We start from the raw sequence: 115,343 nt of genomic DNA on the forward strand, positions 1-115,343 counted from the left end.
GTGAGTGGGTCTCTTTGGCAACAAATCTTAGTTCGTTTACAAGATGAATTGCCGGCAACAGAATTTAGTATGTGGATCCGACCACTTCAAGTTGAGCAAGATGCAGGACTATTGGTGTTATATGCACCCAATCGTTTTGTACTTGATTGGGTAAAAGATAAATATCTGATTCGAGTGAATGCTTTACTGGAAGAGTTTTGTGGGAACGATAAACCTAGTTTGCGCTTTGAGGTTGGCAGTCGACCTGCAACTAAACCGCTAGCAACAAAAACTAGAACTAACGTGATTCAAGCCGGCACCGCTAACCAGCAAAATAATCAGTATGATAATGGTAAGAGTTGGGATAAAGAGCCCGCGGTTAAATCTGCTTTAGAGGCGAATCATCGTAACAATATAAACGCTACCTATCAGTTTGATAATTTTGTTGAAGGTAAGTCTAACCAGTTGGCTCGTGCTGCTGCGACTCAGGTTGCGAATAATCCTGGTGGCGCTTATAACCCCTTATTTTTATATGGGGGAACTGGTCTTGGTAAAACGCACCTGCTGCATGCGGTGGGTAACGGTATTATTGCCAATAAAAAGAATGCCAAAGTCGTGTATATGCATTCTGAACGATTTGTTCAAGATATGGTAAAGGCCTTACAAAACAATGCGATAGAGGATTTTAAGCGTTATTATCGTAGTGTTGATGCATTGCTTATTGATGATATTCAATTCTTTGCCAATAAGGAACGTTCTCAGGAAGAATTTTTCCATACTTTTAATGCCTTACTTGAAGGTAATCAGCAAATTATCTTAACCAGTGACCGTTATCCTAAAGAAATTGATGGCGTAGAAGATCGTTTAAAAAGTCGTTTTGGTTGGGGCTTGACGGTTGCTATCGAACCTCCGGAGTTAGAAACTCGGGTTGCCATATTAATGACCAAGGCGAATGAAAATAATATTCGCTTGCCTGATGAAGTCGCTTTCTTTATCGCAAAACGCTTACGTTCCAATGTTCGAGAGTTGGAAGGGGCTTTAAACCGGGTGATCGCAAACGCTAATTTTACCGGTCGCGCGATTACCATCGATTTTGTACGCGAAGCCTTACGTGATTTATTGGCATTGCAAGAGAAGCTAGTCACTATCGATAATATTCAAAAAACAGTTGCTGAATATTACAAAATTAAAATAGCTGATTTATTGTCTAAGCGTCGTTCTCGATCCGTGGCGCGACCTCGGCAACTAGCGATGGCGCTGGCAAAGGAATTAACCAACCATAGCTTGCCTGAAATTGGTGATGCTTTTGGCGGTCGCGACCATACAACGGTGTTGCATGCTTGTCGTAAAATAAGTCAGCTTAAAGAAGAAAGTCACGACATTAAAGAAGACTATCAGAATTTAATTCGTACATTATCGTCATAATCGGAGAGGCGTTGGTAGGTATGCAATTTAGTATCAATCGGGAACAACTACTTAAACCCCTGCAGCAGGTTAGTGCTGCTTTAGGTGGTCGACCAACCATTCCTATTTTGGGTAATGTATTGTTGGATATTAGTAATAACCAGTTGTCTATTACTGGTACCGATATGGAAGTAGAACTAGTCGCGACCTTGCCTTTGCAAAGTACTGTAAATGAAGGGCGCGTGACAGTACCAGCGAAGAAGTTTGTTGATATTTGTCGTGGTTTACCTGATGGCTGTGAAATTAGTTGTAAAGCGGATGATAATCGCTTGGTATTGCGTTCTGGACGTAGTCGTTTTTCTTTAGCGACACTTCCGGCTAATGACTTTCCTAATGTAGAAGATTGGCAGAGTCAGCAGGTGATTCAGTTGACTCAGGGGCAATTAAAGAATCTGATCGATAGCACTCAGTTCTCAATGGCGAGCCAAGACGTTCGTTATTATTTAAATGGAATGTTGTTTGAGACGGATGAGAAAGGACTTAAAACCATTGCCACTGATGGCCACCGCTTGGCATTAGCCGAACAAACTTTTGAGACACCATTACAGCCTCAACAGGTGATTGTTCCACGTAAAGGGGTGATTGAGTTATCTCGTCTGTTGGAACACGAGGACCAACTGGTTGAGCTGCAAATTGGCAGCAATAATATCCGAGCTAGTGTGCAAGGTTTTACCTTTACCAGTAAATTGGTTGATGGACGTTTTCCTGATTATCGACGGGTATTGCCTTCTAATAGTGATAAGGCTCTTATTTCTGGAAGGGATGAATTGAAACAGGCATTTTCTCGAGCTGCTATTCTTTCCAACGAGAAGTTTCGCGGGGTTCGTCTGCAGTTAGAGGCGGGCATTTTGAAAATTACTGCGAATAATCCTGAGCAGGAAGAGGCGGAAGAGATCCTAGATGTTGATTATAATGCAGAAGCTTTGGAAATTGGTTTTAACGTTGTTTATGTTTTAGATGTATTGAATGCGCTAAAGTGCGATCAGATCCGCATCAACATGAGTAATAGCAATAGTAGTGCCTTGATTGAAGATAGTGAGCAGAGTGGCAAAGCGATGTACGTTGTTATGCCAATGCGACTCTAGTGACAAATTAAATTAATGTATATACAAAGTCTTGGTTTGCAAAATTTTAGAAATATTGAGCAAGCTAGTTTAACCTTGAACCCCAAGTTAAATGTGATTTTGGGTGAGAATGGTAGCGGTAAAACGAGTGTACTAGAAGCCATTTATTATTTGGGTTTTGGGCGTTCCTTTCGGAGTAACTTCGCCAGTAAAGTGGTCAGTCATAGCAAGGATAGCTTTGTTGTATTCGCTCAATTGGAGCAGCATAAGATTGGCTTGCAGAAGTTTAAGAGTGGCGACACGGTTTTAAGAATTAATAAGGAAACGGTACGCAGTCAGTCGGTATTGGCTTCGTTGTTACCTTTGCAGATCCTACATCCGGAAGGCTACGGCTTGGTGGATGGTAGTCCTCGCTACAGACGGGCATATTTAGATTGGGGAGTGTTTCACGTGGAACAACAGTTTCACGCGGCTAGTCAAAACTATAAAAAGACATTGAAGCAACGTAATGCATTATTAAAGCAAACAAAACAGTATCAAGACTTATTATATTGGGATAAGCAACTGGTTGAGTTTGCCATGATTGTTAGTCGGTTACGCGCTGCTTATGTGGAAAGTATTCGTACAACTTTGACTGACTTAGTTGCCGAGTTTTTGCCTGAGTATCGGTTTGAATTGGCATTTCATCAAGGTTGGGAAGAAAAAAAGGATTTGGCTGTATTGCTACAGCAAGGTTTTCAGAGGGACCGTATCTTGGGCTATACCCAATGTGGCCCCCATAAAGCCGATATAAAGTTTAAATTTAATGGCGTAAATGCTGTTGACCTTATTTCTAGAGGTCAGTTGAAGCTTTTTGTTTGTGCGTTGATTTTAGCGCAGGGGCAACATGCACAGCAGCATAGCGGTAATCAGACGGTATATTTGATCGATGATTTTGCGGCAGAATTAGATAAGTCTAAACGCCAGTTGTTAGCTAAGTGGCTGCAACAACATGGGTCTCAGGTCTTTGTTTCTGCGATTGAGAAACAAATGCTGGATGGATTTGATTTAGAAGGATGCACAGTGTTTCACGTGGAACATGGTGTTATCAGCGACTATAAAACGAGAGTAAAACATGGCTGAAAATGAATATGGCTCATCGAGTATTAAGGTTTTAAAAGGTCTTGATGCCGTAAGAAAACGTCCTGGGATGTACATTGGTGACACAGACGATGGCTCAGGTTTACATCACATGGTATTTGAAGTCGTCGATAACTCTATCGATGAAGCGTTGGCTGGGCACTGTAAAGATGTGGTGGTTACCATTCATAATGATGGCTCTGTCTCTGTGTCGGATGATGGCCGTGGTATTCCTGTAGATATGCATGAAGAAGAGGGCGTGTCTGCAGCAGAAGTTATTATGACTGTTCTGCATGCCGGTGGTAAGTTCGATGATAATTCCTATAAAGTATCCGGTGGATTACATGGTGTAGGTGTTTCGGTTGTTAATGCCTTATCTATAAAGCTGCAGCTAACGGTAAAACGACAAAATCATGTCTATGAGCAATTTTACACTTTAGGTGTTCCCGATGCTCCCTTGGCTGCGGTGGGGGATACTGATAAAACAGGAACCGAATTACGCTTTTGGCCTAGTGAAGAAATTTTCTCTGATACAACATTTCATTATGAAATTTTGGCAAAACGATTACGCGAACTGTCGTTTCTTAATTCTGGTGTTTCGATCATTTTAAAAGATGAGCGCGATGGTCGCAAAGACCACTTTATGTATGAAGGGGGGATAGAAGCGTTTGTTTCTTACCTCAATACTAATAAAACACCGATTCACCCTAGAGCGTTTAGTTTCAACTTCCAACGAGATGATGGTATCGCGGTAGAACTAGCGATGCAGTGGAACGAAGGTTTTCAAGAAAATGTTTACTGTTTTACCAATAATATTCCACAGAAAGATGGTGGAACCCACTTGGCTGGGTTTAGGGCGGCATTAACGCGTACGCTCAATAGTTATATGGAAAAAGAAGGCATCAACAAAAAAGACAAAAATAACGCAACAGGTGATGATGCGCGAGAAGGTTTAACGGCCGTTATTTCGGTGAAAGTACCTGATCCTAAGTTTTCTAGCCAAACCAAAGATAAGCTAGTTTCCTCTGAAGTGAAGTCTGCGGTTGAGCAGACGATGGGAGAGAAACTGAGCGAGTATCTACTAGAGAATCCGACTGAAGCAAAAATCATTACCCAGAAAATATTGGATGCAGCTCGTGCTCGTGAAGCCGCTCGTAAAGCTCGCGATATGACGCGTCGTAAAGGTGCCTTAGACTTAGCTGGACTACCGGGTAAACTCGCCGACTGCCAAGAAAAAGATCCTGCGCTTTCTGAACTATATATTGTGGAAGGGGACTCTGCGGGGGGCAGTGCTAAACAAGCACGTAACCGCAAGAATCAGGCTATTTTGCCGCTGAAAGGTAAAATTCTTAATGTAGAAAAAGCGCGTTTCGATAAGATGTTGTCATCACAAGAAGTTGCAACACTGATTACCGCGATGGGCTGTGGTATTGGTCGTGATGAGTATAATCCTGATAAGACTCGTTATCACAACATCATCATCATGACCGATGCTGATGTGGATGGTTCACATATCCGAACCTTACTCCTGACTTTCTTCTACCGTCAAATGCCGGAAATTATCGAACGTGGTTATATCTATATTGCCCAACCACCTTTATATAAGGTGAAGAAAGGCAAGCAAGAACGTTATGTGAAAGATGAAGAATCTCTGACCGAATATCTCACAACTTTAGCTTTAGATAACGCTGGGCTATATGTGAATGCGGAAGCACCAAGTATTAGTGGTGAGCCTCTGGAAAGTTTGGTTACTCAATACCGTCGGGTATGGAAGAATAACGAACGTTTATCTCGTCGTTATCCTATCTCTTTGCTTAGCCAAATGATTTATCAACCACCGCTAAAAACAGAAGAGCTACAAGATGCCAGCGTACTCAAAGAATGGGCTGAACAACTGATCGCACCGGTTAATGCGGAATTACCTAGTGGTAACTACTATTCGGTAGCGGTTGAAAAACATCCTGAGCGTGACATCTACTTCCCTGTAGCAACACTCCGTCAACATGGGGTAGATGTATCTTTTAACTTTGAACCCGAGTTTTTTGCTTCGAATGATTATCGAGATATTTGCAGCCTGTATAGGAATTTAGATAATTTGGTGGAAGAGGGTGCTTATATTAAGCGTGGCGAAAAAACCAAACCAGTGAAGAGTTTTGAAGAAGCGCTCAATTGGTTAATGTCTGAATCGCGTCGTGGCTTATATATCCAACGTTATAAAGGACTCGGTGAGATGAATCCGGATCAGTTATGGGAAACGACAATGGACCCAGAGACTCGACGGATGTTGCAAGTGACGGTTGAGGATGCAATTGCTTGTGATCAGCTCTTCACCACCTTAATGGGTGATCAAGTTGAACCTCGTCGTAATTTCATTGAAGAGAATGCACTTAATGTAGAAAACCTAGATGTCTAACATTTAGTATCTACCGTATTAAGCTTAAAAAAGGCAATATGAAAATATTGCCTTTTTTGTGCTTGAAAGCCTAGAGTCTATCCCCATATCTATTCATAACAAGATGCCATGATCATGGGTTTTGTTAAGACAGAGATGCAGCCTTTGTGCTGGTCAATTTAAATTATTGCTCTATGAGGATAACAAACATGCGTAATCAATATGACTTTTCACCACTTTATCGTACGGCCATCGGCTTTGATCGTTTAGCTAATTTCATTGAAGCGGCATCAAACCAAAGTGCCCAATCTCAAAATACAGGCTACCCGCCTTATAATATTGAAGCAGTCGATGATAATCATTATCGAATCACTCTCGCCGTGGCTGGGTTTGCTGAAGATGAGTTATCTATTGTTGCTCAGCAAAATGCTTTAATTGTTACCGGTACTAAACAGAAAAAATCAGATGAGATTAAATATCTGCATCAAGGGATCGCAGAACGAGGCTTCGAACGACGTTATCAAATTGCTGATCACGTAAAGGTGAGCGCGGCTAACTTAGAACATGGCTTATTGGTTATAGAGTTAGAACGAGAAATTCCTGAAGCTCTAAAGCCAAAACAAATTCCTATTAATGGAAAGTTGGCTTCGGTTGAAGTATTGGAGACTAAATCGGCTTGATTGCCAAGGGATGATGAAGAGTGAAAAAAGGGCCAACAGTGGCCCTTTTTAGTATTGTTTTAAGCGAGCAGCGGATTAACCACAGAGGCCAAAATATCGATACCTTGTCTTACATTGGCTTCACTCTGAGCGAAGTTGAGACGAATGCACTCTTGGGTATGTCGCCAATCCTTGTCTATTCCGGGGAAAAAGTAGCTTCCTGGTACGATTAGTAAACCCTTATTTTTTAATTGTTGGTAAAGCTGTTTATCGCTAATCGGTAAGTCTTCAAACCACAACCAAAGAAACATCGCCCCTTCAGATTTGTGAATTCTAAATTTTGCAGAGGGGATAGCTTGTTGTAACCAAGTGATAGCCTGCTCAGATTTATGTTTATAGAAAGGTCGAATGATATGGTTGCTGGCGTCGAGTAGGCTCTTATCCTTTAACATCTCATTGGCTAAAGCAGGACCAATTCCGCCAGGGGATAAATTAATAATGCCTGACAAATTGCTGATTGCCTGAATCGTTGAAGGCTTAGCAATTACAATTCCACAGCGTGTTCCGGGTAAGCCCAATTTTGATAAGCTTAAGCAAAGTATGGTGTTGTTATTCCAAAATGGTTTTGCGTCTTCGGTAAAGACCAAGTTTGGAAAAGGAAGGCCATAAGCATTATCGATTAATAATGGCACCTGATGTTGTTCGGCAAGTTGTGATAGTTTGGTGAGTTCTTCGTCGGTAACCACATTACCTGTAGGATTGGTGGGTCGAGAGACGCAAATTAATCCAATCGACTCATCAACGACCAGCCGTTCAAAGTCGACATGATACTTAAATTGGCGGTTGGCTAAATACTCAATAGAAGGCTTGTTACCGACAAATATTTGTTCGCTTAAACCACTATCCTCATATCCTATATACTCAGGAGCGAGTGGAAATAACACTCTTTTATCCTGCTGCAGCCCCTTACCGGCAAAAAGATTAAATAAGAAGAAAAATGCGCTTTGACTGCCATTAGTGAGTGCAATGTTCTCTTCTTTTATATCCCAATGAAACTGATTACTTAAAAAAGAAGATAAGTTAGATATAAATTCCTTATTACCTTGGGGGGAGTCATAGTTACATAAGGCTTTGAGTAAACTGCCATTACTTAGCCCTGTGCTGAGGTGTTGCTGAAATAACTCGGTCATTTGTGGTATCTGTGCTGGATTTCCACCCCCGAGCATTATCATTTCGTCACCCGCTCGGATCCCTTCATCCAAGTCATCCATCAGTTGCGTGATCCCCGAATGACGGGTGAACTTATTACCAAAATCTGAATACGTCATAAAGCACCTTCTTCGAACTAGGCGTCACAATAACAAACAAATGTGAGGAATGGTATTCGCTAGTCCGATTTGGTTAATGATAGGGTTGAAGTGAATGCAAGGCTCGCTGTAAGGACATTTTGGAGGGCCTAATATCTCAGATAGTTTGATAGGCTCAATAATCTAATTATCGATGGTCAATCAGCGAGCTGGCAGAATTGAATTGAGAATCTACGATCTTGTCATCATATAGGCCAAGCAAAGTGGCTAAAGCCGCTTTGCTTGGCCTTGTCGTTATCTACTTAGTCATTTGACCAGCATAAACGATGACTACTACATCGTCGTTTTTACGGCGTTCAAAAGCGTAAGGCGTGTTACTTAACAAGATGTGTTGTCCTGCCCCGACCGCTTGATGGCGCTTACGGAACTGTAACAACTTTTGCCAATGTTTTTTTACCGCGAGGTGTTCGGCATCGAACTGTTGCCAATTCATATCTGAGCGAGTGGCTTGTTTTTTGTCGGAGCTTCTTGAACCTTTTTCGCGTGCTGTCTCATCGCCATAAAAGACTTGTACCGCGGTTGGCATTAGTAAGAAAGCAGAACCGAGTTGTTTTTGCTTATCCAGTGTTTTGGCAATGCTGCCGTAGGCTAGCTTCGTATCATGCGATGATACATAACTGAGTAGCTTGCCGTCTCGCTTATTGAGTATATCAGCGTATTGTTGATAGCCATCTTGCATTGCGCTAAAACAGTTCATGCCCTTTTTAGCAAGGTCTGTTTGATAACTAAAATCTATTAGGGAGTCGAAGCCGTACTCAAATAATTTTGAATCACTTAAACCTTGTCCCCAATATTCCCCTGTCATCCAAAACTCATTGTTGTCGAGAACTTTATCAGGATGCTCTAATTTCCATTCTTGAAATGCCTGGCTCGAGGCCATTTTTAAGGCTTGCCAAGCTTCTGGCTCGACGTGTTTAACGGTATCTGCTCTAAAGCCATCAATACCGTATTCGCGAACCCAATCGGATAGCCAAGTGACTAAGTAATCGCGTACGCTTGCACCGGGTATTTCAACCGCTTTTGTATCTGGTTTATTTTTATAGAAGGTGGGAAGGCCCACAACCTTTTTGGATTCGGTTTTAAAATCAGGTAAATAAGCTAAAGACATGGTTAAGTCATTAGCCCCTGGGCTAGGGTAGCCTGAGATATCAGTACGAACCCAATCCGGCCCCCACCATTGTTGCCAAGATTTTCGTTTACCATAGTCAACAAAGTCGTTAAAACTATGCCAAGTTTCCCCTTTCGCAGGGGTCCAATTGGTCCACTTTTCGGTGAGGTAAGTCTCGATAGGCTGGTCAAAATTTTGAGTTTCCCCAAACTTAAAGGCCTGCATATCGGCAAGAGTAGCGTAGCCTGCATGATTCATCACTATGTCCATCACGACTCGAATACCGCGTTGATGAGCCTGATCCACAAATTGTTTAAATTCTTTGGCTGTACCCATGTTTTGATCCATGAGCGTATAATCTTGAGCATAGTAACCGTGATAAGCGTAGTGTTTAAAATCACCACTCATGCCTCCTCCAACCCAACCTCGAATTTGTTCGTAGGGCGCAGTGATCCAAATCGCGTTGATCCCTAGATCTTCGATATAGTCGAGCTTTTTGGTGAGACCGGCTATATCTCCACCGTGGAAGGTACCAATTTCTTTTTGACCGTCTTTGCTTCGCCCATAACTATGATCATTCGTCGGGTTACCGTTATAAAAGCGATCGGTGATGACAAAATAGATCGAGGCACTGTCCCAACTAAAGGTATCAGCTTTTTTATGGGTCGATTCTAGGAGTAACAAACCACCACTATCAGCGGCAGGGGTGAATGTTACGTTACCCTGTTGAACGGTACTAATTTGACCGCTGTAAAAATCTTTAACCGTAGAACCTTCTTTAAAGCTGGCGCTTACATCGACGGTAATCGGCTGACCGTCCCATTGCAGACATTGTGCTGTTTGTTTATGAGGTGAGGAGAATGTTTGAGTTTGGTTAGTGGTTTGCTCTGTGGAAGCACAGCCTGCAATGATTACACTAACAAAACATGCTAATAGCGTAGGTTTAAGTGAATTTTTCATGTTTTACATCCGTTTAATTGCTGACCTTTACAAATAAAAAAGCCCCTTTTCAGGGGCTCGAACTACCATGAAAATTTACATTTCTACTTTTTCGATATAAGCCACAGGGATTTCGCCTGACCAATCTAGGTAGAAGCGGTAAACACCATCTTCTTCTGGAGTAAATTTAAAGTTATCGAAGGCGGCGCATTTGTTTAACTCGCGACGCTCTCCAACTTTGATTGGCGCTTCACCGGATAAGAAACCGAAGTTAGTACCACATTGCCATGCAGCATCACCAAACTTCCATTCGTATGGTTGACCATCGGCAATCAGTGGCTCGTCTACAGGAGAGGTGGCGCTCCATACATTAGTTTTGCCTTCAACTGGCATTAACTTATTTTCTGGGGTTGCATCCCACCAACTAAATACACCGCGTAAATGCACGTCGCGGGTTAATTTGCTATCGCCGCCACTACCAGAAGCACAGCCCACGGCCACCACCGTAATCAGTGCAAGAACACCCGCTTTCAAGATATTTTTAAGCATTTTCAATTCCTTTCTTATTTTATAACTTTCCTTTGTCTCTACAGACAAACATTACCTAACGAGCTGAACTGAACTCGTTGTCAGTTATAACGGAGCTTCTCATGAAAAAACGTGCCAAGCTCACAGTCCTATTCTGAAAAGCATTTCATGAAATGAACTATTTTATTAAAACAGTTAAGTGGATCAAAAAAGCCGTATTCTGTAAAGAATACGGCTTGTTTCGGTTTTGCTGTTCTCGTGATTTATTGAATCACAGAAATGTCCGCGATTTCTAAAAACAATTGACGAAGTGAGCTGAGCAGACTTAAACGATTTATTTTTAAAGCATCATCTTCACTCATCACCATCACATTATCAAAGAAAGCATCAACCACCTCGCGGAGGCTTGCCAGCTCAATTAACGCTTGTTGATAATCACCTTTCTCAAGCAAGGGCGCTAAGCTGATTTGCATACTAGCGACAGCCTCAGCGAGAGCTTGCTCTTGGCTTTCTTTTAATAACGAAGCGTCGATTTGTGGTTTCACGAAATCTGGGTTTTTCGCCAAAATATTGGAAACCCGCTTGTTTGCAGCAGCCAAAGCTTGGGCTTGCTCCAAAGTGCGGAAGTGACTCACCGCTTTAATCCGCTGTTCAATATCTGCCAGTTTAGTCGGCTTCCGCTCAAGTACTGCGGTTATCACGCTCGGATCAATAGCTTGTTCTAGGTACATCGCTCTTAAACGGGCGTAAATAAACTCGATAAGCTGAGTGTGAACCTTTGTTTGAGTCGCTTGCTCAAGTTCTAAAGGTAGCAGTAACAAAGCACTATTAATCAAGGTATCCAAGTCCAGGTCAAAGCCCTTATCTTGGATAATTCGAATAATACCTAAGCAGGCTCTACGCAGTGCAAAGGGGTCTTTGTCTCCCTTTGGTAGCTGGCCAATGGCAAAAATGCCCACTAAGGTATCAAGTTTGTCGGCGATAGCGACCGCTGCGGCGACTTTTGATTCGGGTAATTTGTCGCCAGAAAAGCGAGGCCAGTATTGCTGCTGTAAGGCATTGGCGACATCATCATGTTCGCCGTCAAATTTTGCATAATACATGCCCATAACACCCTGAACATCAGCAAATTCCAAGACCATTTCACTGTTGAGATCGGCTTTAGATAGAAGGCCTGCACGCTGTGCATGCTGGCTATTGGCTCCGATCTCTCCAGCAATTTGTGCTGCTAATTCAGAGACTCTGTTTGACTTATCTAATAAGCTGCCAAGCTGCTGCTGAAATACTACGTTGGCCAGTTGGTCTAAACGACTATCTAACCGTGATTTTTTATCGGTGTTAAAAAAGAATTCTGCATCGGCAAGGCGAGGACGAACTACTTTTTCGTTACCCGCAATCACCTGTTGAGGATCTTTACTGACAATGTTCGAAACAAAGATAAAACGAGGTAATAAGTTACCTTTGGTATCTAAGATTGGAAAGTACTTTTGATTGTCTTTCATCGTGTAAATGAGAGCTTCAGCTGGGACGTCCAAGAACTTGTCTTCGAAGCTGCCAACCATCGCAACCGGCCATTCCACCAATGAACAGACTTCTTCAAGCAGCGCTTCATCAATCTCAACAATGCCACCTTCGCGAGCCGCTTCCGCTTCAATTTGTTCGCGGATAATCGCTTTACGCTGTTCATAATTAACAATCACTTTACCGCGGCGATCTAATTGTTGAACGTAGTTGTTGGCGTGGTTAAGCTCAAATTCAGCTTCGCCCATAAAACGGTGGCCACGAATAGTACGCGCAGATTCAATGCCGAGAATATTCCCTTGAACCAATTTCTCACCATAGAGCATCGTGATGGTATGCACTGGACGGATAAACTGAGTTGCTTTTGCTCCCCAACGCATAGGCTTAGGGATCGGCAGTTTAGCTAAACCCTCAGCGACAATTTCTGGGAATAGCTGGTAAATGGTTTGACCGCTGATTTCAGCTTTATGCAGTAGCCATTCACCTTTGTCGGTGCTGAGACGCTCTGCTTGTTCAACGCTAATGCCATTGGAACGAGCCCAACCCTCAGCCGCTTTGGTTGGTTTACCATCTGCATCAAAGGCACTACTTACCGCAGGGCCGCGTTTTTCGACCACTTTATCTGGTGTTTTTTCGGTTAATGCTTGAATAGAAAGTGCTAAACGACGAGGTGCCGCAAACCATTCGATATTTTCAAACTCAAAACCGGCTTTTTCTAAGCTTTGTTGGACATTGCTTTTGAAAGACTCTGCCAAGCCGCGCAGAGCTTTGGGTGGCAATTCTTCGGTGCCGATTTCTACTAATAGGTTTTCGTTACTCATGCTGCCTCCGTTACTTCTTATCTTTGCATAAAGGGAAACCAAGCTCTTCACGAGCATGGTAATACGCTTCTGCTACGGCTTTGGATAAGGCTCTTACCCTCAGAATGTAGCGTTGGCGTTCGGTCACCGAAATTGCATGACGAGCATCGAGTAAGTTAAAGGCATGAGAAGCTTTCATTACTTGTTCGTAAGCAGGTAAGGGAAGACCTGCTTCAATTAATTTTTGGCTGTCTTTTTCACATTGATCAAACTGAGTGAATAGCGCGCCTGTGTCAGCGTGTTCAAAGTTGAAAGTAGACTGCTCAACTTCATTTTGATGGAAAATATCCCCGTAGGTCACTTTCCCCATCGGACCATCGGTCCAGATTAAATCGTAAATGCTATCAACACCTTGGATATACATGGCTAAGCGTTCTAAGCCATAGGTGATCTCACCGGTTACCGGGGAGCATTCTAAACCACCAACTTGTTGGAAGTAGGTAAATTGAGTGATTTCCATCCCATTTAACCAAATTTCCCAACCGAGACCCCAAGCACCAAGTGTTGGTGATTCCCAGTTGTCTTCTACGAAGCGAATATCATGGATCTCGGGATTAATACCAAGTTCAACTAGTGAACCGAGGTAGAGTTCTTGGATATTGTCTGGCGACGGTTTCAACACGACTTGAAATTGGTAGTAGTGTTGTAAACGGTTTGGGTTTTCACCGTAGCGTCCATCGGTAGGGCGACGACAGGGTTGTACATAAGCACTATACATCGGTTCTGGACCGATAGAGCGCAAAAAGGTTTGCGGATGAAAGGTGCCAGCACCTACTTCCATATCTAAAGGTTGAACAATGACGCAGCCTTGACGGGCCCAGTAGTCCTGTAAAGCCAATATTAGGCCTTGAAAGGTTTTTATATCGTATTTATGCATGATTTGTGTCGCGCGTATGAAAAGTAATCGGTTTTATAACTGACGGAGTATACCCTAGCAAGCAGATAGACCCTAGTGCTGTTACCTCAGGAATCACTGATAACCGAGACTTTTTTTTAAAAATCGCTCAACTTCCTTTCTTGATCAAGTATTGAAAGGGCATTTGGTCTACTTTCTTAGCGATTAGTGTGTGATCCATAAATTCACAAAAACTAACCATATCTCGGGTGGTAGAGGGATCGTCAGCCTGAATTAATAAGGTCTCCCCTAGAGCAATGTTACGAATTGCTTTTCTTACCATCATTACTGGTTCAGGGCAGCGTAGACCGAGTGCGTCTAATTGGTGATCGGCTTGGTTAAAATCTATCAAACTACTCATTGATTTATCCCCTTAATGAATGACTTTTACATTGTATAACAGCTACGGTTAGATTTGCAGCTGTCAACTTTGACCAACAGCTTGGCATGTTTTCGATAGTTTTGGCATTTACTACTCCACTAAGGCTATTTCAGCAGACGGTACTTTTTGTTTTTTACAAACTTGCTCGCTGCAATCCAATCTTCCCTTTTTCTCACATCAAGGTGTCGATCATAGAGTGGTTCGCTAATTCCATACCCGATTTATGATTGATATCAGTGACGACAAGATTGGCACCTTCCTCAGAAGAGGCTTCCCCAATTCTTCTTGTTGCTACGGTGACTAATATAGTTTTTGAAGCCTTAACATATAGGGGTTCTCTATAGCGTTTATAAGCTAGGCCTGGCGGATTTAAACCGACCCGCTCAGTAAGGTCGCTGTAACGTACTTTCTGTGTTGGTGCCGTATATAACTGGTTTAGAACGAGATATTCAGTTAAGCCAATACTTTGTTGTTGATACGCTAAAGCAAATTAAAAAGATTGCCCCGAAAATCAGTTTTGTAGTTGCTGCGGATATAAAGTTGGCTAACTTTTGTCAAGATGATATCGATATTGCTATGCGTCGTGAACGCCCCATGGATAATAGAAAAACCACCACATTGGTTTTTTTGCTCGTCAGGAGTATCTAAATACTCATGGGCAGGTTGAAGCAGGGAGTACATTTCTGATGAGCTATTGGTGATGTATAAAAACAAACCTTACCTCAGTATTGGCAATCGTTATGTGGCCAAGCTATTCATCATTCGCAAGTGATTGTAGAAACGAATTCACAAACCCTCTTGATTGAAGCGATCGCTGGTTTTTTGATGACGGATCTATTATTTTTACTCTTCAAATCTTTGTTTTAGGGCATCGATGAAGTCAGTGGCGATTCAAATATCGAATTTCGAACGCTATAAGAATGTAATTCACCAATAGTGTGTTTCTTTTAGCTTTAGCTACTTGGCTGCTTTGACAACCCGCGCTAGTTTGATAGCTGCATATTGGGGCTCGGCTTTTGGATCGTTTAAGAAATTGCTGATCACATCAAAGATGGCACCTTGCACTTTTTCGCTTACCGCTAAGCCGTGGGCCATACTCGGTACCAAATCACCCGATTTGTTACTGGCTTTAAATGCGGCCATCGAGTCTAAAGCGCAGCTATCAAATTGCTTCATATCCATATCGATCCGAACTGGAATAGAGCCTTTGTTGAGGTTAAATATGGTTTGAAACTCGGGGGTGAGAATGGTTTTTGCGAGGCTTTTTTGAGCCTTAATATCTTCAGGTTTATTTAGTTCAAACATTGCAAAACTGTCGATATTAAAGATAAATTGCTGTTGTGTGCCGGGAGCGGGGACGCAAACAAAGTCTTTACCTGGTTGTTTACCTGCGGCAATAAACTCACCCTTGGCCCAGTCCCCCATAATTTGCATGCCGGCTGTACCATTAATTACCATACTGGTTGCCATATTCCAGTCTCGTCCGGGGGAGTCACTATCGATATAGTGGCTTATTTTTTTTAATACGCGAAAGACTTCGACCATTTTGTCTCCGCCTAAAGTCTTATCATCTAGTTTTACGAAAGCTTTCAGGTAGTCTTTCGCACCTAAAATATCTAAGGCTAGCGTCTCAAATAAAGTCGCATTCTGCCAATTCTGCCCACCGTGGGCGAGGGGAATAAACCCGGCGGCTTGTAGTTTGTCTGCAGCGGTGAAAAATTCAGCCAAGGTGGTTGGGATTTTTGCGTCTGCTTTTGCAAATACAGCTGGGTTTGCCCATAACCAGTTTACTCGATGCACATTTAGCGGGACGGCAACGTAGTTGCCCTGATACTTCATAATATCTGTCACGACTTTGGGGATCACATCGTCCCAATGTTCTTCTGCTGCGACGTCGTTAAGGTTACTTAAGAACCCTAGTTCTGCCCATTCTTGAATATCGGGGCCTTTTAGTTGTGCAGCGGCTGGTGGATTACCTGAAATTGCGCGGGTTTTTAACACCGTCATCGCGCTTTCTCCACCTCCTCCAGCAACCGCAAAGTCTTTCCAACTATGCCCTTGGGCTTCAAGCATTTTCTTTAAAACATTCACCGATTTGGCTTCACCGCCGGAGGTCCACCAATGTAAAACCTCAACTTCTCCCGCGTAGGCGGAATTAAGCGAATAGCAGAATATAAGAGTGGAGAAGAAAGTCGTTAATTTGCGCATAGTTAGACCTTATTATTTTTATTTAAGCTCTATCACTTATGTTGAGCATACTAGCCTGAATACTGCAGATAAAACCCAACCGATGAAGCAAATCTTAACTAGAGCTCTATTTGATGTGAGGGAGTCGCAGTTTCACTTCTAAGCCGCCTTGAGGCAGGTTTTGTAAGCATATATTTCCCCCGTGAGCGTGGGCGATATTACGAGCAATACCAAGGCCCAAGCCTGAACCTGACTTCGCTTTATTTAAGCGAACATAAGGGTTGAATACTTCGCTTAATTGAGCTTCTGGGATCCCTGGTCCATGATCGACAAATAGCAAGCAAAGCTCGTTGTCATCATCGAGCAAATAAATTTCGATTTTGTCACCGTATTTAATTCCATTCTCAATCAAATTAGCGATGCAGCGCTTGATCGCTAGGGGTTTACCACGGTAAGGGGAATTCGTCTCTCCAAACACGCTGACTTTATCGAGATACGGTTCGATACAATACTTTAGATGAGACATGATGTTGATATCGGTTAGATTTTCATGGATATCGGTGTCTTTTACCGTTTGCAGGGCACCTTTAGCCATAATTTCCAGTTCATCTAAATCTCGATTGAAGGCGTCAATGACATTGTCATCATCGAGCAATTCTGCGCGTAGCCGTAGCCGGGTAATCGGGGTTTTTAAATCATGAGAAATGGAACGAAATAGCTGTTCTCGATCTTCAATATAACGTTTTAGCTTACTTTGCATGGTATTAAAGGCACGGGTCGCTTTGCGAATTTCATCACTGCCTTCTTCTACCAAAGGTGCTTGGAATAAGTCGATCGTAAGGCGTGAGGCGGCTTTTGCTAAACGGCGTAGCGGACGAGTTTGTCGGCGCACGAGTATGAAGGTGAAAACCAGCAGAAAGACCGTCATTAAGGTGATAAACATTACGCGACCCTTGGGTAATAAACTATCATCCAAGTTCATATATGGGGCTGGGAGTAGCGCAGCTAGGTAAATCCACTCTCCACTTTCTAGTTCTATTTGGGTGACCAATATGGGTGGGTTCAAGGGTTTTATTTGCAGGCTATGCGAGGCCCAAGAAGAGGGTAAGTCTTGTAGTAATATATCGTTTTTTAAGACATGCAATTGATCGGGCAAGGAAAAGTCAACGTCAATTTTAGTGCTGCGATTGAGTTCTCGATGCAGAACATCGCTGACCGTTTGAATTACCAGATTTTTGTGATAACTGTCAGGAATGGAATTGATTTTAATGTACTCTCGATTGAGTGACACAAAGAAGCGAGTGCCGCCCATCTTACGTAACTGATTGAGTACAATGTGGCGATATTCAGAAGGTAAAGATTCAAAAAATGTCACCGTCGAGGCTAAGCTCAGCGCTAGGTTGCGAGAGGTGGCACTAAGGCCTTCACTCTCTGATTGGCGCAACTGATAAAACCAAATGAAGCTACTGGCACCTTGGGCCAGTGCAATGGCGAGCAATAGCAGCAATAGCATTCTTGCTAATAAAGAATTTGGCTTTATCCGCTGTAATAGCCGATTAAACTTCATGACTCACTTGAGTCACCATCATGTAACCTGAGCCTCGAATGGTACGGATCAGCCGAGCCTGACTGCCATCATCTTTTAAGCGTTGGCGTAGCCGGCTAATTTGTACGTCAATTCCTCGCTCCATGGGTAAGCTTTCGCGGCCGCGAGTGGCATCACTAATGGTATCCCGGTCGAGGGTTTCGTTCGGGTGTTGCAAAAATAGCTGCAATAAACGGTAATCGCTGCTGGATAACTCCAGCGTCTCTCCGTCTTCATGTTCCAGTTGCTGACTTTGAGTATCTAGGCGCCACTGGCCGAAACGAATGTAGCGAGTATTTTGCTGAGCATTGGCGGTGACTTGAGAGCGGCGCAGTAAGGCCTTAATTCGCGCCAGTAGTTCGCGAGGGTTAAACGGTTTTCCAATGTAATCATCGGCACCCAACTCGAGACCAACAATCCGATCCATTTCATCGGAATTAGCGGTGAGCATGATAATTGGTACATTGGAGGTTCGGCGGATTTTTTGGCATAAGGTAAAGCCGTCATCGCCCGGTAACATGATGTCGAGAATGATGAGTTCTGGTTTATTGGTTTCCAGTAGTTTTGCCATTTCTATACCGTCATTGGCACTGATCACTTCAAAGCCTGATTTACTTAAGTATTGCTCAAGTAAGCTTCTAATTTCTAAGTCATCATCAACGACGAGCAGTTGTTTTGCAAAAACCATGGTTGTCTATTCAATATTAGTGTTATTCATTTGTACTAAGAATAACAAACAACGTGGCAGGGGCGAAATGCTTCACATCATTAAGCAAGAAAAATGGGAGCTAAATGCTCCCATTGGTTCTTTATCCGCAGATTTAGGGGCGTTCAAATATTGTTGCGATGCCTTGTCCTAAACCAATACACATGGTTGCAAGCCCTAGCTTGGCATCTTTGGCTTCCATTAGGTTGATCAGAGTGGTCGAGATACGGGTTCCAGAACAGCCTAGTGGATGGCCTAAAGCAATGGCTCCGCCATTCAGATTTATCTTGTCTTCTAGTTGGTCCATGAGGCCCAGTTCCTTCACACAAGGAAGTGATTGTGCGGCAAATGCTTCGTTGAGTTCGAAAAGGTCGATATCTTCGAGCGTCAAACCAGCACGTTTTAAAGCCTTTTGGGTGGCGGGCACTGGCCCGTAGCCCATAATGGACGGATCGCAGCCAGCAATGGCCATGGCGCGAACTTTCGCGCGGATCGGTAAACCCAGCTCCGCGGCCTTTTCGGCAGACATGATGAGCATTGCCGACGCCCCATCAGATAAGGCTGAGGAGGTACCCGCGGTCACTTTACCGTTAACCGGGTCAAAGGCTGGGCGGAGTTGCGCGAGACCTTCAATAGTGGTTTCAGGGCGGATCACTTCGTCAGTTTCTATCAGGCTCAGTGTCCCATTGGTATCATGCCCTTCGATGGGAAGAATTTCTCTGGCAAAGCGCCCCTCAATGGTGGCTTGATGGGCTAGACGGTGGGAGCGAGCGCCAAAGGCGTCCATTGCTTCGCGGCTAATACCATGCATTTGCGACAGTAATTCTGCCGTTAAGCCCATCATGCCTGCCGCTTTAGCCACCGACTTGGTCATTCCAGGGTGAAAGTCGACGCCATGGCTCATTGGAACATGCCCCATATGTTCTACTCCGCCAACGATAAAGATATCTCCTTGGTCGGCCATGATGGCACGTGCCGCGTCATGTAAGGCTTGCATCGATGAACCACATAAACGATTCACCGTGACCGCGCCAGTGGTATGTGGTAAACCCGCCAGTAAGGCGGCATTGCGCGCGATATTAAAACCTTGTTCTAAGGTTTGTTGAACACAGCCCCAATAGACATCCTCAATATCATTTGGATCGAGAGCTGGATTACGTTTTAACAAGCCTTTCATTAAATGTGCAGATAAGTCTTCTGCGCGAACATGTCTAAAACAGCCATTCTTAGAGCGGCCCATGGGGGTGCGAATACAATCTACAATAACCACTTCTTTCATTTTATATTCCTCCATTAGCCTTGTGTCGCGTAGTAAGTTTCGCCTGCTGCGGCTTTGGCGCGTAGGCCGTCTGTAACCTGGTAGAGTGGTCCGAGAGCTGCGTACTGGTCGGCCAAGGCGACATATTCAGCCAAGCCCATGCTATCGAGGTAGCGAAATACCCCGCCACGGAACGGTGGAAAACCTAAACCATAAACCAAGGCCATGTCTGCCTCTCCGGGGCTCTGCACAATGCCTTCCTCTAAGCAACGCACCACTTCGTTAATCATCGGAATCATCATCCGGGCAATAATTTGCTGGCTGCTGTAATCTTGGCTTTGCGGGCTGAGTGCCGTGAGTAGCTGATAAGTACTTGGGTCGGCATCTTTTTTGGGTTTACCTCTTTGATCTTTGGTATAGGCATAGAAACCCAATCCATTTTTTTGACCAAAGCGTTGCGCCTGATACATTAGATCAATGGCATCTTCGCCGACTTTGCTCATTCGCTCAGGAAAACCCTCGGCCATCACCGCACCGGCGTGGTGGCCTGTATCAATCCCCACAACATCTAATAAGTAAGCGGGGCCCATTGGCCAGCCAAATTGTTTTTCCATGATCTTATCTACTTTGACAAAATCTGCGCCATCTTGAATGAGGCGGCTAAAGCCAAAAAAGTAGGGAAATAACACCCGATTAACAAAGAAACCCGGGCAATCATTGACTACCACCGGGGTTTTCCCCATCTTGGCTGCATAGGCCACCACACTGTCGATGGTTGCTTGCGAGCTGTGTTTGCCACGGATCACTTCTACCAGTGGCATGCGATGTACTGGATTGAAAAAATGCATCCCACAGAATTTGTCTGGGCGACAGAGATTGTCAGCTAACAAAGAGATTGGAATGGTTGAAGTATTTGAAACAATGATGGTGTTTTCACTCACATGTTGTTCTACTTCTTTGAGTACCGCTGCTTTGATTTTGGGATTTTCAACCACCGCTTCTACCACAATATTGCTATTCGCGAGCGATTGGTAGTTTAAACTTGGTTGAATGGCCGATAGAACCTTAGCCATTTTTAGGCCATCAATGCGACCGCGTTCCAGTTGTTTATTGAGTAATTTGCTGGCTTCGTTCATGCCTAAATCTAAAGCCGCCTGATTGATGTCTTTCATTACTGCGGGTACACCACGACTGGCACTTTGGTAGGCAATACCGCCCCCCATAATACCTGCACCGAGTACCGCTGCTTGCTCAATTCGCTGGGCGTTTTTACTGGACTTCTTGGCCAAAGCTTTAAGCTGTTGATCGTTTAAGAAGATACCAACCAATGCTTGCGCGACATCCGATTGAGCCAAACCGATGAAGTTTTTGCCTTCTAGCGCTAATGCTTCTGTACGTTTAAAACTGGCTGCTTTTTCAATGGTCGAGACTGCAGTCATGGGAGCAGGGTAGTGAGGTCCGGCTTTGGCCATCACCAACCCTTTGGCACAGTTAAAGCTCATCATTGCTTCAACTTTATTTAAATTGAGTGGACTGAGCTTTACTTGGCGTCGCTCTTGCCAATCAATTTTGCCGGTAATTGCATCTTCAAGCATACTCAAAGCGGCTGATTTGAGGTTATCGGGGTGAACCATCGCATCAAGTGCAGCAAATTTGAGTGCTTCGGCAGCCTTATAAGTTTTACCGGTGGTGATCCATTCCATGGCGTTATCGGCACCAATCACCCGTGGCAATCGCACGGTGCCACCAAAACCCGGCATAATACCCAGTTGAGTTTCTGGCAGACCGATGCTGGCGTTACTGTCAGCAACCCGCAAGTCGGTAGCAAGAATGAGCTCACAACCACCGCCTAGCGCAAAGCCATTAATTGCCGAAATAGTTGGCACATTAAGATCTTCTAAGGCGTTAAAAATATCATTTGCTTTGGTGAGCCACGCGGCGAGTTCAGCCTCGGGAAGCGCAAATAAGCCTAAGAACTCGGTGATGTCAGCGCCCACGATGAAGCTATCTTTGCTCGAGCTGACTAATAAGCCTGTTAATTCACTTTGTTGCTGCAAGGTCTCTATCGCTTCTGCTAAAGAGATTAACGTGCTGCGGTCTAATTTATTGACACTTCCTTTGTTGGCATCGAATGTTAATTCAGCGATGCCAGCGGCAATATAGCGAACACTCAGGTTCTCGCCTTGATATATCATTCTGCTCTCCTTGTTGCTGATGTACATAGCACCAGTTTTGTGTAGGGACTAGAGGTTAAATATGTAATCAAGTTGTTACTCAAACATTAAAGCAAATATAACGCTCATTTTAAACACTTGTTTGATAATTTGTTGTTTGTGGCACAAAAGGTCGCTGTAAACACGAGTAAATAAAATTAAGTCATGCTAAATTAAATGCTCTAGATCCAACTATGTTTGTGTTAAATGCGCTATAACTAACAAGCTAACTAATAGTCGTAGGGAGAGTGTAATGCCAACTATTCAACAACTGTTTACCCAGCATATAGAGCAGTTACAGTTGCGGGTTGCCGATGTATTAGAGCGCGAGCAATTAGAGGCTTTAATCATTCACTCTGGCTATCCTTTGCGAATTTTTTTGGATGATCAGCATTACCCTTTTCAAACCAATCCTCACTTTAAACATTGGTTGCCTTTAACCGAGCATCCGCATTGTTGGTTAGTGGTCAACGGTGTTGATAAGCCGACGCTGATTTATCATCAAGCGAGCGATTACTGGCATAAGGCTACTTCCAGCCCTAGTGGATTTTGGGTCGACTTTTTTGACATCCGAGTGATGAAGCATCCACAAGATATCGAGCCTTTTTTGCCGAAACAACGACAACGCTGCGCCTATATTGGGGAGCATCCTGAATTAGCCGAAGCTTTGGAAATTGGTGAACGCAATCCAGAGTTGGTTTTAAATTACTTACATTATTACCGTGCTTATAAAACTGATTACGAGTTAGAGTGTATTCAGGAAGCGAATCATCGTGCGGTGAAAGCGCATCTAGTCGCCAAGGAGCTGTTTTTGGCGGGTGCATCAGAATTTGAAATGAACTTGGCTTACCTCTCAAGCTTAGGGCGAGGTGAGCACTCACTTCCTTACGCTAATATTATAGCTTTAAATGAAAACGCCTCCATATTGCATTACACCGCTTTAAGTGCCAGTAAGTTAGCCGAGCAAAAACGTTATTCATTGTTAATTGACGCGGGGGCCGAGTACCGCGGCTATGCTGCCGATATCACCCGCAGTTATGCTTATAGAAAAGGTTTATTTGCAGAGCTGGTGCTGGAAATGGATATATTACAACAATCGCTGGTGAACGATCTGAAACCGGGTTATCGCTATACCGATTTACACCTTAAAGCGCATCGTAAATTGGCCAAATTGCTGGTGGATTTTGAATTTGTTTATTGTAGTGCCGCAGCAGCTGTTGAAACGGGAATTACCCGTTGTTTTTTTCCTCACGGTTTGGGCCATCACCTTGGTTTACAAGTGCACGATGTGGGCGGTTTGATGCAAGATGAAGATGGTACGGTACTCGCGGCTCCAACTCTCGATCCCTTTCTGCGTTGTACCCGCATGCTGGAACCTCGACAAGTACTGACAATTGAGCCTGGTCTTTATTTTATCCCTTCTTTATTAGCCGAATTGGCTGAATCTGAGCACACTCGCTTGATTAATTGGTCTCGGGTTGATGAAATGCGCCGCTTTGGTGGGATCCGTATCGAAGATAATGTGGTAATTACCGCGTTGAGTTGTGACAACTTAACGCGTGCGGGCAATTGGAGTTAAACATTCAAACTGATAGTTATTTACGTCCCTCGCAGTTGGTAAGCCGAGAACAAGAAATTAAGCGTAGTCGTTTTATTAGTATTATCGCGCCAGTAGCGGATCGTCGGCAGGCCCAACAACAGCTTGCTGAGATAAAGTCGCAGCATCTTCAGGCGCGTCATCATTGCTGGGCGTTTATTGCCGGCCATCCTCTGGATTCTCAGTGCTTAGGTTTTAGTGATGATGGAGAACCTTCTGGTACCGCGGGAAAACCGATGTTAGCGCAGTTACAAGGCCGCGGCTTAGGCCAAATATTAGCGGTGGTGGTTCGTTATTCTGGAGGCATCAAGTTGGGGACTGGGGGCTTAGTCAGGGCTTATGGTGGTGGCGTACAACAAGCATTAAAATTACTGCAAACTGAACCCGTAATTGGTTGTGGATGTTGTGATCTAGAATTTGATTACGCCTTTACGACTCAAGTAGAAATGTTGCTGAATAAGGTTCAAGGGGTAAAACTGGAGACCGAATTTAGCAATCAGGCAAAAATGCAGGTGAGTTTACCAATCAGTGAATATGCTGGATTTAAACAACAGCTGATTAATTTATCGAGTGGGCAAATTGTCGTGACTAAGCTACGTGCTTAAGTTGTCATAGGTGATGCTTTACTTCAAGATATACAGCATTATCTCAATCTAATAAGAGAAACAATACCGATGCAAATCAGGGCGATAGTTAGGATCGTCGGATTACTTGTGATGCTATTTAGCCTCACCATGATTATTCCGGCCGTTGTCGCTGCGGTATATAAAGACGGTGCCGGTAAAGCCTTTATGGCTGCTTTTGCTATCTGTATTAGCGCTGGGTTTCTATTATGGTTTCCACAGCGGCAACAAAAAACAGAGCTAAAGGCTAAAGAAGGCTTTCTAATTGTGGTGTTGTTTTGGACGGTGTTGGGGAGTGTTGCGGCCTTACCTTTTATCTTGTCCGAACAGCCAAATATGAGTATCACCGATTCTTTCTTTGAATCGTTCTCTGGGCTCACGACCACCGGCGCGACAGTTATTGTCGGGATTGAATATTTGCCGAAAGCGATTTTGTTTTACCGGCAAATGCTGCAATGGTTAGGAGGGATGGGGATCATCGTTTTGGCAGTGGCTGTTTTGCCGATCCTCGGTGTTGGAGGAATGCAGCTTTACCGCGCGGAAATTCCTGGTCCAGTCAAAGATAAAAAAATGACCCCGCGGATCGCCGAGACCGCCAAGGTGCTTTGGTATATCTATTTATTTTTAACGGTGAGTTGTGGGGTCGCATTCTGGCTGGCCGGAATGTCAATATTTGATGCCGTTTGTCATGCTTTTTCAACTATCGCGATTGGTGGGTTTTCTACGTATGATGCTAGTTTAGGGCATTTTGACAGCGCCTTAATTAATACCATCTGTGCGGTATTTTTAATTATCTCGGGGATTAACTTCTCGCTGCATTTTGCGGCCATCAACAGTAGAAGCATTACTTTTAAATACTATTTTCTCGATCCCGAATGCCGCGCCTTCTTCTTTATACAAATTTGTTTAACTTTAGTGTGTTTTGCAGTGTTACTGGGTCAACAAGTTTATGATTCAGCAGCATTTGCCTTAGACCAAGCTTTTGTTCAATCGGTCTCTATTTCTACAACCGCTGGGTTTACCACCACCAGTTTCTCTGAGTGGCCGCTGTTCCTACCCGTGTTATTAGTTTTTTCTAGCTTCATTGGTGGCTGTGCGGGTTCTACTGGCGGGGGACTCAAAGTGATTCGGGTTTTCTTATTGAGTTTACAAGGCATGCGTGAGTTAAAGCGTTTGGTACATCCTCGTGCGGTCTACCAAATTAAATTGGCCAATAAGGCGCTTCCTGACCGAGTATTAGAAGCGGTCTGGGGATTCTTTTCTGCGTATGCCCTCGTGTTTGTGATCTGTATGTTGTCATTGATAGCGGCGGGGATGGACGAGTTATCGGCGTTTTCAGCGGTGGTCGCCTGTTTGAATAACTTAGGCCCTGGTCTGGGTCAAGTCGCGGTACACTACTCAGATATTACCGATGCCAGTAAGTGGGTATTGTTGATTGCTATGTTATTTGGTCGCTTAGAAGTGTTTACCTTATTAGTACTATTCACTCCGGTTTTTTGGAAAAGTTAGTCATGAAATTATTGGTGTTATATTCAAGTTGTGAGGGTCAAACCTTAAAAATTGCTCAGCATATCGTTGCCCAACAAGCCGAGCCAGATGTTCAGGTCGACTATGTCTCACTTGACCAGAGGACAAGCTGGCCAGATCTCAGTCAATACACCAAGGTTCTGATTGGTGCCTCAATCCGTTATGGTAAGTTTCGTCCGCAGTTGTTTGAATATCTGGCGACCTATCAAAAGTCGCTGGCAAAAATGCCGGTGGCTTTTTTTGGTGTATGTCTAACGGCTCGTAAACCAGAAAAGAGTCGTCCAGAAACCAGCGTCTATATGCAGAAGCTAAATCACAATGCCGCTTGGATGCCAAATTTGCAGGCGATATTTGCAGGCGCGCTGCTTTATTCACGTTATAACTGGTGGCAGACTCTCATTATCCAGTTGATCATGAAAATAACGGGTGGCAGTACCGATACTAGTCAAGATATAGAGTTAACCGATTGGGCAAAGGTTAATCAATTCTCCATTTTGTTTGGCAAGCTGAGTAATAAAAGCGCAAGTTGATGGTTTTTTGTAAGCGGCTGTATAAGCTTTGAGCAGTTAAACAAAAAACTGTGATTTTCTTCAAAAAAGGCTTGCACCGTAAGCGCGGATCCCTATAATGCGACTCCACTGACACGGCGGGCAGCACGCAATAGCGCAGCAGCAAGCGGTCAGGGTTGGTAAGGCCTGAGGCTTTATTAGCGACGGTTAAACGCTTCAAACTTTCCTTAGGAAACTTCTTCGGAAAAGATTGAAAAAAGCGGTTGACAGTCACCGAGGATGGCGTAGAATGCGCACCTCGCTTCGCAAGAAGCAACGCTCTTTAACAATTTATCAAGCAATCTGTGTGAGCACTCACAGAGCACTAAGCGAAAAAAATTAGCTTAAGTGGACTGGAGTGACACACTGTTTTAACAGTAATAATTTCAGTATTTACTTTGAGCGAAAAAACTTTGATTGAAGAGTTTGATCATGGCTCAGATTGAACGCTGGCGGCAGGCTTAACACATGCAAGTCGAGCGGTAACATTTCTAGCTTGCTAGAAGATGACGAGCGGCGGACGGGTGAGTAATGCTTGGGAATATGCCTTTACGTGGGGGACAACAGTTGGAAACGACTGCTAATACCGCATAATGTCTTCGGACCAAAGGAGGGGACTCTTCGGAGCCTTTCGCGTAGAGATTAGCCCAAGTGGGATTAGCTAGTTGGTGGGGTAATGGCTCACCAAGGCGACGATCCCTAGCTGGTTTGAGAGGATGATCAGCCACACTGGGACTGAGACACGGCCCAGACTCCTACGGGAGGCAGCAGTGGGGAATATTGCACAATGGGCGAAAGCCTGATGCAGCCATGCCGCGTGTGTGAAGAAGGCCTTCGGGTTGTAAAGCACTTTCAGTTGTGAGGAAGGCAATATGCTTAATACGTATATTGTTTGACGTTAGCGACAGAAGAAGGACCGGCTAACTCCGTGCCAGCAGCCGCGGTAATACGGAGGGTCCGAGCGTTAATCGGAATTACTGGGCGTAAAGCGTACGCAGGCGGCTTTTTAAGCCAGATGTGAAATCCCCGGGCTCAACCTGGGAATGGCATTTGGAACTGGGAAGCTAGAGTTTTGTAGAGGGTGGTAGAATTTCAGGTGTAGCGGTGAAATGCGTAGAGATCTGAAGGAATACCAGTGGCGAAGGCGGCCACCTGGACAAAAACTGACGCTCATGTACGAAAGCGTGGGGAGCAAACAGGATTAGATACCCTGGTAGTCCACGCCGTAAACGATGTCTACTAGTTGTCTGTGGGTTTAACCCGTGGGTAACGCAGCTAACGCATTAAGTAGACCGCCTGGGGAGTACGGCCGCAAGGTTAAAACTCAAATGAATTGACGGGGGCCCGCACAAGCGGTGGAGCATGTGGTTTAATTCGATGCAACGCGAAGAACCTTACCTGCCCTTGACATACTAAGAACTTTCCAGAGATGGATTGGTGCCTTCGGGAGCTTAGATACAGGTGCTGCATGGCTGTCGTCAGCTCGTGTCGTGAGATGTTGGGTTAAGTCCCGCAACGAGCGCAACCCTTATCCTTATTTGCCAGCACGTGATGGTGGGAACTCTAGGGAGACTGCCGGTGATAAACCGGAGGAAGGTGGGGACGACGTCAAGTCATCATGGCCCTTACGGGCAGGGCTACACACGTGCTACAATGGCATGTACAGAGGGATGCGACCTCGCGAGAGCAAGCGGACCCCAGAAAGCATGTCGTAGTCCGGATCGGAGTCTGCAACTCGACTCCGTGAAGTCGGAATCGCTAGTAATCGTGGATCAGAATGCCACGGTGAATACGTTCCCGGGCCTTGTACACACCGCCCGTCACACCATGGGAGTGGGCTGCAAAAGAAGTGGGTAGTTTAACCTTCGGGAGGACGCTCACCACTTTGTGGTTCATGACTGGGGTGAAGTCGTAACAAGGTAGCCCTAGGGGAACCTGGGGCTGGATCACCTCCTTATTATGAACGTTTATGTTTTGTGACGTGTTCACACAGATTGCTTGATAGAAAGTAGAGAGAAGTTGACACCTGTTTAGGTCTGTAGCTCAGCTGGTTAGAGCGCACCCCTGATAAGGGTGAGGTCGGCAGTTCAAGTCTGCCCAGACCTACCAAGGTGCAACTTTTAGTAAGAAATGGGGCTATAGCTCAGCTGGGAGAGCGCCTGCCTTGCACGCAGGAGGTCTGCGGTTCGATCCCGCATAGCTCCACCACTTCTTACCTAAAAACCAAAGATAAGTCGCCAAAAGATGGCCATTTAGCTTTGGTTTTTTTATGAACCAATGCTCTTTAACAATTTGGAAAAGCTGATAAAAAAATATCTCAAAAATACGAGTTAAATAACAAGTGTTTTTGGTATTCAAAAAATAAGGTGATCGTACTCGAGTGGCAGGATTTATACAGCCTGACCATTCAAGTGATTTAAGCGACAACATTTAGGTGTTGTATGGTTAAGTGACTAAGCGTATACGGTGGATGCCTTGGCAGTCAGAGGCGATGAAGGACGTGTTAATCTGCGATAAGCCATGTTGAGTCGATAAAAGACGTAATAGACATGGATTTCCGAATGGGGAAACCCACTGCATTTTATGCAGTATCGTAACGTGAATACATAGCGTTGCGAGGCGAACCCGGGGAACTGAAACATCTAAGTACCCGGAGGAAAAGAAATCAACCGAGATTCTGGTAGTAGCGGCGAGCGAACCCGGATTAGCCCTTAAGCTTCTTATAATTTAGTGGAACAAGCTGGAAAGTTTGGCCGTAGCGGGTGATAGCCCCGTACACGAAAGGTGATTTGAAGTGAAAACGAGTAGGACGGCACACGTGATATGTTGTCTGAATATGGGGGGACCATCCTCCAAGGCTAAATACTCCTGACTGACCGATAGTGAACCAGTACCGTGAGGGAAAGGCGAAAAGAACCCCTGTGAGGGGAGTGAAATAGAACCTGAAACCGTATACGTACAAGCAGTGGGAGCCTCTTTGTGGGGTGACTGCGTACCTTTTGTATAATGGGTCAACGACTTAATTTCAGTAGCAAGGTTAAGCGAATAGCGGAGCCGTAGGGAAACCGAGTGTTAACTGCGCGCATAGTTGCTGGGATTAGACCCGAAACCCGGTGATCTAGCCATGGGCAGGTTGAAGATTGGGTAACACCAATTGGAGGACCGAACCGACTAATGTTGAAAAATTAGCGGATGACTTGTGGCTGGGGGTGAAAGGCCAATCAAACCGGGAGATAGCTGGTTCTCCTCGAAAGCTATTTAGGTAGCGCCTCGGACGAATACTAGTGGGGGTAGAGCACTGTTAAGGCTAGGGGGTCATCCCGACTTACCAACCCTTTGCAAACTCCGAATACCACTAAGTACTATCCGGGAGACACACGGCGGGTGCTAACGTCCGTCGTGAAAAGGGAAACAACCCAGACCGTCAGCTAAGGTCCCAAAGTCATAGCTAAGTGGGAAACGATGTGGGAAGGCTTAGACAGCCAGGATGTTGGCTTAGAAGCAGCCATCATTTAAAGAAAGCGTAATAGCTCACTGGTCGAGTCGGCCTGCGCGGAAGATGTAACGGGGCTAAGCTATGCACCGAAGCTACGGGTACTTGCTTTGCAAGTGCGGTAGAGGAGCGTTCTGTAAGCCGTTGAAGGTGATTCGTAAGGATTGCTGGAGGTATCAGAAGTGCGAATGTTGACATGAGTAACGATAAAGGGGGTGAAAAGCCCCCTCGCCGAAAGACCAAGGTTTCCTGTTCAATGTTAATCAGAGCAGGGTGAGTCGGCCCCTAAGGCGAGACTGAAAAGTGTAGTCGATGGGAAACAGGTTAATATTCCTGTACTTCGTATAATTGCGATGGGAGGACGGAGAAGGCTAGGCCAGCGCGGCGATTGGTAGTCCGCGTTTAAGGTTGTAGGCTGGACACTTAGGAAAATCCGGGTGTCTAAGGCTGAGGATTGATGACGAGTCACTAAGGTGATGAAGTGGTTGATGCCCTGCTTCCAGGAAAAGTCTCTAAGCTTCAGATTATACGAAACCGTACCCCAAACCGACACAGGTGGTTGGGTAGAGAATACCAAGGCGCTTGAGAGAACTCGGGTGAAGGAACTAGGCAAAATGGTACCGTAACTTCGGGAGAAGGTACGCTGCTGTTGGTGATGGGACTTGCTCCCTAAGCTGACGGCAGTCGCAGATACCAGTTGGCTGCAACTGTTTATTAAAAACACAGCACTGTGCTAAATCGAAAGATGACGTATACGGTGTGACGCCTGCCCGGTGCCGGAAGGTTAATTGATGTGGTTAGCGCAAGCGAAGCTATTGATCGAAGCCCCGGTAAACGGCGGCCGTAACTATAACGGTCCTAAGGTAGCGAAATTCCTTGTCGGGTAAGTTCCGACCTGCACGAATGGCGTAATGATGGCCAAGCTGTCTCCACCCGAGACTCAGTGAAATTGAAATTGCCGTGAAGATGCGGTGTACCCGCGGCTAGACGGAAAGACCCCGTGAACCTTTACTACAGCTTGACACTGAACATTGACCCTACATGTGTAGGATAGGTGGGAGGCTTTGAAGCGTTGTCGCTAGATGATGTGGAGCCGACCTTGAAATACCACCCTTGTAGTGTTGATGTTCTAACGTTGTCCCGTTATCCGGGATGCGGACAGTGTCTGGTGGGTAGTTTGACTGGGGCGGTCTCCTCCCAAAGAGTAACGGAGGAGCACGAAGGTTGGCTAAGTACGGTCGGACATCGTACGGTTAGTGCAATGGCATAAGCCAGCTTAACTGCGAGACAGACACGTCGAGCAGGTACGAAAGTAGGTCATAGTGATCCGGTGGTTCTGTATGGAAGGGCCATCGCTCAACGGATAAAAGGTACTCCGGGGATAACAGGCTGATACCGCCCAAGAGTTCATATCGACGGCGGTGTTTGGCACCTCGATGTCGGCTCATCACATCCTGGGGCTGAAGTCGGTCCCAAGGGTATGGCTGTTCGCCATTTAAAGTGGTACGCGAGCTGGGTTTAGAACGTCGTGAGACAGTTCGGTCCCTATCTGCCGTGGGCGTTTGAGAATTGAAGGGAGCTGCTCCTAGTACGAGAGGACCGGAGTGGACGAACCGCTGGTGTTTGGGTTGTTATGCCAATAGCATTGCCCAGTAGCTACGTTCGGAACTGATAACCGCTGAAAGCATCTAAGCGGGAAGCAGGCCTTGAGATTAATTCTCACTAGGACTTTAAGTCCTCTGAAGGGCCGTTGGAGACTACAACGTTGATAGGCAAGGTGTGTAAGTGCTGTGAGGCATTGAGCTAACTTGTACTAATTACCCGTGAGGCTTAACCATACAACACCTAAAGGGTGTTGCTTATAGATACTTTATTTTAGAACCAAGAGTGCTTGTTATGCTCGTGGGATATATCAGTTTTTTCGAATGTTAAAGACAACAAGTTTTTGCCTGGTGGCAATAGCGTTGTGGAACCACCTGAACCCATGCCGAACTCAGAAGTGAAACGCAACTGCGCCGATGATAGTGTGGGGTCTCCCCATGTGAAAGTAGGTCACTGCCAGGCACCTATACTAAGCCCTCGTCTGACGACGAGGGCTTTTTTATTGCCTGAGATTTAGCAAGGGCAGCCAAGGCGAACCGATGTTCATGAACAAGCCATGTGAAAGTCGGCTGGATATCGCCAGACACCGATTGAGAGAAAGCCTATCTTTACGGATAGGCTTTTTTTATGTCTGGGATTTAGCAATGCTGCATCGCGCAGTTAACGCGAAGGTTTTATTCGTGAGCAGGATGGGACGCTTCGAAAATGTGTGCGTTTTTAGGCCGAAGTCGAAGCGTTTATGCGTGTTCGTATCACCATTTTTATATTTGCTGCATGTGATTTTTAGTGACTCGCTAAATCCTTTGGTACAATAGGGCTTGCATGTTGCTTTTTATCAAGAAAAATATAAATGACCCCACGTTTTACTCGTAATCGTTCGCTTCGCTCATTGCCTCAAATTGCTCAAGATCCGAGTCAATTTATGACTTTATTTAGCGCCGAAGACTACCGCATCAGATTGCTGCAGTTAATCTCTCAGGCTCGTTCTCGAATTTATATTGTGGCTTTATATTTGGAAGATGACTTGGCGGGGCGCTCAGTGATGGATGCCTTATATCAGGCAAAGCAGCAACGACCGGAACTGCAGATTAAGGTGTTGGTTGATTGGCATCGTGCACAACGCGGTTTAATTGGTGAACAACAGGCTCAAGGTAATGCGGCAATGTATCGGGAGTACGCTGCTAAGTATCCCGGCTTAATTGAGATTTCGGGGGTACCTGTAAGCAATCGAGAGCTATTCGGGGTATTACATCTGAAGGGAAGTATCATCGACGATACGATCATTTATAGTGGTGCCAGTATTAACGATATCTATTTAGCTCAGCAGCAGCGTTATCGTTTCGATCGTTACCAATTAATTGGTAACTCAGATCTCGCAAATGCGATGGTTGAATATTTAGAACAAGTACTACTGGCGACTCGTGCGGTGACTAGTTTATCGGTAGCCAATCCAGCCTCAACTCGGTCGCTTAAATCGTCGATCAGGCGTTTACGCTTGTCTTTACAGCGGCAACAGTACCAATTTCACGCTCAACAACTAAATGCGCAGCAACTTGGAATTACTCCACTCATCGGTTTGGGTCGGCGACGCAACTTATTAAATAAAACCATTAAGCTATTAATGTCTAAGGCTAAACAACAGCTTACTATTTGTACGCCGTATTTTAATCCTCCCCGTAGTCTGCGTCGTGAAGTTGCTAAGGCGCTTAGTCGCGGGGTGCGAGTGCACTTGATTGTGGGTGATAAAACAGCCAGTGACTTTTATAGTGAGCCTAGCGAAAAGTTTAAGGTGATCCACGCTTTGCCTTATCTGTATGAAGTAACGCTCCGTAATTTTATTAAGGGCAAGCAAGCATTTTTGGCGAGTGGACAGCTGACCGTGAACGTTTGGCAACATGCTAACAATAGCTTTCATTTGAAAGGATTATGGGTCGATCAACGATATGCCTTACTCACTGGTAATAATCTGAATCCTAGAGCTTGGAATCTGGACTTAGAGAATGGCTTGTTAGTGGATGATCCACATGCTTTACTCGAACATCAGCGTCAGCAAGAACTACACAATATTCTGCAACATACTCAGCCAATTACTACACTGGCAGATATCGAGTCGCTTAATGATTACCCGAAACCAGTCAAACGTTTGCTGAAACGAATTGGCCGGGTGAAAGCCGACAGCCTACTCAAACAAATCTTATAAATAACAATGCCCAGCAAGATGCTGGGCATTACATAAAAAGCGTTGGGTGTCAGCGCTTAACTAGGGAAAGAAAAGTTAACACCTTCTCTTATCGATGAAGAAGGCCAGCGTTGAGTGATGGTTTTACGTTTGGTATAAAACCGCACGGAATCTGGGCCATAGGCATGTAAATCACCAAACAATGAACGTTTCCAGCCCCCAAAGCTGTGATATGACACAGGAACGGGCAGTGGAACGTTAATCCCGACCATTCCTACTTGAATGTTGTCCGAGAAATAGCGTGCCGCTTCACCGTCACGGGTATATAAACAAGTCCCGTTTCCGTATTCATGTGCATTAATTAAGTCCATGGCTTGTTGCATGTCATCAACTCGCACCACACATAATACAGGTCCAAAGATCTCTTCTTGATAGGCTTGCATGGCGGTGGTTACGTGGTCGATCAGAGTCCCCCCAACAAAGAAGCCTTTTGGATAACCACTCACCTGTGGGTTACGGCCATCAACTACTACGGTGGCCCCTGCTGCTTCTGCGCTGCTAATATACATCTGTACTTTATCGCGTTGTTGCTCGGTGATTAATGGGCCAAAGTCATTTTCTTGGTCAGAATATGCGCCGACTTTCAAACCTTGCATTGCTTCGGATAGCCCTGCCACTAACTTGTCTGCGACTTCATCGCCCACAGCAACTGCTACCGATAAGGCCATACAGCGTTCGCCTGAAGAACCAAATGCAGCCCCTAACAAAGAGTTCACGGCATTCTCTAGATCAGCATCAGGCATTACGATTGCGTGATTTTTTGCCCCGCCAAGGGCTTGGCAGCGTTTTCCATTTGCAGTCGCAGTACTGTAAATGTATTCAGCAATTGGGGTTGAACCGACAAAGCTTACCGCGGCAACTCGTGGGTCGCTTAATAGTGTATCAACCGCTTCTTTATCGCCATTCACGACATTGAATACACCAGCTGGTAAGCCTGCTTCGTGTAGTAATTCGGCAATGAATAAGGTGACGGATGGATCGCGTTCCGAAGGCTTTAATACAAAGGTATTGCCACACATCAGCGCCATAGGGAACATCCACATTGGCACCATCATTGGGAAATTAAATGGGGTTATACCAGCCACAACACCTAGTGCTTGGAATTCACTCCAAGAGTCGATATTAGGACCAACATTGCGAGAATGTTCGCCTTTGAGTAGCTCTGGTGCGCCACAGGCATATTCAACACATTCAATCCCGCGAGCCAGTTCGCCTTTTGCATCATGCACGATTTTACCGTGTTCTTTGCCGACTAATTCGCAGATCTTGTCTGCATGTTGTTCGAGTAAGGTCTTATAGCGAAACATAATTTGGCAACGTTTGGCTACAGGCGTATTACGCCAAGCTGGAAAAGCGGCTTCAGCGGCTGCGATCGCTTGCTCCACTGTGGCTTTTGGTGCGAGTGCGACTTGACTCGCTACTTCGCCAGTCGAAGGATTATAAACATCCTGTAAGCGAGTATATTCTGACTGGGTTTTACCATTAATTAAGTGACCAATAATAGACATGTAAGATTTCCTTGTGTGACTAGGCTTGGCCTGTCAATTGATGAATAGTATCGCCTAAGGCGTTAAATAAGCTGTCGATTTCTTCTTTGCTGACCGTAAAAGGAGGCGCAATTTGTATGGTATCGCCGCCATAGCGGACATAATAGCCCTGCTTCCACATCGATTGTGCGATTAAATATGGGTTGAGCGCGGGTTCACCGGGAGCGTGGGCAATACTAAGCCCAACAGCCATGCCCATATTGCGAACATCGGTCACCAGCGCTAGGCTCGCGAGCTGATGCGCGGCATGTTCCAGTACCGGGGACATTTCACGGACGCGTTCAAACATGTTGTCTCGTTGTAATAAATCCAGCGAAGCCAAACCTGCGGCACAGGCGATCGGGTGTGCCGAATAAGTATAACCGTGTGGCAGTTCTAGCATGTAGTCTGGGCCACCAGTTTCCATAAAGGTATCGTAAATTTCTTGTTTACAGGCGACCGCTCCCATGGGAATTACTCCATTGGTAAGCTGCTTGGCCATATTGATCATGTCTGGTGTCACCCCGCAAGCTTCTGCTCCGGTTTTATAACCGAGGCGACCGAAGGCACAAATGACCTCATCAAAAATCAGCAAAATTTGGTGTTGGTCGCAAATTTCACGTAAGCGTTGTAAGTAACCGACGGGTGGGGGGATGACGCCTGCACTGCCTGCCATGGGTTCAACAATTACGGCAGCGATGGTTGAGGCATCATGAACCGCGATCAAATCCAGTAAATCATTGGCAAGCTCGGCGCCTTGTTGAGGTTGCCCCTTGCTGAAGACATTTTCTGGCAAGACAGTAGAGCGCATATGGGCAACGTCGAGGCCGCTGCCAAATAGTGCGCGATTTGGCGCGATCCCTCCAACTGAAAGCCCACCATAGTTGACGCCGTGATAGCCTTTACCGCGGCCAATCAGCTTGGTTTTACCCGCGAGTCCTTTTTTACGCCAATAGGCGCGCGCAATTTTTAAAGAGGTATCAGCTGATTCTGAACCCGAGCCAGTAAAAAATATCCGATTTAGTCCTTCAGGCATAAATTCGGTGATTTTCTCCGCCAGTTGAAATGACCCCGGGTGGCCAAACTGAAAGGCTGGCGAGTAATCGAGCCGAGAAGCTTGATGGCTAATCGCATCGACGATCTCTTGGCGACCATGACCCAAGCCACAAGTCCATAAACCTGATAGACCATCAAAAATCTTGCGGCCATCGTCAGCAAAATAGTAATTACCCTTGGCATGGGTAATGATCCGTGGGTCCTTTTTAAATTGGCGATTGGCACTATATGCCATCCAATGGCAATCCAGTTGGTTCTGGCTAACACTTAACTCTTCATGATGCGCCATAGCTGACTCCCTCATAATATGTTTGAGATGGACTAAATATTTTGAAGCAGCTTATCGCTAGATCTGAGTTGCATAAATGTGTATCTTTCAATCTAAAGTTTCATAAATGCGAAACATTATGCAGCAGCGACTTGGACAATTAAGCGATATTGATTTACGACTACTCAAAGTATTTCGGGTGGTGGTGGAGTGTGGGGGGATATCGGCTGCCGAGGTGGAGCTTAATATTGGTCGTTCTACGATTAGCCGTCACGTGAAAGATTTAGAAATTCGCCTTGGGGTGAATCTTTGTCAGCGTGGGCGAGCAGGTTTTGTTTTAAGCCCAGAAGGGCAGCACGTCTATCAGTCCAGTTTACGCTTAATGGGCGCTTTAGACGAGTTTCGGGCTGACGTACAAAGTTTACATAGAGATATGACGGGTAATCTGGCGATTGCTTTGTTTGATAAAACGGTGACTAACCAGCAGGCAAAAATATCACAAGCCTTGCAGTTATTTGACCAGCGAGCACCTAAAGTCACGCTTGATCTTTATGTTGAAACCTTATCGGTGATCGAAAGTGGCGTGATTGAGGGGCGCTTTCATTTGGGGGTAGTGCCGGGGCAACGTCAGTCTGCGAGCCTCAATTATCAATTTTTGTTTGATGAACGGATGTCGCTTTATTGCGGTTATCATCATCCACTATTTTCACGCAGTGACATTACCATTGGTCCCGAGGAAATTGTTGGACAAAAATATGCTGGATTAGGACATCACTCGCCCAATATGGATACTTCACAACGTTTTGGTTTTCAGCGTCATGCCACCGCTTATGACCAGGAGGCAATTGCCACTTTATTGTTGTCGGGCAGTTACTTGGCATATTTGCCGGAACACTATGCACGTAGCTTCATTGAACAGGGCCTAATTCGGCCACTGGGTGGGGAGCAGTTCAGTTATCACTGTCCATTTTTAGCGGTGACACGTGTCTCCCCAAAACCTTCGCGTATTTTGGCTTGCTTTATCGAGTGCTTAACTCAGGTTCATCTGTCCAGCTAAGCCGCTACTTTTACTGAAGGCGCTGGGTGAGCCACTGATTAATTGCCTTTATTTGGCTCGGGGAAACACTATGCGCCATTTCATAGTATTCCAGTGTTGCATTATATTGCTGTTGCAGCAGTTGCTGATGAGCCTGTTCACCCAGAGCCGGAACAACCACATCATCTTGGCGGCCATGTTGGATCAATATGTCTAAGTTAGTTTGTTGTTGAGTGCTGGGGAGGCTGGCAGGGAGTAAATAAGTCGACATACACAACAATCCGCCCAGTGCTTGAGGAAAGTTTAACGCCAGCTGATAAGCCACTGCACCGCCTTGCGAAAAGCCTGCAATCACAATGTTTTGGCTGGCGATCCCTTGGTTCATTTGTTGCTCGATTAAAAGCTGAAGCTGCTGGCTCACCTCTTGTAGATGCTGCTGATTGATGATGCGCTGCGGCTGCATCGCTAAAATATCGTACCAAGCCGTGAGTTGATAGCCTTGATGCACGGTTAATGGGCGTAATGGCGCGGCCGGAAATATATAGCGCAGCGCGATGGATTCGCTGAATTTAAAATGCTTTGCTAAGGGCGCAAAATCTTCGGGGCCTGCACCTAAACCATGTAGCCAAATGAGGCAGTGGGTTGCCGGGTGAGGTGGTTCAATCGTGATGGTAGCCGAATTTGGCATGGATAGTCCTTTGCTGAATGAAAGAGTTCTATTAAGCTGAGCAACAATTTAGCGAACAGGCATTGTATTGAAATGGCTGAGAGAGACAAGTATGCAAGAATTAATTGATGAAATAAGAGCCGCAGACCAGTCTGGCGCTTATCCAAGTGAACTCCCTAGCGACAGTCAGTTAGTGGAAGTGGAGGAGTTGATTTTGATCCCGATGCCCAGCGATTTGCGGGCTTTTCAACTGACCGTGAGCGATGTAATTTATGGCAGCTTAGAACCAGTCACGATTAGCGATCCTTACCTGCATACCTATTTGCCAGAGGTGGCTGCGACAGCTTGGAACATGGGTTTACCCCGCGAATTTATTCCCATTTGTCAAAATGGAGATAACTTTTATTTCATTAGTCAGGAGGGGGAAGTGGGTTATTGGCAAGGCCAGGCTGCGGAAGACTTGGTTCCTGAATGGGATAGCATTTGGGATTGGGCGATGGAAGTATGGATGCAAAGTTAGCGCAGCAGTCATCTCCCCCTCCCTATCTGGAGAAGTTTTGGTTGGTGATTGCACATATCCCAAGCGGTAAAGTGGCGACTTACGGTGGCGTTGCAGCCATGGCCGGCTACCCTCGCATGGCTAGAGCTGTCGGACGCTGCCTAAAGCAGCTCCCCGAGGGCTCATCGCTGCCTTGGCATCGGGTGATTAATGCTCAAGGTCTGATCTCGTTTCCTGAGGGCTCGGCTAAATATCAAAAGCAACGTCAGCGACTTCAGGAGGAAGGGATTGTTTTTCGTCATCAGCGGGTACCTTTGAAGCAGTATTTATGGCTTGGTGATTAGTATTTACGGTTTGTTCGATGCCAATGGGTATCACAAACCATCGGTATTTCGATGATTGCGCCAATCCGCCAATTCTGTTGGGGGTCGAGGAGAGTGGGAATAAGCCAATGACCAAGCAAGCGACAGTCGTCAGCCAATGGTACTTGTACATTCTTAGAACCAAACACAATCAATTATATACTGGTGTCAGTACCGATGTGGCTCGACGCTTTGCCGAGCATCAATCGGGAAGTTCGAAGGGTGCCAAGGCGTTACGTGGGAAAGGTCCGCTCAACTTAGAGTTTCAGCAAGGCCTTGCCAGTAAGCAACAAGCAATGCGTTTGGAATATAAAATTAAGCAATTAAGTAAGGCGCAAAAAGAACAGCTCTTATTAGGTCAATTCGACTGGCGCAGCTTGCTTTAACGACGGCCGGTTTCTGTTTTGGCGCAAGCTTCGCTTACCAATCAATATTAAGGGTAAAATAATCATCGCTGCACCCAGCCAGGTGAGGGCATCAGGCATTTCTGAAAAACTTACCCAGCCGACCACGGCAGCGCCAATCAGGCCTGTGTATTCTGAACTGGCAATGGTATTGGCCTCTGCAGTTTTGTAGGCAAAAATAGATCCTGCGTGTAAAAATAGAATAAATAAGCTACTCGCGCCTGCGAGCCAGAATATTGACCAGTTCATTCCAGTAAGCGTTGGCCATGCCAGTGCCACTGTCGTGGGCAGCACCATTAAGTTGGTCCAAAATAAACTGGTAACCACCGACTCCTTTTTTGGAATGTATTTTACGGTGAGGTTACTTAAGGCCAAAGTGAGGGCTGTCCCCAGCGCCGCAATGGCCCCCCAGTTAAACTCTGAAGGGCGAATAATCACCAATACTCCAATAAAGCCGATACTGGCGGCGAATATTTGGGCGCGATTGACTTGGCTTCGGTGGAGCCACATGCCAAGTGGTAACATCATAATCGGAGCCGCGTAGAATAAGGCATTGGCAGTTGCTAAAGGGAGCGCGACCAAGGCGACAACCATCAATCCTGAACCCGCTAACCAGAGGTAACCGCGAAAGAAGTGGACCAGTGGTTTTTCTGGACGCTTGTGTTTGGTCAGTAAAAAAGCAGGTAACAACAGTATCAGGGTGCTGATTTGCCGATAAAGTAATATTTCGAACACCGAGGCTTGCTCGCCCGCCACTTTCATAAAGGCATCTGAAAATACCGCGATCTGATTGGCGGTAATCAAAATAATGATAGCAATTAAGGTGGGATTAAGCTTCAAGTGGGCCTCTGTGATGCACGAATAAATTAAGCTGGAATAAAACAGTCTAAAGACTTGTTAAGCATTAAAAAAATGATAATAATCTACTATTGATGAAAATTATTCATGGATTGTATGCGAACTCTTCCTCCACTTAATGCATTGGTTGCTTTCGACGCCGTGGCTCGCCATCATCATGTCGCTAAGGCTGGCGACGAATTGGGCATTAGTCAAAGTGCGGTGAGTCATCGCTTAAGATTGCTTGAAGACTATTTGGGAGAATTGTTATTTGAAAAAGTTGGTCGCCAACTACAATTAACCGAGGCCGGACGTAGCTACTCCGTTGAGGTGGAACGGATTCTAAATGAACTCAGTCAGATTACCCGACAGGTAAAAGGAGAGGGGATCGCGCAATTGCGTTTAACCACCTATAGTTCCTTCGCGCTGAAGCGTCTGGTGCCGCTGTTACCCAGCTTTCGTGCTCGTCATCCCGAAATTGATTTACGTTTGCAAATGATTACCGAAGAACCGGTGTTATCGAGTAAAACTGGTGATTTGTTTATCTGTCTAGCGAAAAACGTGAAGGGTTATATCAGCCATCTATTGCATAAAGAGCGATTGGTGGCGGTTTGTTCGCCAGCTCTATATCAAGAAGTCGGTCATCAAAATTGGCGTCAAGATTTATTGAATTTCCCTTTATTATCTAGCGACTTAGATGATGAAATCAGCGAGTCAGGCGCAGACTGGATGGTTTGGTCTAAGGGGCTTGGTTTACAGCTGCCTAAGAAACAAGTTTTTCATAGCTTCAGCCATCAAGTTCTGGCCTTGGAAGCCGCAGAAAGTGGCCAAGGTATCGCTTTGGTGAGTGACTTTATGGTGGAGCAGGATATACGAGCGGGTAAGTTAGTTGACTTGCCGTTTGGTGGGGTAGAGACCGGTTATCATTTCTATTTATCTTACAAGCAGGCGCGTGGCAGAGAACAAGAGTTAAAACAAGTGGCCTCTTGGTTGATTGAAACTGCCGCGAGTCCGTTAGAGGTTTAACGGGGCGTCAATCCAACACTGGCTCGCTATACAATTCTGTGATCAATCCATGATTCTTTCAGGGCACCGATGAGGGTGATATTTTTTCCAAAACAGTCATGCTCGCACTAATCCATTAATAGTTTGATCAGCAATAGGCTCAGGCTATCCACAAAATTCAGCCGCAATATCGCAAATTCATCATTTCTTAATACTTGTTGCATGGTGGCCGAGGGGTGGCTGGTATGCCAACAGCCAATGATACTTTGGTATAGGAACATGACCTTGGTGAGTGCCTGCTGCTGGTTGAGTTGTGGCGACCAGTGCTGAAATAATTGGCAGAGTTGTTCAGCCAGTCGCTTCAGCTCGCGTTTAAAGGCGATGGCTTGTTCAATATTCTGTTGCTTTTCTAATACGGTATGCAAAATTGCAGAGAGATAGCAAAAACTCGGTCTGGCGGCGATGGTTTCAGCGAGAACTCGTGCTTGTAAGGGGTGGTTGGCGAGGCGTTGGATAGCAAGCAGTAACTGCGCTGCCTCGTCTAAATACAGTGCCATAAACAGACTTTCTTTGTTCTTAAAGTAGCGATATAGCGCCGGTTTCGATAACTGTAGTTGTTCGGCTAAGTGGCTTAACACCACCTGATCGTAACCATGCTCCGTGAGGGCTTGTTTGGCGGAGGCTAAGATCTGTTGGCGACGCTGTTGTTTTTGTTCGGGACTAATTGCGCGCTTTCTTATGCTGGTATTTACATCATTTTTTATCAAGTGTTGGTTCCTTTCACCTTTACATGGCTTACGCTTTTGTTGCTAATTTAACTTTGTTAACAATGCATTTTAACGACGGCAGAGAAAAGCAGCTGCCGCTTACCCAAACATTATCTTTTAGGTCTGCGTTGTACTCGCTGCGACAAGTGTGAGTCGCGCACAAGCAAGCGCCTGATTAGGTAGTGTTTTGCGATTTTGTTTACAGTCTAAGAATAAGTTACCCATAGAAACTTGCCAAACTATTTAGTAACTGCTATCTAAGTTACTCATGGTATCTTATTTTGTTGATCTGAGTTCAAGGTGAAATGATGATTGATTGGGAGCGAGGGTGAGTATTTCTCGGCGACAATTTTTGCAAGGTGCTACAGCCATCGCGGCGATGGCAGGCGGTGGCCAGTGGTTATTTGCTAGTTATCCCTTACGCTACCAAGCCAATCCCCAACTCGCGTTATCGGCGCAGCATCAACAGATCCTGCTGGCGTTGATCCCTGTGTTTGTGCAGGGGCAATTTAGTGACCAGGATGACCTCGCGATGCTGCGTATTTTAAATAATGTTGATGTTGCGATCAGTGGATTGGCTGCGCATAGTCGGGCTGAATTACACCAACTGTTGGACTTATTACAGTCGCGGGGCGGATGGTTATTACTCAGTGCTGGAAGTAGTCAGCTTAGTGAACTCAGCACTCAGCAAAAAATAGTCTTGTTGAGGACCTGGCAGATGCATTATTTGCAGCTATTACGCCAGACTTATCAAGGCTTACATGAGCTGATCATGGCGGCCTGTTATGGCGACCCCGAGGTTTGGCCTCTGTTGGCTTATCAATTACCAGCCCAAGTGAAGGGACTGTTTCATGATTAAAGATTGGATTGTCGAAGGGCTTGCCGACGGATGGTCACATCTTGATGGGGCAAGTTTGCAAGATAATCGTCAATTGGATTGTGATGTGTTGATCATTGGCAGTGGTGCTGGTGGTGGGATTAGCGCTCAGGTTATCGCAGAAGCGGGCTTCAAGGTTATTTTGGTTGATGAGGGACCGCTAAAAACGAGCCAAGATTTTAAAATGCAAGAGCGTCAAGCCTATCCCGATCTCTATCAGGAATCTGCCGCTCGTAAAACCAAAGATAAAGCGATTAGCATTTTTCAGGGACGCTGTGTTGGGGGGTCCACTACCGTAAATTGGACGACTTCGCTGCGAACCCCGGAATCCACGTTACTGCATTGGCAGCGGCGTTGGGGCATTCGTCAGTTAACATCCGAGAATTTACAGCCCTATTTTGAACAGGTTGAGCAGCAGTTAGGGATCCGTCCCTGGTTGGCCAATAATGCCAATAATGCGCTGTTAGCCAAGGGCTGTGAGGCGCTTGGTTGGTCTCATAAAGCGGTTCCGCGGAATGTCAGGCAGTGCTGGAATTTGGGGTACTGTGGGATGGGGTGCCCGACTAATGCAAAACAGTCGATGCTGGTGACCACCATCCCTGCAGCGCTTAATCTAGGGGCCAGTTTACTAAGCCGATTTCGGGTAGAAAGCTTAAATATTAAGCAACAACGGGTGCGGGGTGCAAGCTTACAAGCCTTAGATCAACAGCAACGTCCAAGGCAAATCGAAATTAAAGTGAATGCGCGACACGTGATCCTAGCAGCTGGTGCTATTGGTTCGCCAGCGATATTGTTGCGCTCAAAGGTGCCTGATCCGAATCAATTGATCGGTAAACGCACGTTTTTACATCCGAGTGTGATTAGTGGAGCCTTATTCGAACAGCCAGTATTAAGTCATCAAGGTGCGCCACAGTCCGTATATTCCGATCACTTTGTATGGCGTGATGGTGTAGAAGGGCGCTGTGGTTACAAATTGGAAGTACCACCGGTTCATCCGATTTTATTGGCCACCAAACTGACCGGCTTTGGCCGCTTTCATAGTGAAATGATGCAACAAATGAATCATCTACAAGTGACGATTGGATTGTTGCGGGATGGCTTTCATGAACAAAGTCACGGTGGGCAGGTTAAGCTGCGAGACGATGCTAGCCCGATGCTGGATTATCATCTGAGTGATTACCTGTGGGATGGTGCTAGGCGAGCGCTGCTGAGTATCGCTGAGTTACAATTTGCCGCCGGGGCTAAACAGGTTTACCCCTTACACGAACAAAGTCGGCAACTGAACAGTTGGACTGAGGCCCAGTCGTTTATCAAGCAATTGGCCATGCAGCCATTGGCCACTCGTTTGGCATCGGCACACGTGATGGGGGGATGTGCAATGGGGGGGGAAGCGGCATCGTCGGTGGTTGATGAAGATGGCAATTTTCGTCTCTTGGCTGGCTTGACTGTGATCGACGGTTCGGTTTTTCCAACCAGTTTAGGTGCAAATCCTCAGCTTACGATCTATGCCTTAGCTTTGCGGAATAGTCAGCGACTTGCCGCCAAGCTTGCGCTGAGTGTGCCCTGAATGGTGGGCGCTTGGTCTATGCTTGTTTCTCTTAAACCACTGCTCGGTACCACCTGAATAAACTATAAACCTGCGGTGGTCATCGTAATTGAGAAAGATAAGCAGAGTTAGTGTATTTACAAACTTAAGCGCCCACTGTTAGTCTAGGGATGTTAATCGAATGCTGTTTAATTTGTTTATCGATTCAAGCGTGTGTAGGTTGCCTGTTTTGGCCCTCGCGCTGCCCAGTATCAAGGAGACAGACAGCTATACTTGAAATACGTTCTAGAACATAGACTAAAGGCCTTATTTAATGTGGTTACAACGTTTGGTAAGACTTAAGGCTCGGCCTCGTGGCTTTCACTTAATTACCGAAGAGTTACTATTACAGCTACCAGAATTAAAGCAGTTTAATGTGGGGCTGTGTCATTTCTTGTTACAACATACCAGTGCGAGTTTAAGCTTGAATGAAAATGCCGATCCCAGTGTGCGGCATGATATAGAAGCTCATTTTAATCATATGGTGATTGAGAATGCGGGCTATTATCAGCATACTTATGAAGGTCCCGATGATATGCCTGCACATATAAAAAGTAGCTTATTAGGTTGCGAACTCACCTTGCCGATCAGCTCCGGAGAGCTTAACTTAGGTATTTGGCAAGGTATTTATTTAGGCGAACATCGTGAGCAAGGCGGTCGTCGGCAAATTGTGGTGACGATCAACGGTGAATAAGCTGAGTAAAGAACTCCAACGTGCTGAGTTACCCTCCTCGACATCTTGTTCATTCCTCAAACTGAAGATGGTGCGATGGACTTATTAGCGATCTTTATTTTTATGGCTATCGTGTTGTTTTTTTGGCGTCGCCGTAAAGACGCCGAGCGTGCGCAACATTTGATTAAGCAAAAATGTCAGCAGCTTGATTTGCAGCTACTCGATCTCAATTTTAAACAAGAAAAACCGCAAAAAATAGCTGGCCATTGGCGCTGGTGCCGCTGCTACCAATTTGAATTTTCTTCGACCGGAGAGAGCCGTTATCAGGCCTTGTTGATCATGGCTGGTAGCCAATATAAGTTTGATTTACCAGCCTATCGGATTGATGAATCCTTCGAACCCTTACATTAGTAAAGGTTGACCCTACAGTTGAATATATTTGGTGCTGTACTAATGAGCACTTAAAAAGTAGCTGAGTAGTGCGGAACCACCCGATATCGCACATAGCGTTAGTGAAAAGCTGCGCATCCATCGCTGTGGCAGTCGTTTACCGTAGCGCCTGCCACACCAAACGCCGGCTAAAGCCGCCGGAATTAAGGGTAAACTGGCTTGTAAGTGTTGCAGCGACATATAACCGATAGGCACTTGTACTAGCAGTGATAATAAACAGCTCACCACAAAAAATGCTGATAAGTTTGCGCGCAAATAGCCTGCTTGTTGATGCTGCAGTAACAATGCCATGGGCGGCCCACCAATGGAGCTGCTGGTGCCCATAAATCCAGACATAAAACCTGCGATCGCCATGCGCTTCGGAGTCGGGGCGAGGCGCACTGGTAATAAACTGATGGCCACCGCGATCAGTACCGATAAACCTAACCAAAAGCTTAAGCTGGCCAAGTCTGCCCAATAGAGTAAAGCGCCACCGGCAATTGTGCCAGGGATCCGACCGAGTATGGCTGCTTTTAAGCCATTCAATGAGATGCTGCTGCGATGCTCGACGGCGCTGAAGATGGAGATCACCAGCGCAACAATCACCACCGGACCGGGTACATAGATGGGCGAGAGCTGAAATAGTAATGGCGCGGCAATCACCGCCAAGCCAAAGCCAATTGTGTATTGGACCAACGAACCGATAAAGATCAGTAGGCAGGCCAGCAGGGTAATCACCAAAGTATTCCTTATTGATATTGGGCTAACAGGGCTTAGCCCGTGAGCGATTTCTCGATGGGTTTAGTTGAAGTTGCATAGTTGCTGCTGCTGGTGGCTCAGGGTGGCGAGTTCTATTACTCGAATCACATCACTGGCTTGTTGAGCGCTAATGGCCAGCGGTTCACCATGGAGCACTGCGGCGGCAAAGTTATCATAAAAGGCCGGATAATTGCCTTTGCTTAAGCTTTGATGCACGGTGGCTTGGTTGGCGAGATGAATTTCGCTACGATTTGAGTCTTTGCCAAAGTGTCGCGCCTTCGGTGACAGTCCCACCGTTAGTTGTTGTGCTTGCGGATCCATTCCCCATTTTGCGTAGGAGCCTCGATCGCCATGTAACTGAAAGCGAGGGCCTGGTTCAAGCATTAAAGAGTTGCAGCTTAACTGCACCTTTAACTCGGGATAGATTAAATGTAAGTCAAAGCTGTCGACACTCTTAGCTCCAGGGCGTTGCATGGCAAGATGAGCCCATAGTTGTTGGGGGGGGCCAAACAAACACAGTGCTTGATCAATCAGGTGGGCGCCTAAGTCATATAAAACACCGCCACCCTGAGGGTCGAGTTCTTTCCAGCGGGTTTTCACAACTGGCCGATAGCGGTGAAAATGGGCGCTATAGCTATGTAATTTCCCCAAGCGTTGTTGCTTGATGAGGCCTTGAATGGTGAGAAAGTCACTATCCCAACGGCGATTGTGAAATACACTTAAGTACTTTCCTGTCTGTTGGGCGACTTGTTGCAAACGCAAGCATTGTTGGCTATTCAGCGCCAGTGGCTTTTCGACAATCACGTGTTTACCTGCCAACATGGCCTGTTCTGCTTGTTCGGCATGTACCGAATTCGGGCTGGCTATCACTACAATGTCGACTTCAGGGTGGTCGATGACCTGTTGCGGATCAAGACACAGAACATGCGGGTAGCGCTCAGTAATCGAGGCCTGCTGCGAGCTGGCAATCGCGAACAGCTTAAGTTGTGGACAAGCTTGAATGAGCGGGGCGTGAAATACTCGCCCCGATAAACCAAAACCAATGATAGCAACGTTTAACATGACCGCTCCTGTTAGGGGGTAGACAAAGGAATGGTTGAGAGTTTAACTCGGTCAGGTTGCTGGCGTGTGACGCTGAGTAACCATAATTGTTTGCCATTACTGGCAATCGCTTGGGCCGTGTCTGGCTGTGCTAGCGCTGATATTTTTAGGACTTGACCGCTTTGTGGGTCAACTTTTAATAGACTGCTAAAGCGAGGACTCAGTATATACCAGTTGCCTTGATGCCAAGCCATACTGCCCAATTGGTATTCTTGTAGGCTTTGTTGTTGATTCGGATCTGCCATCACTAAGTCAAATGAGCTTGCTTGTTGGCCCTCGCGGTTGCCGCGATAACAACGTTTTAAGCCTTCTCGCTCGCAACTATACAATTGCTTGGTTTGGGAGTCCCATATCACGCCTGCCGTTTTATGGATCAGTCCGCCCTTGAGCCACTTCCGTTTATCGATAAACTTCCACTGTTCGCCGGCTTGGCTAAAGAATAGCAAACGTCCATCCGCAGAAATTGCCAGTAAGTGTTGATCAATCATGGTTAGGTCTGCAATGTCTCCGCTGGTGGGGAGTGGTACCAGTTCTGCGCGCTTGAGTTGGGGATTGAGATAAGCAAATTGAGCGGAGCCGTTCACCATGACGGTTTGTGGGGCAAGCGTGCCAATGAGCCACTGTTGTTTCTCTGTTTGCCAGAGCAGGCTGGCGGCATTAGGGATCCCAGTTAACTCGGCTTTTAGTTCTGGTTTAAGTGTTTCATCGGCTAAAGGACTGTGTTGAAAGTCACTGCTTGGCGGTGGAAATAGCACTAATCCAGCGAGTGTACCGAACATTAATAGGGCGATAAGGGCGATTACTTTAAGCATTGGCATCCTCGTGAATGCAGAGGGAATGAGATACCGCTTGAGTTGCCAAAAATTGGCAGTTTGGTCGAGGCTTGAGCGCCATTCGCTGAATCATGGTGTCGCAATTAACTCTTGGATTGTGGAGTAGCCACAACTATGCCGTTTGCTGAGGCGTTAGTAAATTGTTCATCAAAAATTCATGGTGTTTTTATAGGATTGTTGCAGCCTATGGATAGCTTTAATGGCATGAATGAGGAACGCAACATGAGCAGTTCTGAACAGAATTCTGGGCTGGAACAACCAGCCGACCAGCATAAATTAGTCAGCATAAAATGGCGTTTACCGCCGTTTCGAGTTTGTGACTGTTGGTCGATGAGTTCACCGTATCTCGGGATTTTAACTGACGATCGGCATTACTCGATTTCGGCCTAAGCGTTTTGCTTCGTAGAGTTGCGCATCGGCTGATTCGACAATCGCCTGTGATTTACTAATAGGGTTATATTCAGCAACACCAAAGGAGCAGGTGATGTTGTCGATGCGCTGGTGGGATCGGCGATCTTTAAGGCTAAGCTTTTCTATCGCGCGACGGACTGATTCGGCTAATTGCCTGGCCGAGCGTATATTCGATTTCGGACAGAGAATCGCAAACTCTTCGCCGCCGATACGATAGGCTTTAGCCCCGTCTCTACAGGCCTCTTGGATCCGTTTGGTCACGACTCTTAAAACTTGGTCTCCGAGAATGTGTCCGTAACTATCATTAAAGGCCTTGAAGTGATCGATATCGGCTAAAATGATGCAGAGTCCCTGCGGAGTCGTATCGTATAGCTGCTTAAAATCGGAATCGAAGGCTCGACGATTTAAAGCGCCAGTGAGGGCATCGTAGAGCGCTTCTTTTTCGGTTTCTTTTAGTTTGCTTTTTAAGTTTTCTATTTCAGCCTTGGCTTTACCCAATTGCGAATTAAAGAAATTGGTACTTTGACGAATATTGGCGGCATCCTCGACTAAGTTACGAACTAATCCGAGCACTTGCTCTAAGGGAACGCCATCTTCTTCAATACGATTGAGTTTGGCAAAGTTACGGTCGATATTGGACTGAAAAGTACTCGCATCACTGCCGGTATCAAGCATGGTTTGCGATAATTCGGTAGCCATGGCTTCCAAGTTAAGACGCATGCTCTCGATATTTAATTGATCTTGGCTGGCAATATGGTTTTGGTATAACACTTGGCTATTGGTGGTGGGGACTGTGTCATATTCACTAATTATTTCATCAATAGCGGCATTTAGTTCAGGATTTTGGTCATCGACATACAAATACCACAAGGCATAATTGTTGGGGGTGGCCGGGATCTGATACTTCATCATCAGTGGTACAGCTTTCTTTAAATTTAGAGTCGCTTTCTTAAATAGTTTTTGGCTCATAAGAGTTCCATCGATATTGAGACTGTCCCTGTTTGGTGATTGCGAAATGTAACGGAGAGTGCAACATACCCAAACCCAAGGCTATGATAACTGATTTACTGATCAACTATAGGTGATTTGATTAGCAATAATTGTGATTTAAATGCTTTGATGCGTAGATAAATGGAAGAGTATGACTATCTTGTCATCGCTCACCTATCGTTTAAGTCTTGGTCAATGAGCGCTTAAAACCATTTTTTAATTGCCAAGCATTACTCATTACAGCTTAGTTAACTTTACGCTATCACGAGGTTTTTTTTACTTAGAGGAGTTTTGCTGGGGGATAAGTAAAGTCAGCCCAGCAAGTTTGACTGGGCTGAAGTGCTTGATTATTTTGCGATCAAAATACGTAGCATTCTGCGCAATGGCTCTGCCGCGCCCCAGAGTAACTGATCACCGACAGTAAAAGCCGAGATATACTCTGGCCCCATACTGAGTTTGCGAATGCGGCCTACGGGAACACTGAGCGTGCCAGTGACCTTGGTTGGGGTGAGTTCTTCAACTGAAAGCTCTCGCTGGTTGGGGATCACTTTTACCCAATCGTTATGCTCGGCAAGAATTTGTTCGATCTCTGCCACAGGGAGGTCTTTTTTCAGTTTGATGGTCAGCGCTTGACTATGACAACGCATTGCGCCAATTCGCACACAGATCCCGTCGATGGGAGTCGCTTGCTCGCTGGTGCCTAAAATTTTGTTGGCTTCGACTTGTGCTTTCCATTCTTCTTTACTTTGGCCACTTGGTAGTGGGACGTCAATCCATGGGATTAAGCTACCCGCTAGTGGTACCCCAAATTGATCACTCGGGAAATCGTCGGCACGCATTTTCTCGGCAACTTTACGGTCGATGTCGAGGATCGCAGAGGCTGGGTCAGCTAGCTCTTCGGCAACATCATCACGAATAGCGCCCATTTGGCTGATTAATTCCCGCATGTTACGCGCACCAGCACCCGAAGCGGCTTGGTAAGTCATAGGGCTTACCCATTCGATCAGCTCTTTTTCAAATAAACCACCAATCGCCATGAGTAACAGTGACACTGTGCAGTTGCCACCCACGTAGGTTTTGATCCCTTTGTTGAGCGCTTGGTCAATCACATCGCGGTTAACTGGATCGAGTACAATGATGGCATCGTCTTCCATACGTAAGGCTGAAGCGGCATCAATCCAATAGCCATCCCAACCACTGGCGCGTAATTTGGGATACACAGCTTTGGTGTAATCTCCGCCTTGGCAGGTAATGATGGTATCCATGGTTTTTAGGCTGTCGATGTCAAAGGCATCGAGTAAGCTGGTCTTACCTGTACCGACATCCGGGCCGGCAATGCCAACTTGCGAAGTACTAAAAAAAACAGGGTCAATGTGGGCAAAATCGTTTTCTTCTCGCATACGTTGCATTAACACGGAACCCACCATACCGCGCCAACCAACCAAACCTACTCTCATGGCTTGCTTACATCCTTTATTTTATAATATTGAGTGTTTGCTATTTCGCCAAGACGCCGTCTTCACGAACTTTTGAGATTACCATTGGCAAGCGCTGAACACTAGGCCCGGTTGCGCTTTTGTGATTATTTTTACAGCAGTTTGTTTATATCGCGAAGGCTAGGTATGGGAAGCATGCCAATTCAAGCGAAGGGGGGGCGCACTCTCTGCGGTGGCCCGATACGTTTGATAATTCAGTTTTTACTTCTTGCTTCCCATTTTGAAAGAAAAACAGAGAAGGGTTTGCGTCACTTATTTAGACCTTTTTCGTGACTAAAACTATTTAATCCAAACCAAGCTTAAGCGTCAAAGTTCTACCAAGCCTCGCATCTCCAATAGATATCGGCAGTTTTAAGCTCGTTGATAACGAGCTCTGCGCTTAAGCAGAACCGCTGTAGGGAAAATTAACGACTTTAGATGATTGGCGAGGATCTTCACCGATGGTAATGGTTCGGGTGCGGCGTTTACCTTGGCTATAGCGATCGTAGCTGGCATCGCTGATCCCCATTTCTTGGCAAAACTCCACGAAGGTGGCAAAGTCTTTGGCTGTAAAGGCGCTATCGTTTCGAGTCAGTTGATTGTCAAAATACGCTTGAGTGCCGTTGAAGTTGATATTGGCACAGGCATCATAGGGCTGACCATATTCGCTAACTCTGATCGCTCGGACCATCTTAATTTCAAAAATCCAATCGCCAATGCGTAGGCAGCGCTGTTCAAACTGTTGCATAGTGGTCCCTATTATTTATTTTAAGCTAGACGAGCGGTTTAGAGGGGCTCGTGGTATAGGTCCTACAAAAGCATAAATTGAGCCAAATAATTTAATTATTACAAATCAATGGTTTAACTAATTACTGCTGGACATACTGTCGTGCTAAGGCGACAGGTGGTTTGGTGCTGTGTTAGCCAAGGGCTAATTTATTCTAGCGATTCAGATAAATCACATCGACATCAAATACTTACCAATAGATTGTGGCGCTTTTCTCATTGTCGCTATCTGGCGACAGTATAATTTTTAACTATCTCTGGCATTATAGGCGCAATTTATCGGATATTTATTGCTAGGATTGGCCCATTGATTAATTTTCGTGCGCTTGCTTCAATTCGTCGTCTGAGTTTTTGGGCTTTGGCTACTCTGGGGTTGCCGCTGTTATTGAGTTTGTTGTTAGCTTCTTACTATTTACAACAGGTCTCCATGCAGGGCCAACAAACTGCCTTTTTGGCCGCTGAGGTGGTTTCCAGTAGTAAACGTTTAGACGAGAACTTACTCGATTTAGAGCGTAGTGCCCGTCAATTTAGGGTATTAGCCGACGAGAATCTACTGAGTTTATACCAGGATCAATGGCAAAAGTTGTCGGGTGGATTGGTGGCCTTTCAGCAACAACATCATGACCCCGCGCTATTGAGTATTGTCGCGCAATTACAGCAGCAGTTAGTGAGTCTCGGTAAGTTAATGGCGCAACCGAAATCCAATGATAATAAGCAGTTAAATCGACAGTTTAATCGCTTGTCTGAATTAGGAAAGAGTTTCGATCAACGTAGTCAAATTTTGGTGAAAGAGCTCGCTCAACAACTGGAGCAAAGTACCCAATCGGCGCAACGGCGCTTGATGTTAAGTATGCTGGGGCTGCCCTTCGCTTTAGCTGCGGCGGTATTACTGGTGCTGGTTGTGACCCGACCGCTGCAACAACTGCGGCCGCAAATCGCGCGTCTTAAATCGGGTGAATTTGACCAAGCTATTAAAGTGAGTGGTGCCAGCGAAGTGATGGCTATCGCCGATGCTTTAGACGAGATGCGACTGCGTTTGCTTAGCTTAGAGCAGCAAAAAACCAGTTTTATTCGGCATATTTCCCATGAGCTCAAAACGCCTTTGGCGGCGATCCGTGAGGGTAATGAATTACTCTACGATAATAGTGCTGGGCCACTGAATGCGCAGCAACAGGAAATCACCGAAATTTTACGAGACAGTAGCTTACGACTACAACAGTTAATCGAGGCTTTACTCGATTTCAATTTACTATTGGATACGCCGCTGCAACAAGCTTCGCAAGGGGTTGATATTAGGGCGCTGGTGGAGCAGGTTCTCGCAAGTCATCGATTAAGTTTAAGTAGTCGTCAGTTAACGACTCAATTGGATATTCAGCAGCCAAGTGTTGTTGCAAATAAGGAGCAACTGCGGGTGATCGTTGACAATTTGTTGTCTAACGCGATTAAGTTCTCTCCCGATCATGGTCAAATAGTGTTGGGTTCTTTCGTGGGGTCTGCGGGGGTGAGCCTCTATATCGACGATCAAGGTCAAGGCATCGACGATGATTTGCAAAGCCGAATCTTTCAGCCTTTTGTGCAAGGGCCGGCAGCCAAAGATCCACGCCTTAAGGGCAGCGGTCTCGGTTTAACGATTGCCAAAGAATTGGTTGAACGACAACACGCACAGCTACGCTATCAGCGTTTAAGTCCAGGCAGCCGGTTTTTAGTCGAAGGATTACAAGGAAACCAACAGCATGAAAAGTAGTGCCAAGCTAGGTTTATTGGCTTTATTTACACTCGGTTTAACGGCTTGTCAGCTGTTACCTGAGGGGGAAAATCAGGTGGCGCTAGTTTGCGACGCCCAGTTGAGTATGAACGGTATTTTTACGCCCTCGGCCTATTATTTGCGCTTAGCGGAGATGAGCGATGATCAGATCTTCAATGAGTTAGAGATTTTATTGCAAGATCCACAGTTAGGTGATAATCCGGTAAAACTCGGCCTGTTATATGCTTATAAGAGATCACCGGTGAAAAATCCGCATCGAGCTCATGCAGCCTTGAGCCAGGCTTTTGCCAGCCAAGGCAGCTTTGCTCAGCAGGGGATGCTGCTGGCGCTAAATGATCAATTGAGTGATGCGCTAAAGTGGCAGCATAAATATGAAAATTTGGGCGCTAACCAAAAACAGCAACAGCTATTATTACAACAGCAAATTGCGGCATTAAAGATGCAACTAGATGAACTCACTCGAATTGAGCAGCAATTAAATGAACGAAATTAACCCACATGGCGGCAACCTTTTAGTTGTCGATGACGACCCTAGTTTATTGCGCCTGATTAGCTTGCGTTTGCAATCGGCTGGTTATCAGGTACGAGCGGTTGCCAGTGCCAAACAAGCTCTGGCCGAATTAGAAAGTTATCCGGCGGAATTGGTGATCAGTGACGTACGCATGGATGGCATGGACGGCTTAGCCTTGTTCAATGCCATTAAACAACGCTATCCCAGTCTGCCTGTAATGTTATTGACGGCTCATGGCAATATTCCGGATGCGATTGCCGCCACTCAACAAGGTGTATTTGGCTACTTAACCAAACCTTTTGACAGCCAAGAGTTATTAGCTAAGGTGGCCGAAGCGCTGCACTTACAGCAACCCGCAGGCGAGTCGGTTCGCAGTTGTGAGCCGCCAGCTTGGCGACAAGATATCATTAGTCGTAGTCCAGTAATGGAGGTGTTGCTCAAGCAAATTCAGCAAGTGGCACCGAGTGATGTGAATATCATGATCCAAGGTGAAAGTGGTTCGGGTAAAGAATTGCTGGCTAAGGCGATTCACTATGCAAGCTCGCGCAGCCAAGGCCCTTTTGTTGCGGTGAATTGTGCAGCCATTCCCGAGGGTTTATTTGAGTCGGAACTATTTGGTCATGTGAAAGGGGCCTTTAGTGGCGCAGCTCATGCGCACAATGGTTTGTTTCAGGCGGCTCAGGGCGGCACCTTGTTTTTGGACGAAATTGCCGATACTCCCTTAAGTGTGCAGGTGAAGTTATTGCGAGCTTTGCAAGAACGCGAAGTGCGCCCGGTGGGATCGACGAAACATGTTGCGGTGGATGTGCGCATTGTTTCGGCAACTCACCAAGATCTTTATCAGGCGGTACAGCAACAGCAGTTTCGGGAAGATTTATACTACCGACTCAATGTGGTGGAATTAGACCTACCGCCTCTGGCGAAACGTCAGGAAGATATTCCCCTGTTGGTGCATCATTTCAGTCAGCAAATTGCCGACCGACAAGGTGTGGCGGTTAAAACCTATTCGCCCGATGCGATGGCCAGTTTGGTGGCGGCGCGTTGGCCGGGCAATGTTCGCCAGCTGATGAATGTGGTAGAGCAAACCAATGCCTTATCCACGGGGCCGTTGATCCCTGTGCAACTGGTGCAGCGAGCACTGCGTGAAAAAGCTGAGTTAGTCAGCTTTTCGCAGGCCAGAGATGAATTTGAACGAAGTTATTTAGCCCGCCTCTTGCGCCTTACTCAGGGGAATGTGAGTCAGGCGGCAAGGTTAGCGATGCGTAATCGCACGGAATTTTATAAATTGCTGGAACGTCACCACCTACGCCCCGAATCGTTTCGCGCTTAATCAATCAAAGTGTCATTGCTTGCCGCACTTCGCGCGCTTGCTGTGATCGCTTGGGACGAGAGAACACTTTTCGCTGGTCTTTGAGTCACCAGAGATTGGAGCGCTAGCAGTGGCACTCCAAGTCTTTTTGTGTTTAAAGGTGTTTCTCGTTGAAACGATCCACGATCACCGCACAAGCGGCATCGCCAGTGATGTTCAGCGATGTTCGGAGCATGTCGAAGATTCGGTCTAAGGCAAATAATAGCGGTAGACCTTCGATGGGGATCCCTGCGGCCAATAAGACTGCGACCACTAAGAATGAAGGGCCGGGTATACCCGCTTGACCAATTGCACCAAGCGTTGCAGTAAAGATAATCGCGGCGTAAGCGGCAAAACCTAAGTCGACCTGAAAAATTTGCGCGAAGAATACTGCAACTAAACCGTAATAGATGGCGTTGCCACTCATATTAATGGTGGCGCCCAGTGGCAATACAAAGGAGGCGGTTGCTTTAGAGATGTTTAATTCTTCTTCGACAACTTCCATGGTGACCGGTAGGGTTGCCATCGAAGATGCGGTGGATAAAGCGACCGCTTGCGGCTTTGTCATTACATTCATGAACTGGCGAACCGAAGTCTTGGAGAATAGTTTGATGGTGAGAGGGTAGAATACTAAGCCGTAAATTAAAATCGCGGCGACATACACTGCAAATAACTTGGCAACCAGCGTTAACATACTGAAGCCAAGGGTGCCTACCGACTCCGCCATCAAACCAAATACACCAATAGGGGCAATGATCATCACGATGTTAATCATCCAAATGAAAGCAGAAATGATGGTGTCTAAGCTTTCCATTAAAGGGGCTGTTTTGGCCTTAGGTTGTTTCGAAATAGCAATTCCTAAGAATAGGCAGAACACCATGATTTGCAGAATATTAGCATCCATTAAAGAAGCAAAGATGTTCTGAGGGATCATGCCGATGATGGTTTCCATCACGCCGGGTACACTGCCTTTGTCGGCGTATTCATTGGAGAATAAATGGCTGGCTTGGCTCAAGTCCAGACCGCTACCCGGTTGGAAGATATGGCCCATCACCAGCGCTAGAATAACCGCGACCGCCGAAGTACCAAGGAAGAAAGCAAAGGTGGTAATGCCGATTTTACCGGCTGCAGGGCTATTTCCCAAATTCGCCGCACCCGCGATAATTGAGACGCCAATCAGTGGGATCACCAGCATTTTTATTAAGTGGATGAAGATGGCGCCAAGAGGTGCAAACATTGCCGCCTGTTCTCCCATCAGTGTGCCAACGATGGTCCCAAGAATCATTGCGATGATGACTTGTATACCAATATTTTTATACAGCGGTTGTGTTGCGTCCATCAATATTCCTATTTGAATCGATTTGGGGTTGCACCCTTGTTTTTGATGGTCGCGCATTGTACTTGAATTGATGGATTTGGTCATTCTTTATGCTGTTATTATTGCAATTTAAGATATAAAAAATTATATTTTCGGTTAAATACTCGCCACATTTAAAATTATTCTCTGCATCTATAGTTGTTTGCACTGCAATTTTTCTTTAAATTTCTTTATCAGTTGTCTGCGTCAAGTGTTCTAAACCCTTATAAGCTGCGGCTTGTCGTCTGCTTGAGTCTTGGTTCCGCAGACATCAACGTCGCCTCGCTGGGTGAACCTTTTATGATTGTTAATTGCATTGGGAAAAGACCGTTCGGAGGGGGGCGCAACAATTTGGCTTGCTTGTCGCCGATTCTTGTCTGGCAAGTGAATCATTACATCGATAACAGCATTACCACAAACCAGCGCCGGGAGAATATCATCGCGCCAGCAAAGAACTGACAACCAGTGAATAGGTGCCTCGCTGATGATTTACTTGAGTTGGTACCGAAACCTCTTGAAAGAAGTAAGTGAATTGTTGGTTTGATGCCTTTGCCGTTTAATGCAGCCGCATTATCGTATTAATTGGCGCGCGAGATGGGGCGTGTTGGGTGTTGGCCTGCTTAAGTTGGCGTAAACGAAGCATAACTATTGCCTTAAAATTAGATCATGATATTTTTTGTGCTCGAATTATTTAAGGAACCTCAGCCATGCCAAAGGCCAGTGACATTAAAAAGAACGCCGCGATTGAACATAACGGCAAAGTTTTTTTCGTGAAAGATATTGTGAAGCTTACCCCTAGTGGCCGAGCAGGCGCGAGTTTATACCGGATGCGGCTCTACGATGTCGCCACAGGCGCCAAAGCTGATGAAAGCTTTAAAGCTGACGAAATGATTAGCTTGGCCGATGTTAGTCGTCATCAAGTGATGTTCTCTTACATCGATGGCGACGAGTATGTATTTATGGATAATGAAGACTACACTCCCTACAACCTCAATAAAGAAACCATTGCTGACGAAGTGCCCTTCATTACCGAAGAGACCAGTGGTATCCAAGTGGTCACCGTGAGTGGAGAGCCTGTGGCTATTGAATTACCGGCCAGCGTTGAGATGCTGATTGTGGAAACCGATCCTTCCATTAAAGGCGCTTCCGCCAGTGCGCGTACGAAGCCTGCGATTTTAAGCACCGGTTTGTCGGTACAGGTGCCGGAGTATATCTCCAGTGGTGAGAAGATTAAGATCAGCACCACCGAGAAGAAGTTTATGAGTCGCGCCGATAAGTCGTGATTTGCAGTGATTGATGGATAGGAAAGCAGCTTTATGGCTGCTTTTTTGGTTTTGAACCGGTAGACAAATCTTGCGGCTCTCAGTGCATAGTGCATCTTGTGCGAGTGAAGCCTATGTCCTGTCATTTACACCGGTTTTAATTGTTTGAGTGCTTTTATTGCTTCTATTTTATATGCCGCCACGCTGTGCGTTGACTCACCGAGTAATATCAGGCGAGCATTGCCTGCCATGGTCTTATAATCCACATTTTGCTTGATCATCACATTTCCTTGTAAAGCCGCTGAACAACTTCAGTTCGGACTGCTTTTATATACATCGTTTGAGTAGGCTTTTAGGTTTGGACTGGCTAAAGTCACCGGCTGTGTGGGGGTTCCACAGTTTGCTTAAGTTTTAATGATAGATTTGACTTTAGTGTTTGGGTCGAATACTAGCGATTATTGTTATTAAACACAATATAGAAAGCCACTTTTAAAAGTGGCTTTCTATTCTCATTGCTTTAAGCGCTGATGGAGCCAGGCTTTGTTAAATCATCACTCGACCTTGGCGCATTAATTCTTCTATTTCGCTGAGGCTGCTGGGGTCGTCGATGGTAGAGGGGATGGCGTAGTCTTCACCATCGGCCAGTTGACGCAGGGTGCGACGTAGTATTTTCCCGGAACGTGTTTTGGGCAGACGCTGCACGATAATCGCCTGAGTAAAACAGGCGATAGGACCAATTTCTTGGCGGACTTTTTTAATCAGCTCTTTTGAAATCTCATGGTCTGCTTGTTGTACGCCGTCTTTAAGCACCACCAAACCGAAGGGCACTTGGCCTTTCAACTCATCGTGGCTGCCAATCACCGCGCACTCTGCCACAGCCGGATGAGCGCCCACCACTTCTTCCATTTCGCCAGTTGATAGGCGGTGGCCAGCCACGTTAATTACATCGTCGATACGACCCATGACAAACAGGTAGCCATCTTCATCGATGTAACCGCCATCACCGGATACATAGTAGCCGGGAAATTGTTTTAAATAGGCAGATTCGAAACGGGCCTGATCGCCCCAAATGGTGCTTAAGCAACCTGGGGGAAGCGGTAATTGGATGGCAATAAAACCTTGCTGATTGGCAGCGCAGGGCTCACCCATTTCATCTAAAATGCTTACCTGATAACCGGGCAATGGCTTGGTGGCGCTGCCCGCCTTGACTGGCATGCGCTCTAAACCCAAAGGATTGCCGGCTATCGCCCAACCGGTTTCGGTTTGCCACCAGTGGTCGGTAACTGGTTTATCGGTTTTGGCAAGGGTCCAGTCGAGAGTGGGTGGGTCTAAACGCTCGCCCGCCATGAAAATATCGCGTAGCTGGCTGAGGTCATAGTTTTTTACCAAGGCCCCTTCGGGATCTTCTTTTTTAATGGCCCGAAAGGCGGTGGGGGCGGCAAATAGTACTTTCACTTTATGTTCGCTTGCTACTCGCCAAAAGGCACCTGCATCGGGGGTTCGTACTGGTTTACCTTCATACAAAATGGTGGTGCAGCCTTTGATGAGCGGGGCATACACAATGTAAGAGTGGCCCACCACCCAGCCGACATCGGAAGCCGCCCAAAATACTTCGCCGGGTACCATTTGGTAAACGCTGTGCATTGAATAGTGCATCGCTACTGCGTGGCCGCCATTGTCGCGAACCACGCCTTTAGGTTTGCCCGTGGTGCCCGAGGTATACAAGATATACAGCGGGTCGGTGGCTTTTACCGGCACACAATCGGCGGCGGGTGCTTGTTGTTGCAGCTGCCGCCAGTTGAGGTACTGTTGATTAAAACCAACCGCTTGCTGTGGGCGTTGCCATACTAGAACTGGGGTTTCCATTTGTTGGCTTTGCTCCAGGGCAAGGCTCACCATCGGCAGGTAGTTAATCACCTTGCTGCCTTCGAGGCCGCAGCTGGCGGTCATGATAACCTTGGGCCGAGCATCGTTAATACGCACCGCTAATTCCTGGGCTGCAAAACCACCAAATACCACCGAGTGAATGGCTCCTAGGCGAGCGCAGGCTAACATGGCGATGGCGGCTTGGGGGATCATCGGCATGTACAAGACTACCCGGTCGCCTTTTCTCACGCCTTGCTGAGCCAACATACCAGCGGTTTGTGCTACCTGATCGCGAAGCTGAAAGTAGGAGAATTTTTGCTGACTATGACTCACCGGAGAGTCATAAATCAGCGCCGTTTGATTGCCTCGCCCTTGCTCGCAATGATAGTCGAGCGCCAGATAAGCGGTGTTCATTTCACCGTCGGCAAACCAGCGATAGTTGCCATATTCGTCCTGGCTGAGTGCCTCTTGGGGTGGCTTGTACCAGGCTAATTGTTGCGCTTGGCTTAACCAAAACTGCTCGCGGTGCTGATTGGCATAGTTGATGGTTTGTTGATAATCACCGTTTTGTTGCTCGTTGCCGATGGGGCGCATGGGTTCATGGTGTTGCATATTCATCTTTTTCCTCCTCGTCCCTAAGCTAGTTACCTCTTGGCAAGGGGCGGATGTCTGCTTGGCTCCGCTGGCAGTGCCGCGGCTGATTTAGTGTGCTTGGTGGCGCTTTAATCGTCGTCGCCGGGTACTCGGATCCAACCTTCCATTAAGATCCTGGCGCTGCGACTCATCGCAACTTTGCTGATTTGCCATTGGCCATTGAGTTCTCGTGCCTGTGCTCCAACCGTTAAACTGCCAGAAGGATGGCCAAAGCGCACTGTTTCGCGGGCCTTACCGCCAGCGTTTAAATTGACCAATGTGCCGGGAATGGCAGCCGCGGTGCCAATGGCGACCGCTGCGGTACCCATCATGGCGTGGTGTAACTTGCCCATCGACAGTGCCCGCACCAGTAAATCGATGTCGCCTTGTTTTACGGTTTTACCGCTGGCGCTCTGGTAGTCTTTGCCTGGTGAGACAAAGGCAACTTTGGGGGTGTGTTGGCGTTGCTCCGCCTCTTGTAGCGACGAAATAAGTCCCATGCGCAGCGCGCCATGGGCACGGATCGACTCAAACATGGCTAAGGCGCGCGCATCATTATTAATCGCCTCTTGTAGCTCGGTCCCTTGGTAGCCCAGTTCGTCGGCTTGAATAAAGATGGTGGGAATTCCGGCGTTAATCATGGTGCTCTTGAGGCTCCCCACATCCGGTACATCTAACTGCTCCATCAGTTTCCCTGTGGGAAATATCGAGCCATCGCTGTCGGCGGGGTCGAGAAACTCCAAGCGTATTTCGGCGGCGGGGAAGGTCACACCATCTAGCTCGAAGGCCCCCGTTTCTTGGACCTGGCCTTGGCTGATCGGGACATGGGCAAGAATAGTTTTGCCAATGTTGGCCTGCCAAATTCGGACCTCGGCGATGCCGTTGTCGGGGATGCGTTGCGGATCGACCAACCCGGCATGAATCGCAAAGGCGCCGACTGCCGCAGTCAGGTTGCCGCAGTTACCACTCCAATCCACTTTGGCGGTATCGATGGACACCTGGCCAAATAGGTAATCGACATCGTGTTCTGGATGTTGGCTGGTGGATAAGATCACCGCCTTGCTGGTACTGGAGGTTCCCCCGCCCATGCCATCGGTTTGTTTGCCGTAGGGATCGGGGCTGCCGATCACCCTTAGCAACAGGGCATCACGCGCGGCACCAGCTTGTTGCGCGGCTGGTGGCAGGTCATCGCGTTTAAAAAATACCCCTTTACTGGTGCCACCCCGCATATAGGTGGCCGGGATGCGGATCTGTGCCGGATAAGTCATGATGGCTCCTTAATGCTGAGTCGAGCTTTCGAGAAAATCGTCGGCAAAACGCTGTAATATACCGCCTGCTTGATACACCGAAACTTCCTCGGCGGTATCTAAACGGCATAACACGGGTAAATCGATGCGCTCGCCGTTACTGCGGGTAATCATCAGGGTGAGTGTTGCGCCAGCGCTGGGCTCACCTAGTACATCGAAGCTTTCGCTGCCGTCGATGCGGTAACTATGACGGTTATTGCCAGTAGTGAACTGTAGCGGTAATACGCCCATGCCGACTAAGTTAGTACGGTGAATCCGCTCGAAGCCTTCGGCTACAATCACTTCCACCCCAGCTAAGCGCACGCCTTTGGCGGCCCAGTCGCGTGACGACCCCTGACCATAGTCGGCACCGGCAATAATAATCAGCGGCTGCTTCCGTTGCATGTAAATTTCGATGGCTTCCCACATTCGCATCACGTTTCCTTCGGGCTCTAAGCGGGTCAGTGAGCCTTGCTGAACCTGACCGTTTTGTTTGACCATTTCATTAAATAGCTTGGGGTTGGCGAAGGTGGCTCGCTGAGCGGTGAGGTGATCGCCGCGATGGGTGGCATAGGAGTTAAAATCTTGCTCGGGCAGGCCCATCTTGGCCAAATAAGCACCGGCTGCACTGTCCAGCATAATCGCATTGGAAGGCGATAGGTGATCGGTGGTGATGTTGTCGCCTAATACCGCCAAAGGGCGCATTCCCTGCATGCTACGTTTGCCCGCCAAAGCTCCTTCCCAGTAGGGAGGGCGACGAATATAGGTGCTTTGTGCACGCCACTCGTAGAGCGGCGAAGTGTGATTGCCATAATCTACCTTCATATCGAACATTGGTTGATAAATCTGGCGAAATTGCTCGGGTTTGACACTTTGAGCGATCACCGCATCAATCTCTTCATCACTGGGCCAAATGTCTTTAAGGGTGATCGGTTTACCTTGGGCATCGTGCCCTAAGGCATCTTTTTCAATATCGAAACGGATGCTGCCGCCAATGGCGTAGGCCACCACCAAGGGCGGAGAGGCTAAAAAGGCCTGCTTGGCATAGGGATGGATCCGTCCGTCGAAGTTGCGGTTGCCCGACAATACGGCGGTGGTATACAGCTCTCGTTCAATCACTTCTTTTTGAATCGCAGGATCCAAAGCGCCGCTCATGCCATTGCAGGTGGTGCAGGCAAAGCCAACAATGCCAAAGCCCAGTTGTTCGAGTTCGGGTAATAACTTGGCCTCTTCCAAATACAGTTGCACAGCTTTGGAGCCCGGAGCCAGCGAGGTTTTGACCCAAGGCTTGCGGCTTAAGCCGCGTTGGTTGGCGTTGCGGGCAAGTAGCCCTGCAGCAATCACATTGCGTGGATTACTGGTATTGGTGCAGCTGGTAATGGCGGCGATAATGCAGGCGCCATCGGGCATTAACCCCGCTTGCTGAGGTACCGGAGAGGCAATTCCGCGGCTCGCCAATTCGCGAGTGGGAACGCGGCGATGCGGGTTGGATGGCCCGGCAATGTTTCGTCCCACGCTGGAGAGGTCGAAATGCAGTACGCGTTGGTATTCGGCCTGACGGAGCGTATCGGCCCACAAGCCAGTGGTTTTGGCATAGTTTTCCACCAGTCTAATCTGTGATTCTTCCCGTCCGGTGAGTCGCAGATAGTCGATGGTTTTGTCGTCGATATAGAACATCGCGGCGGTTGCACCAAACTCTGGCGTCATGTTGGAGATGGTCGCTCGATCGCCTAAAGTCAGCTGCCTTGCACCTTCGCCGTAAAACTCCAGGTAACTTGAAACCACTTTTTGCTCGCGCAAAAATTCGGTGATGGCCAATACGATGTCGGTAGCGGTAATTCCCGGCTGGCGTAGGCCACTCAGTTCCACACCAATGATATCTGGCAGTCGCATATAGGAGGCGCGACCGAGCATCACACTTTCGGCTTCCAGCCCGCCTACGCCCACAGCGATCACCCCTAAAGCATCCACATGTGGGGTGTGGCTGTCGGTGCCAACGAGCGTATCGGGAAATGCCACACCATCTCGAGTTTGGATCACCGGTGACATTTTTTCGAGATTGATTTGATGCATGATGCCGTTGCCGGGCGGGATCACATCGACATTTTCAAAGGCGCTTTTACACCAATTGATAAAGTGAAAACGATCTTCGTTACGGCGATCTTCAATGGCGCGGTTTTTGGTAAAGGCCTGTGGATCGAAACCGGCATGTTCCACCGCCAGCGAATGGTCAACGATCAGTTGAGTTGGCACCACCGGGTTCACCTTGGCCGGATCGCCCCCTTTCGCGGCGATGGCATCACGCAGGCCGGCTAAATCAACCAAGGCGGTCTGGCCAAGAATGTCATGACAAACCACTCGCGCAGGGAACCATGGGAAGTCAAGTTCGCGCTTGTTTTCGATGATCTGTCCTAAGGCGGCCGTTAGTTGCTGCGGTGGGCAGCGGCGTACCAGATTTTCGGCCAGTACCCGCGAAGTATAGGGCAGCCTGGCATAAGCGCCGGCTGAGATGGCTTCTACCGCAGCACGGGTATCAAAGTAATCGAGTTGGCTGTTCGGCAAGGCTTTACGGTATTCACTATTCATATACTCATCCATGGATGCTCGGTCGTAACTAAGGAGAGACCGGATCCGCTACTGTGACTAAAAATAAGCTGACAGGGCTGAGTTGCTGGTGTTTGCTCAGCCCAATTTATTCGTGCGATTTAACGTTGGTCTATGGGCAAATAACTGCGTGGGCCGCTACCAGTATAGTCGGCACTCGGTCGAATAATGCGGTTATTAGCCCGTTGTTCCATAATATGCGCCGCCCAACCGCTGACCCGCGAACAAACAAAAATCGGGGTAAACAAGGCCGTTGGGATCCCCATAAAGTGATAGGCACTGGCATGGAAGAAGTCGGCGTTACAGAATAATTCTTTTTCTCGCCACATTACTTGTTCTACTCGCTCCGAGACTGCAAATAAATGCTGTTCTGGGCTGTTTTCACTGAGTTTTTTCGACCAGGCTTTGATTAGCGCATTGCGTGGATCGCTGGTGCGGTAGACGGCATGACCAAAACCCATGATTTTGTCCTTGCGCGCCAGCATCGCCATAATTTCGGTTTCGGCCTGCTCGGGGCTGGTCCAATGTTCAATCATTGCCATGGCGGCTTCGTTGGCTCCGCCATGCAAGGGGCCACGCAGCGCGCCAATCGCTCCGGCGACTGCGGAGTGAATGTCTGAGAGGGTCGAGGCAATCACCCGGCCAGTGAAGGTTGAAGCATTAAACTCATGCTCGGCATACACCACCAGTGAGCATTGCATGACCTGTTCATGTAAAGGATCGGCGGGTTTACCGTGTAACAACTCCAGAAAATGTCCAGCAATCGACTTGGCCGAGCTTTGGGTGGAAATCCGCTGACCATGTTGGCTAAAGTGATACCAATAACAAATAATGCCGGGCAAGGTGGCGAGTAAGCGGTTGGCGTGGTGTTGCTGTTGTTCGAAGCTGGCTTCGGTTTCCAGATTGCCTAACATCGACACGCCAGTACGCATCACATCCATCGGGTGGGCGTTTGCTGGGATCAGCTCTAACACCGCTTTGAGTGCATCCGGAAGTTCACGCAAGTTATGTAAGCTGTCGTGATAGGCCGCTAATTGTTCGCGATTGGGCAACTCACCATTGAACAACAAGTAGGCGACCTCTTCGAAGCTGGCTTGCTCGGCTAGTTCGCGAATGTCGTAACCGCAATAGGTGAGCCCCGAACCGCTTTGACCCACGGTACATAGTTTGGTTTCGCCGGCACTTTGACCGCGTAAGCCGGCGCCTCCGATGGCTTTCTGAACCATGATGTTCTCCTTCATTTCTTTATGTTGTAGGGCTAACGGTCAAATCTTTGTTTCACTCGCTAGTTCAGATCATTGTTGTTTCTCATCACGCGTAGCGCTGCGTGATGTGGTGCTTTGGGTTTCCTGTCTGTTGCAGGCGCAGCGGTCAAATCTTGGTTTGACTCGCCAGTGCATGCCTTGTTCTATTCTGCCTGGCTAAGTGGCGAGGCTTTGGTCCGCTCACTTAGATAGTTTGGTTTCGCCAGCGCTTTGACCGCGTAAGCCGGCGCCTCCGATGGCCTTCTGAACCATGATGTTCTCCTTGATTTCTTTATGTTGTAGGGCTAACGGTCAAATCTTTGTTTCACTCGCTAGTTCTGGTCCTTGTTGTTTCTCATCACGCTTAGCGCTGCGTGATGTGGTGCTTTGGGTTTCCAGTCTGTTGCAGGCGCTGCGTTTGTATTCTTTGCCGCGCGACTTAATCTTGTTTAAACAGTTGGTCTAACTTTTGTTCGTAGGCGTGATAGCCCAGATAGTCGTATAGCTCGGCGCGGGTTTGCATGCTATCGACCACGTTACGCTGGTGGCCGTCATCCCGCAGGGCGCGATATACATCTACTGCCGCTTGGTTCATGGCCCGAAATGCCGACAGAGGGTAGAGCACCATATCGACGCCGACAGCGGCCAGTTCTTCACCGCTAAATAAGGGGGTTTGGCCAAACTCGGTAATATTGGCTAATACTGGTACTTTGACCGCTTTGGCAAATTGCTGATATTGCTCCAGGGTGAGCATCGCTTCGGGGAAAATCATATCCGCGCCAGCTTCTACATATTGGCAGGCTCGCTCAATGGCACCGCCCATCCCTTCTATTTGCAGGGCGTCGGTACGAGCCATCACCACAAACTCGGGATCTTGGCGGGCATCTACCGCGGCTTTAATTCGATCAACCATTTCCTGAGTGGAGACAATCGCCTTGTTGGGGCGGTGACCACAACGCTTTTGTGCCACTTGGTCTTCCATGTGTACCGCGGCGGCTTCGCCGCGGATCATTTCTTTAATGGTACGGGCAATATTAAATGCGCCGCCAAAACCAACATCGATGTCGACCAGCAAAGGTAAGTCACAGGCGGCAGTGATCCGGCGAACGTCTTCCAGCACATCGTTCATGGTGGTGATGCCAAGATCGGGCAATCCATAGGAAGCATTGGCGATGCCTCCTCCAGATAAATAGATGGCTTGATGGCCTTCGCGTTGCGCCATCATTGCGCAGTAGGGATTGATGGTGCCAACAATTTGTAGCGGCTGATTGCTACTGACGGCATGCCGAAAACGGGCTCCTGCTGAGAGTTTCATGAGTTCACTCCTGGTAATACGTGAGGGGATGTGGCCGTGGGCATTAAAGCCTCTGGGCTTTGGTCGGATCCAAATAAACTTTGTTGTTCAATGGCTTTACGAGCGCGTGCGATATGACGGCGCATCAGCATTTCGGCTAACTCGCCATCGCGATCGGCCAGCGCTTGCCAAATGGCCCAGTGTTCTTTGAGCGCGCGCTCGGGGCGCGAAACTTGTTTGCTGGCCTGGTAACGGTACATGCGCAACAGGTGGTAAAGTTCATCACAGAGCAAGTTGACTAAACGCTGATTGGCGCTGCCTTTAATAATGAGATAGTGAAAGTCGAAATCGCCCTGTTGTTCGAAATAAGCTTTGCCTTGGTGTTGCTGTAGATAATCTTGATGGTGTTCTAGTAATGATTTTAACTCGGCCAGTTGTTCTGTCGACAATTGGCTTGCCGCGAGTCGGCAGGCCATGCCTTCCAGCGCCTCACGTACCGAGTAAATGTCGACGAGTTGTTGCGGACTGAGTTGCACCACTCTCGCACCGACATGGGGGATCCGCTCAAGCAGCCCCATGCCTTGTAGTTTTAAGATGGCTTCGCGCAAAGGGCCACGACTAACCCCGTAGTGGCGAGCCAGTTCGGGCTCTGAAATCTTCTCGCCTTGAGCAATTTGGCCACTCACGATGGCTTCGATTAGCGTGTCGCTGAGATTCTGCGACAGCAGGTTTTGTTTATCACTCTGCTCTTTTAGGTGGCTTAGTTCGGACATCTGTTGTTACGTCTGTGTTGTTTAGATGTTGCACAGTGTAGTGTAAATGGTGAGCTGCGATCAAGGGATTGTCGACAATCTTGTCTTATACTTTAGTTTTAGACGAGTTTTCACCGCTTATTAGTCTGTTTTGTTTACAATGATTGGGCTAGATGGTTTATTGTCGACAATGTTGGATTTGTTCAATGTTGATTCGGTATTTGGGCTGCATGATTTTGACTGCAGTCGTTGCCAGTTGTTATGGCTAGTAAACAGTTATCTCAGCGACTTCGTTGTTTAAATCGTGCCGAATGAAGCTTCACCCGATGGCCTCACGAGTCTGCAAAACGCCGATTGGAAAAATAAAAATTGCGCACAATTCTGAGTTCACAGGTTTTATTCTCGTGATCGACTAAGCGTACCAAGCGATCATTTTGTTGGCGATGAATATCAAAAAAAACATGTGCGACGGGAGAGAGAACGATCCTTCAATGTGAATGGAAGGGATTGTTTTTGTTCACTCAAAATCAATGATAAAAAAAGTCATTTTATTGGTGTTGGTGCTTGATATTTGAGCGTTCAACGGTTATCTTACGTTTTCAATCATTTACTGCATAAGTCGAGGGGAAATATGAAACATTTATCATGTGTTACACATCATTCCGTACGACTAATGGCTAACGTTTCGCAAGCTCGTTTTTTCAATATGAATAAACGATGCGTGTTACTAAAGGCCTACGCAGTTAGCTAAGATTGAGACCCATCCCAATTTTACCCGAGCTGCGAAGTGTTGCAGTGAGGGATCATCATTAATACCCCTATATTAGCTGTATCACTTCGCCCTCTTTAATGGAGAATGCGACATGATGTCACTAAAAATTCGTTTACTTACTTTCATCGTAGAAAGCTTAATACGTTACCAGCGTCATTTGGAAACCCAACAATGGCTTAAGGCTCAGCGCCAACAACGCTGGCGAGTCGAAGGCTTGAATATACATATTGCCAAAGATATTGGTGCTGATGCTGATGGCCGATTCCGCACTAAGCTCGATCAAGTGGAACGCCCAGAGCGCCGCGAGCGAGCAAAGCGTCGAGTAAACCTCAAGGCTTGGCGTATTCGACAGAGACCGTTGAAAATTCGAACGTGAATCTGCGCTCCCGAAGGGGAGCGCAGATTGGTGGTCTTTATCTTCAATGATGAGCCAAGTTAAGCAATCGCTAAAATAAAAAACCCTGCTTATTGCAGGGTTTTGTGTGATACAAAGGTGGGGATTACACTAAAAAGTGGAGCCATACGCTCAAACTCACAAAGGATAAAATGGTGGTCACCAACAAGGTACTGGCGCAAAAGCTGCGTTCACCATATTCGCCGCCAATAATTGGATAAATACTAAACATGGGAACAGCGGCAAAGATAATTACCGAGGTTTTCAAATCGCTGGACAGATCGGGAAACAATAATACCAAGCCCGATACCACCATTGGAAAAATCAGCAATTTCACCATTGCTACCAAAGACATTTGGCCAATATTACATTTGATGGATACCCCGCAAAGTGAGCCGCCAATTACCACCAGGGCCACGCAGGCCGCTCCTTGAGATAGCATGCCTAAACCATAGCTAATGAAGGCTGGCATTTTTAGGCCCAGCGAAGAGCAGAGCAGTCCCAAAAATACTGAGATAATAATTGGATTGGAGCTGATCCGTTTCACGACAGGGACAAATACACTGCCTTTATTCCCTTGGCGTTTTCCCATCATGGTTTCCAGGAAAATTAAGGCAGCTGGCATCAACACGATGTTCTCCACCATCACACTCATGGCGAAGGCTTGTGCCGGTGGGTGTTCAAACATTTGTAAGATCACCGGAAAACCAATAAAGGCACTATTGGGTAAGGCGGCACCTAAACCTCTTACCCCAGAGGCTTCCCAGGAATCTTTAAATACCAAGCGACTCAACAAAATGGTAAACACTAAGGCGAATAAGCCACCTAGGGTGTAGATTAGCATGTAATCGAGGTTAACCACTTCGGCTAAATCCATACTTAATAGTTTGGTGAAGACTAGTGCAGGTAAGGCAAAGTACACCACAAAACGGCTTAAACCGGGCAGGGTGTCTTGCGGGAGAACTTGGAAGCGGACTCCCAAATAACCTAAGAAAATTAAGAAGAAAATAGGCGCAGTAATGCTTAATACAGCTTCCATTAAAACTCGTCCTTGAAAGTCACTTAGACCTGAATCGGCTAGCAAAACACCATTGTAAAGGACTTGATTAAAAAATCATACAAATAGTGAGGTGACAGCAATCGGGATAACAGCCTAACGGTGCTGTATTCAAGGCTTTATGGTTAGAGGCTTTGCAGCGAGCCTCCTGCGAGCCGGGATGATTCAATCATCGTCGTCAGCTCGCTTGGTTGTCAAATTGAGTTGTTAGTGGTGCTCCCGCAAATTTTTCAACGCCAAAATTCTCTGAATATGGCTAAAGGTCTAATATTTGTGCGCAGATGTCTACGAATGCACTTAGTTTGGGCTGATTTTTTGCCGCTATTGAAAAATAAAGAAACAGTCCATCTATACGGTGATATTGCTGGTTGGCGGGTGGGGCACGGTCCAATGTGGGATTTTGTGAATAACCCAGAGCTCATTGATATTGTGTGCACCATGTACCAAAAAAAAAGACATTGTTAGCGCGGTTTGTCATGGTCCGGCCGGACTCATCAATGTGAAGTTAAGCAATGGCGAAAGCTTGATCAAAGGTCGTCATGTAACTGGGTTCACGCCAGAAGAAGAAAGCTCTCGGGATTACGATAAGATCGTACCTTTTGAATTGGAAACCGCTTTAAAACAGACTGGGGCTATATTTGAAAAATCACCAATGTTTGAAAATAAAGTGGTGGTAGATGGGCGTTTGATTACCGGTCAGAACCCCGCTTCGGCGAAAGCGTTGGCAGAGGCTGTGATTCAGGCGTTGTAAGTGAAGGCAAACTATAGTGTTGCGGTAGCGGGCATAACAGGGACGTAATTCAATCAAATGAGACTTAGCCAGACCTCGCTCATTTTTAAGTCGTTTGAAGCCGCTTGGGTCTATTTTATCTAATAATATTACCCAAGAGAAAGGCAGAAACATTTACTACTGCAATGGTTTTACCCATTTGTTTTGTGTATTTTGTGTTTAATAATACTCAAACGATTTCAAGTTATTGGGCTTAATAAAGATGATTTCGCAAGTCGATTAATATCTTTAGCTAGGGAAATAAGGGATCTCTTGTTGCTCGCATTTTTCGGGTCACTGTGAATTTGTCATCTTGAGCTTGTTTGAGATCTCTGCGTTATATTTTTGCGGTGAAAGGAATGATTATGTCGACGAAAGTTTTGGTGATAGGGGCAGGTGCGATTGGTGCCTATTATGGCGCGCGTTTGGCACAGGCTGGGGCAGAGGTGTCTGTGGTGGTTCGTTCCGATTATGACGGCCTGAGCCACAAGGGCGAGTATGCCATTCAAAGTCATCAAGGGGACTTTTCCTTTAAGCCGAGTCAAATTTTGAAGCATCCTAGAGATTATCAGGGGATAGCTGATTATGTGATTGTGGCGACCAAGGTGCTGCCGGGTATTGATACCCGAGAACTGCTTAAAGATGTGGTGTCGGAAACTACCACTATCGTTTTATTGCAGAACGGCGTTGAGATCGAAGAGCCGGTGCAGCAGGCTTTTCCAAAGGCAGAGATTATCAGTGGCCTGTGTTTTATCTGTGTGCAGCGTGTTGAACCGGGAGTGATTGATCATCAAGATTATGGTCACTTGGTGATAGGCCGTTACCCGCAAGGCGTGAGCGAACGCGCAGAGCGGCTTGGCCGTATGTTCAATCGTGCAGGGGTGCAATGTGAGGTCTCTGCTCATGTCCAGCAGGCAAGATGGATGAAACTGGTGTGGAATGCGCCTTACAATCCACTTTCAGTGCTTGCTGGGGGGGCCAATACCCAGCAGATTATGGCGAATCCACAAACCGCTCAACTGGTGACTGACATCATGGAAGAGGTCTACCACGTCGCAAAGGCTGTTGGTGCCGAGTTTGATTATGCAGTGCTTCAGCAAAATATAGATAGAACCCTTAAAATGTGTCCATATAAACCGTCGATGTTACTCGATTATGAGGCTGGGCGTGAAATGGAGGTGGAATCTATTTTGGGCAGTACAGTCAAAGCGGCGCGTCGAGTGAAGGTCGCAACGCCGCATATTGATTCAATTTATGCGCTATTGCAGTTGGTGAATCAGACAAAGCATTCGGCATAATCTAATCGCGATGCGTCCTGCCCTAAATCGGCATGGACGCACCCGGATCATATTTAGACGATTGTAGAAACAGTCAATTGGAATGGCTGTCTGAATGTTTAAGATATTTAAACAATAACGGCCATCTCTGGTGAAGAGTTAGTTTTTTTACGAGAGTGAGATAAAGTCAAACCTACTAGAATCAATATCAAGGTTAGCCATGTAGCAGGCTCAGGTACTGAATTAAGCTCTAGTGACACACCGCCGATATTATCACCAATATTACTATCTGGAATATAAAAACCAACATTGGTAACCGAATCTAAGTGAAAATTTGCAAACAAACCGCTTGATTTAGCGAGAGAATAGACAGCTGAGGAATAATAGCCATCACCAGGATTAATTGGCCCAAGACCCGCGATCCCTTGACTTTCGCCATACCAATAAGTTATATCATCAATAATATAACCCACTGTATTTTCCCAGCCTCTAACACAGTTTTCTCCCAAGCCATCACAAGCTCTCACCGAACCGAATCGGTTAAAAGCAGTATAAACGTCTTGAACAAAAGACAATTGATAGTCACCAGGTTCCAGTGACACGTTAAGCGCGTTACTGCCCGCTAAAGAGGCATTAGTTCTACCACTGATATTAATAATGGTTGCACTGGCACTAGAACTCATTACAGTTAATAAAAGCAAGGCACAATAAAAAGCTGATTTTTTCATAAAAACAAAAGTCCATTTAATAAAAATGGTATGTTCTCACAGTTGTCTTTTTTAATAAACAATAAATAACATAATTATCAGGTTGAGCCTTGAGAAAATATGCGCGTAACGTTAATTGAGTTTGTTTTTTACATTTATTGCTAATCTGTAACATTTGGTGGTGACGTCATTTCCTAAATAATATTGAACCTTTCGGCCCCTCTAATGATAATTTAGACGACCAATGTATAATCGTTAGTTGGGATGGCTGTTTTACTATTTCTCTGGGCTTGCTTTTGGTTAATCCGTAATACTAAATGATAGTGGTTAGAAATGATCACCCGTAACTTCAAATGGCTGGTGGTTAAAGGCTCTAGTTCTTCGGCTCTACTTGGATTTCTTTAAATAAGTGTACGTTGTTATAACTAAAAAATGCTGTGATTTTTCGTTTAACGATTTTTGGTATTTCTTACAGTTCGAGCTTTGGCTATTATATTCTGAATAACCTATCGCTCCATTTATACCTAAATCTGAGTCTGCAATAATAATCAAATGTTGTTCGATAATAGAAGGATTAAAGTTGTTTGATATTGCTATCGCTGACATATCGTCTATGTCTGGAGTAACATTTTGTTGTTCTAGTTGATTAGTGTTCGCATTTGATACTTGTACTCTTGAGCCTTCTTGTAAGTTTAAATTACTCTGAGAGGTAACTTGGTTACTACGATCAACTTTATGAGACCCTGTAAATAATTCTGTGTAACTGCTTTGGGTTACAAGTAATCAGTAAGTCGGTCTTCAAACATAATCATAAAGCGATTGAGAGCCTGTCGCCAGTTTCTTATTGGCATCGACCAGCGTTTCGATGCATCCATAATTGCAAGATAGACAACTTTCCTCGCTGATTCATCCGTGGGGAATAGCTTACGCTTCTTTGTCGCTTTGCGTATCACACTGTTCAAGGACTCTATCGCATTCGTCGTGTAAATGGCTTTACGAATGTCCTGAGGGTAGCTGAACAATGTATTTAAATTATCCCAATGCGCTGTCCAAGAGCGGCTTATCTGTGGGTATTTATCATCCCACTGGTCACCAAATTGTTCGAGGGCCAGAAGCGCTTCTTCCTCGGTATTCGACTGGTAAATACCTTTGAGATCTGCCGTTACAGCCTTGTAGTCTTTCCAAGGGACATACTTCATTGAATTGCGCACCATGTGGACGATACAGAGCTGTATTTGGGTTTTTGGGAATACGGCATTAATAGCATCTGGAAAGCCCTTCAAGCCATCAACACAAGCGATAAGAATGTCGTTGATACCTCGAGTCTGGAGTTCAGTGAGAACGCTGAGCCAGAACTTCGCACCTTCCGTTTCAGATATCCACATCCCTAAAAGTTCTTTCTGACCTTCGATATTTACGCCCAGAGCCAAGTAAATCGCCTTATTGACGAGCTGTTTGTTTTGGCGGATTTTCACCACGATGCAATCAAGGTAGACGATGGGATAGACTGCATCCAGTGGCCGTGATTGCCATTCAACAACCTGCTCTAGAACTGAGTCGGTAACTTTAGATATGAGGCTTGCAGAGACATCAGCATCGTACATTTCTTTGAACGTAGCGACGATTTCACGAGTTGTCATGCCTTTGGCGTAAAGGCTTAATATCTTGTCATCCATCGATTGAAATCGAGTTTGATGCTTACGAACAAGCTTCGGTTCAAACGAGGCATCTCGGTCTCGAGGTACATCCAGTTCAATCTCACCATCGTCGGTGATCAAGGTCTTGGATGAATAACCATTACGACTATTCTTATCGGGCTTTTCAGCGTGTTTCTGATAACCGAGGTGGTCATCAAGCTCAGCATTTAACGCTGTCTCAACAGTCACCTTGGTTAACATTTTACGAAAGTCATCTAGATCTGAAGGGGTCTTGATTGACTTAGCGGCTTCACGAGCAAATGCTTCGAGAACTTTCTTATCCATGTTGCTTATCCTTAGCCTGTTCAGGCCTAATTATAAGCAATTACACAATTTAATTTACAGGCTCCTTTATGAGCCTTAATTAACACTTGACCGGTAGCCTCTTTTAATTTTCCTTCTACTCTTCTTTTAGTAAATTTGTCAACTATCCATTATTTTCGGTGGTTAAAATTAGCACCACTTGCTCGGTCTTTGCCACACAAAAATGCTCTACGAACGCAACGGTAAATGCAGTGGTAGCAGCAGGGCGAGATCGCGAACATTTATCAATCAAATGTTGACTAATTATCAAACGAAAGCTGGTTACTAAACTGTCGCTTTAATTGTGCTGTTTTCGAAACCTGGTTGGTTTGAAATCAAACTGTATGCAAAATGAACACTCACGCTCTCACCCTGGTGGTAGTATGGCGTACTGTCTAAACAAATTTGCTGTTCGCGAGCTCAAGTCATCACCGCACCTCTAAGGCTTTGAGTGAAGTCATTCGAAAGTCATTCGAGACAGCCATCTTAAGGACTGAACAGCCAACATCATACGATGAATATCACTTCTCATTCACATAAAAAGCAGCGTGATGTCGAAAATTGCAATATTGGTAAAGGTGTTACGACGAAAAGCCGCAAGAAGCCAAACAGCAAACACAGCGATTCGAGATATGCTAAATACCTACTCGGTCGACAAAAAATCAGACCATAAATTACTTAGCCAACATCCAGCCAGCGTTTGGCTGCTCCCATACCTTTAATTCGCTGCTGATTGTGCTGGCGCTTGTAGCACTCTAGTGCGTGACCGGCGCCCACCACACTGGCAAAGTGATGCTCTAAACCAGTGCTCAAGGCTAACCAGCTTTCTTCATCGATTTGTAAGCGCTGTAAAATGGGCGCTTGTGCATCATCGATATAACCGCGTTTATCTTCTCTGATAACGCGGCCGGTAAGTTCCACCAGTTGCAGGTAGTCTTGTAACTCGAAAGGCAAGCCTTTAGGCATGGTTTCTCTGGGGTTACCGACAAAGGGCATTAGCGGCTTGGGTTGCTGACCTTGTTTGGCTTGCTGAATGCGCTGTTTGATACTGGTGTGGTCTGAGGTTTCAGGCGTGCTCGCTATATTTGAGCGAACCGGGTTTAAATCCACATAGGCCATACAAGCCGCTAGGGCTGCTTCATCTAAAAGCGCTTGAGATTTAAAACGCCCCTCCCAAAAACGACCGGTACATTGGTCTTCTTTATTGGCAGCTCGAGCAATATGTTCATTTAAATGGCGCATAAACCAGCTTAAATCAAAGAGGCGAGTCCGATACACTTCGGCGGTGGCGTGAATGGCCTGTAGTTGCACCTCACTTAACTTTGGACGTAACTCAGAATTGAGATACATCTGAGTCAGTAAGGTGCCCTGATGCAGACTATGCCAGCGTTCCAAGACTTCATCCATGGACCAGGCTTCGGCTTTGGCCTTATTGATGTGCAATACCACATGGGTATGATTACTCATAACTGCATAAGCACAGACATCACTGGCAAAAACCGCAGTAAGTTGCAGCAAATAATCTTCCACCCACTGGCGGCGGTGCTCATAGCTTTTACCTGTGTGTTGGTCTTTACCGCACAAAAAAGCCCGCCGAACACAGCGGGAAACACAGTGATAATAAGGTGTATCCGATAAGCTCACTTGCGACTGTCTTGACCGAGGCATGGCACTAACTCCCCAAAAACCACTATTGGTAGTTTAGATTATTATCGGGGTGTGGCTAGTTGGTGTGGCTGTCTAGTTACCTTGTTTCTTGATTACCGGTCAGACCCCCCGCTTCGGCGAAAGCGTTGGCAGAGGCTGTGATTCAGGCGTTGCAAGCGAAGGCCAACTAAAATGTTGCGGTAGCGGGCATCGGGTCGCGAAGTTGAATTTAAAATAGCGAGGCAACAACTTGGGGGCCTCGCTTATTTAAAGCATCTCGGGTCTGTCTCGTTATTTTGATATTTTAAACACAGATTTTTAGATCATTACTAATTTTGGCGTTAAAGCCAAGCTTATTGTTTACTTTATCATTATTGAAGTTTACTATCTTGCCCTGCAACTAAAGGAGATATTTGCAGTGGCTCACAATCAATTTCAATGCTTGTCCCAACGAAACAAAGCCAAACGTGATGCTTGCTTAAGCAAACTTAAAGCCTCGGAAATGAAAGAAGTGGACCTTTATGTACTGCATGGGCCACAGTTTTTCTCATTATGGTTAGCCAAACAGCAAAGCCAAGGACTTGAGCAAACAGCGATTAGTCAGAAATTGGAAGATCTAGGCCTATCGGAGCTCGCTCAAAAGTTAGTTCTAAATACCGCTAGCCTCACCAAGCAATTTGCTAGCCAAGCCTTAGACGTAAAAGCTATGGGAGCGCTAGCACTAGACATGCAGCGTGGTGGGAGTATTTTGGGTAAATACGAAATAACTCAAAATGGCACTAAAAGCTACATTAGTTTTAAAGGCAATCACAAGCTAAGGACAATAATTACGGGGACTAGATACCTCTCTACAAACATTAAGATGCTGTCGCTAGGTATAGGTCAACAAGGTCTAAAAGCTTCAGCTAAAGGTGGCGTATTAATCACTGTTTTATTCTCTGTATCCCATCACACACTAGAACTAGTGCTTAAAAAAGACTACTTGATGACCAATTGGGTAGTCGACGTTGCCACAGACATAACAATCGCTTCGGTCGCAGCAGTCTTTGGTTACGCTGTTGGCACATTAGCAGTATCATCAATAAGCGTTGTCATTATTCCAGTTTTAGCTGGATTTTCCGTAGCATTTTACGTGCAAGGGGAGCTAACTACTTACGAGTCTCGCTACCAAATTAGGGATAAGTTAGTGAAAGCTCTCAACCAATCACTTCAGAAATCAGTCGAACGAGACCTAAAACAATTAGAACAAAATATAAATCAAATGAAGGGCGTGACTAGTATGAACAATTCAACCCAGCACTTTTTTTAGGGAATCGATGAAAACACTAATGACTAAAAGAAAGTCACTCTTAGGCTTTTTATTATTCTCTGTTCTCTTGATACCCTTCTTCGAAGCGTTATTTGGTAACAATGTGCCTGACAAGTTTGAGCAATTAAGCCAGCAGTTAGCCAAAATTTACCCTGTTATATATATCAATGTTGAATATAGTGCGTTTATTTCAGGAGGCATAATTGGCTTGACTGGTGCAATATTTATGCTTTGGCAGTTTGCTTGTCTCAGAAAAGGAAAACAAGCTCGGTCACTCAAACATCTGTCAACTAAAGCTTTTGTAGTAGCTATAATCATTAGCTTTTTGTTTATATTTCCAGGACGACATATTGAAAGATCCCACAAGGAAAGCCGCGCCGCGCAGCAAGGCTATCAAGCCTGCCCTCCTTTCACATTACTTATGAGCTCAGTTAGCATTGACGCTTGGGTAAAGGACTTTAGTCTGTGTAACGACCCGGAAGTCGACAAACTAGCCAGATACGGATATCCCGACGAACCCGCTAAAATAGCTAAAATGCTCGCTGATAGAGAGTCTAAATAACAACTCAAACCAATTTGCTAGCCAAGCCTTAGACGTAAAAGCTATGGGAGCGCTAGCACTAGACATGCAGCGTGGTGGGAGTATTTTGGGTAAATACGAAATAACTCAAAATGGCACTAAAAGCTACATTAGTTTTAAAGGCAATCACAAGCTACGAACAGTAATTAAAGGGACTAGATACCTCTCTACAAACACTAAGATGCTTAATGGTCTACAAGGACTTAAATCATCCGCTCGTGGTGGAGTATATGTTACGGTCTTATTTTCAGTAACAGAACACAGTCTAGAGCTAGTATTGAAAAAAAATTACTTAATGAGTAACTGGGTAGCAGACGTTTCGACCGATGTAGCAATAGCAGCTGTAGCAGCTGTTTGCGGCTTTTTAGTTGGTGCAGCAATCGCACCTGCAGGTGTCGTTATGATTCCGGTAGCAGTTGGGTTTGTAGTTGCTTTCGCTGTTGGTACGGTGTTAAGCATGCTCGCAGATAGACTAGGTATTAAAAAACAGATTGTTGAATACATAAACCGACATGCGGAACAACAAGCACAAAAAAGTATAGTCAGCATGCAACAGAAAATAGAACAAATGAAAGTTATTTCAAGTATGAATAATTCCACATATAAGTTCCTATAAGCTAACCTCCAAAATGATAAAAACTCACACACCGAAAACTTCACTATTAGCTTGCTTAGCTTGCTTCGCTCTTTTCAACATATTCACTCTAGTCCTATTTTCTTCAAACACCTTGAATGAATTTAGTGGTCAAATTGGTAATGGTTTTCCAGTAATCTATTTGGATGTTAGCTACTGCTTTCTGATTGCAGGAGTCATTTGTACGTTTGCATGTTCTCTTTTGATGCTTTGGCAATATGTTTGCCTAAAAAAAACGAACCTCGCATTAACCGCGAAACATCTGTCCGTTAGAGTGTTCGCATTAGCAATTATTGTAAGCGTTGCCTTTGTGCTTCCAGGAAGGCACATAGAAAAATCCCGTATCGAAAAAATTGCTGAGCAACATGGCTACCAAGCCTGTCCCCCTTTCACATTATTAATGGGTTCAGCAACCATCGACGCATGGGTAAAGGACTTTAGCCTTTGTAACGATCCAGAAGTCGACAAATTAGCCCAATATGGCTACCCAGACGAGCCTGCCCAAATAGCCAAACTGCTTGCAGATAGAGAGTAGAGACAAAATTAGTAGTACAATATACTCGCTAAGAAGCGAGGAATAAAAGGGGCAGAGTCACTTTAATTTAGCTAACGAAAAGACTTGGATGTCCTATTTCTTTTGCTTTGTCGCAAAATTCGAAAAGTCTCGGCGGATGGGGCCTATGACACTAAACGCTGCTATGGGGTATTAGAACGAAAAAGAATAGCCCTAGTGATCCCCCCGAGACAAAACGCCGCTTACCGAGATAGGAGGCTAACGTTGAAGAAAGAACACTGGCAGCAAGTTATTGATATGCATAAAATACTAAGCACGAGTCCCGTTGAAAACGAAGCTGAGAAGGCATGAATAAACACGTGGGGATCCCTCAGGGGCAGAGTCATTTTTATTTAGCTAACATGCTTTCGCCACCCTTTACGCCTACCGCGAATGCCTTCCGCTACCCTCAGACCCGTATACGAACAGTGGAGTATGGACACCCATAATAAAAATCACAGCGGCAGTAACATCCTTGCCTAAGCGAATCCCACTGTAATGACTTAGCTCTCAGGCTGGCGTAAAAAAGCACGATTCAGATATACGTTCAAACACTAAAAGTTTGGCGTTAATGAGTTGATAATTCTAATTATTTAAAAAGTGTTAAGCCATCGTCACTGCTATGACATTGTGATTTTGGTCATTGAATGAGTGGGAATATCTGCGCACTCGATGAATTGAGACCGGCTGAGAGGGGAATGCAGAACTGAGAATTAGGTTCTGGCTATTTTTTCGAAAAGACTCGCTTTTGCCAAAAAAGCGGAGGCTTGGCATGTACAAGCCTTGGAGCATTGGGTTGGCTACAGTACACTAGCGGCAGTTGGCATTATCAGGAAGTAAAGATGAGCGTTGAGCAGGAAACCATCGATTTTGGTTATAAAACGGTAAACCGCGAAGAGAAAGTAGGCATGGTTGCCGAGGTATTTCATTCAGTTGCCGCTAAATATGATGTGATGAATGATTTAATGTCGGGTGGCATTCACCGCTTATGGAAGCGTTTTACCATTGATTGTAGTGGCGCACGTCCTGGACAAAAGGTGTTAGATTTAGCGGGAGGTACTGGTGATCTTACTGCCAAGTTTTCACGTATCGTAGGTGATGGCGGTGAAGTGGTGCTGGCAGACATCAATGAATCGATGTTGAAAATGGGCCGAAGTAAGCTGCGCGACAAAGGCATTGTGGGTAATGTACGGTATGTGCAAGCTAATGCCGAGGCGCTGCCTTTCCCCGATAACAGCTTCGATTTGATTACCATTAGCTTCGGTTTACGTAATGTGACCGATAAAGATGCGGCGCTACGATCGATGTTTCGAGTGCTCAAACCCGGCGGTCGTTTGCTAGTGTTAGAGTTTTCTAAACCAGAAATGAAAGCGCTGAGTAAAGTTTACGATGCTTATTCTTTTCACTTATTACCGAAGATGGGCAAATTGATTGTTAATGACGCCGAGAGCTATCAATATTTGGCCGAGTCGATCCGAATGCACCCCGATCAAGAAACCTTAAAAGGGATGATGCAAGATGCTGGGTTTGAGGGCGTCGAATACTACAATTTAACTGGCGGTGTGGTTGCCTTACACCGAGCTTACAAATTTTAAGAGGCCCTTATGCCGCTATCTTCTCTGATTACTGCCGGTGTTGAAGTCTTAAGCAATCAAGTGTTGGCACTTGATGAGGCCAGCGCCGAGCGTCGCAGTCATTTGTCGGGCAAAGTTCTGGCGATTCAAGTTAGGCCATTGCCAAATTTTTATTTTGTGGTGAGCAAGCAGCAACTCGACGTACTTCATGAATATCAAGGCAAGCCGGATTGCAGCTTGAGCATGTCGCTGTTGACCTTGATGGAATTAAAACAGGCGGAGCGAATTCCCAGCTTGATTAAGCAAGACAAGCTGCAACTGGAAGGTGATATTAAGCTGGCGCAACATTTTGCCGACTTGTTCCTGCAACTCGACCCTGATTTTGAAGAAAAGTTGTCGCAGCGGATCGGTGATGTTGCCGCTTATCAAATCGTGTCCAAGAGTCGTTTGTTGGCTCAAGCACTGAACACGCTGTTCAATAAAGCCCCTACAAAACTAACTGAGTTAGCCAGTGAAGAATGGGGTTTAGTGGTGGGTCAATTGGAATATCAAGCGTGGCAACAGCAACTACAGCTACTGGTTAAAGATGTGGATATCTTGAGTCTTCGGATACAGGATTTGAGTCAATGACCCCCAAAGAGTTTGCGCGTTTTCGGCAGATTAATCGCACCCTGTGCCATTACGGTATAGACCAATTATTGCCGAAACGTTTTTGGCCTTGGCCCTTACGCTTGTTGCGCAGCTTGGTTTTTTGGTGGCGTAATCAACACCAGCAAAGCGCGCCCGGTGCGCGTATTCGCATGGCGATGGAAGACTTAGGCCCGGTATTTATTAAATTTGGCCAGATGATGTCCACTCGGCGCGACTTATTTCCGCCAGATATTGCCGATGAATTGGCTCTATTACAGGATAAGGTCTCGCCGTTTAGTGGCGAATTGGCCAAACAACAGGTCGAATTGGCGCTGGGACAGCCGGTCGAGGATCTGTTTGATGATTTTGACTTGCAAGCCTTAGCCTCTGCCTCGATTGCTCAAGTGCATACTGCCCGTTTAAAAGAGAATGGCGCCGATGTGGTGTTGAAGGTGATCCGTCCGGGGATTGAAGCGACCATTCTGTCTGATATCGCTTTAATGCAGCGAGTTGCTAGCTTATTTGCGCGTTTCTTTAGTGATGGTCGTCGCTTACGCCCTAAAGAGGTGGTTGAAGAATATCGCAAGACCATTGTAGATGAGCTGGATTTAGCGCGTGAAGCGTCTAATGCGATCCAACTACGGCGTAATTTTAGCGGTGCTAAAGAGCTGTATGTTCCCGAGGTTTATAGCGACTACTGTAGTAAAACTTTGTTGGTGATGGAGCGGATCTACGGGATCCCAGTGGCGAACATTGGTGAACTAGAAGCGCAGGGCACCAACATGAAACTGTTGGCCGAACGAGGCGTAGAAGTCTTCTTTACTCAGGTATTTCGCGATAGTTTTTTCCATGCCGACATGCATCCGGGCAATATTTTTGTGTCTCGAGAGCATCCTGAAGATCCCCAGTATATTGGCATTGATTGCGGTATCGTGGGTACCCTCAATAAAGAAGACCAGCGTTATTTAGCGGAAAACTTTTTGGCTTTCTTTAATCGTGATTATCGTAAGGTCGCACAACTGCATATTGATTCTGGTTGGGTGCCTTCCGACACTAAGGTGGAAGAATTCGAAGCGGCGATCCGTACCGTATGTGAGCCTATTTTCGCCAAGCCGCTGTCAGAGATCTCATTTGGTCATGTACTGCTGAATCTGTTTAATACGGCGCGCCGTTTTAATATGGAAGTGCAGCCGCAATTAGTATTACTGCAAAAAACTTTACTCTATATAGAAGGCTTAGGGCGTCAGCTCTACCCCGAATTGGATTTATGGGCGACTGCTAAACCATTTTTAGAGCGTTGGATGCGTAAGCAGGTGGGGCCCGAGGCGGTCTTCTCTGCAATTAAAGAAAAGGCGCCTTATTGGCTGGAAACACTGCCGCATTTACCGGAGTTAGTTTATGATAACTTGCAATTGGCGAAACAGCAGCAGCTTAAGTTTCAACGTTTTACCGAACGTTATTTACAGCAGCAGAAGCAACGCCAACGAAGTTTGGCTTTGGCTTTAGCCGCAGCGGCAAGCTTAATTTCGGCGGCGGTGATATATCCCAGTTTACCTGTCTTGGCCTTGGCCTTGGCGGTGACTAGCGGATTAGCTGGTTTAATCTGTTGGCAACAATTGAAGTAGACACTGGGCCTTTGGCTCGATAAAAGATGAAAGAGGATCACTAAATGGGCGGTATTAGTATTTGGCAATTGTTGATTGTTGCTGTAATTGTGGTGTTGTTATTCGGCACCAAGAAGCTACGTAACATGGGCGGTGATTTGGGCTCGGCAGTAAAGGGCTTTAAAAATGCGATGCGCGACGATGAAAGCAAGCCTAGTGATCATGCCACCGACAAAGCCACCCCAGAACAGCTTGCGCAGCATAAGCAAGCCGCAGAACAAGCAAGCAAAGACAAAGACCAACAAGGTTAAGCATGTTTGATATTGGTTTTTGGGAGTTAGTCTTGATCTCGGTATTAGGGCTGTTGGTATTGGGCCCAGAACGTTTGCCGGGAGCGATCCGTAGCGTGTTATCTGTGGTGCGCTCGGTGAAGCAGGCGGTATCGTCGGTGAGCACCGAACTGAAACAAGAACTAGAGTTAGACGAGTTGCACCAAAACCTGAAGCAGGCCGAACAAAATGGTTTAGAGTCTCTTAATGGTGATTTACAAGCATCGGTAGAGACTCTAAAAGCGCGTGCCGAGTCAGTTTCTCGCCCCTATCAAAAGAAGACGGTTGATAGCCCGCAGCCTGCTGAAGCTGCAAATCAAGCTGTGCCATCCGATTCTGACATTAGCCAAGAAGACAATAAGTAAGCTATGAGCGATGCCCCCGCACAACCCTTGATCGAGCATTTAATTGAGTTACGTAATCGCCTATTGCGTGGTGTATTCGCCTGCTTAATCATTTTTCTCGGCTTGGTGTATTTTGCCAACGATATTTACGCTGCTGTCGCACAGCCCTTGCTCGCCGTATTACCAGAAAATGCGAGTATGATCGCTACCGATGTGGCGGCACCATTTTTCACGCCGATTAAGCTGACCTTAGTCACCTCGGCTTTTTTGGCCATGCCTTATTTATTAGCTCAGGCCTGGGGGTTTATTGCGCCCGGTCTGTACCAACATGAGCGCCGTTTGTTGGTGCCTTTGGTGTTTGGTTCGGCCTTGTTATTTTATGCGGGTGTTGCCTTTGCTTATTTTGTGGTGTTCCCGCTTGCCTTCAGCTTTTTTACTGCAGTTGCCCCCGAAGGGGTGACCATTGCCACCGATATTTCTAACTATCTCGATTTTGTATTGAAGCTGTTTTTTGCTTTTGGTTTAGCCTTCGAAATTCCGATTGCGACCTTGTTGCTGTGTTGGTCGGGGGCAACCTCTCCAGCGCAATTGCGAGCCAAGCGTCCCTATGTGATTGTGGGAGCCTTTGTGGTGGGCATGTTGTTAACCCCTCCCGATGTGATCTCACAAACTCTATTGGCCTTGCCGATGTGGCTATTGTTTGAGGTCGGTCTGTTCTTTGCGCGTTTTTATGTGCGCAAAGATGACGATGCCGAACAGGCGACGGATTAGCTTGGTGATGTTTGATATTGCGCTGAACCTTACCAGCTCACAGTTTGATAAAGATCGTGAACAAGTGCTACAACGGGCGCAGGCTGCTGGTGTGAGTGGCATGTTACTGTTGGCCAGCGATTTGGCCGAAAGCCAGCAAGTGAGTGATTTAGCCCAGCAGTGGCCGGGCGTATGTTATGCCACCGCTGGCGTGCATCCGCACCATGCAAAGTCGGTAAGTCCTACCGATATCGCCACTCTCAAACCGCTGTTTACCCAAACACAGGTTTTAGCGGTGGGCGAGTGTGGTTTAGACTTTAATCGTGATTTTTCACCACGTCCCCAGCAAGAGGCCATTTTTGAGGCGCAATTAGCCCTTGCAGCAGAGCTTAAGCTGCCTGTGGTGATGCATGAGCGGGATGCTCATCAGCGCTTCATCGATATCCTTAAGCCTTGGCGCGACCATCTGCCCGGCGCTGTATTACATTGTTTTACCAGCGATCAAGCGGCCCTAAAAGCCTGTCTGGATCTGGATTTGTATATTGGGATTACCGGCTGGGTGTGCGATGAGCGCCGTGGTCTCGATTTGCAACAGCGGGTGAAAGAAATTCCAATCAATAGACTGTTGTTGGAAACGGATGCGCCTTATTTGTTACCTCGCGATTTAAAACCCAAACCCAAGAGTCGCCGCAACGAACCTTGTTATTTGCCACATATCTACCAGCGAGTCGCGCAATTGCGAGGCGAGTCGTTGGTCGAGTTGCAGCAACAAGTGCAGCAAAACGCTCGCCGTCTTTTTTCATTTTAAGTTTATCTTTTCTTAATAAGTTGATCTAAGTTAATACTGAGCGAGTAGATTTCCGTTGAGTGAACATCTAGGTGTGCATCTTGCTTGCAATTGTGAATGGAACACGCCAATCCTTAGATGATATGTCTATAGTTAAGTAAATAACATTATAAAATAGGCGTGAGAACCGAACTTAAGGAAGAGAATATATCGTGACTCTGCAAATACGTTTTTACTTAATTATTCGACGCTTCGTGTTTATTAGCGGTATTCTACTGTTCAGTTCGAGTAGCCTGGCGGCGATTGTAAATAACAATCATCTGTATCAAAAAGTACAGCAGATAGCCCTGCAAGTTCAGGCTATTCGTGCCCAGCAACAGTTACCTACCTTAGAGCCCGAACCACAAATTGTCGCCGATAAGTTGGCTTCACACTTGGTTTTTAAAACCCAGCAAATTGGTCGTTTAGCTGCGGCCTTACAGCAAAAAATGTCTTTGCCAATCACGTCGTCTTTAGCGGTTGCATATAGTGTGATGCGCCCCCGTAATGTGCTGCCTTATTTAGATCAGGTTGAGCAACAGTTGGCCGCGGTCGCTAAGCACTTAGCACTACCAGAGGGCCCCGAATTGGAGCGTCCACTAGGAATGACTGAAAATGATGTTTATCAGCAGCTAGTGGTGATAGAACAATTGTTTGAGGGTTTGATTGAGCCGCAAACGGTCTCTGCGATGAGCGCAGATCTGGCGTTGATCCGCGGCGACTTGCAGCTGATTAGTGAAGCGAAAAACCTTCCTTTGCAACTCGGTTCACTTGGTCAGTACCATGATCGTCAAATGACCGATGTGAATATTTTGGCTTATCAGAGCTTGTATCTGATTGAGCGTTTATTTCGCCAATTGGATATTGAACCAAGTAAGCCCGATCGTTTACCCGTTGGCGAGTCGAGTATTGAGGCGGTTCGTGATACCACCATTCTGATCCGCGCCGAATTACATCGCGGTAAAACCATTCTTAAAATTGAGCAGGATAGCCAAGTGATGGATCCTCTGTTGCTGAGTGATGCGAACCAAAGTTATGCTGCTTTTATTCAACTACGTGATGGCTTACTAAGCATGCTGGGAGCGCCAGCCCTATGATTAATCGATTAAGTTTGAGTCAAAAAATCGCGCTTATTCCGGTTGGTATCGTATTACTCATGGTCTTGATGATATGGAGTAGTAATCATTCGCTGACAGGGGTGCAACAGAAAACCAAGGCTTTCTCTCAGGAGGTTGAACCGAGCGCTCGTTTAGCTGGAGATTTATCGGTCAATGCGCTGCAACGTCTAGTGTTGCAGTCGCACTTTAGTGAAACCGAAGCGCCTGCGCTACTTGAGCAGTATCAACAACTGGCCGAACAAGCTAAGCAATTGGAACAGAGCCCGCACCTGCGCGGGTTTAGCGATGCCGCGCAAATTACCGCTAATAGCGAACTACTCGACCAACACTTTGTTGAGGGATTAGTACCATTATTGGCTGAAATTAGTCAGTTAGAAAGCCGTGTATTACGTGATGTAGTCCCACAAACTTTGGCTAAGCTCTCGGATATTCATGCCACCTTAGATATCACCAGTTCAGGCATGCTGCCCTCGCTCACGGTTAACTTGGCGAATCATATACAGGCCGCCTCGATTGCTTTAATGAGCCATCTCAACCGGCAAGATAGTCGCAGTAAAGACCGTTTTTATTTAGAGCTATTTGGCGCACAAAACACCTTACTCGATTTGATCAAGGGCTTAAATCGAGAGCGTCATCAACAGTGGATCCAGTTGGTAGAACAGCAGGTCCAGTTGTTCGCTGACTCGGCTGATCGTTTATTTGATCTGGTTGAGCAGCAGCAACTCTTGAAGGATGACTTACTTAACCCTGCGGCAGAGCAAGTGGTCGCGGCGGCCAGTAATACCCTGCAACAACAGTGGCAAATGGTGAGTCAATCGAGTTCAGCGATTAGTGAGCAGCTACAGCAAACAGCATGGACTAACATGGCCTTTGGTTTGTCGATTGTGGTGATTTCTTTGGTGATGGGCTTGATTATTACTCGTTTAATTCGCCAGCCCGTGGTAGCGATGGTGCAGGCGATGCAAGCGATTGCCCAAGGCGATGGGGATTTAACGCAGCGTTTAGTGGTAAAAGGGCGCGACGAGCTTGCTCAGTTGGCCTCGGCCTTTAATCAGTTTATTGCACTGTTACAAACCACCGTCACTAATATTAATCAGCATGTTGCCGAGCTGAATGGGGCTGCGGGGCAACTTAATACTTTAGCGCAACAGTCAAAAACTCAAATGGGTGAGCAGCAGCGGGTGGTATCAGAGGTTAGTGGTCATATTGGCCAGCTGTCGCAAGGTTTTAGCGAAGTGGCCGATTTGGTGCGTAATGCTGATAGTTCGGCAGTCTCCATTAATCAGGCCTCGGAGCAGGGCAGTCAATTAACTCAATCGGCAACTAGCGAAATTAAGCAGTTAGTGGCTCAAGTGGATGGCGCTTCGGAAGATATGCGTGAACTGGCTAAAAATAGTAAAGATGCCAGTAAAATATTAGAAGTGATCAACAGTATCGCCGAACAAACCAATCTCTTGGCGCTGAATGCGGCGATTGAATCGGCGCGCGCAGGCGAGCATGGCCGCGGTTTTGCGGTGGTGGCCGATGAGGTTCGAAATCTTGCAATGCAAACTCGTGGCTCAACGGAGCAGATTGAGCAGATGATGTCAGATTTAGTGAAAGGTGCGGAGAAAACTGAAATACAAATGCGTGAAGGGCGTTCTCAAGCCAGTAGTAGTTTTGAATTGATGTCAGAAATGCAAGGCTCGGTGACCCAAACCCATGAGTTAGCCAGCCATATTACCGGCTTGTTGGACGAGGTGAGTGGTGCCTGTGATACGCAATTGAATACTTCTGAGACGGTGGTCAATGAAATGCAAGGAATGGAATCAGGGGCGCAGCGTAGTTTAGAAGGGACCGAGCATACGGCTCTGCAAGCTGAAAAAGTTGGGCAACTTAGCCATCAGATCCAAGCGAGCATCGCGAACTTCAAAGTATGATCAAGGCACTGAAGTGGCTTAAGTGAGCCGCTTCAGTGTTTGTGGCATTCAAGCTCTTAAATCACGTCGCTGGAACTTAGCTGAGTGCGCCAGCTGTGCAGATGTTTGATGGATACTGCGTTCCCTGCTGATTTCTACTGATCACTAGCCTTAGCTAAAAATTTGCAACATAATTTATAACATTCAGCAATTTATAGTTAAGTTGATTCTGTTTTGTATGATGGACGTCGGCCCTGCTTAAGTTTTCCTAGTGACGGCTTCGCTTCCGTTTCCAGAGCATTTTTAGAGGTTTCAATGTATCTTCCTAAGCCCTTCATCCAAGATGATTGGTCGAGCACTGTTGAGTTGCTCGGTAACTACCCTTTAGCCTGTATTGTGAGTCAAAGCGCAACTGGTTTGGTGGCGGAACATATTCCGCTATTATTGCTTGAGGTGCAGCCTGAACAATGGGTTTTACGTGGGCATATTGCCAAGGGGAATCCTTTAGCCAATAGACTGGCTCAGCCTCTGCCTGTGCTGGTGATATTTCAGGCGGAACAAGCCTATATTTCGCCTAATTATTACCCTACCAAGCAAAGTGATCCTAGGGTTGTGCCGACTTGGAATTATCAGGTGGTGCATATTAATGGCCAATTGCGCGGGATCGATGATAGCCAATGGAAACTGGCCTTATTAGCCGAGTTAACTAAAACACACGAGGCGCAACAGCTGCAACCTTGGCAGCTCCGCGATGCGCCAGAATCCTACATTGAGCAATTGAATAAGGCGATACTGGGGATTGAGGTGAGTGTTGAGCAAGTACAAGCAAAAAGTAAAATGAGTCAAAACCAAAGTCCACAGAATCAAGCTGGGGTACTGCGGGGCTTGGCTGAGCGCCAGCACCCGATGGCAGAAGTATTGGCTCGGCAAATCTCAGGGATCCAGTCTGAAAGTAAATAACAGAAAGTCGATGTGGCGGGGTTTAGGCTTGCTATGCGGCTTAGCGCTATAAACTTTTACTTCTCGCGGTCATTTATTTGTTGATGAGTCTGTTGTCGGTGGCAGTTTATGCATTTGATAAATCGGCTGCGCGACGCGTGGCGTGGTGAGTGAAAGAGCCTTACCTGCATGGGCTGGCGCTGCTAGGTGGCTGGCCGGGCGCGATGTTCGCGCAGCAATGGTTTCGCCATAAAACGTAGAAGGCCTGTTTTCGTCGGGTTTACTATCAGAGCATTGTGATTCATGATGCTTTGCTGGGGGATTGGTATAGCCCTTATACGACTGTTTATCGAGTCTGGTTGACTAAGCGATTGATGTGAGGAGGGCGATGTTGAAAATCTGTCATTATACTGAGCCCTATGCTCTGTTGGTCGCCGAGCTATTTACTGCGGCGGTGCATGCCATTGATGATGAGGTTTATTCCCCGCTACAAAAACAGGCATGGGCACCGGAGCCCTTTGATGAGACGCTTTGGCGAAGCCGTTTATTGCCCGAACGTTGTTTTTTGGCTTTGCACGAGCAGACGCTGTTAGGTTTTATTGAACTTGATGGCGACTATATCGATTGTTGTTATGTGCATCCCCAGTTTCAGGGGCAAGGGGTGGCCAGTGCTTTATATCAGCATATTGAAACGCTAGCTTTACAGCGAGGGCTGGAGCGCCTTTGGGTGGATGCATCGAAGCGGGCAAAACAATTTTTTGTTGGACAAGGTTTTATGCTGTTAAAACAAAATCAGGTGCACATTCGCGGCCAAACGCTGGAAAACTACAGTATGAGTAAAGATTTAACCGCTTTATCAGGATGGTAAAGGCTTGGCTCGCTGTGAGCTCTCGCTTTAGGGCGTGTATTGGTTTTTAAACTCCGAGTTCGCCTACCATTGCGAGTTCATCAAGCCAAAAAAAACCAAGCTCTTGCCTGGCTTTTTATCGGCGATGGAGGTGCTTAAAGTGCTTGACCGTTGACGCTTAGTTTGACATCGATATTACCACGGGTTGCATTTGAGTAAGGGCATATTTGGTGAGCGGTTTTAACCAGTTCGACCGCGGCACTTTGCTCTAATTCTAATTCAGCGGCTAAGGCTACGCTGAGCACAAAACCACCCTGTTCATTGGGGCCGATCCCTACAATCGCGGTCGTTGGTGCTGATTTAATCGCGATTTTGCCTTCGCGCGCCACATGTAAAATTGCATTCGAGAAACAAGCGGCATATCCAGCTGCAAACAGTTGCTCTGGATTGGTCGCTTCGCCACTACCACCCATTTCTTTTGGATAGCTTAAGGCTAAATCGAGTTTGTTGTCGTCGGTAGTGACTTGACCGTTACGGCCGGCTAATGCAGTGGCAGAGGTAGTGTATAAAGTAGACATACTGGATCCTTTTATTTAGGTTGTGCGCAATTAAGTTGTTAGCAACTCTAATTGAGTTCTGGTTAGAATGCAAGTATATTGTGCACAATTTAATTCCGAGCGAGTTTAGCCATGAGTGACGCTTCTAAAGATAAACTACAATCCTTTAGCCTGAGTTTAGATAAGCAGCTGTGTTTTGCCCTTTATAGTGCTTCCAATGCGATGGGGCGAGCTTATCGCCCCTTATTAGAAAAATTGGACCTCACCTACCTGCAATACATTGTGATGATGGTGTTGTGGGAGCAGCGTCGCGTGAGTGTGAAACAGCTGGGGGAAAAGGTGCATCTGGATTCGGGTACCTTAACGCCGCTACTGAAACGTTTAGAAGCGAAAGGTTTGGTGGTTCGCGCACGTAGCGAGCAAGATGAGCGAGTGCGGGTGATTAGCTTAAGTGAAGCGGGACAAGCGATGCGAGAACAGGCGCTGGCCATTCCCACAGCGATGTTGTGTCAGGTAGACATGCCTTTAGAAGAGTTGCAGGCTTTAAAGCAAGGCTGTGAGCACTTATTGAGTCAATTGCTAAAATAAAATATCGGCATAAAGCAATCGGTATGAGAAAGAGAAAGCTTGATTGAAACGCTTTTAATGCCTTCCAAATCTTACAGGGCTTAGAAATCTTAGGCCTGCGTATGGAACGCCATTGTGAGAATGCCGAGAAATTAGCCCTCTACTTAAAACAGCATCCTAAAGTCGCTTGGGTTAATTATGCGGCCTTGCCCACCTGCCCTTACTATGCACTTTGCAATAAAATTGTCGGGGGGAAAGCCTCGGGTATTTTAAGTTTTGTCTTGAAGGGCGGTAAAGATGCTGGTGGAAAGTTTATTGATGCGCTGCAGATGATTTTACGTTTAGTGAACATTGGTGATGCAAAGTCTTTAGCTTGTCATCCCGCATCAACAACCCACCGTCAGCTGAATGATGAGGAGTTGGCAGCGGCAGGGGGGAGTGCCGATTTGGTGCGGATTTCGGTTGGGATAGAAAACATCGATGACATTATTGATGATGTGAGCCAAGCCCTGGATAAAAGTTAAGCAAGGCAGATTGCATATTCATATTGAGCCAGCTTTGTGCTGGCTTTTTTGTGTCTCAAATAATGAGCCAGTCGATGGGTGTCAAGCCAGAGATACATGCGGTAAAACTTACATTTTTGGATTTATCAATAATTGTTTTATAGTTAACGTTAGGTTGCAATTTGGTTAAATTTTCTGGGTTGTCGTTATATCACGCTTAGGGAAAAGTCGTGATTTCGTGAACCTGATGTGAGGCTCGGAGTTCGCAAGCAAGGAAGCATCGATGGATAATAGGGTGGTTCAGCTCAAGGCAGCCGTGATTTCGCTGTTATTGATGCTGGTTTTTTTTCTGAATCCTTTTGGATTACGGAGCGCTTCAGAAAAATACAATGAAGATCTTATCATTGGTTTTAATGCCCCCTTGTTTCCGCTTGAGGCACAAGCACAGCTCGCCGTGGTGTTGCTGGATGAAGCCTTTATTCGACATTATGCTGGCCGATATCCGGTTGATTATAGCTCGCTCAATCAGCTGTTGATCCGTATTGCACACTATCAGCCAAAAGCTGTTTTTTTCGATATTCTTCAATATTACCCAAGCTCAAACTATCAAAGTTTGTGGACCGAACGGTTACGCAAGAGCAATCAAAAATTCCCGGTTTTTATGGCGAGTATTCCGCATATGGATCGTTCGGAATACTTCCAGAAAGATTCTGGCTTGCGCCAGAGCATTTCCGCCGCTAGTCAGCTTAGTGCCGTTGGTTGGAGCGATTATCAGCATTATTATCCGCTAAATTTTCAGTTGGATGGCAAAGCTTACCGCTCGGCTGCTATGGATTTATATCGTATTTGGTGCCTTAGTGAGCCAAGTGTGTGTCCTTATAGCGATGAAGATTTGGTGGAAAGCGGGCGGTTTACCGCGCCAATGATCGTGCAATGGAGTAATCAAGCGGCTGAAAACCAGTCCGATTTTGCCTACTTACCGGAAGGTGTCCAGTGCCAGCCTCGGACCTTAAAGGCTGAGCAATCGACCTTGATTAGACTCTATCGGCGCCTTCAATCCTTGCGAGATAACTTTTTGGCGTTGTTTCATTCGGGATTATCTGGAGAGGCGCTTAAAAAATCAGTAGCTTACCCTTGCCCGCAAGTGCTGACGATTTCCGCTACTAAGTTTTTTCAAGATGATCAAGCTGCCAAACTCAGGCGACTGCAGCAGCGCTTGGTTTTGGTGGGTTATGGGATCGAAGGTTCTCCCGATCTGGTGGAATCACCAGTGAATGGGTCGTTGGCTGGGGTCTTCTTACATGCCGTTGCGCTCGATAACCTGATTAATTTTGGTGAGAACTATTGGCATGTGCCTGCAACCATCGATGGCTTAGGGATTAATGTGAGCGATCTTATTGAAGGAATACTACAGACTATATTTTTATATGCGGCCCTCTATTATCGATTTCACTATCTGGAGAATAGCGCTTTAAACGCCGTGGCTAAGCCGCATCAGCATCATTGGAAAGGACTCATCATGGCCTTGCTGGCGATTTTGTTGACCTTTCTCTGCGTCTTATCCGCATATCAGTATTTGAAATACGGGCCGGTCAATTGGTATGCCTTTATTCTAATTTTATTGACCATTATCCCTACGTTTTTACACCAATTATTCGCTCAGTTGATGGCTTTCTACTCCAATCAATTGACACTTTTCAAGTGCGAGTTGCTCCATATGTTCTATTCGCCATTGTCGCGGATGGCGAAGTTGACTTGCTGCTGGAGCTTAATCAAAAACAACAAATTGATCTTGCTGGCTTTGCTCGGTTTAGCTTGGTTGACTGGCTTGGTGTTGACCCATTGGTTCTATTACGCGGCGGTATTTTTGCTGAGTCTGCTTGCCTTGATCGGCTTCCATGACTTGGTATCACGTTTGATGAAAGGAAAGTAATGGCTGCCTAAGCCATTTATTGGAAGGAGAATATGATGAGATTACGACTTTATTTCAGCTTACTCTTACTCGTCGTGGGTTTGCTTTTACTACCACCAGTGCAGGCGCTATCGTTGGTTGGCGCTAAAGTGTTGCGCTTTAAGTACGATCCGATAGAGCTTTGTTATCGAGACTCGCAGGGAGAGTTTACTTGTAAAGAAAGCCCTCATAGTGAGCTTCCCAATTTGCAAACAAGCTCGTTAACCGTGTTACAGCATATTGTTGACCCTGGTATGGTCGAGTTAAATATATCGGGGGAAAAGGTGTGGATCTTTCAAGACAGCGTCGAAACGGACAAAAAGGCAAAATCTTTAGGACCGTGTGTTACGCAAAGTCTTTCTAACGACCAAGGGACTAAGGTCTACGCATCGACTGGATTTGGAGAGGGATGCTAGCCATGAAGATATTGAAAATCACCTCTTTTACGCTGCTGTTAAGCGCTTGTGCCACTCAGAATTTTCCGTCGTTGAATTTGGCCTCGACCAATAAAGTAGACCAATTTGAGGGCGAATTTTTGGACAGTGAAGACGTTAGCTTAGCGCTTCAAGCAAGTTCGCTCAGTGAACCCGATGATTTAGCTCAGGATGTGATACTCAGTCAAGATCGACTCAGTCATCAGCAGTTGCTGCGCTACTTTGATGGGATCTTAAATCAGTTGTTATCTAGTTGGCCGGGTCATCGACCCGAGATTGATTTGTCGATTGAACTTTCGCGAAGTTACAGCGCTTACGCCACCCGCCAGCAGATCGTGCTATCGATGGGGATGATCTCTGATTGTGAGACAGAAGCTGAGATTGCTTTTGTGATTGCCCATGAGCTTTCGCATATTTTGTTGGGACACAATAATACCAACGCCTATTTTAAGCGACAGCATGAAACGGTTGAAGAAATGGCCCAGCTGGCAAACTTAGGAATGGCCATTGGCGATCTTGAAGTGAGTCGCGATCAGCAACAGATTAAAGTGGAGAGTAAGAACAGCCAGCACACGCAAAATACCTATAAGGACATATTTAAAACCAGTTTAGCGATTAATCGCCTGAGCCGGGATGTGATTAATTCCAGTATGAGCCGAGAATATGAGGATGAAGCCGATTTATTGGCCATCGACCTGTTAGTGAGAGCGGGTTATAACCCACGAGCCTACGACGTGGCGTTGCAACGACTTGAAAGTAGCCAGACTTTCACTCAACAGCAACTGCTGCAGAAGAAACAAGAATATCAAAAAGTGGTGACTATTTTATCCGAGTCAAAAATTCCGCAAGATGATTCCTTGTCACAGCGCTTGATCTATTATGCCGGTAACGAAGCGGCGACTCAGGCTTTACAAATTTTTGCGCAACGCCATCGTTCCGCTCAGTTACGTAGCGCGGATCTGAGTAAGTACATCCAACGCCAATATAAAGCGAGTTCAATTAAGCTGCGTCCTTTACATCAACAACGTTACCAGGCGCAGGTTAAGTCTGGTACCGATGTGCAAATTACCCGCAATTATTGGCATGCAAGCAATGCCATTCAGGCGATGCAGCAGGGCGATCTAGTGAGTGCCGAAAAATCGGCTAGAAAGGCGGTGTCAAAACCAACCAGCAGCGATGGCTATCCTCGCATAGTGTTTTCTCAAATTCGTTTACAACAGGGTCAATTGAACAAGGCGGTAAAGAATCTCGATTTAATTAAGGATTGGAAAAATTTGTCTTTGGAGTCAAGTCTCTATGCGGTGAAGACCTATCAGTTGGCTGAGCGTTATCGCCAAGCGGAAAAAATTTTACGGCAGACCCAAGCGCAATTGACCGAGCAAAGTATTTTGTATCCACAGTGGGTGAGTTTGTATTATCAAGAGAACGATATTGAAGCTTTGAATCAGTGGTTAGATAAATGTCGAGCCGTCGGTCGTAAAGATTTGAGTTTACGTTGTAACACGGCTGCGAAAATCCCAGAGGTGATCCCCGAACAAGCGACGCCAACAGAGTCGCTGCTAGAAAGGATCAATACACTGTTTTAGCATTGCGAACCAGCTGTTTGATATAGCTGTGGAAAAAAAACACTTAATGATGATTTAATGTATAAGTTGGCTAGAATAAAAATGACTAATCAATTAAATAAGCAAAGCGTAGGGACTGTATGAAAGCTTTGGTGATTGTGTTTTTGTTTATTTGCTTTCCCTTGATGGCGGGATCAACCATGCGGATTTCTGCTGCAGCTGGTGCCAATGCGCTACCAGAGGTGCTGGATATGGTCTCTTCCGCATATGCGATCATGGGCTATAAAATTGAATTATTGGGAATGCCGGCAAAACGTGCCTTACGACAGGCTAGAGACAACCCCAATATTGATGCCGAACTTGCCCGTAGTCAATTGGTGGAAAACTACTTGACCAACTATATTCGAATTCCGGTTCCGGTAAAAACGCTGGTGGTATCCGCATTTGTTGTCGATGACAGCATTCATGTGAGTCAATGGCAGCAATTAACCCCCTATCGCGTAGGCTTGGTGCGAGGTCATTTGGCTTTTCATGAGCAGCTAAAAAACCATCCTGCTGTGGAGTATTTTACCAGTGCCAATCAAGCGATTACGATGTTAGAGCGGGGTCGCGTAGATGTGGTTATTTTACCGAAGCAGATCGGAGAGTATGCGATTAAAAAGTATTGGCATAAACAGACTAGAGCCGTCACTCCGCCGATCGACCAGATTTATTTATATCATTACTTGAATCAAAAGCATCAGGCTATTGCCTCAGAGCTCACGCACATTCTGCAGCAACTCACGATTCAATCTGAATAAGCAGCTTTGAATTTGACTCTGTTGCATGGATGGTGGTTTGTTCAAACTAAACTTCTGAAGATAAGAATTGACCAATCTCATGCAGAGCATGCGTGGGTGAATGCCATTGATAATGGCGCTTTTTCTTGGTGCTTGTGGTGACGGATTGGAACATGAACAAAATGTAATGTGATCGCCACCTTGCGGTAAGGAGGGATCGCTTATAGTGAGTGCAGTGACATAACACAGGACCACAAGTGATGAGATCCCCCATGAAATTATCAACAAAAATCTGTCTGGCGGCTGCGCTTGCATTCAGTTCTACCGCAGCGATGGCCGATGACGAGGCGTTATCTGCTTTAGCCATTAAGCGGGCCAACTTTAGCTTAGAGCAGGCTATCGAAAAGGTTCACAATACTTACGCTGGACAAATTACCGAACTTGAGTTGGATGACTATCATGGTCAGGCCGTTTATGAAATAGAAGTCGTGAACCTAAACCAAGGACAGCAACACAAGCTTAAATTGAGTTTGAGCGATGGCGAAATGTTAAAAAATGAAAGCCGCAAGTTGACGCTGTTAGGTATCAGTAAATTGGATGAGGATGAGCGTTTAGCGCTGGAGCAGCTAAACCAAGCAGATTTTTCTTTGAGCCAAACGGTGGCGATGCTTAGCAGTAAGTTTCAGGCGCAAGTGCTAGAGTTGGAATTAGAAAATGAAAAGGGCATCACTTATTACAAATTCAAGTTACTCGGTGAGCAAGGTAAGCAGCGAGTGATTGTGGATGTACTAAATGGTGAAACCATTCCGGTATTGAAACACTAACAGGTTTGAATTATCACGAATCAGTGTTGCAGTTACCTCGATCACGTAGTGCTTATTGGTTTATTGGGGATGAGTTATGGGGTGGGTAAGGCCGCCCATGACCCATCTGAGGTCAAGCAATCAAAGGTAAGTTAGGTGCGAATATTAGTTGTTGAAGATGATCGAACCACCCAACAGTTTTTACAACGCGCTCTCAGTGAGCAGGGGTATCTGGTGGATGTTGCCAGTGATGGTCAAGCGGGGTTGTTTTTAGCCTTAGAGCATGACTATCAATTGTTGGTGCTGGATCGAATGTTACCTAAACTGGATGGTTTAAACCTGTTAAGCACTTTACGTGATGCCAATAAAACACTACCGGTGTTGATCTTAAGTGCCTTAGATAGTGTTGATGAACGGGTCAAAGGTTTGCGTCAAGGGGGAGATGATTATTTAGTGAAACCTTTCGCCTTAGCCGAGCTATTAGTGCGGATCGACATTCTGTTAAAGCGTCCGCGAGGCCCAGCTGCGTTCGCCAGCAATCGGCTTCAAGTTGCGGATCTTCGTATTGACTTGCTGGCGCGTCGGGTGTGGCGTGGTGAGCAGGAAATTTTACTGCAACCCAAAGAATTTAAGTTGTTACACTATTTAATGGAGCATGCAGGCCAAGTGGTGACCCGAACCCTATTATTTGAAGCCGTGTGGCATTATGATTTTGACCCCCAAACCAATGTGATCGATGTGCATGTGGCACGTCTAAGAAAGAAGGTAGAACTGGATGGCCATCGACCACTGCTTGAAACCGTTCGTGGTGTGGGTTACCGAATGCTGGCAAAATAATTTTAAAGCCAGCTCCATTTGGCGACTAACTGGTATTTATACCGGCTTATTGATGCTGGTGGTGGGTATTTTACTGTGGGTTCTTTACCAGTTGAGCGTGGGGCAGTTAAGTCGTAGCCAAGCCCAGCAAATTAGTCAGTTGTTACAGCAGCAAACCTTATTGGCTAAAGAGTTACAGCCAGCAGATTTTATTCGTCAGTTTGAGTTGCAAGCGGAGCAAGCTGGACAGTTTGTATTAGTCTTTATTAGCCCTGAGCGCAGCTATGGTCGTTTACAGAGTATTCCTTCCCAAATCAGTGCTTGTCCGACGTTGAGCCGTTTTCCGGTGTATAGCTACAACGAAATTCGTTTATTTTCTGGTTGTGTGGAGTTGCTCAACACTGGTCGTTTGCTGGTGGCCACCGACGATGAAGCGCTGGTTGAGATGCGCGAGCGCTTCATTCACGCCAGTATGATTGCCTTAGCTTTGGCTCTGGCCTTGGGACTGCTTACCGGATGGTGGTTCTCGGCTCAGTTATTACGCCGAATTAACCGGATCAATCAAGTTGCCTTGGCCGTAGAGCAAGGGCAGCTGGATGCGCGAGTGCCCTTGAGTCGCCACCACGATGAATTTGACCATCTGGCGAAACATATGAACAAAATGTTGGCTCAGCTAGAGTACTCTTTTCAGGCGATTGCAGGGGTTACCGATGCGATTGCTCACGATTTACGAACCCCCTTAGGACGACTGCGATTGGCTTTAGAGCAAAGCCTCATTGATGTGGAACATCAGCGGCTGAGTTCGACGCAAGTATCCGCCATGTTAGCCGAATTAGACGGCATATTAGTCACTTTTAGCGCCATGTTAGAGTTGACTCGCTTGGAGCAGCACCAGCAACAGGCACAGTTTAGTGCCGTGGATTTAGTTCAAATCGCGGAGGATGCCATCGAGTTATTGTTGCCGGTAAGCCAACAGCAAGACCAGCATTTATGTTTGTTTAATGCTCGCGCGGCAAAGCCCTTGCAAGGGGATCCCAGTTTATTGTTTCGCGCGATCTATAACTTATTGGAAAACGCCAGTAAGTATGCCGGACCACAGACCCAAATTAGTTTTGAGTTCAGCGGTGATGGCTTTATCGTCAGCGACAATGGCCCTGGCATTCCCGAGATGGAAAGCGAGAAGGTCTTCCAACGCTTATATCGTTTGGAGAGTAGCCGTCATAGCCCCGGTTACGGTTTGGGGCTGCCCTTAGTTCGGGCGATTGTTGCTTTGCATGGTGGTGAGATTAAACTCAGCGATAACCAACCGGGACTTAGAGTCAGCGTGAGTTTTAGCCAAAATGAAGCTTTTGTATAAGCCGCCTGTTGGCAAAAGTAATGGCGGAATGTCCAGCCATTACCTGAGTACTTGGTGTTGGTTTGCTTCTCTGTTTTAGACACTCGCGCTAAGCGAGCGCCTTGCGATGGAGTACTCGCTTGATCAAGGTGAACAGAGCAATGCTTTCCCCAGAGAGTGACAACGCGAGTTGATTATCACTTAATCCCGGATCGACGGCTAAGCCTAATAGCGCATTTCCCAAATAAGCGGTGTTGGCATCGGGGCTAGAAGCCAAGGCCTGTAACGTAGTGAGAGTGCTGGTTTCGGTGGACTCATCGCCTTTGTAATGAGCAACGTGTAACGAGGCAGCTAAGCTGGCAAATTGATTCAGACTATCGCCGGTCAACCCCATTTGAGCCAGATAGCGACGATATAGGCTGAGCATACCTTGGTTGATAAAGTTTTCTTTATATTCGGCAAAGTTGCTCATGGAAGTGATGCTATCGATGAAGAGACTCGAGATATTGAAGCTTTGATCCGCGATGTTTACATCCACTAGACGATAAGGGCAGGGCGCAGTGACGGTGGAGCCTGTTTCTACATCATATAAAAGAGTTGAACCATCTCCATTATAATCAGCCATGCTGACATCTTGCGCATGAAAATGTCCGGTAAAAACTAAATTTAAGCCATAAGCTGCCAGCATCGCACCGACGGACTCATAGTCATCAATCAGGTATTCAGGGAAAATGGTCCGTTGGCTGGCAAAGTGCGCAACGAGGCCATGGTGTTGCATCCCAAACACTAATTTGTTTTGTGCCTGTGCTTCAGTGAGTAGTGGTTGTAGCCAACCCAGTAAATCATCAGATAAAGCGCCAGAGGTTTCCGGGGAGCCGAGACTGGCGTTATCTTGATACTTGCAAGAGTCTAGTGCGACCAACCAGACCCCGCTAGTTGGCTCGGCGATATAGCTCAAAGAGTTGTCGTGTCGATAGAGTGCTTGCTGGTAGCCAAAATCTGCATATAAAGAGGCAAATTGTTCAGCATTGATAGTCTCGACCGCACTCGTTGTATCGCCATTAAAGGAGACCGCGTCGGGATTGTTGATGTCGTGATTGCCCGGTATGACATACACTTTTTTCCCCGCATCGCGTAATGGTTGTAATAATTCGAGTGCTTTTTGGTGACACACGAGTTCGCCATCTTTGGTGAGGTCGCCGGGGATTAACAATGCATCCAGCTCCGGTTGTTGCAGTAACTGCTGCACAATTGCACTTAAGATTTCACCGCTTTGGAGGAGCATTTTACGATCTTCTGCGAGGTAATTTTCAAGGGCCTGCCCAGTCGTACCTAATGCGAGGTTATAGACGTGAGGATCGGAGAGTACCGCAAAGCGCAGGGTGTCTGAAGCGCTGCGGCTTTGTGAGCTACTGCTCTGGTGACATGCGCTTAAGCTTTGACCCAGAGTGATAGTAGAGCCTAGTAATGCAGTGGTCTTTAAAAATTTTCTTCGATTAAAATTAGTCATGAATTTTCTCTTTGATTGATGAAAGATGAATTCACGCTAGGCTGGTCGGATGACTATTGGGTGACAGAATTATGAAAGGCTTTTTTTTATTGATTTAGAACAAATAGATAATGAATTCAGGCTTAAATATGGTTTGAGAATTTTGAATTATTGTCTTTAGAACTTGGCGACTTATATTGATTCATCGCCACCGCCAATAGTAAGTAGATGACCGCCAACAACCATAAATGAGTAAAGTGGTTTTGCACTTCAGTAAAGCTGGCGCCCATTTGGTTGAGCTTTAATAGGCCCAGCACCATTGGTTTGGCGGGAACTAAATCGGCTAGCATGTTGATTGGCATCGGGATCGCGCTCTGTGGCCAAATAAATCCGCAGCCAAATACAATCGGCAGAGAACTTATCAAACCGACCACCGTGGCGTAATCGCGTTTTGGTAATAGGGTTGCGATACACATTGAAAAACCGCAGCTTGCAAGCAGAAAGGGCAGCAGCATGGCCGCGATGTCTGCCATATGTCCCCAGAGGTGAACCTGGTAATAATCAAGTACAAAACCAAGATAGAAGCAGCTGAGTACGCTGTAGAGGGCCACAAACAACAGGCTGCGTACCAGCACCAACTTCCAGGCGGGCACAAAGTGCAGATAATTGGGTTTGAGTGCAGGGCGACTGGGAGTGGCGTGTAGGCCTACGGCGATTAACAAAGTTTGGTGTAACAAGATAATAAAGACAGCGGGTAATACATAATCTAAATAGCCTTGATTGGCATTAAAAACCGGATTGCTACTCAGCTTGATGGGCGTGTGTGATTCGGCGGCACCTTTAAGGGGGATGCCTTCGATAAGCATTTTGCTGACCTTGGTTTGCGCCGCTAAAGTACCCGCGGTGGTACTTAGGCCTTCTACAATGGTGCTGTAAACTAAGAAATAAGAAGCATCGCCAGCATAGGAGAGCGCTGGAGAGCGGTCCTGCAATAGGTCACGATAAAAGTGTTTCGGGATCACCAGTAAGCCGCCAACACGGCGTTCCACTAGCAGTTGCTGAGCCTGTTCAATGCTGGCCACCTGTGCGCTTACTTTGATCAGTGGGCTGGCATCGACCATCCTAAGTAGTTGCCGACTGAACTGATTGCCATCGTGATTGACCACTGCTATCTGCTGTTCTCGAGGGCTTTGTTGCATATAGGGTCGTGGATAGAGAAAGGCATAAAACAGCAAGCCCCCAATGGCGGTGAGTAACAGGGCTCGATTGGCGAACAGCCGCCGTATCTCTAGCCGCAGCAATAGGTAGCTGTTCATGATACGGACTCATCAGGTTGTGATAATCCCTGAAAACGCAGCTTGACTAGCCATGCCGCGCTGACGAAAGCCAATAGGAATATCAGTAAGTGGCTGAGTGCGGGCAGTGATTGCAACACTGGTGCCCCATAGTTTGCCTGAGTGATTTGGATCTCGATGTAGTGGCAAACCGGAATTAAGCTTCGCCAGAATTGGGCAAACCAAGGCATATCACTCACTGGGAAGGTCACCCCCATAAAGGCGAAACTTGGCGCGGTGAGGGCGGCGGCGAAACTTAAAGCGCGAGCAAGATCTTCAAATAATAAGATAAACAGCAGGGCAATGGCTTGTGAGGCCAATACACAAAGCACTAAGGCCAGCAATAGGATGCTCCACGAGCCCCGCATTGGCCAGTCGAAGCTGGTAAACATTAGGCTACAAAACAACACTCCTTGTAGCCATAGCAAGGCGCCAAAAAATAATAGTTTAGCGGCAATTTTCTTGCTGGCATCCTTTTTAAGCCAAGACCGAAAACTTTGCTCACGCAGTTCTGCGCCAAGGGCGAGTACCATCACCACCATGCAGAGCACTTGCCAAAAAGCTGGTAGGGCTGCCGAAACGATAAATTGAGCGTAGTTGCTATTGCCGTTAAACAGCGCACTAATTTGGTTGCGAATGGGGACAGCTTGGGCCAGTGCTTGCGAGGTTTGAGTATTCCCTTGGCTGAGGACTCTGAGCAGTGCAACTTTGGCATTAAAAGTGGCGTGGCTTTTTTGCAATGCCGAGTTGATTTGCTTACCCACCACCATCAGTTGGCCATTATAATAGGCGGCCACGGTAGGTGCCTGACCCAGTTTGGTATGTTGTTCAAGCTGATTGGGGATAATGAGTAACGCGTTCACTTGACCAGTGCGGAGCAGGACCCCTGCCTCCACTTGGTCGGCTACACTCTGCACCTGCAAGCTTGGGCTGGCATCATAGTGGGCGATAAGGCTACGCGACAATTGGCTGTGATCATGGTCGACCACTGCGATGGTTAAATCTCGGGTAAGCCCTGCGGAAAAAATCCACCATAACAGTACAAATAACAGTAAGGGAACCCAGCTGAGCAAGGCGCTTAACCATGCATCTTGTCGCAGCTGGTGCCACTGTTGCGCCAGCAGTTGTGAAAAGCGAGGTGATGGTGAAGACATCAGCAGGTTTCGCCTAGTGTTCAAGAGTGATAATGGCACTCATGCCGACTCGCAGTTGCGGTACTGCTTGGGTGGGCCTCGCTTCAATTTCAAAGGTGCGCAGGTCAAACCCGGTGCGACTGTCGGTGGCCCGCCAGGTGGCAAAATCCCCCATTACCGCCACATGGGAAACTTTAAAATCAACCTGTTGATTATTTAAGGCGGGCAGCGTGGCACTAAACTGCTGACCTTTCTGAAATCGGCTGAGTTGATCTTCGCGCACATGTAAAATCAGCCAGGCATCTTGCATGTCGATGATTGAAACGACTGGAAAACCTGTAGGGGCTAGCTCGCCTTGCTGCAGCAAAATTTGACTGACTTCGCCAGCGTGCCAGCTTTTCACTAAGGTATCACTGGCATAGGCTTGCACTTCGGCCACTTTCCCAGCGGCAGCTCGCAGCTGTTCGACGGCGGCTTTTTTGGTTTCGTCACGCGCGCCAGCCTTGGCCATTTGATACATTTCGGATGCCGAATTTTCAGTGTAGCGGGCTGCTTGCCATTGGGTATAGGCTTCGTCGCGTTTTTGCTCAGAGACCACACCGTCTTTAAAGAGGTTATTGACCCGTTGATAGGTCTTTTCGCTTAGCTGAGTGGCCGCTTGAGCTTTTTGCCATTGATCTTTGGCCGCTGATATTTCTTGGCTGCGAGCCCCATTTTCAGCCTGTTCGGCGATTGCCGACGCAGCTTGTTGACCGGCTTTGGCTTGCTCTAGTTTGGCTTCGAGTTCAGGACTGGTAATTGTGAAGATCAGCTGTCCTGGCTCAACCTGTTCACCCTTTTTAACCAAGACTTGATCGATCCGTCCCGCTACCTTTGAAGAAATGTTGTATTGCTGGGCCTCGATTTGCCCCTGCAGAGTTTGTGCCTGCGGTTGATAGGCTTGCCAAAAGGAATAGCCGACCCAAGCAATAATTGCCAGTAACGGTGCGATGGGTAATAGAGCGGAAAACTTACGCATAATCAGGCCTTAGTTAAATCGATAATATTGTGAAAACCGGTCCATTTCACCACTCAGTGCAGTGAGCTTAGCCAACGCGATAACATGATTATAAGCTGCCGATTGGCGTTGGGTTTTGACCTTCGCCTGAAATAGTTCAGCATCCACCACATCTAATGAGGTGGCTAAACCTTGGCTAAAAGCCTTGAGACGGATCCGCAGGTTTTCTTGCGCTAGGGCGAGGCTGGATTCCAGACCCTGATATTCTTCTAAGGCTTGTTCGGCTTCGCGGTAGGTTTTTTCAACGAGTAGGCTCAGGTCTCGCTCGGCTTGAGCATGTAAATAATGGATTTGGACAAGGTTGCTATGGGCGGCTTGTACTTTGCCCGAGCGGCCGCTGTTATCGACTAAGGGCACTGATACGCCAAGGCCGACCATCCAGTCAGGCGAGACTTTAGCTGCCAGACTGTCTCCTTCGTAAAGTTGGTAGTTACCAAACATGTAAACCTCTGGCTGGTAAAGACTTTTGGCAATAATCTGCATGTTTTTGGCCTGCTCTGCCTTGCTGTCGAGAATCGCGAGGCCGGGGTAGCTGCTGAGTGTTTTTGACATAAAAGCTGCGAGGGCTGGGATGCGAGGTTCGGTAAATAGCTTGGTGGCCGGCTGGATCGCCGTGTCTTGATGTAATAGCTTACTTAAGGCGAGTTGCGCGATTTGGTAGTTGCGCAGCGCTTTTTTGGTATCAACTTTGGCCTTATCGTAGGATGCATCGGCCTGCAGACGTTCTACCAGCGCGATTTGTCCTTGTTGCTCTAGCTTCATCGCGTTGCGTCGATGTTTGGCGAGACCATCTTCGACTTCTTGGTAGGTTTGGGCGACCTGAGTGGTGAGAACCACGCCAAAATAGACGCGAGCCAAATCTTCAAACTTCGCCTGCTGTCGCATCGCTAAGATTTTAGCGGCTTCGATATGTTGTTCGCGCGCGATATCAATCGCGGCACCGCGTCGGCCGCCCAGGTAAAGCGGCCAAATAGCGCGGATGGAACTGGTGGTGATATTTTGCTCGGTGAAGTTGGTCGTCGTGGGTAACTGAAGTAGCGGTCCAAGAATTTGTGCCAGCACTGGGTCTAGGGCACTTGGGTCGAGCGAGGCCAGAGGTTCTAAGTCTTTGAGATCGAGCGCGATTGGTTTCTCCAAACGGGTATAGCTGCCGCTGAGATCTATTTTGGGGTAATACAGATCGGTCGCTGCATCACGCAAAGCCTCACTGCGCGCCAAATTGGCTTTATCGGCGGCTAAGCTGTCGTTATGTTGCAGTACTTGTTGCCAGGCCTGCTCGAAACTCATGGCCTGTGCTGTGGAGATCAAGATGAATGCGCTTGCGCCAAACCAGCAAGTCGCGGTAATCGCGCAGCGTAAAAAGTACCTCATCAGTATGGTCGATCCCTATCCAATTAGAATATTTACTCTAGCTTAATCCTTAAGGCTGGTTCAAGCCTTTCGTGGTTGCAATGTGCGTCTGGACAAGCCTTAGTGTAAATCCTTTTATAAGCCGATTACTGGGGCAGCGTCGCGTTATTTGCTAAGGATCTTGGCCACTGTTGATCATCATGAGATTGAGCAATAGCAGTTTTGTTTCAATTGACTGGCTCTTTACTCAATTTAGGCTCTGAGAGCCCGCGATAGATGGGAGTAGGAAGCAGGGCTTCAGTGGTGGTTTTGTCATGAAGCTGTGCTATCTGCTTATGTGCTTGTCTGGAAAAATAACAATAGAGATATCGACGCCACCATGACAGCTGATGTTGCAGCAGCTAAGACGAGATGGGGCCATTGTCATGCTGGTGAAGCCTGCGAATAACAGGCTGGCATACCGAGTGGCCTTTGCTTGAGTAGCCGGCTTTTTAAGCTGATTTTTTTATTGTATTAGAGCACCAATTAATTCATAAATATCAAGCTGCTGCTTTAGCCTGCAAGCAATGCGCTGCAGATATCATTTGCTTAGGAGTAACAAAGACGATAAAAATGGAAACCAAGCGATTAATCCTTCGGCAATGGACTTGTGCAGATTATCGAGCGTATGCGCAATTGAATGCAGATCCCAGAGTGATGCGCTATTTTCCGGCAGTCCTTTCAACACCGGAAAGCGACCAACAAGCCAAGCGTATTCAAAATCTTATTTCAGAAAGAGGCTGGGGGTTTTGGGCCCTTGAGTTGAAATCGACGGGCCAATTTATTGGATTTGTTGGACTGCATCAGCAAGATGAAAATAGCGGCATTCCTGATGCGCCATTGATTGAAATTGGCTGGCGTTTATCTTCAGACTGTTGGGGACTCGGCTACGCCCCCGAAGCGGCGGAAAAAGCCTTGGAATTTGCCTTTTTAAAGTTAGCTGTGACTTCGGTGTATGCATTTACGGCAATACAGAATCGAGCCTCTCAGCGGGTGATGTTGAAATTGGGGATGCTAAATACTCAGCAAGATTTTAATCATCCTCAATTATCGGCTGGACATCGATTGGAGCGGCATTGCCTGTATCAAATCACGAAACAACAGTGGCTCGAAAAACAGCCTTTGTCGGTTTTTTCACAAGCAAAAAGCACCGGACTCAGCGCTTCGAAATCTTAGCGAACGATCATTTCCGTATGCTTAGTCTTTGGCTAAACAGGGAATAGCAAGGCAGAGCGGCAATTATGGATAAAGGGAGTTGTGTGGTTCGATTCAACGCAGATTAACTGGCGATATTAGCAACGTGATTCATTGTCAACGCAGATTAACTGCCGATTTACCGTGTTATCAAGAAGATGAATTCTCTCGTCAAAAATGCGACTCGCTTGGCTTGAGTCATGGAGCGCAGCTAATCAAGTAATCAGGAAGTATAAACTGTGAAGCAAATGATGAAATACGACAATAGCTTTGGAAAGTGGCTTTACTCGGACCTTTCATACCGTTTGAGAGGGCCGTCCCTATGCCAGTCTTAGCACTGCTTGCCGCTTGTGGTGCGGGTTTTCTTTGGGGAACGGGGGCATTGGTAGTGAACCTATTGGTGGCGCAGCATGGTTTCACGCCAGAGAATATATCATTTTGGCGTTTTGCGATTGGTTCTGTGGTTTTGCTTGGGATCTTTGGTAAAAACATTCATTGGCGCTTGGTTCAGCCGGTTTTAGGTCGCTTGACGATCGCTGGTATCGCAATGGCTGGTTATGTATTGTGCTGGTTTCTCGGCATCGAGCGGATGGGCGCAGCAGTGCCGACTCTGATCGCACTTTGCCTGCCTCCGGTTTTAGTGACTATGGTTGCGGTTGTTCGAGGCCAGGAAATCATTGACCGTCAACTCTTCAGCGTATTGGTTGCGGCGATTATTGGCACCATATTGATTGTGTTTCAGCATGGCGAGGCGAATACCGCGGCAGGTTTTAAAAATGTGGTCATCGGCATCGCTTTCTCGCTGGTATCGGCTTTTCTTTATGCTGGATTTTCGATGACTAGTGGCCGCTTGTCGAAGGTGTTAGGCGCGGGCCAGTCAACCACCTGCCTCACCGTCATTGCGACACTTGTGATGGCGATCTTTGGACTGTTTCGACCATTAAGCTGGCCAGTTGCGGTCCCACCACAAGCTTGGTTTCTATATTTGGGCGTGGTGACTGCGGCTCTGGCGCTGTTGGCATTTAGTTGGGGGGCTGCCAAACTGAGCCCAACAACCCTTACCGTCGCCACGCTTTTAGAGCCCCTCACCGCGGTAGTGCTCTCGGCTTTCATCCTCGGAGCTCAGATGAGTCACCTGCAACTGCTGGGCGGCGGATTGCTGATGCTCAGTATTTGGGTGCTTGGCAAAAGAGCTAGCCCGGTTGATTCGTAGTGGAAGTTAGCAATTTACGTGGGTACCTTAAAGTGAGCGACGGTCCGCTGCGGGTACACCGTATGACTGTTTATGAAGGCTAAATTAGCTCCGTGGTTGTCCCTTAGCCCATTTGTCTGCGGTGCAGGCAGGATAGAGCCAGAAGGTGTTCGATGAAGGTGTCGCTCAGGGACATTGAACTGGGATCTCGTCAGGTTCACGACAACCTGTCTCCTTATTATATTTCTGATAGGTCCGAATACATGGGATGGCTTCTGAATGAACAGGGCCCGTTTAATCATCGATCTGGCTGGTATTAGTCACTCCCTCCTGATTGATTGTTGTGCTTATTGCGCTCGATCAAGGACGTTTGCGCGGGGCGATTTTGGATGTCTTTGACGAAGAAGCTTTGGCCGCAAAACATCCTTTATGGCTACATCCCAAGGTTTCTGTGACCCCCATATGGCTTCTGAAGCGTCGAATACGGCAATTGTGAAGCAGCTGCTGGAGAATACCCGTCGATTTTCCCAAGGCCTGGCTTTACTGCATCAAATTTAGCCTGTTAAAACACTAATAAATGGGCCCGAGCTCTTCCAGTTGGGTAAGGTAGACCCGAGTATCAAACTCTAGCTGGTGGTAGTTGGGCAGCATATGCTGACAGAGCTGATAGAAGGCTTTGTTATGCTCTTTTTCTTTGAGATGGGCCAGCTCGTGCACCACAATCATCTTTAAAAAAGGTTCCGGAACTTTTTGAAACAGTTTGCTGATGCGAATTTCGTTCTTGCTCTTGAGTTTGCTGCCTTGTATTCGGGAAACATAGCTATGTAGGCCCAGCGCATGTTTTACCACATGAATTTTTGGATCGTAAATCACCTTGCTTAAGGGGGCCGATTTACGAATATAACGATTTTTTAACTCGGTGGCGTAGTCGCGTAGCTCTTTGTCATTATGGATTTGGTGGACCTTGGGGTATTTGTTCAGTAAAAACTCGGCTAATTGTTGCTGGTCGAGTAAGTCCTGGATCCGGTCACTTAATTCGCTGGGGTAGGCACTGAGGTATTTAAGAGTCGACATGGTCGGGCTGTGGCTCCTGTGCAAGGGTTAATTCAATACCCACTCTGCGCTTAAGGCCGGGCGGGGCTGGCGCACTATAACGAATTTGGCGCCAAGGCTTAAGTTTATTTGCGGTTCAGCAGCGTCACGGCCGCCACCACCAGACCGATGCCGAGGATTTGCCCCCAGCTGACCGAGTGTTCTAATAAATAGCAGGCCATCAAGAGGGTAAAGATCGGCCCGACACTGCCAGAGATGGCGGTTTTTTGGGCGCCGATTCGATGGATCGCTTCGCTAAACAGAAAGGAGGGGATCACCGTTGAAAACAGCGCCATACACAGCGCATAGCCATAAACGGACGGAGCATAGTGGTTGAGCTGAGTTGAACTATCTTGCAATGAAAAGTGAACAAAGATAGCTAAACTTGCGGCAATCATCGCAATACAGGTAAAAGCCTGGCTACCGATTTGACTGACTATTGTTTTACTGAAAACCAGATAACAGGCAAAGCTAAAGGCGCTGGCAATCACCAGCCCGGTGCCTAGCAGTAGATCTTGATTGACCATTTGGCCCTTGGTTTCACTCCACATCATCATGGCAACACCTAACCAGCTGAGAGGTAAAGCGAACACCACCAGTCGTTGTGGTTTTTGGCGGTAAATCAGCCAGCTCAGGATGATGGTAAAACTGGGGTAGGCGTAGAGTACCACACGTTCCAAGGGGGCTGAGACATACTGCAATCCACTTAAATCCAAATAGCTGGCAAGGTAGTAACCGCTGATGCCAACTGCTGCTGCCTTTAAGAGGTGGCTGGCGATCGGCTTGTGAGTAAAATGGCCCTGTTGCCACCACCATAAGCCAAGGCCGACATAGAGCGGTAAACTAAAGGCCATGCGCAGGGTCATTAGGCTAGTGGGGTCGATGCCATGTTGGTAGGCGAGTTTTATCCAAATGCCTTTCAGTGAAAATAAGGCGGTTGCGAGTAAGGCAAACAGTAAGCCAAGACTGCTGGGAGCAAGGGGGATGCGCCGTCGTGTGGCAAAGCGAAAGTAGTGGGTAATATTCATGTCTTGGCTGCCTTCTATGGAGAGAGAAAGAGGCTACGAAGGCATGTTCACCGGCTGCGCTTCGCAGCCAGTAACAATTAAATCTTATTGTTCACCGCTGCTTGAGTTCTGTGCCACCACAGATCAAGCCCTTGACACCTCGCATTGGTGCGGAGCGGCTTACTGTTGCTTAAGGTGTGATGGAATAAGTGCATGTTTTGATCCTTGATGGTGGATCTTTAATCTAAGTGGAATGCCCTGTGAATTCAAGGCGGTATTTTGTTAAATCGGGATAAAGCGCTGGTCAAACAGGCGGCGCCGCTCCACTGAGGGCGCTGCGATGCGGCAAAGAAATTAGTTTATCCCTTGTCCGGCTTGGTTTATTTTTGATCTGGCTCTGGCTCTGGCTCTGGCTCTGGCTCTTAACAGGGCGTGTCCGCTAAGGAAAGCCAAGCAGAGTAACAGTGCATAGGCACTTTGCCAACCGAGTTCGAATAACAGCAGAGCACACAGGGCTGCACTAAATAGTGCGAGGTAGCGAGCCACTCCCGGCAGAAGAATACTACCGGCGAGCATACTGAGTAGGTAGACCACAATAAAATTGCCATTGGCGTAGCGGATCAGGTGCTCTAGGGGTAAGTCGAGGAGCCAAGCAGCGATACAACTGAGTCCGCAGGCACCCACGATGCTAAATAAGGCAGTTGTTGGCACCTTGCTCTTAGACAAATGTGCAAATAAGCTTGGCAGTTGCTGTTCGTCGGCCATACTCCATATGAGCCGAGCAAAACCTTGAATGTAGATGTTAATGCTGGCAAAACAAGCCAAGTAACCTACCATCGCCGCCAGCCATTTGGCCTGCGGGCCAAACAATATGGCGACCAAATGGGGCAGGGATTGAGTATTCGCGTATTGGTTGCCAAAGGCTCCGTATTTTAAAACCACCACCGAGGCCGCCCAATAAACAATGCCAGCCAATAGCGCGCCGAGTAATAGCGCGATCGGAAAATCCCGTTCTGGGCGGCGAAACTCTTCGCCCATGTGGGCAAAGGCTTCGATGCCGACAAAACACCAAAACATAACGGTGAGTGCTGGGGCGATACTGGGCACATCAATATGACGGGGAAGCTGTACATCGGTCAGGTGAATATCGGCTTTCCACCATAACATGCCCACCAACGTGATGATGGCAATAGCGATTAAACCCTGTACATTTCCAGATAGTTTTGCGCCTCCTAATCCCAAGAGTAGCATTGCGAAGAGGCTCAATAGTTGGATTGCCAGTGCGCTGAAGGCGCTGAGCTGAAACAGTGATTGCCAAAAACCTGTGGCCATCACTAAGGCTGCTGGCAAACCTACGGGTAGCACCGAAATAAACAGAAAGGCGGTCATCTTTTCTGCCCGGTCACCCAAGGCTTTTCCTACAAAATGGGCCGCACCTCCGGCATGGGGGTGACGCTTGCCGAGTGCGGCAAAGGTAAAGGCAATCGGTAATACCAGTGCCAGCAATATTAACCATGCCACCAAAGCACTTCGCTCGGCGATACTGGCGGCCATGGCTGGTACCACAAAAATTCCGGTTCCTAATAATGAGGTCGCGAGTAAGGCGACACCTTGGCCAATACCCAATTGTTGATTTAAACGGCTCATCCTAGACTCTGTTTGATAACGGTTAGCTAGAGATGATAACGCCGAACCGCAATTTTGCTAGCTGTTAAGTCAACGGAATTGCGCGACAGAGTGTCGGTACTGACCGTGAATTTAACGGTGCGCGTGGTGAGGTTTGATGAGTAGAGTCGATGGCAGAGAATGCGTTGAATTTGAGCAATATCAAGACATTTTTAAGGACGGTGTTCATCCTCTTAGCTTACTGGTATTCTAGCCCAAATACAGTTTAACCGCTGTGATGACTTCCAATAAATGGTAAGACAAAACAATGGCTTAGATTATTTTATAAAACATAGACTTTAATTTTATAGCGAGATAAGCATGTCTGACAGTAAGCCTGATGACCAATATACCAACTCCTTTCAACAGCAACAGGGCTTTGTCTCGTTGGTGGGAGCGGGTCCCGGTGATCCTGAGCTATTGACGGTCAAAGCGGTGAAACGGATCCGCTGCGCCGATGTGATTGTTTATGATCGCTTAGTCTCGCAAGAGATTCTTGATTTGGCCTCACCCACAGCCGAGATGGTGTATGTGGGTAAAAAGTTGGACCATCACTTTGTGCCGCAAGCCGAGATCAACCAAATCTTGGTTGAGCAAGCCACACTGGGTAAACATGTGGTGCGTTTAAAGGGCGGCGACCCGTTTATTTTTGGCCGCGGTGGTGAAGAATTACAAGCTTTGGCCGAGGCGACGATTCGCTACGAGGTGGTACCTGGTATTACGGCTGCGGTAGGCTGCACCGCCTATGCGGGCATTCCACTGACCCATCGAGACCACGCCCAGAGCGTGCAGTTTATTACTGGTCACTTAAAACAGCACGGTGAAGATATAGATTGGCCTTCTTTGGCCCACGCGAATCATACCTTAGTATTTTATATGGGCTTGAAGCAATGTCCGCAGATCCAAGCTAATTTGTTGAGCAATGGCTTAGCGGCTAGTACTGCTTGTGCGATTATTGAACGCGGTGCCACGCCACAGCAACGGGTTTTCACGGGTTGTTTGGCGCAATTGGCTGAGCTGGCGGCGCAGGCCGAAAGTCCTTCGCTGATCGTGGTGGGTAGCGTGACCAAATTACATCAGCAACTGGGATGGTTCAAGCCAGAGCTGAGTGATTGATTTTGCTGGATTAATAAAGCCGAACATCGTCCGGCTTTAGCTTGGATAGCGAATGATTTAATCGGCTTTTTTACGGCGAAAAAGACCTTTTAGCAGCGCCCCTAAACCGACCACGATAATGACTGCAAATTTCTTTAAAAATAACAGTGCGACCACGAAGAAACCAGTTTTAGCTATCACTTTCCCTGCCACTAAAGCGCCTAGGCCGTAGGCCGCCACTTGGTCGATATCGGGATTGAAATCGAGATAGCTAGAGCCTTGATCGAAGTTGGCTAAAGCTAATACCGAATCCAGATTTGCAGAGATGGTTGCCAGCTGATCCATGTTGGCAATAAAGTTTAGTACTAACACACCTTTTCGACCTAAGATCCGAATGTTGTAGTTTAGGGTATGGACTTCTTGGTCGCCAAATTTGAGTTCTTTTGCCCAGTGTAGTTTATGGTGACTAGCATCATAGTAAGGGCTTGCTGCCCAGCCGACTAATTGGATGCTTTCATAGCCTTGTTCGATCCGCTGCTGGTTATCGGCCTTGGTATCGGCTTGCATTTCTTGCAGTAGTTCAACATAGTCGATGTCTTCGGCATCGCTATCTGAAACGTAACCATCTTCCTCGTACTGGATACTGACTGCCCATGAATCTGAATCAAAAGGGGTATACTCTGCGGGGAAAAGCATGCCTAAAACCTGCTGTCCCGGTGGATTACCCCACACTTGTTCCAGTACCGTTTTTGAGTCTTCCGGATTTAAGTAATAAAAAGAATCGGGAACGTTCAAGGTGGCGTTGGCATCGGAAATGACAATTTCACCGGTCTGCCGATCTAAGGACTGCCAGATCCCACGCGCCCACTGTTGGTAGTCTTGATCGTTTGCATCGTTGCTGCTGGCCGTTGCGGATAAACATAACAGCAGGCTGCTGAAGATGATTCGGTAAAACATAACTATCCCTGTTCTCGTATTTGATGTCGGCGGCTATTGTAAATGACTTGCTGCCTATTTTATTGATTCAAATCTCCATCGTTACAAGTAGTTGTAAATGAGCTACTTTTATTTGCTAGTGCCATGGATGGTGTAAGATGAGATGCATCAGGCAATGCGACTCTCATGAGGCTCATTTCATAGACTCAATGCCTAACACATGAGCAAGGGGGCTCGCGAAGCGCTTTGAACGACAAAATAAGGGGCTGGAATATCAAATCATATGTCTACGATGTGTTTTGTGGTGAATTTGCCGCAGGCAATCCTTGTGGCGTGGTGGTGCTCGAGCGCTGGCTGAGTGATGCTGAGTTACTCGACTTAACCAGAGAAATTGCCCAGCCAGTGACATCTTTTGTACTTGTCGAAGACAAAACTTACCACATTCGGTGGTTTTCACTGCTGGGTGAAATAAACCTTTGTGGGCATGGCAGTCTGGGGGCGGGGGCCGAAATCATCAAGCGCTACCAGCGCAAGCAAGTCGACTTTCAAAGTCGTTATGGTCAGCTAAGGGTATCGGAGAACCAAGGTTTTTTTTCAATGACGCTACCTAGTTGGCGGGCAAAACCATATGCCTCAAATATGCTGGGCAATGAATTTTTGCTACCTAAACATCGGGATGTATTTACCACCCGAGATATGGTTCTTGTTTTGGATTCTGAAGCGGCTGTAGCGAGTTTTAAACCCGATTTTGAACAGCTCAAATTAATC

100 protein-coding genes, 2 tRNA genes, 3 rRNA genes and 3 pseudogenes (1 of these 108 running past the window's edge) are annotated in these 115,343 nt (G+C 46.6%); 64 read left to right on the forward strand and 44 right to left on the reverse strand.

Features of this window, described 5'->3' with window-relative positions; all coding sequences use genetic code 11:
- The 5 genes from dnaA to ACRRS0_RS00025 all read left to right on the forward strand — a co-directional run bounded on the left by dnaA (position 1) and on the right by ACRRS0_RS00025 (position 6,698).
- Entirely contained in the window at positions 1-1,404 is a 1,404-nt protein-coding gene (gene dnaA / locus ACRRS0_RS00005; RefSeq protein ID WP_432455251.1) for a chromosomal replication initiator protein DnaA, read from the forward strand.
- A gap of 20 nt (positions 1,405-1,424) precedes the next feature.
- Positions 1,425-2,528 carry a DNA polymerase III subunit beta gene (dnaN, locus tag ACRRS0_RS00010; protein ID WP_432455250.1) on the forward strand — a complete coding sequence of 368 codons (1,104 nt, stop codon included), beginning with the start codon at positions 1,425-1,427 and terminating at the stop codon, positions 2,526-2,528.
- A gap of 36 nt (positions 2,529-2,564) precedes the next feature.
- Positions 2,565-3,629 carry a DNA replication/repair protein RecF gene (gene recF / locus ACRRS0_RS00015; protein WP_432455249.1) on the forward strand — a complete coding sequence of 355 codons (1,065 nt, stop codon included), beginning with the start codon at positions 2,565-2,567 and terminating at the stop codon, positions 3,627-3,629.
- Positions 3,622-6,039 carry a DNA topoisomerase (ATP-hydrolyzing) subunit B gene (gene gyrB / locus ACRRS0_RS00020; protein ID WP_432455248.1) on the forward strand — a complete coding sequence of 806 codons (2,418 nt, stop codon included), beginning with the start codon at positions 3,622-3,624 and terminating at the stop codon, positions 6,037-6,039. Before recF ends, gyrB begins: the two co-directional genes overlap by 8 nt.
- A gap of 188 nt (positions 6,040-6,227) precedes the next feature.
- On the forward strand, positions 6,228-6,698 hold the full coding sequence (locus ACRRS0_RS00025) for an Hsp20 family protein (protein ID WP_432455247.1): 471 nt from the start codon (positions 6,228-6,230) through the stop codon (positions 6,696-6,698).
- Positions 6,699-6,757: 59 nt separating this feature from the next.
- Here the strand turns inward: ACRRS0_RS00025 and ACRRS0_RS00030 are convergent, their stop codons facing one another.
- From ACRRS0_RS00030 to fadB, 11 genes are all read right to left on the reverse strand, one after another.
- Positions 6,758-8,005, reverse strand: coding sequence for a valine--pyruvate transaminase (locus tag ACRRS0_RS00030; protein ID WP_432455246.1), 1,248 nt, complete (start codon positions 8,003-8,005; stop codon positions 6,758-6,760).
- Positions 8,006-8,282: 277 nt separating this feature from the next.
- Positions 8,283-10,112, reverse strand: a complete 1,830-nt coding sequence (locus tag ACRRS0_RS00035; protein WP_432455245.1) for an alpha-amylase — start codon at positions 10,110-10,112, stop codon at positions 8,283-8,285.
- Between the two features lie 75 nt (positions 10,113-10,187).
- A complete protein-coding gene (locus tag ACRRS0_RS00040; RefSeq protein ID WP_432455244.1) occupies positions 10,188-10,640 on the reverse strand; it encodes a hypothetical protein in 453 nt (150 codons plus the stop codon).
- A gap of 242 nt (positions 10,641-10,882) precedes the next feature.
- On the reverse strand, positions 10,883-12,961 hold the full coding sequence (gene glyS / locus ACRRS0_RS00045) for a glycine--tRNA ligase subunit beta (RefSeq protein WP_432455243.1): 2,079 nt from the start codon (positions 12,959-12,961) through the stop codon (positions 10,883-10,885).
- Positions 12,962-12,971: 10 nt separating this feature from the next.
- Positions 12,972-13,877, reverse strand: coding sequence for a glycine--tRNA ligase subunit alpha (gene glyQ, locus ACRRS0_RS00050; protein WP_432455242.1), 906 nt, complete (start codon positions 13,875-13,877; stop codon positions 12,972-12,974).
- Between the two features lie 127 nt (positions 13,878-14,004).
- Positions 14,005-14,256: a sulfurtransferase TusA gene (gene tusA / locus ACRRS0_RS00055; RefSeq protein ID WP_432455241.1), complete on the reverse strand. Its 252-nt coding sequence runs from the start codon at positions 14,254-14,256 to the stop codon at positions 14,005-14,007.
- Between the two features lie 978 nt (positions 14,257-15,234).
- Entirely contained in the window at positions 15,235-16,485 is a 1,251-nt protein-coding gene (locus ACRRS0_RS00060; protein WP_432455240.1) for an ABC transporter substrate-binding protein, read from the reverse strand.
- A 106-nt stretch (positions 16,486-16,591) separates the two neighbouring features.
- Entirely contained in the window at positions 16,592-18,031 is a 1,440-nt protein-coding gene (locus ACRRS0_RS00065) for an ATP-binding protein (RefSeq protein WP_432455239.1), read from the reverse strand.
- Positions 18,021-18,737: a response regulator gene (locus ACRRS0_RS00070; RefSeq protein WP_432455238.1), complete on the reverse strand. Its 717-nt coding sequence runs from the start codon at positions 18,735-18,737 to the stop codon at positions 18,021-18,023. The genes ACRRS0_RS00065 and ACRRS0_RS00070 overlap by 11 nt, the downstream gene beginning before the upstream one ends.
- Positions 18,738-18,870: 133 nt before the next feature.
- A complete protein-coding gene (fadA, locus tag ACRRS0_RS00075; RefSeq protein ID WP_432455237.1) occupies positions 18,871-20,034 on the reverse strand; it encodes an acetyl-CoA C-acyltransferase FadA in 1,164 nt (387 codons plus the stop codon).
- Between the two features lie 14 nt (positions 20,035-20,048).
- Positions 20,049-22,208: a fatty acid oxidation complex subunit alpha FadB gene (fadB, locus tag ACRRS0_RS00080; protein WP_432455236.1), complete on the reverse strand. Its 2,160-nt coding sequence runs from the start codon at positions 22,206-22,208 to the stop codon at positions 20,049-20,051.
- A gap of 271 nt (positions 22,209-22,479) precedes the next feature.
- Between fadB and pepQ the strand changes: the two genes are divergently transcribed.
- The 10 genes from pepQ to pssA all read left to right on the forward strand — a co-directional run bounded on the left by pepQ (position 22,480) and on the right by pssA (position 33,816).
- Positions 22,480-23,805, forward strand: coding sequence for a Xaa-Pro dipeptidase (gene pepQ, locus ACRRS0_RS00085; protein ID WP_432455235.1), 1,326 nt, complete (start codon positions 22,480-22,482; stop codon positions 23,803-23,805).
- Positions 23,796-24,428 (forward strand): YigZ family protein, encoded by a 633-nt coding sequence (locus ACRRS0_RS00090; RefSeq protein ID WP_432455234.1) that lies wholly within the window; start codon positions 23,796-23,798, stop codon positions 24,426-24,428. The genes pepQ and ACRRS0_RS00090 overlap by 10 nt, the downstream gene beginning before the upstream one ends.
- A 69-nt stretch (positions 24,429-24,497) precedes the next feature.
- Positions 24,498-25,955 carry a TrkH family potassium uptake protein gene (locus tag ACRRS0_RS00095; RefSeq protein ID WP_432455233.1) on the forward strand — a complete coding sequence of 486 codons (1,458 nt, stop codon included), beginning with the start codon at positions 24,498-24,500 and terminating at the stop codon, positions 25,953-25,955.
- Positions 25,956-25,957: 2 nt separating this feature from the next.
- Entirely contained in the window at positions 25,958-26,503 is a 546-nt protein-coding gene (gene hemG / locus ACRRS0_RS00100; RefSeq protein WP_432455232.1) for a menaquinone-dependent protoporphyrinogen IX dehydrogenase, read from the forward strand.
- A 432-nt stretch (positions 26,504-26,935) separates the two neighbouring features.
- Positions 26,936-28,478, forward strand: a 16S ribosomal RNA gene (locus ACRRS0_RS00105).
- A 75-nt stretch (positions 28,479-28,553) separates the two neighbouring features.
- Positions 28,554-28,630: transfer RNA gene (locus ACRRS0_RS00110), tRNA-Ile, on the forward strand.
- 23 nt (positions 28,631-28,653) lie between these two features.
- Positions 28,654-28,729 (forward strand) — tRNA-Ala (locus ACRRS0_RS00115).
- A gap of 235 nt (positions 28,730-28,964) precedes the next feature.
- Positions 28,965-31,852 (forward strand): 23S ribosomal RNA (locus ACRRS0_RS00120).
- Between the two features lie 110 nt (positions 31,853-31,962).
- Positions 31,963-32,078 (forward strand): 5S ribosomal RNA (gene rrf, locus ACRRS0_RS00125).
- The 16S, 23S and 5S rRNA genes sit together here with 2 tRNA genes alongside, the layout of an rRNA operon.
- Positions 32,079-32,466: 388 nt before the next feature.
- Positions 32,467-33,816 (forward strand): CDP-diacylglycerol--serine O-phosphatidyltransferase, encoded by a 1,350-nt coding sequence (gene pssA / locus ACRRS0_RS00130; RefSeq protein WP_432455231.1) that lies wholly within the window; start codon positions 32,467-32,469, stop codon positions 33,814-33,816.
- Between the two features lie 56 nt (positions 33,817-33,872).
- Here the strand turns inward: pssA and ACRRS0_RS00135 are convergent, their stop codons facing one another.
- On the reverse strand, positions 33,873-35,363 hold the full coding sequence (locus ACRRS0_RS00135; protein WP_432455230.1) for a CoA-acylating methylmalonate-semialdehyde dehydrogenase: 1,491 nt from the start codon (positions 35,361-35,363) through the stop codon (positions 33,873-33,875).
- Positions 35,364-35,382: 19 nt separating this feature from the next.
- Positions 35,383-36,726, reverse strand: a complete 1,344-nt coding sequence (locus tag ACRRS0_RS00140) for an aspartate aminotransferase family protein (RefSeq protein ID WP_432455229.1) — start codon at positions 36,724-36,726, stop codon at positions 35,383-35,385.
- A 106-nt stretch (positions 36,727-36,832) separates the two neighbouring features.
- Between ACRRS0_RS00140 and ACRRS0_RS00145 the strand changes: the two genes are divergently transcribed.
- The gene (locus tag ACRRS0_RS00145; RefSeq protein WP_432455228.1) at positions 36,833-37,762 is read left to right on the forward strand and encodes a LysR family transcriptional regulator; all 930 of its coding nucleotides are present in this window, start codon (positions 36,833-36,835) and stop codon (positions 37,760-37,762) included.
- A gap of 10 nt (positions 37,763-37,772) precedes the next feature.
- Here ACRRS0_RS00145 and ACRRS0_RS00150 read toward each other — a convergent pair whose 3' ends face one another.
- The gene (locus ACRRS0_RS00150; RefSeq protein WP_432455227.1) at positions 37,773-38,429 is read right to left on the reverse strand and encodes an alpha/beta hydrolase; all 657 of its coding nucleotides are present in this window, start codon (positions 38,427-38,429) and stop codon (positions 37,773-37,775) included.
- Positions 38,430-38,520: 91 nt separating this feature from the next.
- Between ACRRS0_RS00150 and ACRRS0_RS00155 the strand changes: the two genes are divergently transcribed.
- From ACRRS0_RS00155 to ACRRS0_RS00165, 3 genes are all read left to right on the forward strand, one after another.
- Positions 38,521-38,928 carry an SMI1/KNR4 family protein gene (locus ACRRS0_RS00155; protein WP_432455226.1) on the forward strand — a complete coding sequence of 136 codons (408 nt, stop codon included), beginning with the start codon at positions 38,521-38,523 and terminating at the stop codon, positions 38,926-38,928.
- Positions 38,913-39,251: an MGMT family protein gene (locus ACRRS0_RS00160; protein WP_432455225.1), complete on the forward strand. Its 339-nt coding sequence runs from the start codon at positions 38,913-38,915 to the stop codon at positions 39,249-39,251. Before ACRRS0_RS00155 ends, ACRRS0_RS00160 begins: the two co-directional genes overlap by 16 nt.
- 107 nt (positions 39,252-39,358) lie before the next feature.
- Positions 39,359-39,655 carry a GIY-YIG nuclease family protein gene (locus ACRRS0_RS00165; protein ID WP_432455224.1) on the forward strand — a complete coding sequence of 99 codons (297 nt, stop codon included), beginning with the start codon at positions 39,359-39,361 and terminating at the stop codon, positions 39,653-39,655.
- Here ACRRS0_RS00165 and ACRRS0_RS00170 read toward each other — a convergent pair.
- The gene (locus ACRRS0_RS00170; protein WP_432455223.1) at positions 39,623-40,513 is read right to left on the reverse strand and encodes a DMT family transporter; all 891 of its coding nucleotides are present in this window, start codon (positions 40,511-40,513) and stop codon (positions 39,623-39,625) included. The genes ACRRS0_RS00165 and ACRRS0_RS00170 overlap by 33 nt on opposite strands.
- Positions 40,514-40,627: 114 nt before the next feature.
- On the opposite strand from ACRRS0_RS00170, the gene ACRRS0_RS00175 reads away from it, so the two are divergent.
- A complete protein-coding gene (locus ACRRS0_RS00175; protein ID WP_432455222.1) occupies positions 40,628-41,536 on the forward strand; it encodes a LysR substrate-binding domain-containing protein in 909 nt (302 codons plus the stop codon).
- A gap of 107 nt (positions 41,537-41,643) precedes the next feature.
- On the opposite strand, the gene ACRRS0_RS00180 is transcribed toward ACRRS0_RS00175, so the two are convergent.
- Positions 41,644-42,282, reverse strand: a complete 639-nt coding sequence (locus ACRRS0_RS00180) for a TetR family transcriptional regulator (RefSeq protein ID WP_432455221.1) — start codon at positions 42,280-42,282, stop codon at positions 41,644-41,646.
- A 328-nt stretch (positions 42,283-42,610) separates the two neighbouring features.
- Between ACRRS0_RS00180 and ACRRS0_RS00185 the strand changes: the two genes are divergently transcribed.
- The 4 genes from ACRRS0_RS00185 to ACRRS0_RS00200 all read left to right on the forward strand — a co-directional run bounded on the left by ACRRS0_RS00185 (position 42,611) and on the right by ACRRS0_RS00200 (position 45,828).
- Positions 42,611-43,141, forward strand: coding sequence for a twin-arginine translocation signal domain-containing protein (locus ACRRS0_RS00185; RefSeq protein ID WP_432455220.1), 531 nt, complete (start codon positions 42,611-42,613; stop codon positions 43,139-43,141).
- The gene (locus tag ACRRS0_RS00190) at positions 43,134-44,726 is read left to right on the forward strand and encodes a GMC family oxidoreductase N-terminal domain-containing protein (protein ID WP_432455219.1); all 1,593 of its coding nucleotides are present in this window, start codon (positions 43,134-43,136) and stop codon (positions 44,724-44,726) included. The genes ACRRS0_RS00185 and ACRRS0_RS00190 overlap by 8 nt, the downstream gene beginning before the upstream one ends.
- 292 nt (positions 44,727-45,018) lie before the next feature.
- Positions 45,019-45,438, forward strand: coding sequence for a secondary thiamine-phosphate synthase enzyme YjbQ (locus ACRRS0_RS00195; protein ID WP_432455218.1), 420 nt, complete (start codon positions 45,019-45,021; stop codon positions 45,436-45,438).
- 75 nt (positions 45,439-45,513) lie between these two features.
- Positions 45,514-45,828, forward strand: coding sequence for a DUF3301 domain-containing protein (locus ACRRS0_RS00200; RefSeq protein ID WP_432455217.1), 315 nt, complete (start codon positions 45,514-45,516; stop codon positions 45,826-45,828).
- Between the two features lie 39 nt (positions 45,829-45,867).
- Here ACRRS0_RS00200 and ACRRS0_RS00205 read toward each other — a convergent pair whose 3' ends face one another.
- The 6 genes from ACRRS0_RS00205 to ACRRS0_RS00230 form a co-directional block, all read right to left on the reverse strand.
- Positions 45,868-46,584, reverse strand: a complete 717-nt coding sequence (locus ACRRS0_RS00205; RefSeq protein ID WP_432455216.1) for a sulfite exporter TauE/SafE family protein — start codon at positions 46,582-46,584, stop codon at positions 45,868-45,870.
- A 63-nt stretch (positions 46,585-46,647) separates the two neighbouring features.
- Entirely contained in the window at positions 46,648-47,667 is a 1,020-nt protein-coding gene (locus ACRRS0_RS00210) for a Gfo/Idh/MocA family oxidoreductase (RefSeq protein WP_432455215.1), read from the reverse strand.
- An 11-nt stretch (positions 47,668-47,678) separates the two neighbouring features.
- Positions 47,679-48,518: a hypothetical protein gene (locus ACRRS0_RS00215; protein ID WP_432455214.1), complete on the reverse strand. Its 840-nt coding sequence runs from the start codon at positions 48,516-48,518 to the stop codon at positions 47,679-47,681.
- 375 nt (positions 48,519-48,893) lie between these two features.
- Positions 48,894-49,919 carry a GGDEF domain-containing protein gene (locus ACRRS0_RS00220; protein WP_432455213.1) on the reverse strand — a complete coding sequence of 342 codons (1,026 nt, stop codon included), beginning with the start codon at positions 49,917-49,919 and terminating at the stop codon, positions 48,894-48,896.
- Positions 49,920-50,287: 368 nt separating this feature from the next.
- Complete coding sequence (asd, locus tag ACRRS0_RS00225) at positions 50,288-51,397, reverse strand: aspartate-semialdehyde dehydrogenase (protein ID WP_432455212.1); 1,110 nt, start codon at positions 51,395-51,397, stop codon at positions 50,288-50,290.
- Between the two features lie 418 nt (positions 51,398-51,815).
- Positions 51,816-52,163: a hypothetical protein gene (locus tag ACRRS0_RS00230; protein WP_432455211.1), complete on the reverse strand. Its 348-nt coding sequence runs from the start codon at positions 52,161-52,163 to the stop codon at positions 51,816-51,818.
- A gap of 345 nt (positions 52,164-52,508) precedes the next feature.
- Here ACRRS0_RS00230 and ACRRS0_RS00235 point away from each other — a divergent pair, with 345 nt between their 5' ends.
- The 3 genes from ACRRS0_RS00235 to ACRRS0_RS00245 are packed head-to-tail and all read left to right on the forward strand — an operon-like array spanning position 52,509 to position 55,807.
- Positions 52,509-53,945, forward strand: coding sequence for an ATP-binding protein (locus ACRRS0_RS00235; RefSeq protein ID WP_432455210.1), 1,437 nt, complete (start codon positions 52,509-52,511; stop codon positions 53,943-53,945).
- Positions 53,935-54,459 carry a hypothetical protein gene (locus ACRRS0_RS00240; RefSeq protein WP_432455209.1) on the forward strand — a complete coding sequence of 175 codons (525 nt, stop codon included), beginning with the start codon at positions 53,935-53,937 and terminating at the stop codon, positions 54,457-54,459. Before ACRRS0_RS00235 ends, ACRRS0_RS00240 begins: the two co-directional genes overlap by 11 nt.
- Complete coding sequence (locus tag ACRRS0_RS00245; RefSeq protein ID WP_432455208.1) at positions 54,446-55,807, forward strand: sigma 54-interacting transcriptional regulator; 1,362 nt, start codon at positions 54,446-54,448, stop codon at positions 55,805-55,807. The genes ACRRS0_RS00240 and ACRRS0_RS00245 overlap by 14 nt, the downstream gene beginning before the upstream one ends.
- A gap of 133 nt (positions 55,808-55,940) precedes the next feature.
- Here the strand turns inward: ACRRS0_RS00245 and ACRRS0_RS00250 are convergent, their stop codons facing one another.
- Positions 55,941-57,164, reverse strand: coding sequence for a dicarboxylate/amino acid:cation symporter (locus ACRRS0_RS00250; RefSeq protein ID WP_432455207.1), 1,224 nt, complete (start codon positions 57,162-57,164; stop codon positions 55,941-55,943).
- 725 nt (positions 57,165-57,889) lie between these two features.
- Between ACRRS0_RS00250 and efpL the strand changes: the two genes are divergently transcribed.
- A complete protein-coding gene (gene efpL, locus ACRRS0_RS00255; protein WP_432455206.1) occupies positions 57,890-58,465 on the forward strand; it encodes an elongation factor P-like protein EfpL in 576 nt (191 codons plus the stop codon).
- Positions 58,466-58,590: 125 nt separating this feature from the next.
- On the opposite strand, the gene ACRRS0_RS00260 is transcribed toward efpL, so the two are convergent.
- The 7 genes from ACRRS0_RS00260 to ACRRS0_RS00290 form a co-directional block, all read right to left on the reverse strand.
- Positions 58,591-58,725 carry a hypothetical protein gene (locus ACRRS0_RS00260; protein ID WP_432455205.1) on the reverse strand — a complete coding sequence of 45 codons (135 nt, stop codon included), beginning with the start codon at positions 58,723-58,725 and terminating at the stop codon, positions 58,591-58,593.
- A 262-nt stretch (positions 58,726-58,987) separates the two neighbouring features.
- A complete protein-coding gene (locus ACRRS0_RS00265; protein WP_432455204.1) occupies positions 58,988-60,928 on the reverse strand; it encodes a propionyl-CoA synthetase in 1,941 nt (646 codons plus the stop codon).
- Between the two features lie 104 nt (positions 60,929-61,032).
- Positions 61,033-62,211, reverse strand: coding sequence for a 2-methylaconitate cis-trans isomerase PrpF (gene prpF, locus ACRRS0_RS00270; RefSeq protein ID WP_432455203.1), 1,179 nt, complete (start codon positions 62,209-62,211; stop codon positions 61,033-61,035).
- Positions 62,212-62,220: 9 nt separating this feature from the next.
- Entirely contained in the window at positions 62,221-64,815 is a 2,595-nt protein-coding gene (gene acnD, locus ACRRS0_RS00275) for a Fe/S-dependent 2-methylisocitrate dehydratase AcnD (RefSeq protein ID WP_432455202.1), read from the reverse strand.
- 119 nt (positions 64,816-64,934) lie between these two features.
- On the reverse strand, positions 64,935-66,059 hold the full coding sequence (prpC, locus tag ACRRS0_RS00280; RefSeq protein WP_432455201.1) for a bifunctional 2-methylcitrate synthase/citrate synthase: 1,125 nt from the start codon (positions 66,057-66,059) through the stop codon (positions 64,935-64,937).
- A gap of 457 nt (positions 66,060-66,516) precedes the next feature.
- Entirely contained in the window at positions 66,517-67,392 is an 876-nt protein-coding gene (prpB, locus tag ACRRS0_RS00285; protein ID WP_432455200.1) for a methylisocitrate lyase, read from the reverse strand.
- A complete protein-coding gene (locus ACRRS0_RS00290) occupies positions 67,389-68,144 on the reverse strand; it encodes a GntR family transcriptional regulator (protein ID WP_432455199.1) in 756 nt (251 codons plus the stop codon). Before ACRRS0_RS00290 ends, prpB begins: the two co-directional genes overlap by 4 nt.
- 842 nt (positions 68,145-68,986) lie before the next feature.
- Between ACRRS0_RS00290 and ACRRS0_RS00295 the strand changes: the two genes are divergently transcribed.
- Positions 68,987-69,271, forward strand: a complete 285-nt coding sequence (locus ACRRS0_RS00295; protein WP_432455198.1) for a hypothetical protein — start codon at positions 68,987-68,989, stop codon at positions 69,269-69,271.
- A gap of 124 nt (positions 69,272-69,395) precedes the next feature.
- Here ACRRS0_RS00295 and ACRRS0_RS00300 read toward each other — a convergent pair whose 3' ends face one another.
- Positions 69,396-70,328, reverse strand: a complete 933-nt coding sequence (locus tag ACRRS0_RS00300) for an AEC family transporter (protein WP_432455197.1) — start codon at positions 70,326-70,328, stop codon at positions 69,396-69,398.
- Between the two features lie 445 nt (positions 70,329-70,773).
- Here ACRRS0_RS00300 and ACRRS0_RS00305 point away from each other — a divergent pair, with 445 nt between their 5' ends.
- Together ACRRS0_RS00305 and ACRRS0_RS00310 are read left to right on the forward strand one after the other, a co-directional pair.
- Positions 70,774-71,097, forward strand: a complete 324-nt coding sequence (locus ACRRS0_RS00305) for a type 1 glutamine amidotransferase domain-containing protein (protein ID WP_432461085.1) — start codon at positions 70,774-70,776, stop codon at positions 71,095-71,097.
- 383 nt (positions 71,098-71,480) lie between these two features.
- Positions 71,481-72,413, forward strand: coding sequence for a ketopantoate reductase family protein (locus ACRRS0_RS00310; protein WP_432455195.1), 933 nt, complete (start codon positions 71,481-71,483; stop codon positions 72,411-72,413).
- A gap of 107 nt (positions 72,414-72,520) precedes the next feature.
- On the opposite strand, the gene ACRRS0_RS00315 is transcribed toward ACRRS0_RS00310, so the two are convergent.
- From ACRRS0_RS00315 to ACRRS0_RS00325, 3 genes are all read right to left on the reverse strand, one after another.
- Positions 72,521-73,120, reverse strand: a complete 600-nt coding sequence (locus ACRRS0_RS00315; protein ID WP_432455194.1) for a hypothetical protein — start codon at positions 73,118-73,120, stop codon at positions 72,521-72,523.
- A 752-nt stretch (positions 73,121-73,872) separates the two neighbouring features.
- On the reverse strand, positions 73,873-75,081 hold the full coding sequence (locus ACRRS0_RS00320; protein WP_432452821.1) for an IS256 family transposase: 1,209 nt from the start codon (positions 75,079-75,081) through the stop codon (positions 73,873-73,875).
- 696 nt (positions 75,082-75,777) lie between these two features.
- Entirely contained in the window at positions 75,778-76,767 is a 990-nt protein-coding gene (locus ACRRS0_RS00325) for a transposase (RefSeq protein ID WP_432455193.1), read from the reverse strand.
- Positions 76,768-77,164: 397 nt separating this feature from the next.
- Between ACRRS0_RS00325 and ACRRS0_RS00330 the strand changes: the two genes are divergently transcribed.
- The 18 genes and pseudogenes from ACRRS0_RS00330 to ACRRS0_RS00415 all read left to right on the forward strand — a co-directional run bounded on the left by ACRRS0_RS00330 (position 77,165) and on the right by ACRRS0_RS00415 (position 90,702).
- Entirely contained in the window at positions 77,165-78,055 is an 891-nt protein-coding gene (locus ACRRS0_RS00330) for a hypothetical protein (RefSeq protein WP_432455192.1), read from the forward strand.
- Between the two features lie 7 nt (positions 78,056-78,062).
- Positions 78,063-78,617, forward strand: coding sequence for a hypothetical protein (locus tag ACRRS0_RS00335; protein WP_432455191.1), 555 nt, complete (start codon positions 78,063-78,065; stop codon positions 78,615-78,617).
- A gap of 85 nt (positions 78,618-78,702) precedes the next feature.
- Entirely contained in the window at positions 78,703-79,251 is a 549-nt protein-coding gene (locus ACRRS0_RS00340; protein ID WP_432455190.1) for a hypothetical protein, read from the forward strand.
- Between the two features lie 112 nt (positions 79,252-79,363).
- Positions 79,364-79,804, forward strand: coding sequence for a hypothetical protein (locus ACRRS0_RS00345; protein ID WP_432455189.1), 441 nt, complete (start codon positions 79,364-79,366; stop codon positions 79,802-79,804).
- Between the two features lie 102 nt (positions 79,805-79,906).
- Positions 79,907-80,023, forward strand: a pseudogene (locus ACRRS0_RS00350) (IS5/IS1182 family transposase); the annotation flags it as partial.
- 107 nt (positions 80,024-80,130) lie between these two features.
- The gene (locus ACRRS0_RS00355; RefSeq protein WP_432469374.1) at positions 80,131-80,271 is read left to right on the forward strand and encodes a hypothetical protein; all 141 of its coding nucleotides are present in this window, start codon (positions 80,131-80,133) and stop codon (positions 80,269-80,271) included.
- 393 nt (positions 80,272-80,664) lie between these two features.
- The gene (ubiE, locus tag ACRRS0_RS00360) at positions 80,665-81,417 is read left to right on the forward strand and encodes a bifunctional demethylmenaquinone methyltransferase/2-methoxy-6-polyprenyl-1,4-benzoquinol methylase UbiE (RefSeq protein WP_432455188.1); all 753 of its coding nucleotides are present in this window, start codon (positions 80,665-80,667) and stop codon (positions 81,415-81,417) included.
- Between the two features lie 9 nt (positions 81,418-81,426).
- Positions 81,427-82,026, forward strand: a complete 600-nt coding sequence (locus ACRRS0_RS00365) for a ubiquinone biosynthesis accessory factor UbiJ (RefSeq protein WP_432455187.1) — start codon at positions 81,427-81,429, stop codon at positions 82,024-82,026.
- Positions 82,023-83,651, forward strand: coding sequence for a ubiquinone biosynthesis regulatory protein kinase UbiB (ubiB, locus tag ACRRS0_RS00370; protein ID WP_432455186.1), 1,629 nt, complete (start codon positions 82,023-82,025; stop codon positions 83,649-83,651). The genes ACRRS0_RS00365 and ubiB overlap by 4 nt, the downstream gene beginning before the upstream one ends.
- Positions 83,652-83,695: 44 nt before the next feature.
- The gene (tatA, locus tag ACRRS0_RS00375; RefSeq protein WP_432455185.1) at positions 83,696-83,941 is read left to right on the forward strand and encodes a Sec-independent protein translocase subunit TatA; all 246 of its coding nucleotides are present in this window, start codon (positions 83,696-83,698) and stop codon (positions 83,939-83,941) included.
- A gap of 2 nt (positions 83,942-83,943) precedes the next feature.
- Positions 83,944-84,324 carry a Sec-independent protein translocase protein TatB gene (gene tatB / locus ACRRS0_RS00380; RefSeq protein ID WP_432455184.1) on the forward strand — a complete coding sequence of 127 codons (381 nt, stop codon included), beginning with the start codon at positions 83,944-83,946 and terminating at the stop codon, positions 84,322-84,324.
- Positions 84,325-84,327: 3 nt separating this feature from the next.
- Positions 84,328-85,074 carry a twin-arginine translocase subunit TatC gene (gene tatC / locus ACRRS0_RS00385; RefSeq protein ID WP_432455183.1) on the forward strand — a complete coding sequence of 249 codons (747 nt, stop codon included), beginning with the start codon at positions 84,328-84,330 and terminating at the stop codon, positions 85,072-85,074.
- Positions 85,052-85,861 carry a TatD family hydrolase gene (locus ACRRS0_RS00390; protein WP_432455182.1) on the forward strand — a complete coding sequence of 270 codons (810 nt, stop codon included), beginning with the start codon at positions 85,052-85,054 and terminating at the stop codon, positions 85,859-85,861. Before tatC ends, ACRRS0_RS00390 begins: the two co-directional genes overlap by 23 nt.
- 191 nt (positions 85,862-86,052) lie before the next feature.
- Entirely contained in the window at positions 86,053-86,976 is a 924-nt protein-coding gene (locus ACRRS0_RS00395; RefSeq protein WP_432455180.1) for a hypothetical protein, read from the forward strand.
- Positions 86,973-88,916: a methyl-accepting chemotaxis protein gene (locus ACRRS0_RS00400; RefSeq protein WP_432455179.1), complete on the forward strand. Its 1,944-nt coding sequence runs from the start codon at positions 86,973-86,975 to the stop codon at positions 88,914-88,916. Before ACRRS0_RS00395 ends, ACRRS0_RS00400 begins: the two co-directional genes overlap by 4 nt.
- Before the next feature lie 294 nt (positions 88,917-89,210).
- Positions 89,211-89,855, forward strand: coding sequence for an FMN-binding negative transcriptional regulator (locus ACRRS0_RS00405; protein WP_432455178.1), 645 nt, complete (start codon positions 89,211-89,213; stop codon positions 89,853-89,855).
- A 149-nt stretch (positions 89,856-90,004) separates the two neighbouring features.
- On the forward strand, positions 90,005-90,094 hold the full coding sequence (locus ACRRS0_RS00410) for a DUF1294 domain-containing protein (RefSeq protein WP_432455177.1): 90 nt from the start codon (positions 90,005-90,007) through the stop codon (positions 90,092-90,094).
- A gap of 128 nt (positions 90,095-90,222) precedes the next feature.
- Positions 90,223-90,702: a GNAT family N-acetyltransferase gene (locus tag ACRRS0_RS00415; protein ID WP_432455176.1), complete on the forward strand. Its 480-nt coding sequence runs from the start codon at positions 90,223-90,225 to the stop codon at positions 90,700-90,702.
- Between the two features lie 134 nt (positions 90,703-90,836).
- Here ACRRS0_RS00415 and ACRRS0_RS00420 read toward each other — a convergent pair whose 3' ends face one another.
- Positions 90,837-91,259 (reverse strand): organic hydroperoxide resistance protein, encoded by a 423-nt coding sequence (locus tag ACRRS0_RS00420; protein WP_432455175.1) that lies wholly within the window; start codon positions 91,257-91,259, stop codon positions 90,837-90,839.
- A gap of 111 nt (positions 91,260-91,370) precedes the next feature.
- On the opposite strand from ACRRS0_RS00420, the gene ACRRS0_RS00425 reads away from it, so the two are divergent.
- From ACRRS0_RS00425 to ACRRS0_RS00465, 9 genes and pseudogenes are all read left to right on the forward strand, one after another.
- The gene (locus ACRRS0_RS00425; RefSeq protein ID WP_432455174.1) at positions 91,371-91,826 is read left to right on the forward strand and encodes a MarR family winged helix-turn-helix transcriptional regulator; all 456 of its coding nucleotides are present in this window, start codon (positions 91,371-91,373) and stop codon (positions 91,824-91,826) included.
- Between the two features lie 56 nt (positions 91,827-91,882).
- A pseudogene (locus ACRRS0_RS00430) lies at positions 91,883-92,329 on the forward strand (PLP-dependent transferase); the annotation flags it as partial.
- Positions 92,330-92,591: 262 nt separating this feature from the next.
- Positions 92,592-94,241 (forward strand): CHASE2 domain-containing protein, encoded by a 1,650-nt coding sequence (locus ACRRS0_RS00435; RefSeq protein WP_432455173.1) that lies wholly within the window; start codon positions 92,592-92,594, stop codon positions 94,239-94,241.
- Between the two features lie 32 nt (positions 94,242-94,273).
- Entirely contained in the window at positions 94,274-94,675 is a 402-nt protein-coding gene (locus ACRRS0_RS00440) for a hypothetical protein (protein WP_432455172.1), read from the forward strand.
- A 2-nt stretch (positions 94,676-94,677) separates the two neighbouring features.
- Positions 94,678-96,279, forward strand: coding sequence for a M48 family metalloprotease (locus ACRRS0_RS00445; protein ID WP_432455171.1), 1,602 nt, complete (start codon positions 94,678-94,680; stop codon positions 96,277-96,279).
- Positions 96,280-96,398: 119 nt separating this feature from the next.
- On the forward strand, positions 96,399-97,058 hold the full coding sequence (locus ACRRS0_RS00450) for a substrate-binding periplasmic protein (protein WP_432455170.1): 660 nt from the start codon (positions 96,399-96,401) through the stop codon (positions 97,056-97,058).
- 251 nt (positions 97,059-97,309) lie between these two features.
- Positions 97,310-97,861: a PepSY domain-containing protein gene (locus ACRRS0_RS00455; protein ID WP_432455169.1), complete on the forward strand. Its 552-nt coding sequence runs from the start codon at positions 97,310-97,312 to the stop codon at positions 97,859-97,861.
- A 135-nt stretch (positions 97,862-97,996) separates the two neighbouring features.
- Positions 97,997-98,677: a winged helix-turn-helix domain-containing protein gene (locus ACRRS0_RS00460; RefSeq protein ID WP_432455168.1), complete on the forward strand. Its 681-nt coding sequence runs from the start codon at positions 97,997-97,999 to the stop codon at positions 98,675-98,677.
- Positions 98,616-100,013, forward strand: a complete 1,398-nt coding sequence (locus tag ACRRS0_RS00465) for a sensor histidine kinase (protein WP_432455167.1) — start codon at positions 98,616-98,618, stop codon at positions 100,011-100,013. The genes ACRRS0_RS00460 and ACRRS0_RS00465 overlap by 62 nt, the downstream gene beginning before the upstream one ends.
- A gap of 88 nt (positions 100,014-100,101) precedes the next feature.
- On the opposite strand, the gene ACRRS0_RS00470 is transcribed toward ACRRS0_RS00465, so the two are convergent.
- The 5 genes from ACRRS0_RS00470 to ACRRS0_RS00490 all read right to left on the reverse strand — a co-directional run bounded on the left by ACRRS0_RS00470 (position 100,102) and on the right by ACRRS0_RS00490 (position 106,376).
- Entirely contained in the window at positions 100,102-101,502 is a 1,401-nt protein-coding gene (locus ACRRS0_RS00470) for a metallophosphoesterase family protein (RefSeq protein ID WP_432455166.1), read from the reverse strand.
- A gap of 122 nt (positions 101,503-101,624) precedes the next feature.
- Positions 101,625-102,797 (reverse strand): ABC transporter permease, encoded by a 1,173-nt coding sequence (locus tag ACRRS0_RS00475; protein ID WP_432455165.1) that lies wholly within the window; start codon positions 102,795-102,797, stop codon positions 101,625-101,627.
- A complete protein-coding gene (locus ACRRS0_RS00480; RefSeq protein WP_432455164.1) occupies positions 102,794-103,969 on the reverse strand; it encodes an ABC transporter permease in 1,176 nt (391 codons plus the stop codon). The genes ACRRS0_RS00475 and ACRRS0_RS00480 overlap by 4 nt, the downstream gene beginning before the upstream one ends.
- 13 nt (positions 103,970-103,982) lie before the next feature.
- A complete protein-coding gene (locus ACRRS0_RS00485) occupies positions 103,983-104,966 on the reverse strand; it encodes an HlyD family secretion protein (RefSeq protein ID WP_432455163.1) in 984 nt (327 codons plus the stop codon).
- A 9-nt stretch (positions 104,967-104,975) separates the two neighbouring features.
- On the reverse strand, positions 104,976-106,376 hold the full coding sequence (locus ACRRS0_RS00490) for a TolC family protein (RefSeq protein WP_432455162.1): 1,401 nt from the start codon (positions 106,374-106,376) through the stop codon (positions 104,976-104,978).
- Between the two features lie 591 nt (positions 106,377-106,967).
- On the opposite strand from ACRRS0_RS00490, the gene ACRRS0_RS00495 reads away from it, so the two are divergent.
- The 4 genes and pseudogenes from ACRRS0_RS00495 (at position 106,968) to ACRRS0_RS00510 (ending at position 109,338) form a co-directional block, all read left to right on the forward strand.
- Complete coding sequence (locus tag ACRRS0_RS00495; RefSeq protein ID WP_432455161.1) at positions 106,968-107,570, forward strand: GNAT family N-acetyltransferase; 603 nt, start codon at positions 106,968-106,970, stop codon at positions 107,568-107,570.
- A 340-nt stretch (positions 107,571-107,910) separates the two neighbouring features.
- Positions 107,911-108,801 carry a DMT family transporter gene (locus tag ACRRS0_RS00500; RefSeq protein WP_432455160.1) on the forward strand — a complete coding sequence of 297 codons (891 nt, stop codon included), beginning with the start codon at positions 107,911-107,913 and terminating at the stop codon, positions 108,799-108,801.
- A gap of 322 nt (positions 108,802-109,123) precedes the next feature.
- Positions 109,124-109,189, forward strand: a pseudogene (locus ACRRS0_RS00505) (hypothetical protein); the annotation flags it as partial.
- A gap of 20 nt (positions 109,190-109,209) precedes the next feature.
- Entirely contained in the window at positions 109,210-109,338 is a 129-nt protein-coding gene (locus tag ACRRS0_RS00510) for a hypothetical protein (RefSeq protein ID WP_432456203.1), read from the forward strand.
- Positions 109,339-109,350: 12 nt separating this feature from the next.
- On the opposite strand, the gene ACRRS0_RS00515 is transcribed toward ACRRS0_RS00510, so the two are convergent.
- The 3 genes from ACRRS0_RS00515 to yjeH form a co-directional block, all read right to left on the reverse strand.
- Positions 109,351-109,854 (reverse strand): M48 metallopeptidase family protein, encoded by a 504-nt coding sequence (locus ACRRS0_RS00515; RefSeq protein WP_432455159.1) that lies wholly within the window; start codon positions 109,852-109,854, stop codon positions 109,351-109,353.
- A 104-nt stretch (positions 109,855-109,958) separates the two neighbouring features.
- The gene (locus tag ACRRS0_RS00520; protein WP_432455158.1) at positions 109,959-110,900 is read right to left on the reverse strand and encodes a DMT family transporter; all 942 of its coding nucleotides are present in this window, start codon (positions 110,898-110,900) and stop codon (positions 109,959-109,961) included.
- 333 nt (positions 110,901-111,233) lie between these two features.
- Positions 111,234-112,526 (reverse strand): L-methionine/branched-chain amino acid transporter, encoded by a 1,293-nt coding sequence (gene yjeH / locus ACRRS0_RS00525; RefSeq protein WP_432455157.1) that lies wholly within the window; start codon positions 112,524-112,526, stop codon positions 111,234-111,236.
- A 339-nt stretch (positions 112,527-112,865) separates the two neighbouring features.
- Here yjeH and cobA point away from each other — a divergent pair, with 339 nt between their 5' ends.
- The gene (gene cobA, locus ACRRS0_RS00530) at positions 112,866-113,660 is read left to right on the forward strand and encodes a uroporphyrinogen-III C-methyltransferase (protein ID WP_432455156.1); all 795 of its coding nucleotides are present in this window, start codon (positions 112,866-112,868) and stop codon (positions 113,658-113,660) included.
- Between the two features lie 57 nt (positions 113,661-113,717).
- Here the strand turns inward: cobA and ACRRS0_RS00535 are convergent, their stop codons facing one another.
- Positions 113,718-114,596: a DUF2167 domain-containing protein gene (locus ACRRS0_RS00535; protein ID WP_432455155.1), complete on the reverse strand. Its 879-nt coding sequence runs from the start codon at positions 114,594-114,596 to the stop codon at positions 113,718-113,720.
- A gap of 225 nt (positions 114,597-114,821) precedes the next feature.
- Between ACRRS0_RS00535 and ACRRS0_RS00540 the strand changes: the two genes are divergently transcribed.
- On the forward strand, positions 114,822-115,343 hold the 5' portion of the coding sequence (locus tag ACRRS0_RS00540) for a PhzF family phenazine biosynthesis protein (protein WP_432455154.1). The gene runs 261 nt beyond the window's last position; the window shows 522 of its 783 coding nt (coding positions 1-522); its start codon is at positions 114,822-114,824; its stop codon lies off the right edge, out of view.

This window comes from Agarivorans sp. QJM3NY_29 (assembly GCF_050870835.2).
GTDB lineage: Bacteria > Pseudomonadota > Gammaproteobacteria > Enterobacterales > Celerinatantimonadaceae > Agarivorans.

Coding starts and splice junctions, on each gene's coding strand:
- tusA (WP_432455241.1), bottom strand. CDS start 14,256: ATGAGTAGTTTGATAGATTTTAACCAAGCCGATCACCAATTAGACGCA.
- efpL (WP_432455206.1), top strand. CDS start 57,890: ATGCCAAAGGCCAGTGACATTAAAAAGAACGCCGCGATTGAACATAAC.
- tatB (WP_432455184.1), top strand. CDS start 83,944: ATGTTTGATATTGGTTTTTGGGAGTTAGTCTTGATCTCGGTATTAGGG.
- ACRRS0_RS00175 (WP_432455222.1), top strand. CDS start 40,628: ATGCGAACTCTTCCTCCACTTAATGCATTGGTTGCTTTCGACGCCGTG.
- ACRRS0_RS00240 (WP_432455209.1), top strand. CDS start 53,935: ATGAAAAGTAGTGCCAAGCTAGGTTTATTGGCTTTATTTACACTCGGT.
- ACRRS0_RS00465 (WP_432455167.1), top strand. CDS start 98,616: ATGGCCATCGACCACTGCTTGAAACCGTTCGTGGTGTGGGTTACCGAA.
- ACRRS0_RS00250 (WP_432455207.1), bottom strand. CDS start 57,164: ATGGACGCAACACAACCGCTGTATAAAAATATTGGTATACAAGTCATC.
- ACRRS0_RS00490 (WP_432455162.1), bottom strand. CDS start 106,376: ATGAGGTACTTTTTACGCTGCGCGATTACCGCGACTTGCTGGTTTGGC.
- ACRRS0_RS00065 (WP_432455239.1), bottom strand. CDS start 18,031: ATGAAGTTTAATCGGCTATTACAGCGGATAAAGCCAAATTCTTTATTA.
- ACRRS0_RS00095 (WP_432455233.1), top strand. CDS start 24,498: ATGCAAATCAGGGCGATAGTTAGGATCGTCGGATTACTTGTGATGCTA.
- ACRRS0_RS00405 (WP_432455178.1), top strand. CDS start 89,211: ATGTATCTTCCTAAGCCCTTCATCCAAGATGATTGGTCGAGCACTGTT.
- ACRRS0_RS00215 (WP_432455214.1), bottom strand. CDS start 48,518: ATGCTTAAAGTAATCGCCCTTATCGCCCTATTAATGTTCGGTACACTC.
- ACRRS0_RS00265 (WP_432455204.1), bottom strand. CDS start 60,928: ATGAATATGCAACACCATGAACCCATGCGCCCCATCGGCAACGAGCAA.
- prpB (WP_432455200.1), bottom strand. CDS start 67,392: ATGAAACTCTCAGCAGGAGCCCGTTTTCGGCATGCCGTCAGTAGCAAT.
- ACRRS0_RS00220 (WP_432455213.1), bottom strand. CDS start 49,919: ATGAGCCAAAAACTATTTAAGAAAGCGACTCTAAATTTAAAGAAAGCT.
- ACRRS0_RS00310 (WP_432455195.1), top strand. CDS start 71,481: ATGTCGACGAAAGTTTTGGTGATAGGGGCAGGTGCGATTGGTGCCTAT.
- ACRRS0_RS00535 (WP_432455155.1), bottom strand. CDS start 114,596: ATGTTTTACCGAATCATCTTCAGCAGCCTGCTGTTATGTTTATCCGCA.
- ACRRS0_RS00040 (WP_432455244.1), bottom strand. CDS start 10,640: ATGCTTAAAAATATCTTGAAAGCGGGTGTTCTTGCACTGATTACGGTG.
- ACRRS0_RS00295 (WP_432455198.1), top strand. CDS start 68,987: ATGATGTCACTAAAAATTCGTTTACTTACTTTCATCGTAGAAAGCTTA.
- ACRRS0_RS00495 (WP_432455161.1), top strand. CDS start 106,968: ATGGAAACCAAGCGATTAATCCTTCGGCAATGGACTTGTGCAGATTAT.
- ACRRS0_RS00400 (WP_432455179.1), top strand. CDS start 86,973: ATGATTAATCGATTAAGTTTGAGTCAAAAAATCGCGCTTATTCCGGTT.
- ACRRS0_RS00155 (WP_432455226.1), top strand. CDS start 38,521: ATGCAAGAATTAATTGATGAAATAAGAGCCGCAGACCAGTCTGGCGCT.
- pepQ (WP_432455235.1), top strand. CDS start 22,480: ATGCCAACTATTCAACAACTGTTTACCCAGCATATAGAGCAGTTACAG.
- ACRRS0_RS00435 (WP_432455173.1), top strand. CDS start 92,592: ATGGATAATAGGGTGGTTCAGCTCAAGGCAGCCGTGATTTCGCTGTTA.
- ACRRS0_RS00230 (WP_432455211.1), bottom strand. CDS start 52,163: ATGCAACAGTTTGAACAGCGCTGCCTACGCATTGGCGATTGGATTTTT.
- ACRRS0_RS00510 (WP_432456203.1), top strand. CDS start 109,210: ATGGCTACATCCCAAGGTTTCTGTGACCCCCATATGGCTTCTGAAGCG.
- ACRRS0_RS00485 (WP_432455163.1), bottom strand. CDS start 104,966: ATGCGTAAGTTTTCCGCTCTATTACCCATCGCACCGTTACTGGCAATT.
- fadA (WP_432455237.1), bottom strand. CDS start 20,034: ATGAAAGAAGTGGTTATTGTAGATTGTATTCGCACCCCCATGGGCCGC.
- glyS (WP_432455243.1), bottom strand. CDS start 12,961: ATGAGTAACGAAAACCTATTAGTAGAAATCGGCACCGAAGAATTGCCA.
- prpC (WP_432455201.1), bottom strand. CDS start 66,059: ATGGTTCAGAAAGCCATCGGAGGCGCCGGCTTACGCGGTCAAAGTGCC.
- ACRRS0_RS00520 (WP_432455158.1), bottom strand. CDS start 110,900: ATGAATATTACCCACTACTTTCGCTTTGCCACACGACGGCGCATCCCC.
- ACRRS0_RS00365 (WP_432455187.1), top strand. CDS start 81,427: ATGCCGCTATCTTCTCTGATTACTGCCGGTGTTGAAGTCTTAAGCAAT.
- ACRRS0_RS00455 (WP_432455169.1), top strand. CDS start 97,310: ATGAAATTATCAACAAAAATCTGTCTGGCGGCTGCGCTTGCATTCAGT.
- ACRRS0_RS00290 (WP_432455199.1), bottom strand. CDS start 68,144: ATGTCCGAACTAAGCCACCTAAAAGAGCAGAGTGATAAACAAAACCTG.
- prpF (WP_432455203.1), bottom strand. CDS start 62,211: ATGACTTATCCGGCACAGATCCGCATCCCGGCCACCTATATGCGGGGT.
- ACRRS0_RS00030 (WP_432455246.1), bottom strand. CDS start 8,005: ATGACGTATTCAGATTTTGGTAATAAGTTCACCCGTCATTCGGGGATC.
- ACRRS0_RS00480 (WP_432455164.1), bottom strand. CDS start 103,969: ATGTCTTCACCATCACCTCGCTTTTCACAACTGCTGGCGCAACAGTGG.
- ACRRS0_RS00415 (WP_432455176.1), top strand. CDS start 90,223: ATGTTGAAAATCTGTCATTATACTGAGCCCTATGCTCTGTTGGTCGCC.
- cobA (WP_432455156.1), top strand. CDS start 112,866: ATGTCTGACAGTAAGCCTGATGACCAATATACCAACTCCTTTCAACAG.
- ACRRS0_RS00260 (WP_432455205.1), bottom strand. CDS start 58,725: ATGATCAAGCAAAATGTGGATTATAAGACCATGGCAGGCAATGCTCGC.
- ACRRS0_RS00425 (WP_432455174.1), top strand. CDS start 91,371: ATGAGTGACGCTTCTAAAGATAAACTACAATCCTTTAGCCTGAGTTTA.
- fadB (WP_432455236.1), bottom strand. CDS start 22,208: ATGATATATCAAGGCGAGAACCTGAGTGTTCGCTATATTGCCGCTGGC.
- ACRRS0_RS00145 (WP_432455228.1), top strand. CDS start 36,833: ATGCGAAACATTATGCAGCAGCGACTTGGACAATTAAGCGATATTGAT.
- yjeH (WP_432455157.1), bottom strand. CDS start 112,526: ATGAGCCGTTTAAATCAACAATTGGGTATTGGCCAAGGTGTCGCCTTA.
- ACRRS0_RS00200 (WP_432455217.1), top strand. CDS start 45,514: ATGGACTTATTAGCGATCTTTATTTTTATGGCTATCGTGTTGTTTTTT.
- ACRRS0_RS00150 (WP_432455227.1), bottom strand. CDS start 38,429: ATGCCAAATTCGGCTACCATCACGATTGAACCACCTCACCCGGCAACC.
- ACRRS0_RS00515 (WP_432455159.1), bottom strand. CDS start 109,854: ATGTCGACTCTTAAATACCTCAGTGCCTACCCCAGCGAATTAAGTGAC.
- ACRRS0_RS00335 (WP_432455191.1), top strand. CDS start 78,063: ATGAAAACACTAATGACTAAAAGAAAGTCACTCTTAGGCTTTTTATTA.
- ACRRS0_RS00165 (WP_432455224.1), top strand. CDS start 39,359: ATGACCAAGCAAGCGACAGTCGTCAGCCAATGGTACTTGTACATTCTT.
- ACRRS0_RS00475 (WP_432455165.1), bottom strand. CDS start 102,797: ATGAACAGCTACCTATTGCTGCGGCTAGAGATACGGCGGCTGTTCGCC.
- ACRRS0_RS00135 (WP_432455230.1), bottom strand. CDS start 35,363: ATGTCTATTATTGGTCACTTAATTAATGGTAAAACCCAGTCAGAATAT.
- tatA (WP_432455185.1), top strand. CDS start 83,696: ATGGGCGGTATTAGTATTTGGCAATTGTTGATTGTTGCTGTAATTGTG.
- ACRRS0_RS00445 (WP_432455171.1), top strand. CDS start 94,678: ATGAAGATATTGAAAATCACCTCTTTTACGCTGCTGTTAAGCGCTTGT.
- pssA (WP_432455231.1), top strand. CDS start 32,467: ATGACCCCACGTTTTACTCGTAATCGTTCGCTTCGCTCATTGCCTCAA.
- dnaN (WP_432455250.1), top strand. CDS start 1,425: ATGCAATTTAGTATCAATCGGGAACAACTACTTAAACCCCTGCAGCAG.
- ACRRS0_RS00440 (WP_432455172.1), top strand. CDS start 94,274: ATGATGAGATTACGACTTTATTTCAGCTTACTCTTACTCGTCGTGGGT.
- ACRRS0_RS00025 (WP_432455247.1), top strand. CDS start 6,228: ATGCGTAATCAATATGACTTTTCACCACTTTATCGTACGGCCATCGGC.
- ACRRS0_RS00300 (WP_432455197.1), bottom strand. CDS start 70,328: ATGGAAGCTGTATTAAGCATTACTGCGCCTATTTTCTTCTTAATTTTC.
- ACRRS0_RS00160 (WP_432455225.1), top strand. CDS start 38,913: ATGGATGCAAAGTTAGCGCAGCAGTCATCTCCCCCTCCCTATCTGGAG.
- ACRRS0_RS00470 (WP_432455166.1), bottom strand. CDS start 101,502: ATGACTAATTTTAATCGAAGAAAATTTTTAAAGACCACTGCATTACTA.
- ACRRS0_RS00070 (WP_432455238.1), bottom strand. CDS start 18,737: ATGGTTTTTGCAAAACAACTGCTCGTCGTTGATGATGACTTAGAAATT.
- ACRRS0_RS00500 (WP_432455160.1), top strand. CDS start 107,911: ATGCCAGTCTTAGCACTGCTTGCCGCTTGTGGTGCGGGTTTTCTTTGG.
- ubiB (WP_432455186.1), top strand. CDS start 82,023: ATGACCCCCAAAGAGTTTGCGCGTTTTCGGCAGATTAATCGCACCCTG.
- ACRRS0_RS00320 (WP_432452821.1), bottom strand. CDS start 75,081: ATGGATAAGAAAGTTCTCGAAGCATTTGCTCGTGAAGCCGCTAAGTCA.
- tatC (WP_432455183.1), top strand. CDS start 84,328: ATGAGCGATGCCCCCGCACAACCCTTGATCGAGCATTTAATTGAGTTA.
- gyrB (WP_432455248.1), top strand. CDS start 3,622: ATGGCTGAAAATGAATATGGCTCATCGAGTATTAAGGTTTTAAAAGGT.
- ubiE (WP_432455188.1), top strand. CDS start 80,665: ATGAGCGTTGAGCAGGAAACCATCGATTTTGGTTATAAAACGGTAAAC.
- ACRRS0_RS00325 (WP_432455193.1), bottom strand. CDS start 76,767: ATGCCTCGGTCAAGACAGTCGCAAGTGAGCTTATCGGATACACCTTAT.
- ACRRS0_RS00035 (WP_432455245.1), bottom strand. CDS start 10,112: ATGAAAAATTCACTTAAACCTACGCTATTAGCATGTTTTGTTAGTGTA.
- acnD (WP_432455202.1), bottom strand. CDS start 64,815: ATGAATAGTGAATACCGTAAAGCCTTGCCGAACAGCCAACTCGATTAC.
- hemG (WP_432455232.1), top strand. CDS start 25,958: ATGAAATTATTGGTGTTATATTCAAGTTGTGAGGGTCAAACCTTAAAA.
- asd (WP_432455212.1), bottom strand. CDS start 51,397: ATGAGAGTAGGTTTGGTTGGTTGGCGCGGTATGGTGGGTTCCGTGTTA.
- ACRRS0_RS00355 (WP_432469374.1), top strand. CDS start 80,131: ATGAATAAACACGTGGGGATCCCTCAGGGGCAGAGTCATTTTTATTTA.
- ACRRS0_RS00190 (WP_432455219.1), top strand. CDS start 43,134: ATGATTAAAGATTGGATTGTCGAAGGGCTTGCCGACGGATGGTCACAT.
- glyQ (WP_432455242.1), bottom strand. CDS start 13,877: ATGCATAAATACGATATAAAAACCTTTCAAGGCCTAATATTGGCTTTA.
- ACRRS0_RS00315 (WP_432455194.1), bottom strand. CDS start 73,120: ATGAAAAAATCAGCTTTTTATTGTGCCTTGCTTTTATTAACTGTAATG.
- ACRRS0_RS00195 (WP_432455218.1), top strand. CDS start 45,019: ATGTGGTTACAACGTTTGGTAAGACTTAAGGCTCGGCCTCGTGGCTTT.
- ACRRS0_RS00245 (WP_432455208.1), top strand. CDS start 54,446: ATGAACGAAATTAACCCACATGGCGGCAACCTTTTAGTTGTCGATGAC.
- ACRRS0_RS00450 (WP_432455170.1), top strand. CDS start 96,399: ATGAAAGCTTTGGTGATTGTGTTTTTGTTTATTTGCTTTCCCTTGATG.
- ACRRS0_RS00420 (WP_432455175.1), bottom strand. CDS start 91,259: ATGTCTACTTTATACACTACCTCTGCCACTGCATTAGCCGGCCGTAAC.
- ACRRS0_RS00390 (WP_432455182.1), top strand. CDS start 85,052: ATGCCGAACAGGCGACGGATTAGCTTGGTGATGTTTGATATTGCGCTG.
- ACRRS0_RS00140 (WP_432455229.1), bottom strand. CDS start 36,726: ATGGCGCATCATGAAGAGTTAAGTGTTAGCCAGAACCAACTGGATTGC.
- ACRRS0_RS00210 (WP_432455215.1), bottom strand. CDS start 47,667: ATGTTAAACGTTGCTATCATTGGTTTTGGTTTATCGGGGCGAGTATTT.
- ACRRS0_RS00060 (WP_432455240.1), bottom strand. CDS start 16,485: ATGCGCAAATTAACGACTTTCTTCTCCACTCTTATATTCTGCTATTCG.